This is a genomic window from Paenibacillus gyeongsangnamensis, from assembly GCF_027533625.1.
Taxonomy (GTDB): domain Bacteria; phylum Bacillota; class Bacilli; order Paenibacillales; family NBRC-103111; genus Paenibacillus_G; species Paenibacillus_G gyeongsangnamensis.
In genome coordinates, this window is sequence record NZ_JAQAGZ010000001.1 from 403,701 (window position 1) to 519,043 (window position 115,343).

Annotated in this window: 107 protein-coding genes, 1 other RNA gene, 3 pseudogenes and 2 other annotated features (1 of these 113 only partly in view); of the genes and pseudogenes, 92 read left to right on the forward strand and 19 right to left on the reverse strand. The window is 56.0% G+C overall.

The genetic code is table 11. The annotated features are described in order from the left end of the window. The first annotated feature begins 565 nt into the window (after window positions 1-565). From O9H85_RS01755 to rnpB, 8 genes are all read left to right on the forward strand, one after another. Window positions 566-1,369, forward strand: coding sequence for a pyruvate, water dikinase regulatory protein (locus tag O9H85_RS01755; protein WP_409348092.1), 804 nt, complete (start codon window positions 566-568; stop codon window positions 1,367-1,369). 92 nt (window positions 1,370-1,461) lie between these two features. Beyond that, a complete protein-coding gene (locus tag O9H85_RS01760) occupies window positions 1,462-1,923 on the forward strand; it encodes a YaiI/YqxD family protein (RefSeq protein WP_269879545.1) in 462 nt (153 codons plus the stop codon). Between the two features lie 40 nt (window positions 1,924-1,963). After that, window positions 1,964-3,799 (forward strand): DNA primase, encoded by a 1,836-nt coding sequence (dnaG, locus tag O9H85_RS01765; RefSeq protein ID WP_269879546.1) that lies wholly within the window; start codon window positions 1,964-1,966, stop codon window positions 3,797-3,799. Between the two features lie 55 nt (window positions 3,800-3,854). Beyond that, window positions 3,855-4,970 (forward strand): RNA polymerase sigma factor RpoD, encoded by a 1,116-nt coding sequence (rpoD, locus tag O9H85_RS01770; protein ID WP_269879547.1) that lies wholly within the window; start codon window positions 3,855-3,857, stop codon window positions 4,968-4,970. Between the two features lie 113 nt (window positions 4,971-5,083). Beyond that, window positions 5,084-5,917, forward strand: coding sequence for a hypothetical protein (locus tag O9H85_RS01775; RefSeq protein WP_269879548.1), 834 nt, complete (start codon window positions 5,084-5,086; stop codon window positions 5,915-5,917). Continuing rightward, on the forward strand, window positions 5,918-6,679 hold the full coding sequence (locus tag O9H85_RS01780; protein WP_269879550.1) for a tRNA (adenine(22)-N(1))-methyltransferase: 762 nt from the start codon (window positions 5,918-5,920) through the stop codon (window positions 6,677-6,679). Further along, on the forward strand, window positions 6,655-7,770 hold the full coding sequence (locus O9H85_RS01785) for a Nif3-like dinuclear metal center hexameric protein (RefSeq protein WP_269879551.1): 1,116 nt from the start codon (window positions 6,655-6,657) through the stop codon (window positions 7,768-7,770). The genes O9H85_RS01780 and O9H85_RS01785 overlap by 25 nt, the downstream gene beginning before the upstream one ends. Window positions 7,771-7,832: 62 nt before the next feature. Further along, an RNA gene (rnpB, locus tag O9H85_RS01790) (RNase P RNA component class A) lies at window positions 7,833-8,259 on the forward strand. A 190-nt stretch (window positions 8,260-8,449) separates the two neighbouring features. Here rnpB and O9H85_RS01795 read toward each other — a convergent pair. Then, window positions 8,450-10,339 carry a S8 family peptidase gene (locus O9H85_RS01795; protein ID WP_269879552.1) on the reverse strand — a complete coding sequence of 630 codons (1,890 nt, stop codon included), beginning with the start codon at window positions 10,337-10,339 and terminating at the stop codon, window positions 8,450-8,452. Between the two features lie 228 nt (window positions 10,340-10,567). Between O9H85_RS01795 and O9H85_RS01800 the strand changes: the two genes are divergently transcribed. The 13 genes from O9H85_RS01800 to O9H85_RS01860 all read left to right on the forward strand — a co-directional run bounded on the left by O9H85_RS01800 (window position 10,568) and on the right by O9H85_RS01860 (window position 21,080). Further along, on the forward strand, window positions 10,568-11,068 hold the full coding sequence (locus O9H85_RS01800; protein ID WP_269879553.1) for a YpuI family protein: 501 nt from the start codon (window positions 10,568-10,570) through the stop codon (window positions 11,066-11,068). A gap of 132 nt (window positions 11,069-11,200) precedes the next feature. Beyond that, window positions 11,201-12,340 carry a glycoside hydrolase family 15 protein gene (locus tag O9H85_RS01805; RefSeq protein ID WP_269879554.1) on the forward strand — a complete coding sequence of 380 codons (1,140 nt, stop codon included), beginning with the start codon at window positions 11,201-11,203 and terminating at the stop codon, window positions 12,338-12,340. Between the two features lie 54 nt (window positions 12,341-12,394). Beyond that, window positions 12,395-12,607 carry a DUF1540 domain-containing protein gene (locus O9H85_RS01810; protein ID WP_269879555.1) on the forward strand — a complete coding sequence of 71 codons (213 nt, stop codon included), beginning with the start codon at window positions 12,395-12,397 and terminating at the stop codon, window positions 12,605-12,607. A gap of 17 nt (window positions 12,608-12,624) precedes the next feature. Then, window positions 12,625-13,035: a hypothetical protein gene (locus O9H85_RS01815; RefSeq protein WP_269879556.1), complete on the forward strand. Its 411-nt coding sequence runs from the start codon at window positions 12,625-12,627 to the stop codon at window positions 13,033-13,035. A 261-nt stretch (window positions 13,036-13,296) separates the two neighbouring features. Then, on the forward strand, window positions 13,297-13,974 hold the full coding sequence (locus tag O9H85_RS01820) for a lytic transglycosylase domain-containing protein (RefSeq protein WP_269879557.1): 678 nt from the start codon (window positions 13,297-13,299) through the stop codon (window positions 13,972-13,974). A gap of 85 nt (window positions 13,975-14,059) precedes the next feature. Then, window positions 14,060-15,232, forward strand: a complete 1,173-nt coding sequence (locus tag O9H85_RS01825) for a cysteine desulfurase family protein (protein WP_269879558.1) — start codon at window positions 14,060-14,062, stop codon at window positions 15,230-15,232. 10 nt (window positions 15,233-15,242) lie between these two features. Next, window positions 15,243-16,451 (forward strand): tRNA uracil 4-sulfurtransferase ThiI, encoded by a 1,209-nt coding sequence (gene thiI, locus O9H85_RS01830; protein WP_269879559.1) that lies wholly within the window; start codon window positions 15,243-15,245, stop codon window positions 16,449-16,451. Window positions 16,452-16,527: 76 nt separating this feature from the next. Next, window positions 16,528-17,190, forward strand: a complete 663-nt coding sequence (locus O9H85_RS01835) for a TerC family protein (RefSeq protein WP_269879560.1) — start codon at window positions 16,528-16,530, stop codon at window positions 17,188-17,190. Between the two features lie 172 nt (window positions 17,191-17,362). Continuing rightward, complete coding sequence (typA, locus tag O9H85_RS01840) at window positions 17,363-19,210, forward strand: translational GTPase TypA (RefSeq protein WP_269879561.1); 1,848 nt, start codon at window positions 17,363-17,365, stop codon at window positions 19,208-19,210. Window positions 19,211-19,294: 84 nt separating this feature from the next. Then, complete coding sequence (locus O9H85_RS01845; RefSeq protein ID WP_269879562.1) at window positions 19,295-19,576, forward strand: YlaH-like family protein; 282 nt, start codon at window positions 19,295-19,297, stop codon at window positions 19,574-19,576. A 27-nt stretch (window positions 19,577-19,603) separates the two neighbouring features. Next, on the forward strand, window positions 19,604-20,068 hold the full coding sequence (locus tag O9H85_RS01850; RefSeq protein WP_269879563.1) for a hypothetical protein: 465 nt from the start codon (window positions 19,604-19,606) through the stop codon (window positions 20,066-20,068). Then, window positions 20,065-20,337, forward strand: coding sequence for a hypothetical protein (locus tag O9H85_RS01855; RefSeq protein ID WP_269879564.1), 273 nt, complete (start codon window positions 20,065-20,067; stop codon window positions 20,335-20,337). Before O9H85_RS01850 ends, O9H85_RS01855 begins: the two co-directional genes overlap by 4 nt. 290 nt (window positions 20,338-20,627) lie before the next feature. Beyond that, window positions 20,628-21,080: a pyridoxamine 5'-phosphate oxidase family protein gene (locus O9H85_RS01860; protein ID WP_269879565.1), complete on the forward strand. Its 453-nt coding sequence runs from the start codon at window positions 20,628-20,630 to the stop codon at window positions 21,078-21,080. A gap of 60 nt (window positions 21,081-21,140) precedes the next feature. Here O9H85_RS01860 and O9H85_RS01865 read toward each other — a convergent pair whose 3' ends face one another. Next, window positions 21,141-21,674, reverse strand: a complete 534-nt coding sequence (locus tag O9H85_RS01865) for a YhcN/YlaJ family sporulation lipoprotein (protein ID WP_269879566.1) — start codon at window positions 21,672-21,674, stop codon at window positions 21,141-21,143. A gap of 106 nt (window positions 21,675-21,780) precedes the next feature. Here O9H85_RS01865 and O9H85_RS01870 point away from each other — a divergent pair, with 106 nt between their 5' ends. Next, complete coding sequence (locus O9H85_RS01870; RefSeq protein WP_269879567.1) at window positions 21,781-23,115, forward strand: PhoH family protein; 1,335 nt, start codon at window positions 21,781-21,783, stop codon at window positions 23,113-23,115. A gap of 44 nt (window positions 23,116-23,159) precedes the next feature. Here the strand turns inward: O9H85_RS01870 and O9H85_RS01875 are convergent, their stop codons facing one another. From O9H85_RS01875 to O9H85_RS01885, 3 genes are all read right to left on the reverse strand, one after another. Continuing rightward, window positions 23,160-23,678 (reverse strand): hypothetical protein, encoded by a 519-nt coding sequence (locus O9H85_RS01875; RefSeq protein WP_269879568.1) that lies wholly within the window; start codon window positions 23,676-23,678, stop codon window positions 23,160-23,162. 66 nt (window positions 23,679-23,744) lie between these two features. After that, entirely contained in the window at window positions 23,745-24,863 is a 1,119-nt protein-coding gene (locus O9H85_RS01880) for a hypothetical protein (RefSeq protein WP_269879569.1), read from the reverse strand. A gap of 108 nt (window positions 24,864-24,971) precedes the next feature. Continuing rightward, window positions 24,972-25,916, reverse strand: a complete 945-nt coding sequence (locus tag O9H85_RS01885) for a hypothetical protein (protein ID WP_269879570.1) — start codon at window positions 25,914-25,916, stop codon at window positions 24,972-24,974. A 62-nt stretch (window positions 25,917-25,978) separates the two neighbouring features. On the opposite strand from O9H85_RS01885, the gene O9H85_RS01890 reads away from it, so the two are divergent. Continuing rightward, a complete protein-coding gene (locus tag O9H85_RS01890) occupies window positions 25,979-27,130 on the forward strand; it encodes a class I SAM-dependent methyltransferase (RefSeq protein ID WP_269879571.1) in 1,152 nt (383 codons plus the stop codon). Window positions 27,131-27,163: 33 nt separating this feature from the next. On the opposite strand, the gene O9H85_RS01895 is transcribed toward O9H85_RS01890, so the two are convergent. Next, window positions 27,164-27,394 carry a DUF2626 domain-containing protein gene (locus O9H85_RS01895; protein ID WP_269879572.1) on the reverse strand — a complete coding sequence of 77 codons (231 nt, stop codon included), beginning with the start codon at window positions 27,392-27,394 and terminating at the stop codon, window positions 27,164-27,166. A 292-nt stretch (window positions 27,395-27,686) separates the two neighbouring features. Between O9H85_RS01895 and O9H85_RS01900 the strand changes: the two genes are divergently transcribed. The 41 genes from O9H85_RS01900 (at window position 27,687) to O9H85_RS02100 (ending at window position 73,390) form a co-directional block, all read left to right on the forward strand. Next, entirely contained in the window at window positions 27,687-28,334 is a 648-nt protein-coding gene (locus O9H85_RS01900; RefSeq protein WP_269879573.1) for an RsfA family transcriptional regulator, read from the forward strand. Window positions 28,335-28,464: 130 nt separating this feature from the next. Further along, window positions 28,465-29,469, forward strand: coding sequence for a ketopantoate reductase family protein (locus O9H85_RS01905; RefSeq protein WP_269879574.1), 1,005 nt, complete (start codon window positions 28,465-28,467; stop codon window positions 29,467-29,469). A gap of 33 nt (window positions 29,470-29,502) precedes the next feature. Further along, on the forward strand, window positions 29,503-29,898 hold the full coding sequence (locus O9H85_RS01910) for a DUF3397 domain-containing protein (protein WP_269879575.1): 396 nt from the start codon (window positions 29,503-29,505) through the stop codon (window positions 29,896-29,898). 13 nt (window positions 29,899-29,911) lie between these two features. Further along, a complete protein-coding gene (locus O9H85_RS01915; protein ID WP_269879576.1) occupies window positions 29,912-30,184 on the forward strand; it encodes a late competence development ComFB family protein in 273 nt (90 codons plus the stop codon). A 302-nt stretch (window positions 30,185-30,486) separates the two neighbouring features. Beyond that, complete coding sequence (locus O9H85_RS01920; protein WP_269879577.1) at window positions 30,487-32,145, forward strand: peptide ABC transporter substrate-binding protein; 1,659 nt, start codon at window positions 30,487-30,489, stop codon at window positions 32,143-32,145. A 238-nt stretch (window positions 32,146-32,383) separates the two neighbouring features. Next, complete coding sequence (locus tag O9H85_RS01925) at window positions 32,384-33,319, forward strand: ABC transporter permease (RefSeq protein ID WP_269879578.1); 936 nt, start codon at window positions 32,384-32,386, stop codon at window positions 33,317-33,319. Next, window positions 33,319-34,233: an ABC transporter permease gene (locus O9H85_RS01930; protein WP_269879580.1), complete on the forward strand. Its 915-nt coding sequence runs from the start codon at window positions 33,319-33,321 to the stop codon at window positions 34,231-34,233. The genes O9H85_RS01925 and O9H85_RS01930 overlap by 1 nt, the downstream gene beginning before the upstream one ends. 59 nt (window positions 34,234-34,292) lie before the next feature. Next, window positions 34,293-35,318, forward strand: coding sequence for an ABC transporter ATP-binding protein (locus O9H85_RS01935; protein WP_269879581.1), 1,026 nt, complete (start codon window positions 34,293-34,295; stop codon window positions 35,316-35,318). After that, complete coding sequence (locus O9H85_RS01940) at window positions 35,315-36,271, forward strand: ABC transporter ATP-binding protein (protein ID WP_269879582.1); 957 nt, start codon at window positions 35,315-35,317, stop codon at window positions 36,269-36,271. Before O9H85_RS01935 ends, O9H85_RS01940 begins: the two co-directional genes overlap by 4 nt. 237 nt (window positions 36,272-36,508) lie before the next feature. After that, window positions 36,509-38,137 (forward strand): bacillithiol biosynthesis cysteine-adding enzyme BshC, encoded by a 1,629-nt coding sequence (gene bshC, locus O9H85_RS01945; protein WP_269879583.1) that lies wholly within the window; start codon window positions 36,509-36,511, stop codon window positions 38,135-38,137. Window positions 38,138-38,190: 53 nt separating this feature from the next. Continuing rightward, complete coding sequence (locus O9H85_RS01950; protein WP_269879584.1) at window positions 38,191-39,456, forward strand: adenosylhomocysteinase; 1,266 nt, start codon at window positions 38,191-38,193, stop codon at window positions 39,454-39,456. Window positions 39,457-39,665: 209 nt separating this feature from the next. Then, on the forward strand, window positions 39,666-40,070 hold the full coding sequence (locus O9H85_RS01955) for a hypothetical protein (RefSeq protein WP_269879586.1): 405 nt from the start codon (window positions 39,666-39,668) through the stop codon (window positions 40,068-40,070). Continuing rightward, the gene (locus tag O9H85_RS01960; protein ID WP_269879587.1) at window positions 40,019-40,699 is read left to right on the forward strand and encodes a DUF4349 domain-containing protein; all 681 of its coding nucleotides are present in this window, start codon (window positions 40,019-40,021) and stop codon (window positions 40,697-40,699) included. The genes O9H85_RS01955 and O9H85_RS01960 overlap by 52 nt, the downstream gene beginning before the upstream one ends. Before the next feature lie 123 nt (window positions 40,700-40,822). Further along, window positions 40,823-41,260, forward strand: a complete 438-nt coding sequence (mraZ, locus tag O9H85_RS01965; RefSeq protein ID WP_269879813.1) for a division/cell wall cluster transcriptional repressor MraZ — start codon at window positions 40,823-40,825, stop codon at window positions 41,258-41,260. 83 nt (window positions 41,261-41,343) lie between these two features. Continuing rightward, window positions 41,344-42,294, forward strand: a complete 951-nt coding sequence (gene rsmH / locus O9H85_RS01970) for a 16S rRNA (cytosine(1402)-N(4))-methyltransferase RsmH (RefSeq protein ID WP_269879589.1) — start codon at window positions 41,344-41,346, stop codon at window positions 42,292-42,294. Between the two features lie 20 nt (window positions 42,295-42,314). Next, window positions 42,315-42,776 (forward strand): septum formation initiator family protein, encoded by a 462-nt coding sequence (locus O9H85_RS01975; RefSeq protein ID WP_269879590.1) that lies wholly within the window; start codon window positions 42,315-42,317, stop codon window positions 42,774-42,776. 31 nt (window positions 42,777-42,807) lie between these two features. Continuing rightward, window positions 42,808-45,210 carry a penicillin-binding transpeptidase domain-containing protein gene (locus O9H85_RS01980; RefSeq protein ID WP_269879591.1) on the forward strand — a complete coding sequence of 801 codons (2,403 nt, stop codon included), beginning with the start codon at window positions 42,808-42,810 and terminating at the stop codon, window positions 45,208-45,210. Window positions 45,211-45,299: 89 nt separating this feature from the next. Beyond that, window positions 45,300-47,261 carry a stage V sporulation protein D gene (locus O9H85_RS01985; protein WP_269879592.1) on the forward strand — a complete coding sequence of 654 codons (1,962 nt, stop codon included), beginning with the start codon at window positions 45,300-45,302 and terminating at the stop codon, window positions 47,259-47,261. A gap of 136 nt (window positions 47,262-47,397) precedes the next feature. Then, window positions 47,398-48,885 carry a UDP-N-acetylmuramoyl-L-alanyl-D-glutamate--2,6-diaminopimelate ligase gene (locus O9H85_RS01990; protein WP_269879593.1) on the forward strand — a complete coding sequence of 496 codons (1,488 nt, stop codon included), beginning with the start codon at window positions 47,398-47,400 and terminating at the stop codon, window positions 48,883-48,885. Window positions 48,886-48,887: 2 nt separating this feature from the next. Then, entirely contained in the window at window positions 48,888-50,294 is a 1,407-nt protein-coding gene (locus tag O9H85_RS01995; protein ID WP_269879594.1) for a UDP-N-acetylmuramoyl-tripeptide--D-alanyl-D-alanine ligase, read from the forward strand. 6 nt (window positions 50,295-50,300) lie between these two features. Beyond that, the gene (gene mraY, locus O9H85_RS02000) at window positions 50,301-51,263 is read left to right on the forward strand and encodes a phospho-N-acetylmuramoyl-pentapeptide-transferase (RefSeq protein ID WP_269879595.1); all 963 of its coding nucleotides are present in this window, start codon (window positions 50,301-50,303) and stop codon (window positions 51,261-51,263) included. A 2-nt stretch (window positions 51,264-51,265) separates the two neighbouring features. Next, complete coding sequence (gene murD / locus O9H85_RS02005) at window positions 51,266-52,684, forward strand: UDP-N-acetylmuramoyl-L-alanine--D-glutamate ligase (protein ID WP_269879596.1); 1,419 nt, start codon at window positions 51,266-51,268, stop codon at window positions 52,682-52,684. Window positions 52,685-52,737: 53 nt separating this feature from the next. Next, window positions 52,738-53,835: a stage V sporulation protein E gene (gene spoVE, locus O9H85_RS02010; protein WP_269879597.1), complete on the forward strand. Its 1,098-nt coding sequence runs from the start codon at window positions 52,738-52,740 to the stop codon at window positions 53,833-53,835. Between the two features lie 6 nt (window positions 53,836-53,841). Continuing rightward, window positions 53,842-54,921, forward strand: a complete 1,080-nt coding sequence (locus tag O9H85_RS02015; protein WP_269879598.1) for an undecaprenyldiphospho-muramoylpentapeptide beta-N-acetylglucosaminyltransferase — start codon at window positions 53,842-53,844, stop codon at window positions 54,919-54,921. 193 nt (window positions 54,922-55,114) lie between these two features. After that, a complete protein-coding gene (gene murB / locus O9H85_RS02020) occupies window positions 55,115-56,020 on the forward strand; it encodes a UDP-N-acetylmuramate dehydrogenase (protein ID WP_269879599.1) in 906 nt (301 codons plus the stop codon). Between the two features lie 15 nt (window positions 56,021-56,035). Further along, entirely contained in the window at window positions 56,036-57,316 is a 1,281-nt protein-coding gene (gene murA, locus O9H85_RS02025) for a UDP-N-acetylglucosamine 1-carboxyvinyltransferase (protein WP_269879600.1), read from the forward strand. A 231-nt stretch (window positions 57,317-57,547) separates the two neighbouring features. Continuing rightward, entirely contained in the window at window positions 57,548-58,429 is an 882-nt protein-coding gene (locus O9H85_RS02030) for a cell division protein FtsQ/DivIB (RefSeq protein WP_269879601.1), read from the forward strand. Between the two features lie 177 nt (window positions 58,430-58,606). Continuing rightward, on the forward strand, window positions 58,607-59,851 hold the full coding sequence (ftsA, locus tag O9H85_RS02035) for a cell division protein FtsA (protein WP_269879602.1): 1,245 nt from the start codon (window positions 58,607-58,609) through the stop codon (window positions 59,849-59,851). A gap of 51 nt (window positions 59,852-59,902) precedes the next feature. Beyond that, entirely contained in the window at window positions 59,903-61,045 is a 1,143-nt protein-coding gene (ftsZ, locus tag O9H85_RS02040) for a cell division protein FtsZ (protein ID WP_269879603.1), read from the forward strand. 1,108 nt (window positions 61,046-62,153) lie between these two features. Then, the gene (gene spoIIGA / locus O9H85_RS02045; protein ID WP_269879604.1) at window positions 62,154-63,065 is read left to right on the forward strand and encodes a sigma-E processing peptidase SpoIIGA; all 912 of its coding nucleotides are present in this window, start codon (window positions 62,154-62,156) and stop codon (window positions 63,063-63,065) included. 68 nt (window positions 63,066-63,133) lie between these two features. After that, window positions 63,134-63,856, forward strand: a complete 723-nt coding sequence (gene sigE / locus O9H85_RS02050; protein ID WP_269879605.1) for an RNA polymerase sporulation sigma factor SigE — start codon at window positions 63,134-63,136, stop codon at window positions 63,854-63,856. 168 nt (window positions 63,857-64,024) lie between these two features. Next, window positions 64,025-64,807: an RNA polymerase sporulation sigma factor SigG gene (sigG, locus tag O9H85_RS02055; RefSeq protein ID WP_269879606.1), complete on the forward strand. Its 783-nt coding sequence runs from the start codon at window positions 64,025-64,027 to the stop codon at window positions 64,805-64,807. A 391-nt stretch (window positions 64,808-65,198) separates the two neighbouring features. After that, window positions 65,199-65,522 carry a YlmC/YmxH family sporulation protein gene (locus O9H85_RS02060; RefSeq protein ID WP_269879607.1) on the forward strand — a complete coding sequence of 108 codons (324 nt, stop codon included), beginning with the start codon at window positions 65,199-65,201 and terminating at the stop codon, window positions 65,520-65,522. Between the two features lie 227 nt (window positions 65,523-65,749). After that, complete coding sequence (gene pgeF / locus O9H85_RS02065) at window positions 65,750-66,595, forward strand: peptidoglycan editing factor PgeF (RefSeq protein WP_269879608.1); 846 nt, start codon at window positions 65,750-65,752, stop codon at window positions 66,593-66,595. A gap of 55 nt (window positions 66,596-66,650) precedes the next feature. Then, window positions 66,651-67,343, forward strand: coding sequence for a YggS family pyridoxal phosphate-dependent enzyme (locus O9H85_RS02070; protein WP_269879609.1), 693 nt, complete (start codon window positions 66,651-66,653; stop codon window positions 67,341-67,343). Window positions 67,344-67,360: 17 nt separating this feature from the next. Next, window positions 67,361-67,789: a cell division protein SepF gene (locus O9H85_RS02075; RefSeq protein WP_269879610.1), complete on the forward strand. Its 429-nt coding sequence runs from the start codon at window positions 67,361-67,363 to the stop codon at window positions 67,787-67,789. A gap of 22 nt (window positions 67,790-67,811) precedes the next feature. Further along, window positions 67,812-68,084: a YggT family protein gene (locus tag O9H85_RS02080; RefSeq protein ID WP_269879612.1), complete on the forward strand. Its 273-nt coding sequence runs from the start codon at window positions 67,812-67,814 to the stop codon at window positions 68,082-68,084. Window positions 68,085-68,100: 16 nt separating this feature from the next. Then, the gene (locus tag O9H85_RS02085) at window positions 68,101-68,883 is read left to right on the forward strand and encodes a YlmH family RNA-binding protein (protein WP_269879613.1); all 783 of its coding nucleotides are present in this window, start codon (window positions 68,101-68,103) and stop codon (window positions 68,881-68,883) included. Between the two features lie 115 nt (window positions 68,884-68,998). Then, the gene (locus tag O9H85_RS02090; RefSeq protein ID WP_269879615.1) at window positions 68,999-69,478 is read left to right on the forward strand and encodes a DivIVA domain-containing protein; all 480 of its coding nucleotides are present in this window, start codon (window positions 68,999-69,001) and stop codon (window positions 69,476-69,478) included. A gap of 109 nt (window positions 69,479-69,587) precedes the next feature. Next, window positions 69,588-69,836, forward strand: a binding site (T-box leader). Window positions 69,837-70,231: 395 nt separating this feature from the next. After that, window positions 70,232-73,000: an isoleucine--tRNA ligase gene (ileS, locus tag O9H85_RS02095; protein WP_269879616.1), complete on the forward strand. Its 2,769-nt coding sequence runs from the start codon at window positions 70,232-70,234 to the stop codon at window positions 72,998-73,000. Window positions 73,001-73,075: 75 nt separating this feature from the next. Next, the gene (locus O9H85_RS02100; protein WP_333474130.1) at window positions 73,076-73,390 is read left to right on the forward strand and encodes a DUF5665 domain-containing protein; all 315 of its coding nucleotides are present in this window, start codon (window positions 73,076-73,078) and stop codon (window positions 73,388-73,390) included. Between the two features lie 29 nt (window positions 73,391-73,419). Here the strand turns inward: O9H85_RS02100 and O9H85_RS02105 are convergent, their stop codons facing one another. Continuing rightward, a complete protein-coding gene (locus tag O9H85_RS02105; protein WP_269879618.1) occupies window positions 73,420-74,175 on the reverse strand; it encodes a TraR/DksA C4-type zinc finger protein in 756 nt (251 codons plus the stop codon). Between the two features lie 146 nt (window positions 74,176-74,321). Between O9H85_RS02105 and lspA the strand changes: the two genes are divergently transcribed. The 4 genes from lspA (at window position 74,322) to O9H85_RS02125 (ending at window position 77,956) form a co-directional block, all read left to right on the forward strand. After that, on the forward strand, window positions 74,322-74,825 hold the full coding sequence (lspA, locus tag O9H85_RS02110; RefSeq protein ID WP_269879814.1) for a signal peptidase II: 504 nt from the start codon (window positions 74,322-74,324) through the stop codon (window positions 74,823-74,825). Between the two features lie 22 nt (window positions 74,826-74,847). Beyond that, window positions 74,848-75,816: an RluA family pseudouridine synthase gene (locus O9H85_RS02115; RefSeq protein ID WP_269879619.1), complete on the forward strand. Its 969-nt coding sequence runs from the start codon at window positions 74,848-74,850 to the stop codon at window positions 75,814-75,816. 25 nt (window positions 75,817-75,841) lie between these two features. Further along, window positions 75,842-76,996: an aminotransferase A gene (locus O9H85_RS02120; protein ID WP_269879815.1), complete on the forward strand. Its 1,155-nt coding sequence runs from the start codon at window positions 75,842-75,844 to the stop codon at window positions 76,994-76,996. 825 nt (window positions 76,997-77,821) lie between these two features. Then, entirely contained in the window at window positions 77,822-77,956 is a 135-nt protein-coding gene (locus tag O9H85_RS02125; protein WP_269879620.1) for a DUF2188 domain-containing protein, read from the forward strand. On the opposite strand, the gene O9H85_RS02130 is transcribed toward O9H85_RS02125, so the two are convergent. Together O9H85_RS02130 and dapD are read right to left on the reverse strand one after the other, a co-directional pair. Then, a complete protein-coding gene (locus tag O9H85_RS02130) occupies window positions 77,953-79,101 on the reverse strand; it encodes an N-acetyldiaminopimelate deacetylase (protein WP_269879816.1) in 1,149 nt (382 codons plus the stop codon). The genes O9H85_RS02125 and O9H85_RS02130 overlap by 4 nt on opposite strands. Window positions 79,102-79,195: 94 nt before the next feature. Further along, the gene (gene dapD, locus O9H85_RS02135; RefSeq protein WP_269879621.1) at window positions 79,196-79,909 is read right to left on the reverse strand and encodes a 2,3,4,5-tetrahydropyridine-2,6-dicarboxylate N-acetyltransferase; all 714 of its coding nucleotides are present in this window, start codon (window positions 79,907-79,909) and stop codon (window positions 79,196-79,198) included. A 559-nt stretch (window positions 79,910-80,468) separates the two neighbouring features. On the opposite strand from dapD, the gene pyrR reads away from it, so the two are divergent. The 12 genes from pyrR (at window position 80,469) to O9H85_RS02195 (ending at window position 94,406) form a co-directional block, all read left to right on the forward strand. Next, the gene (pyrR, locus tag O9H85_RS02140; protein ID WP_409348093.1) at window positions 80,469-81,014 is read left to right on the forward strand and encodes a bifunctional pyr operon transcriptional regulator/uracil phosphoribosyltransferase PyrR; all 546 of its coding nucleotides are present in this window, start codon (window positions 80,469-80,471) and stop codon (window positions 81,012-81,014) included. Then, entirely contained in the window at window positions 81,011-81,919 is a 909-nt protein-coding gene (locus O9H85_RS02145; protein WP_269879622.1) for an aspartate carbamoyltransferase catalytic subunit, read from the forward strand. The genes pyrR and O9H85_RS02145 overlap by 4 nt, the downstream gene beginning before the upstream one ends. 94 nt (window positions 81,920-82,013) lie before the next feature. Next, the gene (locus tag O9H85_RS02150; protein WP_269879623.1) at window positions 82,014-83,300 is read left to right on the forward strand and encodes a dihydroorotase; all 1,287 of its coding nucleotides are present in this window, start codon (window positions 82,014-82,016) and stop codon (window positions 83,298-83,300) included. 87 nt (window positions 83,301-83,387) lie between these two features. Continuing rightward, a complete protein-coding gene (gene carA, locus O9H85_RS02155; protein ID WP_269879624.1) occupies window positions 83,388-84,563 on the forward strand; it encodes a glutamine-hydrolyzing carbamoyl-phosphate synthase small subunit in 1,176 nt (391 codons plus the stop codon). Continuing rightward, window positions 84,550-87,759 carry a carbamoyl-phosphate synthase large subunit gene (gene carB, locus O9H85_RS02160; protein WP_269879625.1) on the forward strand — a complete coding sequence of 1,070 codons (3,210 nt, stop codon included), beginning with the start codon at window positions 84,550-84,552 and terminating at the stop codon, window positions 87,757-87,759. Before carA ends, carB begins: the two co-directional genes overlap by 14 nt. A 192-nt stretch (window positions 87,760-87,951) precedes the next feature. After that, window positions 87,952-88,641 carry an orotidine-5'-phosphate decarboxylase gene (pyrF, locus tag O9H85_RS02165; RefSeq protein WP_269879818.1) on the forward strand — a complete coding sequence of 230 codons (690 nt, stop codon included), beginning with the start codon at window positions 87,952-87,954 and terminating at the stop codon, window positions 88,639-88,641. A 46-nt stretch (window positions 88,642-88,687) separates the two neighbouring features. Then, window positions 88,688-89,344, forward strand: coding sequence for an orotate phosphoribosyltransferase (gene pyrE / locus O9H85_RS02170; RefSeq protein ID WP_269879626.1), 657 nt, complete (start codon window positions 88,688-88,690; stop codon window positions 89,342-89,344). 192 nt (window positions 89,345-89,536) lie between these two features. Continuing rightward, window positions 89,537-90,754, forward strand: a complete 1,218-nt coding sequence (locus O9H85_RS02175; protein WP_269879627.1) for an MFS transporter — start codon at window positions 89,537-89,539, stop codon at window positions 90,752-90,754. A 126-nt stretch (window positions 90,755-90,880) separates the two neighbouring features. Further along, window positions 90,881-91,396: a sigma-70 family RNA polymerase sigma factor gene (locus O9H85_RS02180; protein WP_269879628.1), complete on the forward strand. Its 516-nt coding sequence runs from the start codon at window positions 90,881-90,883 to the stop codon at window positions 91,394-91,396. Between the two features lie 21 nt (window positions 91,397-91,417). Next, complete coding sequence (locus tag O9H85_RS02185; protein WP_269879629.1) at window positions 91,418-92,566, forward strand: hypothetical protein; 1,149 nt, start codon at window positions 91,418-91,420, stop codon at window positions 92,564-92,566. Beyond that, on the forward strand, window positions 92,563-93,525 hold the full coding sequence (locus tag O9H85_RS02190) for an ABC transporter ATP-binding protein (RefSeq protein ID WP_269879630.1): 963 nt from the start codon (window positions 92,563-92,565) through the stop codon (window positions 93,523-93,525). The genes O9H85_RS02185 and O9H85_RS02190 overlap by 4 nt, the downstream gene beginning before the upstream one ends. Further along, on the forward strand, window positions 93,522-94,406 hold the full coding sequence (locus O9H85_RS02195; protein WP_269879631.1) for an ABC transporter permease subunit: 885 nt from the start codon (window positions 93,522-93,524) through the stop codon (window positions 94,404-94,406). Before O9H85_RS02190 ends, O9H85_RS02195 begins: the two co-directional genes overlap by 4 nt. 134 nt (window positions 94,407-94,540) lie before the next feature. Here the strand turns inward: O9H85_RS02195 and mtnB are convergent, their stop codons facing one another. The 8 genes from mtnB to O9H85_RS02235 form a co-directional block, all read right to left on the reverse strand. Next, a complete protein-coding gene (mtnB, locus tag O9H85_RS02200; protein WP_269879632.1) occupies window positions 94,541-95,185 on the reverse strand; it encodes a methylthioribulose 1-phosphate dehydratase in 645 nt (214 codons plus the stop codon). Next, on the reverse strand, window positions 95,182-95,844 hold the full coding sequence (locus O9H85_RS02205; RefSeq protein ID WP_269879633.1) for a 2-hydroxy-3-keto-5-methylthiopentenyl-1-phosphate phosphatase: 663 nt from the start codon (window positions 95,842-95,844) through the stop codon (window positions 95,182-95,184). The genes mtnB and O9H85_RS02205 overlap by 4 nt, the downstream gene beginning before the upstream one ends. Further along, on the reverse strand, window positions 95,841-97,121 hold the full coding sequence (locus O9H85_RS02210; RefSeq protein ID WP_269879634.1) for a 2,3-diketo-5-methylthiopentyl-1-phosphate enolase: 1,281 nt from the start codon (window positions 97,119-97,121) through the stop codon (window positions 95,841-95,843). The genes O9H85_RS02205 and O9H85_RS02210 overlap by 4 nt, the downstream gene beginning before the upstream one ends. Window positions 97,122-97,136: 15 nt before the next feature. After that, the gene (gene proC / locus O9H85_RS02215; RefSeq protein WP_269879635.1) at window positions 97,137-98,006 is read right to left on the reverse strand and encodes a pyrroline-5-carboxylate reductase; all 870 of its coding nucleotides are present in this window, start codon (window positions 98,004-98,006) and stop codon (window positions 97,137-97,139) included. A gap of 44 nt (window positions 98,007-98,050) precedes the next feature. Further along, window positions 98,051-99,298, reverse strand: a complete 1,248-nt coding sequence (locus O9H85_RS02220; RefSeq protein WP_269879819.1) for a glutamate-5-semialdehyde dehydrogenase — start codon at window positions 99,296-99,298, stop codon at window positions 98,051-98,053. Between the two features lie 47 nt (window positions 99,299-99,345). Beyond that, a complete protein-coding gene (proB, locus tag O9H85_RS02225) occupies window positions 99,346-100,479 on the reverse strand; it encodes a glutamate 5-kinase (RefSeq protein WP_269879636.1) in 1,134 nt (377 codons plus the stop codon). 172 nt (window positions 100,480-100,651) lie between these two features. Next, window positions 100,652-100,870, reverse strand: a binding site (T-box leader). A 4-nt stretch (window positions 100,871-100,874) separates the two neighbouring features. Next, a complete protein-coding gene (locus O9H85_RS02230) occupies window positions 100,875-101,123 on the reverse strand; it encodes a hypothetical protein (RefSeq protein ID WP_269879637.1) in 249 nt (82 codons plus the stop codon). Window positions 101,124-101,146: 23 nt separating this feature from the next. Beyond that, window positions 101,147-102,349: a pyridoxal phosphate-dependent aminotransferase gene (locus tag O9H85_RS02235; protein WP_269879638.1), complete on the reverse strand. Its 1,203-nt coding sequence runs from the start codon at window positions 102,347-102,349 to the stop codon at window positions 101,147-101,149. Window positions 102,350-102,601: 252 nt separating this feature from the next. Between O9H85_RS02235 and O9H85_RS02240 the strand changes: the two genes are divergently transcribed. The 3 genes and pseudogenes from O9H85_RS02240 to O9H85_RS02250 all read left to right on the forward strand — a co-directional run bounded on the left by O9H85_RS02240 (window position 102,602) and on the right by O9H85_RS02250 (window position 104,270). Continuing rightward, window positions 102,602-102,814 (forward strand): class I SAM-dependent methyltransferase, encoded by a 213-nt coding sequence (locus tag O9H85_RS02240; RefSeq protein ID WP_269879639.1) that lies wholly within the window; start codon window positions 102,602-102,604, stop codon window positions 102,812-102,814. Between the two features lie 12 nt (window positions 102,815-102,826). Further along, a pseudogene (locus tag O9H85_RS02245) lies at window positions 102,827-103,387 on the forward strand (methyltransferase domain-containing protein); the annotation flags it as partial. An 85-nt stretch (window positions 103,388-103,472) separates the two neighbouring features. Next, on the forward strand, window positions 103,473-104,270 hold the full coding sequence (locus O9H85_RS02250) for a carbon-nitrogen family hydrolase (RefSeq protein WP_269879641.1): 798 nt from the start codon (window positions 103,473-103,475) through the stop codon (window positions 104,268-104,270). 20 nt (window positions 104,271-104,290) lie between these two features. Here O9H85_RS02250 and O9H85_RS02255 read toward each other — a convergent pair whose 3' ends face one another. Beyond that, the gene (locus tag O9H85_RS02255) at window positions 104,291-105,211 is read right to left on the reverse strand and encodes a LysR family transcriptional regulator (protein ID WP_269879642.1); all 921 of its coding nucleotides are present in this window, start codon (window positions 105,209-105,211) and stop codon (window positions 104,291-104,293) included. Window positions 105,212-105,372: 161 nt separating this feature from the next. Between O9H85_RS02255 and leuC the strand changes: the two genes are divergently transcribed. The 6 genes and pseudogenes from leuC (at window position 105,373) to O9H85_RS02285 (ending at window position 111,847) form a co-directional block, all read left to right on the forward strand. Beyond that, window positions 105,373-106,791 (forward strand): 3-isopropylmalate dehydratase large subunit, encoded by a 1,419-nt coding sequence (gene leuC, locus O9H85_RS02260; RefSeq protein ID WP_269879643.1) that lies wholly within the window; start codon window positions 105,373-105,375, stop codon window positions 106,789-106,791. Window positions 106,792-106,826: 35 nt separating this feature from the next. Continuing rightward, window positions 106,827-107,432, forward strand: a complete 606-nt coding sequence (leuD, locus tag O9H85_RS02265; protein WP_269879644.1) for a 3-isopropylmalate dehydratase small subunit — start codon at window positions 106,827-106,829, stop codon at window positions 107,430-107,432. Window positions 107,433-107,718: 286 nt separating this feature from the next. Further along, entirely contained in the window at window positions 107,719-108,591 is an 873-nt protein-coding gene (locus O9H85_RS02270) for a 3-hydroxyacyl-CoA dehydrogenase family protein (RefSeq protein ID WP_269879645.1), read from the forward strand. Beyond that, window positions 108,588-109,802, forward strand: a complete 1,215-nt coding sequence (locus O9H85_RS02275) for an acetate/propionate family kinase (protein ID WP_269879646.1) — start codon at window positions 108,588-108,590, stop codon at window positions 109,800-109,802. The genes O9H85_RS02270 and O9H85_RS02275 overlap by 4 nt, the downstream gene beginning before the upstream one ends. A 64-nt stretch (window positions 109,803-109,866) precedes the next feature. Further along, window positions 109,867-111,142 (forward strand): annotated as a pseudogene (gene asnS, locus O9H85_RS02280) (asparagine--tRNA ligase). Between the two features lie 24 nt (window positions 111,143-111,166). Beyond that, window positions 111,167-111,847 carry a DnaD domain-containing protein gene (locus O9H85_RS02285; protein ID WP_269879647.1) on the forward strand — a complete coding sequence of 227 codons (681 nt, stop codon included), beginning with the start codon at window positions 111,167-111,169 and terminating at the stop codon, window positions 111,845-111,847. Window positions 111,848-112,001: 154 nt separating this feature from the next. Here O9H85_RS02285 and O9H85_RS02290 read toward each other — a convergent pair whose 3' ends face one another. Beyond that, window positions 112,002-112,658 (reverse strand): ankyrin repeat domain-containing protein, encoded by a 657-nt coding sequence (locus O9H85_RS02290; protein WP_269879648.1) that lies wholly within the window; start codon window positions 112,656-112,658, stop codon window positions 112,002-112,004. A gap of 319 nt (window positions 112,659-112,977) precedes the next feature. On the opposite strand from O9H85_RS02290, the pseudogene O9H85_RS02295 reads away from it, so the two are divergent. From O9H85_RS02295 to O9H85_RS02305, 3 genes and pseudogenes are all read left to right on the forward strand, one after another. Further along, window positions 112,978-113,573, forward strand: a pseudogene (locus O9H85_RS02295) (histidine phosphatase family protein). Between the two features lie 329 nt (window positions 113,574-113,902). Further along, window positions 113,903-114,769 carry an ABC transporter ATP-binding protein gene (locus O9H85_RS02300; protein ID WP_269879650.1) on the forward strand — a complete coding sequence of 289 codons (867 nt, stop codon included), beginning with the start codon at window positions 113,903-113,905 and terminating at the stop codon, window positions 114,767-114,769. Between the two features lie 19 nt (window positions 114,770-114,788). Next, window positions 114,789-115,343, forward strand: the 5' portion of a protein-coding gene (locus tag O9H85_RS02305; protein ID WP_409348094.1) for an efflux RND transporter periplasmic adaptor subunit. The gene runs 489 nt beyond the window's last position; the window shows 555 of its 1,044 coding nt (coding positions 1-555); its start codon is at window positions 114,789-114,791; the stop codon falls past the right edge of the window.

Sequence of the window (115,343 nt, forward strand, 5' to 3'; positions counted from 1 at the left end):
TTATTGACATAAAATTGATGAGTTGATATTATAATATGATACATCAGTGAGAATCCTCTCGTTACAGGTCTGAAATACAGGCTTAGACGGCGGGATTTTTTGCTGTAAGTTGTGAGGATGAAATGCTCTCAGTTTTACTTTTGGAACGGCCAAGTGCCTGCAAACAAAAGAATGCCCTCCGGTCCCTCTTGAAATTGGATTGTTTGATCGAATAGTGTTATAGGGTACACTCCAATTTCAAATGTGACGCGTAAACTCTGCGGGCAATCCTTTGTTTTCCGGCTATGCCGTTATATGAAAACATGAAACAATTCATCCCGCAGGTTCGTAGTATTAATAATGCAGGCGGCTGTTATCCGCGTCGCCTGGAGAGAAACTATTGCCGCCTAGGCAAGGGGAAGATGCCTCGCAGGAGCGATAGCGCCCGCCTTTAAAATCAGCGAATATCCGAAACTTTTATATAATAGATTCGCGGATTTTAACAGCGGCCGAAGGGGCATCTTTCCCGGTGAAACAATGGCAGCGACAATATTAGTTTATCATAAAGGCAGGGGTCAGCTTGGAAATTACGAAGCCTATCGTTTACGTCGCTTCCGACTCGGCCGGAGATACGGGAGAATCGGTAGTGAAAGCGGCCGCGGTTCAATTCGAACCGAAGGAAGTGGAGATTCGCCGGGTTCCTTTCTTGCAGGATCCTTCCGATATTGATCTGCTGATCCGCTCCGTGCTGCAGCGGGGAGGGGTTATCGCGTTTACGCTGGTCATTCCGCAGCTGCGGGACTATTTGATCGAGCAGGCGGAGCAATACCGCATCCCTTACATCGATCTGCTCGGGCCGATTATCCGGACGATGGAGCACGCATTCAATCAGGAAGCGCGTCATCAGCCCGGCATGATTCACAAGCTGGACGAAGATTACTTCAAGAAGGTAGAAGCGGTGGAATTCGCGGTAAAATACGATGACGGACGGGATTTCAACGGCGTGCTTCAAGCGGATATCGTGCTCGTCGGCGTCTCGCGAACGTCGAAAACACCGCTCTCCATGTATTTGGCTCACAAGAAGTTCAAAGTGGCGAACGTGCCGCTGGTGCCGGAAATCCAACCTCCGGAGCAGCTGTTTACAGTGTCCAAAAACAAGATCATCGGCCTTCGGATCGATCCGCTCAAGCTCAATATGATCCGCACCGAGCGGCTCAAGACGCTGGGCCTCCCCGGAAATGCGTCCTACGCCAATGTAGAGCGTATTCATGCCGAGCTTGAGTATGCGGATAAAATCATGAAGCGTATCGGTTGCGCCGTGATCGACGTATCGAATAAGGCGGTGGAGGAAACCGCGAGCGTCATTCTCGACATGTATCGCACGAGGTAGTGCTTTTCCTTTGCCGATAAGCAGGATTTTTTACACTTTCATCGTATATAATATTACGGAAGTACAACTGACAGGAACCGGTGGAATGATGAATGGCCTATAAAATTGTCGTGGATGCCGATGCTTGTCCCGTGAAAACGGAGATTGCGCAAGCCGGTGCGCGCTTCGGGGTCGAGGTGCTGATGGTTGCCTCGTTCGATCACCGGCTTCAGCAGGCCGACGGCATCCGTGTCGTACAAGTCGACCGTTCGGACCAGTCCGTCGACCTGTACATTGCAAATCATATCCGTGCGGGAGACGTGCTCGTCACGCAGGACTTCGGCTTGGCGGCGCTGGCGCTGGGCAAGAAAGCTTTGGCGATCTCCAATCGGGGCCAGCTCTATACCGACCGTTCGATCGATTTCTTGCTGGAGCGAAGGCACGAGCAGTCGAGGCTCCGGCGAGGCGGCAAGCACAGCAAGGGTCCGAGGGCGATGACGGACGAGGATCGCAAGTTTTTTCTACATTCTTTGACAAAAGTTTTGCAAAGCTTGCAGGAGAATACGGTGGAATAGCGAATACGTATACGTGTTAATTTGAATGAAGGTGGACAGGATGAGTAACGGACGGATTCCCGAACACGTCATAGACGCCGTGTTGAAAGCACATGACATCGTAGAGGTCGTCGGCAGGTACGTGCACTTGACGAAGCAGGGACATTACCTCAAGGGGCTGTGCCCTTTTCATTCCGAGAAAACTCCTTCTTTCACCGTCACCCCGGAGAAGCAGATCTATCATTGCTTCGGCTGCGGCGCAGGCGGGAACGCGATACGGTTCGTCTCCGAGGTGGAAGGCTTGTCCTTCGGGCAGGCCGCGCGCAAGCTCGCTTCGGAAGCGCATCTGGAGCTCGGCATCGAACCGAAGCACGGCGCCCCCGAGCCGCGGGAGAATATCGAGCGGACGAAGCTCCTCGGCGGGTATGAGCTGGCAGGCAAGCTGTATCAGCATATTCTGCTGAATACGGCGGAAGGCAAGCCGGCGCTCGAATATTTACGTTCGCGCGGGATGAACGACAAGGTGATCGACACGTTCGGCATCGGTTACGCGCCGGCCCGCTGGGATACGCTGACGAAGCTTCTGGAGAAGCGCGGGTTCGAGCTTGCACTGATGGAGGAGGGCGGACTCATCTCCGCCAAGCAGGACGGCTCCGGATTTGTGGATAAATTCCGCGACCGGATCATGTTTCCGATCCATGATTGGAAAGGACAGCTGATCGCATTCGGAGGACGCGCGATGGGCGACGTACAGCCCAAGTATTTGAACAGCCCCGAGTCGATGCTGTTTCACAAGAGCCGCACGCTCTACAATTTGCATCTGGCGAGACCGCAAATCCGCAAGCGCCAGGAGCTGGTTTTATTCGAGGGCTATGTGGACGTGATCAAGGCCTGGGAAGCCGGTGTGACGACCGGCGTAGCCACCATGGGAACGGCGCTCACTCCGGAGCATGCCGAAGCGGTTCGCCGTTTGGCGGAGCGGGTCATCGTCGCATATGACGGCGACGCCGCAGGACGAAACGCCGCTTACAAGAGCATTCCGATCCTGGAGAATGCCGGCTGTGAGGTCAAGGTAGCCGTACTGCCCGGGACGCAGGACCCCGATGAATACATTACAGCTAACGGTTCTGAACGATTCGTACGGGAGGTTATCGAAGCCGCCGTACCGTCGATCAAATATAAACTTCTTTATTTTCGCAAAGATTACAAGCTGCAGGAGGATGTGGAAAAGCTTCGATATATCCAGCAGGCGCTCAAGCTGATTGCCGCCATTCCGACTCCGATCGAGAGAGATCATTACGTGAAAGAGCTCGTCGGAGAATTTAACTTATCCTACGATTCCGCTATGCAGACTCTGAACGAAATCCGGATGCAAACGGAAAAAAACGAGAGAGTCAGGGATAATAAAGATAATCCGTGGAATAATGTTATGAATGACGGGAGACCTCGGATAACGAAGCCTTCCATGGGTCCGGCCTATCAATTTGCGGAACGGCAGCTTCTGGCCGTGATGTTAACGGACCGGGAAGTTGCGGGATACGTGGAACGCAAGCTGAGAGACCAGTTCAACGTAGAGGCTCATGCGGCGCTGGCGGCTTACTTGTACGCATATTATGCCGGCGGCTCGGAGCCGAATCCGACGACGTTCATCGGAACGCTGCAGGATACGAAGTTGGAGAGTCTGGCAAGCTCGCTTACTTTAATAGACAACCGCAACGGAATTAACGATGCCGTGATTGACGATTACATCCGGGAGATTCGGAAATATCCGATGCTGCAGCTGCTTGAGCGAAAAAGAGAAGAAGTGAAGCAAGCAGAACGTATAGGGGATATTTCCAGAGCCCTGCAACTTGCAAGTGAGATTATATCCCTAGAAAAGCAGTTGAAATCATCTTAGCGCGGCTTAGCCAGACGCGGGTTGGATGGATTCTAGGGGGGAGGGAGCCCGATACATGGCGAACGATCAACGTACGGAAATAGAGACAGAGCTGACGTTGGAACAGGTCAAGGATCAGTTGATAGAACAAGGCAAGAAACGATCCTCCTTGACGTATAAAGAGATTATGGAAAAGCTTGCCCCATTCGACCAGGATCCGGAGCAAATCGACGAATTTTTCGAGCAGCTTCAAGAGAACGGCATCGATGTGGGCAATGAATCCGATGAGGATCATGACATGAATCCCGATCAAGAGCACGACGATTTTCATTTCGATGACGATTTGTCGCTGCCTCCGGGCATCAAGATCAATGATCCGGTTCGGATGTACCTGAAGGAAATCGGGCGCGTTCCTCTGCTGTCCGCCGAGGATGAAGTGGACCTTGCGAAGCGGATCGAGCTGGGTGACGAAGAAGCGAAACGCCGCCTGGCCGAAGCGAACCTTCGCCTCGTGGTCAGCATTGCGAAGCGTTATGTCGGACGCGGTATGCTCTTCCTTGATTTGATTCAAGAAGGGAATATGGGTCTGATTAAAGCGGTGGAGAAATTCGACCATACGAAGGGCTACAAATTCAGCACGTATGCGACCTGGTGGATTCGTCAGGCCATTACCCGCGCGATTGCGGATCAGGCCAGAACGATCCGGATCCCGGTACATATGGTCGAGACCATCAACAAGCTGATTCGAGTGTCCCGCCAGCTTCTGCAGGAACTCGGGAGAGAACCGACGCCGGAAGAAATTGCGAAGGAAATGGACCTCAGTACGGATAAAGTGCGTGAAATCATGAAAATCGCACAGGAGCCGGTTTCACTCGAGACGCCGATCGGCGAGGAAGATGACTCGCATCTTGGGGATTTCATCGAGGATCAAGAAGCGCTTGCACCTGCGGACGCAGCTGCTTACGAGCTGCTGAAGGAGCAGCTTGAGGATGTGCTGGATACGTTGACGGAACGGGAAGAGAACGTGCTCCGGCTTCGATTCGGACTGGATGACGGCCGGACCCGGACGCTTGAAGAAGTCGGCAAAGTGTTCGGTGTTACCCGCGAGCGGATTCGTCAGATTGAAGCGAAGGCTCTCCGGAAACTGCGCCACCCGAGCCGCAGCAAGCGGCTTAAAGATTTCTTGGAATAGAATGAAGCTCACGGCCTTCTTGCAGCGTTGCAGGAAGGTCTAATTTTTTGTTTTCCCTAAACCGATAATGGTGCTATGTATGAAAACAATTGGCGCAGGGAGATGAGACACGTTTGGAAGATAAGAAAAAAATGGTGATCCGTGAAATCGAACATTGGCGCCGCAGCAGACTGCTTCCGGAGCATTATTGCGATTTCTTGCTCAATCTTTATTTGGAAGAAGGCCAGGAGAAGCCGTCAAGCGGCGGATTCCTCGGCATTACCCCCGCTCAAATAAAAAACAGCAACTGGAAAATCTGGGTTCTGGTCTTCGGCATAACAGGCGTTCTGGCCTTTACTGCTCTTCATTTTAACGCTTTTGAATTCCCAATGCAAATCGGGGTTTCCCTCTTATTTTTAGCACTCATATATAGCTTGGGAGGCTATAAGCGGAACAAGGAGCCACTGGCTTCGCAAATACTATTGGGGATGGCATCCCTCTTTTTATTGTTCATCGGCGTATATTTGCTCAGGATTCACGGACTGGATTCGCCGGTCCGCATGGTTTTTTACGTCGTGCTTGACAGCCTGGTTTGGATTCTCACGGGACTGCTCGCCCGCTTCGCCTTATTCCAGGTTTGCGGATGGGTCAGCCTCGTTTTCTGCTACGGCTGGCTGCTTCATTACCAGCTCAATTCCTTAAGCTGGATGACGCTGGAGCTCAGCTGGGTACCGCTAAGCCTATTGTTTTGCTGGATCGCCTGGATGGTCCACGAACGGGCCCGCCAAATCGGGCTGGTCTTCTTTCTGGTGAGCCTTTTGGTTTGGTATATGCCCGAATTGTATGGTATGCTGTATGCCGAGAGCTACGGCGAAGGGACGGTGCAGTGGATGCTGCTTGCGAAGTTGACCGTGGAAGGGAGCTTGCTCTTCGCCCTGCGAAAAAAATGGACTGAGTGGGTTGCCTAAATGTTGCGATTGTCAAGAAGGTTGGAAATGATAGCGGAGGACGTTCCGGCCGGCAGCCGGCTCGCGGATATCGGTTCGGATCATGCGCTGCTGCCGTCGTATTTGGCCGGGCAGGGGAAGATCGTCCTTGCGATAGCCGGTGAGGTGAATCACGGTCCTTTTGAGGCCGCTTCCAAACAAGTAAATGAATCGGGACTCGGTTCTATCATAGAGGTGCGTCTCGGCGACGGACTCGATGTGGTCGCACCGGGAGAGGTCGATGTCGTTACGATAGCCGGTATGGGAGGTGCGCTCATCGCAGCCATCCTGGATCGGGGGCGCGAGAAGCTGGGCGCCGTAAAGCGATTGATTCTGCAGCCGAACGTCGGGGAAGCGATCGTACGAGGCTGGCTTCTCGAGCATGGCTGGATGCTGATCTCCGAACGCATTCTTGAAGAGGACGGCAAAATTTATGAAATATTGACCGCCGTGCCGCAGGCGGAAACGACGGTGACCGGCGAGGAGCTGTATAGTCCATTCACGCTGCCCGGAGGCGCTGTGGCGGACCGCGAGCTGCTGCTCAAGATGGGGCCGTATTTCGTGATAGAGGCATCGCCTGCGTGGGTGACCAAATGGGAGCGCGAGCTTGACAAGCTGAGCCGAGTCTGCGGCCAGCTGGAGCAGTCGTCTCTTGAAGCGTCGCAGGAGAAACTGGCGGCGCTGAGAGAAGAGATGAAGCGAATAGGGGAGGTGCTCGAATGTACGCAAAAGGCCAAGCCGTAATTCAATTGATGGAGGAGTTTGCCCCCAAGTCGTATGCGGTGGAGAACGACAGGATCGGACTTCAGATCGGCACGCTGTCAAAGGAAATCCGGAAAGTGCTGATTGCGCTCGATGTAACGGATGAAGTCGTCGAGGAAGCGATTCGCGAGCAGGCGGATCTCATCATTGCACACCATGCGGTCATTTTCCGCCCGCTGCCGCACATCCAAACGGATACGCCTGCGGGAAGACTATACGAGAAGCTGATCAAGCACGATATCGCGGTCTATATCGCGCATACGAATTTGGATGTGGCGGACGGCGGCATCAACGACATGATGGCGGAAGCTATCGGTATGACGAAGACGGAGCCGCTGGATGAAGTACATACGGACAAGCTGAAGAAGCTGGTCGTCTTTGCTCCGCAGGATCATGCGGAGAACGTGCGCAAGGCGCTGTTCGAGGCGGGTGCAGGCTGGATCGGCGATTACAGCCACTGCAGCTTTAATATCGAAGGAACCGGCACCTTCATGCCGAAGGAAGGGACGGACCCTTATATCGGACAGCAGGGCAAGCTGGAGGCGGTGAAGGAAATCCGCATCGAAACGATCGTACCGCAGAGCGTGGAGCGCAAGGCGGTTCAAGCGATGCTGAGGGCGCATCCTTATGAGGAAGTAGCGTACGATCTGTACCCGCTGGATCTCAAGACGCGCACCTTCGGCCTTGGACGAGCGGGCAAGCTTCCGCAGCCCGTAACGCTGAAAGAATTGTGCGAGCAAGTGAAGCAGGCATTCGATGTTCCGATGCTGCGGATCGTCGGCGATCCGGATCGAATGCTCCGCAAAGCTGCGGTGCTCGGAGGTTCGGGGGCCCGCTACGTGAGACATGCGATCTTCGCCGGCGCCGACGTGCTGATTACGGGCGATATCGATTATCATACGGCCCATGATGCGCTGGCTGCCGGGATTGCCCTGATCGATCCAGGACATAACGTCGAGAAAATCATGAAGCGCGGCGTAGCGGAGATTCTGGAGCGCAAGCTGGCCGAACGCAAATGGACGACTGCGGTCGTCGCTTCGCGAATCGATACCGAACCTTTCCGGTTCGCCTAGAATCCGGCAGTTGTTTTTTTGCCGCATACGCTGTATACTAGCAAATGCATCTGTTGCAAAAGAAAGTTTGACAGACAATCGCTGGCGGCTTCGGCCGCGAGAGGAAAGTCCGGGCTCCATAGGGCGGGATGCTGGATAACGTCCAGTCAACGCGAGTTGAAGGCTAGTGCCACAGAAATGGACCGCCGATGGCCGTCGACCGGCGCACGCGCTTGTCGCAGCGGCACAGGTAAGGGTGGAACCGTGGTGTAAGAGACCACGAGGAACTATGGTAACATCGTTCCTGGTAAACCCCATTTGGAGCAAGACCTAATGGAACGCAGTCTCCCGCGAGGAGAGACAGCCTTAGCCCGAGGCGCGTTCGGGTTGGTCGCTTGAGCCATGCAGCAATGTATGGCCTAGATAGATGATTGTCGCTTCAACGGTGGGAGGGTGGCGCCCGTTATGACCACTGGAAGCACAGAACCCGGCTTACGGCAAGCTTTCTTTCAGCCATTTCGCACGGATGCTTTGATAGCTTGGATATGCGGAAGAACCGCCTCATGAGGCGGTTCTTTGCTTTGGGTTGATAAGAATTTATAAATTTTCGCAACTTATTGCTTCGCATCAACCTTGATAAACGCGCCGGTCCTTGTATGACAAGGATGGCGCAGCCATTTATCTTGTTCACGGTTATTGATTATCTGAACATTTGATTGAACCAGCGCTGAAGGCCCGAGGCTCCTTGATCGGCCGGGAGCTGCGGCTGGTTCTGCAGAGTCGTGTCCGGAGTTGTGCGCTGGGCGGCCGGCTGTGCGGCTTTCAGCGCGGCGACGACATCAATGAGGCCGTGTCCGAAATATTGGTCTTTGCCTGCCGGACCGATGTCCATGGCCGTATCCCGCATGATCTGCATGACTTCGGTATTCTTCAGCGAAGGATTGACGGACCGGATCAACGCAGCTAGCGCCGTGACATGGGGGCTCGCCATCGAGGTGCCGGAGAGCGCCGCATACTGATTATGCGGGTAGGTGCTCGCAATGCTGACCCCTGGCGCCGCCACGGCGATATAATCCCCGTAGTTGGAGAAGGAAGCCTTGTTCTTCTGCGCGTCGGTCGCGGCGACGGCGAGCACCTCCGGATAAGCCGCAGGGTAGCCCGGGCGGTCCGTATTGTCGTTGCCGCTCGCCGCGATCAGCACCACGTCGCGGTCGTAGGCATATTTAATGGCGTCATGCAGGAACTGGGCGTCGGCATAGTTGCCGAGACTCATGTTGATGACTTTGGCTCCGTGGTCCGTTGCCCAAATAATGCCTTGAGCCACGGCATAGGTGCTGCCTGCGCCGGTCGAGTCGAGTACCTTAACCGGCATAATCCGGTTGTACCAGCTCATGCCGGCAATGCCCAGATTGTTGTTCACGATCGCGCCGACCGTTCCCGCGACATGCGTGCCGTGGCCGACATCGTCCTGGGGCTTCTGGTCCGGATTCACGACGTTAAAGCCGCTGACCAGCTGATCCTTCAGGTCCTGATGATTCAAATCGACGCCGGTATCGACTACGCCGACGATGACATCATTCGAGCCTTTCGTTACGTTCCACCCGGCTTCTGTGTCAATGATCGGCAGGTTCCACTGGTATTTGCGGTAGAGCGAGTCGTTCGGCGTGATAACGGAGCTAGTATCGCTTGTACCCGTCGCCTTCGGAGCGGCATCATTGGTTAAGTAAAGAAAATGCGGCTCGGCGTATTCGATGTTCCATTTTTTGAAATAGCTCATCAGCTGCTTGGCTTCCATGCTGCCCGATTCGAACACGTACGTGTAACCGATTTTTTGCACGTGGGCCCCGCCGATTTCCTGCCGGATCTGCTTCAGCGTCTCCGGCGTCGGATCCTGTTTGAATCTGACGACGACCTGATTTTTGTGATAGTGGCTTGTGCCCTCGTTATCTTCCGGATGATTCACCTGCACATTCTCCAGGGTGCGAGAGTCGACGGATTCGGTCTTGTACCGGCCTTCCCGCGGATAAGTAACGATGCGTAAATTTTTCAGCTGATGGTCGGTCACTTCCTGCAAAATATGCTGGCGTACGACGCCGACCAGCCCTGCTTGTCCTTGACCGGCCGGTACGCCCAGGACGAAATAAGTGCCGCTATCCGCTTGAAACGGCTCGGATTGATACTCGGCACCGGCATCGACACGGCGCTTCGCTTCCTCCAGACGTCCGGCCGCCGCAGTGCGGACCGATTCTTTCAGCGTGCCGACCGTGTTCCCTTCGGACAAGCTTCGGCCAGGCGCGGTCAAGGTCAGCTGTTCCATATGCGGATGCATCATTTGCAGATGCTTAAGCGTTTGAGTCTGCTGGTCCTTGGGCTGGGCCTTCAAATCCTGCACCGTACGGCGCAGTTCCATGCTGCACTGCGTACGGCATAGTTCATCGGTCAGGGCCACGTCCTGATTGAGCGTGTCCTGCTTCATACGAATCTCCGCGGCGGGAGAGACGGATTCCGGCGTCGGCGCGTTGCCGCCCCGGGGAAACAGCAGTGCCGCCCCGACCACGATTAACGATAAGGTCAATATCGGTTTCCACATGGTTTCTTTGCCTCCTGAATGATGCCAGTGTGCCTTTAGATTTCCCGGCGGCTTCGAAACTCTTCCGGTTGAATCATTGGGAAGGCTGGAAAAAGATGATCCTTTGGAAGGCTAAATCCGGTTAGGCGTTTTAGATATTACTTTTGCCCTCGTTTTGTGGTAGGATATGCTTAGAGGTCATTACACCCAATTACGTTCCGCTTTTATAGTTGAGGAGGTCTTTTTCATATGACAGTGTCTAATGTCAAAAATTTATGCGAAACGACGAGAGCGAAGCTGAGCGAAGCGATCGCCAAGATGGAACAGTTCTTGAATGAACATTCCCTGCAGCAATTGAACGCCGAGAATGATGCTGCCATGCTTGATTTTTATAAGGGTTATTTAACGGATACGCGCCATTTGCTCGTTTTCAGCGAAGTCACTTATGAGAAGCTGGGGGTTGCTTTGAGACGCCCTAATTTCAATGTGGAATATTCCGAGAAAGTGCTTTACGAAGCATACCACACAAGCGTGAACAACTTCTTCTATCCGAAGAACGAATGCTATTCCGAAGACGGCCGTTACGCTTATACCGGTCAGGACGCCATCCGCTTCCGTAAGAAGCCGATACGTGCCGTCCGCGATTTGACCATCGAGCTGTCCAAAATTTTCGAAGATCTCCGCGAAGACCTGGCTTATTATGAAACGGATTACATTACGCAGAAAAGAATGCAGGGCGAAAAAGTATAATTTCGGCTCGGTTAACCATAAACTGTCAAGAGGAGAGGTGCGCTGCCGCATCTCTTTTTTTATAAACGCGATAAAGTCAGACTCCGAAAGGAGCTCTTCTTAGGATAAAATGCGGAAGGAGGACTCCGACCTATGAGCATTACAAATATGACCTCACCCCGGCTAAAGGAGCTGGCAGATAACAGTATCAAGCTGATTCGCTGGAATCAGCATCCGTCCGGAGGCTATACGGCAAGTCCCTTGTTCATGCATTATGCGTTCAGCTGGTTGAGAGACGGCAGCTTCATTGCTTTTGCAATGGATACGGCAGGTCAAGTTGAAAGCGCAGGAAGCTTCTACGATTGGGTAAACCGGATTATTCAGGGCAAGGCCGACCAGGTTCGGATGCTGATCGACAAGCACCGCCGCGGGGAATGGATCGGGCAGGAGCAGTTTTTACATACGCGCTATCATCTGGACGGCCGCGACGACGACCACTCCGAATGGGGCCACTTCCAGCTTGACGGCTACGGGGCGTGGCTGTGGGGGTTAATGCAGCATTTAAAAGCCGCCGGTCAGGACAAGCTTCCGGAAGCTTACCGCCAGAGCGTGAATACGACAGTCGATTATTTGCTCACGTTCTGGAAACTGCCCAATTTCGATTGCTGGGAGGAGCATAACGATCAGGTTCATCCGTCGACGCTGGCTTGTATTTACGGCGGGTTAAAAAGCATAACCGAGCTGGACCGACGGGCCGATCTGGAGGAGGCTTGCCTTGACATTCGTGAATTTCTATTGTCCCATGCGGTTGCGACCGAGGAGCAGCGGTTCGTAAAATCGCTCGTTCCGGGCAACGGCAGCTTCCGGACCGGGAATCCGGGAGTAGACGCCAGCCTGATGTGGCTGTGCGAGCCGTTCGGCGTGTTCGGTCCGGAGCATCCGGTTATGAGGGCTACGCTGGAGAAGATAAAGAGCGATCTGGTAACCGAGCAAGGAGGCGTCCGCCGTTACTTGCAGGATTCGTATTACGGAGGAGGAGAGTGGCTTCTGCTTACCGCATGGTTCGGCTGGGTCCAGCTGGCTTCCGGCGACCGTCCGGCGGCGGAGCGTGCCATCGCTTGGATCGCGTCGAAAGCGGACGGCACCGGAAGGCTGCCGGAGCAGGTGCCGGATGCTCTCCCGGATCGGTCCGGGTACGAGGATTGGGTGAGACGATGGGGTCCGCCCGCCATCCCTTTGTTGTGGTCGCATGCCATGTATCTGGTGCTATATAACAGGCTTTATTTGAGCTGAGCATTCGCATATCTGTATTCCGGCCCGGGCAAACTGAGCTGGGGGTGATAATCGATGCCAGAAGTCAAATGCAGCGTGTCTAATTGCAACTATTGGGGCGAGGGCAACAATTGCCATGCGACCTCTATCATGATTGAGGTCGACAAGCATGCGCAGGTCGGATACGATACGGAGTTCGCCATGGACTTTGAAGACCACAAAGACAAGGCGAGCAGTGTGCGCAATACCTGTTGTCACACCTTCGAACAGCGTAAAGCGCAGCGGTAAGAAGGGAGCGGCGAAGGATGAGCGATATCGACCGGAAGATTTCGGAGGCTTCATCCGATACGAAGGATGCTTCGCATAAGCGGTTCAAGCAGGATCGGCTGCACCGGGAATCCGGCGGGGACAACTGGGAAGAGTATGCCGCGGAGGTAGCCCCATATATGCCTCTTCGCGAAACCGCCGCTCCGGAAACGCCGGTGCGGCAAGAGGACAATCCCGCTCCAGAGGAGCGAAGCAGATGGGCCGGTTATTCGGCCTTGATTCTTGGCTTGTTATCCCTGCTCATCTTACCCACTTTCCTCGGCTTTGCTTCGATTGCGCTCGGAGCGTTAGCGTATTTCCGGGGACAGCGTGCGCTGGGCATATGGTCGGTGGTTCTTGGCTTGATTGCGCTGGCGGGATATATTCTTCTTGTACCTCTCTATGCTTGATTCAGCATTAAAAAACAGGCTTTCGGGCCTGTTTTTTTGCGTTGAAAAGAATTTATAAGTTTTTCGCAACTTATAGCTTCGCATCAACCTTGATAAACGCGCTGGTCCTTGTAAGACAAGGACGGCGTAGCCGTTTATCCTGGAGTATGGAAGTTTTTTGGCGATTCGGGGTGGTTGTCCGGGACGAAAAAGTGTACAATGAAGGGGTAGCCTGCTGGGCGTCATGAAATATTTTACATAGTAAGGAGCCAAGTCTTTCCCATGAGTATCGATCCCCGGACGGTTAAAGAACTGCTTCAGCTGCAAGTATGGAACAAGACGGGAATTTTATCCTCGAATGGGCCGGAGTCCCGGGAGGACGACGGCGTGTTCAACGATTTGCTCGGTGAGCTCATGGCGCAAGGCGCACCTGCGGTCAAGCCGAATGAAGACGCACCTAAAGGAAAGATGGCCTTTTCACCTGTACCGCTTCATCCGGCATATGGGGCAGGGGCCGCTCCGGGAGCTGCCGCAGCGGGGGCGCGTGCCGCGGTTGAGCCTTTTATTCAAGCCGCCAGCCGCAAGTTCGGCGTTAACTCCAGCTTGGTCACGGCTGTCATCGACGCCGAATCGTCCTTTAATCCGAAGGCGGTCTCCGGCGCGGGGGCCAAGGGCTTAATGCAGCTGATGGATTCGACGGGCCAAGGGCTTGGCATGAACGATCCGTTCGATCCGGCTCAAAATATCGAGGGTGGAACCCGTTACTTATCCCGGCTTCTGGCGATCTACGGAGGCAACGAGGCAACGGCGCTCGCAGCCTACAACGGGGGCCCGGGCCGATTGGCGAAGCTCGGCATCGCGAGCGATGCGGATCTCCAGGCAAAGCTGCACTTATTGCCTCAAGAGACGCAGCAGTACGTGAGCAAAGTACTGCGGCTAAAGCAGCATTATGAAGCATAAGCATAGACAATAAGAGGCCAATGCAAGCTTTCTGTGAAGAGGCTTGACGTTGGTCTTGTTTTTGTAAGGAAGCGGAGGGACAACCATGATCTACATGGACAATGCGGCGACGACGCCAATGGACGAAGAAGTGATAGAGACGATGGCGGAGGTCATGCGCCGATATTACGGCAACCCGTCGTCGCTGCACCGGGTCGGGATCGACGCCGAGCTTCTGGTCCGCAGAGCCAGGGAAACAATCTCGGAGGCGCTGGGCTGCCGGCCGGAGGAAATCCGGTTTACATCCGGCGGCACGGAGAGCAACAATCTGGCGATTCGAGGAGCGGCACTGCGCTACCGAAGCCGGGGAAACCACTTGATTACGACGGAAATCGAGCATGCTTCGGTCTATGAGCCGTTTCGCAAGCTGGAGAGCGAAGGCTTCAAAGTGACCTATTTGCCGGTAGACGCCTCGGGCGCCGTGTCGGCCGATGCGGTGCGGCAAGCGCTCACCGACGAGACGATTGTGGTCAGCGTCATGCACGTCAATAATGAGACGGGCCGGATTCAACCGGTCGGCGAGATTGGGGCGTTGCTGAGGGAATATCCGAAGGTAGTGTTCCATGTCGATGCGGTTCAAGGAATCGGCAAGCTGCCGGTGAATCCGGTACGGGACGGCATCGATCTTATGACTTGCTCGCCGCACAAGCTTCACGGGCCGAAGGGGACCGGTTTTCTATATTGCCGCAGCGGGGTGGAGCTGGAGCCTTTGCTGCTCGGGGGCGGTCAGGAGCGAGGGCTTCGTTCGGGCACTGAAAATGTTCCGGCGCTGGTCGGCATGGCGAAGTCGGTCCGCAAAGCAGTGGAACGGCAGCCGCAATTCATGGAACATACGACGGCCATCAGGGAGCGTATCGTAAGCTGCATTGCGGGAATCGAGGAACTCGTGCTTATCGGTCCGAAGGATGCTGCTACAGGCAAGATGGCGCCTCACATCGTGCATTTCGCTTACCCGGGTATGAAGTCTGAGGTAATCGTGCATGCTTTAGAACAGCGCGGCATCTGTGTGTCGACAAGGTCCGCCTGCTCCTCCGGAGCAGACAAGCCGAGCCGGGTGCTGCAGGCGATGGGTCTGCCGAGGCCCGTGGCTTCGAGCGGCATCCGCATCAGCTATACGCTGCAGCAATCTCTGGAAGACGCGGATGCGCTCTGCGCCGCGCTTCAGGACGCGGTGGCGTCGCTGAAGCCGAGCGCCGCGGAACCGAACGGACGGAGGTAATCGTGAGACTATGAAACCGGAACAAGTCGTTCTCCGTTTCGGAGAATTGACATTGAAAGGACGCAACCGGCACCGCTTCGAGAAGAGTGTACTGAATACGGTTCGAGGGGCGCTGAGGCCTTGGAGAACTATTCAATATAACAGGGAATTCGGACGAATCGTGCTTCGGCTGGGCGGAGCCGATTATGAAGCGTTAATCGATCCGCTCCGCCGCATATTCGGACTCTCGTCGTTCAGTCCCGCGTATACCGCGGCTTTGGATACGGAGGAGCTGAAGGAAAGGGCTGTCCGGATCATGCGGCAGGCGAATCCTGCCCCAGCGACGTTCAAGGTTAACGTGCGCCGCGCCAATAAAAATTTCCCTATCGATTCCCAGGAAATGAACCGGATCATCGGCGGTGCGGTGCTCCGCGCATTCCCCGATTTGAAGGTGGACGTGCACCGCCCGGATGTCGAGCTGAAGATCGAGCTGCGGGAAACGGAAGCGCTGCTTTACTCTCAAGTGAAGCCCGGAGCCGGAGGGTTCCCATACGGCTCGAACGGCAAAGCGATGCTGATGCTGTCCGGCGGCATTGACAGTCCGGTCGCCGGATATTTGGCCATGCGGCAGGGCCTGGCGCTGGAAGCCGTTCATTTTCACAGCTATCCCTACACAAGCGAACGGTCCCAGCAGAAGGTCAAGGATTTGCTCGCCAAATTATGCGGCTATGCCGGACCGATCAAGCTGCATATGGTTCCTTTTACATCGCTTCAGACCCGCATTCACGGGGCTTATCGCGAGAATCTGCTGATCACGCTCTTGCGTCGCTCGATGATGCGGATCACGGAGAGGCTGGCTGAGGCCAGCGGAGCCGGCGCCATCGTCACGGGGGAAAGCTTGGGACAAGTGGCGAGCCAGACGCTGCCCAGCATGAATGCGATCGGCAGCGCGGTTCAGCTTCCGTTGATCCGGCCGCTCGTCTGCATGGAGAAGCAGGAAATTATTCGAATCGCGGAATCGATCGGCACCTATGAGCTGTCCATACTGCCTTATGAGGACTGCTGTACCTTGTTCCTGCCCCCCAGCCCGAGCACCAATCCGAATCCGAAGGTGGTGCGAAGCATCGAATCGCATATGAACTGGCTCGAGGAGGAGATCGAGGCGGCGGTGAAGAGCACGGAAACGGTCGTCATCGATCCCCTCGCGAAGCGGCAGGATGAAACAGCGGGCTTTTTTTGAAACTTTGTCCGACCGTGTCCCGTATTGCTTTGCATGCGGTTGTACCCCCTTTTAGCTCAGGATGGAGGTTCTGTCAATGTTGGATTGGTTGCTGCTATTTCTTGAAATTATGCTGATCAATGTGGTTCTCAGCGGGGACAATGCGGTCGTTATTGCTCTTGCAAGTAAAAATCTTCCTGTGGCGCAGCGGAAGCAGGCCATATGGTGGGGAGCTTTCGGAGCGATCGGTCTGCGTGTCGTCTTGACGATCATCGCGGTTTATATCTTGAAAATTCCTTTTATCCAGGCAGCCGGCTCCTTGCTTCTTCTGTGGATCGCTATCAAGCTGCTGATCGATGAAGAAGGCCATTCCGACGTAAGGGAAGCGACCACGCTCGGCAGAGCGGTCAGGACGATCATCGTAGCCGACTTTATCATGAGTCTTGACAATGTGCTCGCCATTGCCGCCAAAGCGGAAGGCGACATCGCCGTCATTATTCTGGGAATCGGACTTAGCGTGCCGATCATTATTTGGGGTAGCACGCTGGTGATGAAGCTGCTCAAAAAATTTCCGATTCTCGTTTATTTGGGCGCGGGCATTCTCGGCTACACGGCCGGGGAAATGTTCACTGCCGATACCATCGTTTATGAGAAGCTGCTCGGGCAGACCCCGCATAGCGTCGTTCCGGTCGTAACGACGGCAATCGTCATCGCGGCGGGTCTTGTGAAGAAGTTCGTCATCCGTCCAAAGATCACGTAAGGATTGTAAAACCCGTGTTAAATATACGGGTTTTCCTTGCGTTTTCACTTTTTTGTCTATATAATGAAGTTTGAATTGTAGCGTCGGCGCTTACGTCCGGCGCTACTTTTGTGAACAGGCTGGGAAAGCGCCACCAAACAGCCAATTTCTTTTGAGAGGATTAAGTGACTTTATGCATCCAAGAGACAAAATTCGCAATATAGCCATTATCGCGCACGTCGACCATGGCAAAACGACACTCGTAGACAAGCTGCTTCAGCAATCCGGTACATTCCGCGAGAACGAAGCGATTCAAGAGCGCGCCATGGACTCCAACGATCTGGAGCGTGAGCGCGGTATTACGATCCTGGCGAAAAATACGGCGATCAAATACAAGGACTTTTTAATTAATATTGTAGATACTCCAGGCCACGCCGACTTCGGCGGCGAAGTGGAGCGCATTATGAAAATGGTAGACGGCGTGCTGCTTGTCGTAGATGCTTTCGAAGGCACGATGCCGCAGACGAAATTCGTACTCCGCAAAGCGCTGGAGCAGAACTTGACGCCGATCGTCGTCGTCAACAAGATCGACCGTCCGAACGCCCGTCCGGCGGAAGTGGTCGACGAAGTGCTCGATCTGTTCATCGAGCTCGGCGCAAACGACGACCAACTGGAATTCCCGGTTGTGTACGCCTCCGCATTGATGGGAACGTCCAGCATGGAATCCGATCCTGAGAAGCAGGAAAGCAACATGCAGGCGCTGTACGAAACGATCGTCGGCCATATTCCTTCCCCAACGGAAAGCGTAGAAGAGCCGCTTCAGTTCCTTGTGACGCTGATGGACTTCAACGAATATTTGGGACGGATCGCCATCGGCCGCGTGAACCGCGGTAAAGTGCGCCAAGGCCAACCGATCGCAGTCATTAACCGCGAGGGCCAAACGAAGCAGGCGCGCGTAGAGAAGCTGTTCGGCTTCCAGGGCTTGAAACGCGTCGAGGTTGAAGAGGCAGGGGCAGGGGACATCATCGCCATCGCCGGCATCAAGGACATCAACATCGGCGAAACGATCGCCGATCCGGCGAATCCTGAGGCGTTGCCGGTTCTGAAGATCGACGAGCCTACGCTGCAAATGACGTTCCTTGTGAACAACAGCCCGTTTGCGGGCCGCGAAGGTAAGTGGGTTACATCCCGCAAGCTCCGCGAGCGCCTCTTCAAGGAGCTGGAGACGGACGTCAGCTTGCGCGTAGACGAAACCGACAGCCCGGACGCCTTCGTCGTATCCGGCCGCGGCGAGCTTCACCTCGGCATCCTGATCGAGAATATGCGCCGCGAAGGCTTCGAGCTTCAAGTATCCAAGCCGGAGGTCATCATTAAGGTGGTCGACGGACAAAAGATGGAGCCGATCGAACGTCTTCTGATTGACGTACCGGAGGACAGCATGGGCTCCGTCATGGAGAGCCTTGGAACGCGCAAGGCCGAGATGGTCAATATGATCAACAACGGCAACGGCAACGTTCGTCTGGAGTTCCTGATTCCGGCGCGCGGCCTGATCGGCTACCGTACGTACTTCCTGACGCTGACCCGTGGCTACGGCATCTTGAACCATGCCTTCGACAGCTACGGTCCTTATGCCGGCAGCGGCGTAGGCGGACGTCACGAAGGGGTTCTCGTTTCGAGCGAAACCGGTACGTCGACGCTCTACGGCATCTTGTCCGTAGAAGACCGCGGTACGCTGTTCGTTGAGCCGGGTACGGAAATTTACGAAGGGATGATCGTCGGCGAGCATACGCGCGACAACGATATCATCGTCAACATTTGCAAAGAAAAACAATTGACGAACGTTCGTTCCGCAACCAAGGAAGATACGGTGAAAATGAAGACGCCTCGTCTCTACTCCATGGAGCAGGCGCTGGAATATTTGAACGACGACGAATATTGCGAAATTACGCCGAAGTCGATCCGCCTCCGCAAGAAGATCTTGAACAAGAGCGAGCGTGAGCGCGCGGAGAAGCACCGTAAGATGGCGGAAAGCAACGTCTAATCTCTATAGCTGCAGGAGAAAGCTCTGAGCCCTTCAGAGCTTTCTTTGCACCCTTTTCACGATAAAGAACCGGGAGGCCATCCTATGTACGAATGGTTTGCTGCTAATCCTTTTTGGACATGGCTCATGATCTTCATCCTGATGTCCTATGTTTATAATAAAGTGTTTAGAACGAGAAAGCTGCCTGTCCTGAAGGCATTGATCATTTATGCGCTGCTTGCGGTCGGCGCCGTCATGCTGATGCTGTTCCAAATCGCGGGTTTGCCGATCGTGCCGAGCTTGACGGTCGCCGTGGCGCTCATGTTTATGGTGCGGATCCGTTACTTCGTTCAAGACCGTGCGAGCCGGAAGCAGCAGCAGGAGTAGAGAAGCTGTGAGCAAGGAGGAGACCGAATGGCCCGCTATTGGTTAACGCCGGTGACTTGGGAGGAGGAGCGGGTGACGCTCGGCTCCGAGCGCTTTAGCCTGGAACCGGAAGCGCTTCACTTGCCATTGGTTCGTAAGCTGAGGGAGCGGTACCCCCGTTTGCTGCTGCCGTTCAAGATCGGCCTGCTGCTCGGCGACGAGGCGGATGAGGAGGCGTGCGGAACGTCAGCGATTCCTTTTGCCATGGACGGGGGAAAGGCGCTGACGCTTGCGGCTGCTTATGAGGATTCGGCCCAGGAAGGTGTATGGCCGTTATCGCATTGCGCCGAAGCTTATCTCCACCGGCTGCCCCTGCCGCACGAGGCACTGGAATGGCTTAGCGCGGGAGAAGAGGCAGCGGAAGGGGAACTCCCCGCTTGGCTTGAACGAATGAAGGATTGGCTTAAGGCAGGGGCTCAGGTCATTATGCTGAAGGAGGAGAGCCATTCATGAATTTGCGGGATGCGTTGTTCAATTGGCTGCAAATCCGGATCGTAGCCGAGGCTAGACCGGACGACCTTGCGGCAGCGGAAACGAGAGATTTCTTCGAGGTTATTCTGCGGGAGGATCATCGCTTGAAGGAATTCCAGGCGACGAACGACGAGACGATGTACCGGATCCGTTACGTGCTCGAAGGGACGCCGAAGCTGCAGATGTTCGACCGCGAATCGGCCGAGCAGCTGCTGTCGGACATTAATTCCAACCCGAAATACAATGAATGACATATAACTAGCGGCGCGCCTATAATATAAATTATCATCGTTTGAAGGGAGTGGCCGGGATAACTGTTTGTAGCTGACGATTTGTTCCTATGGTATAATGGACATAGCAGTAACCGGTTTAGCCCAGATTAAACCGGTGTAAAAGGTTTACAAGCTTACGATGTGGTTTTGCATGGCTTTACTTCGTAAAGCCTGAGTTGATGCTTACAACGCAGTTTTGTCTATCGACAAAACTTAAGAAGTTGCTTACGACGTGGCTTTACCTTGTAAAGCCTGTAGGAGGGGACTCTATGGCAGAAACGATCACAGCTCTTTCGCAACAGCTTTTCGACTCTCTGCAGCAAGAAGCGTTCGCTCTGCTCGGCACCGTCGACCACGAGAGCGGCGGACCCGGCGTGAACGCCATTTCATGGCTCTTCGCCGTGGACGAGAAAACCGTACGGTTCGCTGTGGATGCGCGTTCCCGCATTGTGGCGAATATCAGGAACAACCCGCAAGTGAACCTGACGTATATCGGAGCGGGGTCCGTTCACGCGATTTACGGCGAAGCGGCACTCGTTACGGAAGCGCTCGAAGAGGTTCCATTCAAGCTGGCGTGCTTCGACATCGGAGTGACGTCGGTACGGGATGCCATGTTCTACGGAGCCCGCATCTCGTGCGCCCCCGAATATGAAAAAACATATGACAAGCGTGCGGCTGACAAGCTGGACACGCAGGTCTTTCATGCCATGAAAAAAGCCTAGAACCGGTTGCTGTTCTTAGGCTTTTTTCCTCTTTGTCATACCCATATATGGCGATACCCTTTAAGGCGTCGCAGCCTTGGGCCGGTTCTGTGGTTCTGGCGTAACCACGTCGCTCGGCATCTGCGGAACGATTCTCCCGATGATGGCCGCCATCTCTTCGGCGAAGCTGTTTATCGGCCTTCCGTTCTGGATGCCTGCACGAACCATGCGCAGTCGTTCCGCCAGATCCATATCCGCCGTCACGACGGCGTTGACGCCGTAAGGATCTTTTTTGAGCGCCTCCGCTACAGACAGCTTGATTGTCCCTACCTTGGCCCGATCCATAGCCGGCGGTACGTTGATCCCGACCACGGCCGTATTGCCGAACACAACGCAGTTGGCGCTCTCGACATTGGGAACGCTGGTGGCAATCTGCTCCAACCGCTGGGCAACGGCTTTGGGGTCTTGAATTTCCTTTTTCTGCGGTGCCGTCTGCTTCACTTGCACTTGCCGGTTTTGATCAACTGACTGAGAGGGGGCAGCTCCGCTTTTTGGTGATTGGTTACATCCTGCCAATAAGGACAGCAACAGGACAGCCACAACAAACATCCTCATACGATATCGTCCTTTCTGTGTTTCATCAGCTTTGGTTAGTTTGTCCTTACAAGCTACTTCTTATGTACCGAACAGAAGCCAAACACCAAACCTGGGAGGGACTCACATGAGAAAAATTTATGTGCTGGATACCAATGTACTGTTACAGGATCCTAACGCCATCCACGCGTTCGAGGATAACGAGGTGATTATACCGGCAGTGGTGCTGGAGGAGATCGATTCCAAAAAACGGAATGCGGATGAGCTGGGCCGCAATGCAAGACAAATTTCACGCATGCTGGATGGGTTGCGGACGGAGGGGCAGTTGTTCCAGGGCATAGAGCTTCCTAACGGCGGCAAGCTGAAGGTGGAGCTGAACCATAGAAGCTTTGCGAAGCTTCAGGAAGTGTTCGCGGAGGTTACGAACGACAACCGCATCCTGGCGGTAGCGCTGAACTACCATCTGGAGGAGGCGGAAAAGACGGAGCCGAGACCGGTCATCCTGGTCAGCAAGGATGTGCTCGTCCGGATTAAGGCCGATGTGCTCGGGATTACCGCTCAAGACTATTTGACCGACCGGGTCATTAACATGCCCGGGGATTTGTATATGGGCAACCTGACCTTGCATGTTCATCCTTCGATTATCGACGAATTTTACACGTACCGGCATTTGAATATCGCCTCGCTGAATTTGGGCTATCCGATACATCCCCATGAGTTCGTCATTCTGAAAGACGAGATGGGATCCAGCAAATCGGCGCTGCTGAAAGCAAATGCGGAAGGGAAGAAGCTGGAGCCGCTCTTCCTCAGCAATGAGCCGATCTGGGGCATAGCCGCCCGGAACGCACAGCAGCGGATGGCCCTCGAGCTGCTGCTGAACGACGAAATTCCGCTTGTGACGCTGGCGGGGAAGGCGGGTACGGGGAAGACGCTGCTGACGCTGGCGGCCGGCCTTATGAAGGTCGAAGACGAGCGCAAGTACAAGAAGCTGCTGATCGCGCGTCCCGTCGTCCCGATGGGCAAGGATATCGGCTATTTACCTGGGGAGAAAGAAGAGAAGCTGCGTCCGTGGATGCAGCCGATTTACGATAATTTGGAGTTTTTGTTCGATACGAAGAAGCCTGGGGATATCGATAAAATTCTCGCCGGACTCGGCAGCATCCAAGTGGAGGCGCTGACCTACATCCGTGGCCGGTCGATCCCGGGACAATTCATCATCATCGACGAAGCTCAGAACCTGTCCAAGCACGAAATCAAAACCATCGTCTCCCGCGTAGGAGAGGGCAGCAAAATCGTCCTGCTGGGCGATCCGGAGCAAATCGACCACCCTTACCTGGATGCGTCGAGCAACGGGCTGTCCTATGTCGTGGAGCGGTTCAAGGAGCAGGGCATCAGCGGTCACATCACGCTGGAGCGGGGCGAGCGGTCGCATCTCGCGCAGCTCGCGGCCGATCTGCTGTAAAACAAAGAGGTACGCGTTCTCCTCGGAGACGCGTACCTCTTTGCTTACTCGGGCTCCACCCAGCTCACTTCGCATCCGTATGCGACCGCGATCCGTTCCATTAGCTCGCGGTGGTGCGACTCAGCGACACCGTATCGGATTCCCTCCGATTCGCCGGCATACCAAGCGAGTAAATGCTCCTGCAGCTGCGCGAAGGCTTGATCAGGTTCGGACGGACGCCCGGATCCCGGTGCAGGCGCCAGCCGGAAGACGGCCGCGAGATCGGCGAACACATAAGGATGCTCCTGTCTGCTGACCAGGCCGAAATCGGTGAAGGTCGGAGCAAGCAGCGCCTCCGCGGGCAGGAGAAGCAGATCCGTTTCTTCATAAGGAATGGCATACTGCTGCATGATGGGCAGCGAATCGTCCCGTTCTCCGGGCTTCGAGAAGATGAGCAGTTCCTTGTCCCGGTCGAAGAGCGCCGCCCGTCCTGCGAGCGCCTTCACGATCTGAGCGTAATAGCCCGCCCGCTTATCCTCCGGCAAGTCCATCAGCAGGCCGTATTTACGCAGCGGTTTCGTCATGGGGAATCCTCCTTATTCAAGGTGAACATTACTTTCCATTATCGGCAAAAAAGCCGGCGGCTGCAACTACAGACCCAGCTTCAAATAGATACTCAGCAGGTGATCCTGCAGCTTGACCCCTGTAGCCTGCAGGAAGGGCGTAACAAGCTGCGGGTAAATCCCGAGATCGAATTGGTTCTCCATATCCTCAACCGTCGTTTGAGGCAAGCTGAAGCCGTTAAACGTAAGCTCCTCCATTTGGAACCGGATATACGGCTTGTTCTTCCCGTCGTCCTTCACGGCGAGCCGGTAGCTGCCTTTGATTTGAATATCGAGGTTGTCGTGCCGTCCCGAAGCGACGACCTGCTGCTCTGTGAATTGAAAGGTGAGGTTCCGGAACAGCTCGTTCTTTTGCCGGAGAAAATCATTGAGCTCGCTATCCGACAATTGGAACGTATAATTCAGGCCGTTCATGATCAAATTGCCGCTCTTCTCCGGTTTGGACCCTCCCTGGGCGGATGCGGGCATGGAGACGATCTCGGGGAGCTGCTTCATGGCCGACGCAAGCGCTTGGAAGTAAGTTTTAAACAGAGGAATTCCCCGATCGCGCCAGAGCCGGTTCAGATCCTGCATCTGCTTCTGCAGTGAATCCGCATTGGCGGAGGCCGACAGCTGCCGGTCCACCTCCTGCTGAAGCATGGTCAAGCGGGCTTTTTCATTCGTATACCTGTCTTTCGCATCCTTTAGCTCCTGCTGGGCCTGCTGGATCTGGGCCTGCAAGCCGGTCAGACGCTTCCACGCCTCGGTATGGCTCTTCAGCGCGTTCTGATCGCTCCGTACAATCATTTGCGTATATTCCCAAAGAGATAACGCATCGGACAGGGAACGGATCGAGAAGATCAATACCCACAGCGAGTCCCGGTCCCCCATATAGTAAGCGCGGATGACTCCCGCTGCATGCCGCCTGGCCTCCTTGGCATCCCTGTCGGCCGCAGCGATCTGCTGTTCCGTCGCTTGGAGCCGCTGCGCAAGCTGCGCCTGCTTGTCCGCGATGCGGCTCAATTCCTTATCGATTTCATACACGGTAAGTCCCTTTTGCAGCAGCTCCTTATCCGTATTCAAGGCTTCCGCAGCCGCTGCAGGGATAATGCTTGCGGTTATAAGGCCGAGCAGCAGGAGCCCGACGACGATTCGTTTCAGCCTCATGCCTGCCTGTCCCCCTAAGTATCCTCTTCCTTAAGATTATCATAGAAAACGGAAAAAGATGACAAAAAAAAGCTCCGCCCGGAGGGCGGAAGCATTGGATACCGATGATTATTTCTGCGGTTGCGGCTTAGGCAGCAAGCGGAGAATATCGTCGAGCGTTTTGACCTGCTTTGGCGTTTCCTTGGCGAAAGTCACCTTCTGATTGATTCCGTTCAGCTCCTGGGTCCATTCAATGGCATTGTCTTTCGCGGTTCCCAGTGTAAAATGAAGCTGGCCGCTCTGCCGGCGGATATACCCTTGCTCGTCCACGGCCAGCGTGATGCTGGAAGGGGCGGTCAGCCGGATGGACTCGGCTGTTTTCTTCCAGGCGTCCGTCTGCCCCTGCGAGCTGAGTCCGTTCGACACGAGCTCACCGAGAAGCGCGGGCAGGCTTCCCGCCAAATAGTCTGCGGCTGCCTTCTCGTTCTTGGACGTGACGTCTATGGTCAGATGCTTGACGGTGGAGCCGTCCGCCAGCTTCTCGGTTTTGTTGTCCGTCCCGATCCAGGCCGGGTCGACTCCCTCCAGAAGCTTACCGCTTAGCACGGAGTTCAGATGACCGGCATTTTTCAGCTTATCCGCGGAAGCGGCGCCCTTATCAAGCGGAATCGACGTATATTCGTCCGGCTTATTTACGGCTGGCAACTGCAGGTATAATTTGTTATCTTTAATGAGTACGGGCATCGGAATCGGTGCAGCGGCGCCCTTCGGCGTAATCTTTAAATCCGCTTCCGTCTGCAAGACGTCGGCGGAGGAAGCGGCTCCGGTATACTCGATCGTGCTTTCCTTGAGCAGGGAGAGCATGGCTGCGGTCATCGGGGGCAGCCCTTGGAACAAGGCGGCATCCAGCTTCAGGTTCACGGAACCGGTAAATTGGTAGCTTCGGATTTCCTCCTGCTTCTTGGCGGCTTGCACGACCTGCTGCTTCAGCTGCTGATGATCCGTACAGCCCGCTGTAAGCAGAACGGCACAGCCGAGCAGGAGCGGGATTGCAATATTTTTGGGTGTAAGCAAGATGTTTCTCCCTCCGTTTATCATCTCATCCTATTATAGCTATCCGGGGAGGGTTTGTCTGCATGGAAATGGAGCTCGGCTTAGCGGGGCGTCAATCGGAAGGGAATGGGCTGATCCGGTATCTTCGCAGCCGAATGGAGCTTCAGCCGGACGGCGCGATCTCATTTTATGAGTATATGAAGCATTGTCTTTATCATCCCGATTGGGGCTACTATACGAGCGAACGCGTCAAAATCGGCAAAGAAGGCGATTTCTACACCAGCGCGTCGATCGGAGGCCTCATGGGAGAAATGCTGGCCGAATGGATCATGAAGCAGTGGGCCGACGCCGGAATGAAGGAACCGCTCACCCTGATCGAATGGGGAGGCGGGAGCGGCAAGCTGGCGAAGGATGTCCTGGATGCGATCCGTTCCGGTTCACCGGAATGTTATGAGCGCGTCCGTTATATCGGTGTAGAGACGAGCGAATATCACCGGAGGCTGCAGCGGGAAACGCTGGCGGAGCATGCCGGACGGGTTCGGCTGCTGAGCGTTGAGGAATGGCGGCGGGAAGGTCCTTGGAGCCATGCCGTGCTTTGGTCGAACGAGCTTCTGGATGCGATGCCGGTTCACCGGCTTCGTTACCGGGAAGGTCTGGGCTGGGAAGAAATCGCGGTAGGCTGGGATGAAGAGTCGCACTGGTTCCGGGAACGATTAAGGCCTTTGAAGGATCCGGAGGTCTTGGGTTACGTTGCCCGGGAGGCCGTTCCGGAGCGCGACGGGCAGACGATCGAGGTAAATACGGATGCCGTATCATGGCTTGCCGGAGTGGCGGAACGGATGGAGAGCGGCTGGGTGCTTACGGTGGATTACGGCGATGTTTCCCGGGAAATATACGGCCCTCACCGGATAGCGGGGACGCTGATGTGCTACCGGAAGCACTTGGCTTCGGCCGCACCCTATGAATTCCCCGGCGAGCAGGATATGACCGCCCATGTCAACTTCAGCGCCCTTCTGCACGCGGGTGAAGCAGCCGGAGTGACGGAATCTCGGCTGCTGACGCAGAAGCAGTTTCTGGTCGAGCAAGGGCTGCTGAGCAAGCTTCAGGACCATGATGCGGCGGACCCGTTCTCCCCTGCAGCCAGGCGGAACCGGGCCATCCGCCAGCTCCTGCTGAGCGACCAAATGAGCGAGCTGTTCAAGGTATTGATCCAAAAAAAAGGTGATCCGCGCTAGTCAGCGCCGGCTCACCTTTTTGTGCTGCATGTCTTAAACGGACATTTTGAAGAAAGACCAATAAGTAAAGCCGGTAAATGAAATGATCATGTACCCCCAGAAAATCAATATGTAGGCACGTTCGGACAATTTCATGTATCCTAAGAGCACGAAAATCGCCGTTTGGGCGAAGAAGATCAACGCCATGGGTATAAAATCACCGGCGAGCGCCATCAAACCGATGGCAAGCGTCCAGAAGCCGAGAACTCGAAACATGCGATCCATCCTGCATCCCCCTTTCTTTGCGCACGTACAGTACTATTCCACATTATACCTTCTGAAGTTGACAGTGTAAACGTCCAATCCGTGACGAAAATGCGTCAATTTGTGCGATTTATAGCTAATGTGTCCGAATTCCCGAACAAACATGTATGACGTCCTGCAAAAATGGCAATACAAATTACTAGAAAAGTATTCTATGAACTCTAGTATGGGCATAGAGATGAAGTAACGCAATATTTCATGCACCACCTTTCATAGATGTGACGATTACCCCCGGGGTTAGGAGGACGGCTTGATGACAGCGATCAGACAAGATGCATGGAGTGAGGAAGACGATTTGATATTGGCGGAGGTCACGCTAAGACATATCCGCGAGGGCAGCACCCAGCTGTCCGCTTTCGAGGAAGTCGGGGAGAAGATTGGGAGAACGGCAGCTGCGTGCGGCTTCAGGTGGAACAGCTTTGTGAGGAAGAAATACGAGGCGGCCATACAAATCGCCAAGGCCCAACGGCAGAAGCGCAACCAGCAGCGCAAGCAGGTTCCTTCCTTCGCCTCCGTATCGAACGGCGTGGCGACCGTTGGCATCAGCGATCATGTCAGCCGGGGCGAGAGCTTGTCGGAAGAGCTGTCGGTCGACGCGGTGATCCGGTTTCTCCGTCAATGGAAGGGCAGCTATCAGGAGATGGTTCGGCATATCCGCCATTTGGAGAAGGAGCTGAACGAGAAGCAGGAAGAGCTGGAGAGGCTCCGCGGCGAGAATGAGGAACTGGGCCGCCAGGTCAGCGATGTGGCTACCGATTACCGAGTGGTCAACGATGATTATAAAGCGCTCATTCAAATTATGGATCGTGCCCGGAAGCTGGCCTTTCTGATGGAAGAAGAGGATGAAGGGAAGCCGAAATTCAAGATGGATCCGAACGGCAACCTGGAACGAATCGAATAAATATCCGGAAGCCTGGAGCTCCTTGGTCCGTTATAGACGGACGGAGGGGCTCTTTTGGCGTGGAAAGCGAGTTTTCCAAAGGACGAGGAATATGGTAGGATAGGAAAAAAACGGTGAGGAGCTGCTGGCTTTGGCAAACATTACGGTGGTTGGCGGGGGCGCGATGGGGCTGCTGCTCTGCGCTAAGCTGGCGCTCTCGGGGCAGCCTGCGGAGCTGATCGTTCGTACGGACCGGCAGCGGGACGAGCTTCGGCAATCCGGTCTCTTCCTCGTGGTAAACGGGATACGGAGACGGATTGAGACGGCAGGCGAGGACGCGCCTCTGGTCGTGAATGCGCTGAGCGACATGGCCTCCTCAACGCGACAAATTCGTGAGATGATGCGGGAGGAACCCCATTATATTATCCTCGCGGTGAAGCAGACGGCCGTCACGAGGGAACTGGCGGAGCTGACGGCAGCCCTAGCAAAGGGTAAAGCGCAGATTGTATGTATCCAGAATGGGATCGGTCACGTAGACAAGCTCTCGGCCGTCATCCCGCTCTCCGACATTTGGCTTTCGGTTACTACGGAAGGCGCGCTGAAGCGTTCTTTTACCGAAGTGGAGCATACGGGAACAGGGACGACCTGGATCGGCCCGGCGGAAGCGTGCATTTCGGAAGCACCGGATGGAGCGGGAATGCAAAAAAGTTGGCTGGACTGCCTGCTGCAAGCAGGATTCCACGCATTAATGTCGAACAACATCACTAGCCGAGTTTGGCATAAATTGTTGATAAATGCCGTAATCAATCCTCTGACCGCGATTTTGCGGATAAGGAACGGAGAGCTGCCTGAACGTCCCGAGGCCTGCCGGTTAATGCGCGAGCTGTTCGAGGAAGGTGCGGGCCTGGCGGACAAGCTCGGAATCGAGCTGGCGCCGAGACTCTGGGACGAAGTGCTGGAAGTGTGCAGGCTTACCGCTGCGAACCGCTCCTCTATGCTTCAGGACGTGCTTGCCGGACGACGAACGGAGATCGATTCGATAAGCGGGGGGTTGCTGGACAGGGCCCGGGTGACGGAACATCCGATGCCGGTCACGCAAACCGCGTATCGGCTGGTCAAGGCGCTGGAAGAGAACAACCAAACGCAGGCGGAATAAGATTACGCTCTGGAAAACGGGTGATAAACGGGTATGGGCTCCTTGCTCAATTGGCTTTACCAGCTCTATATATTACTCGCGTTGGTTCCGTTCGTCGCCTTTTTCATCACGTGGTTCATCGTCTTCGGAGTCAGCCGCGACAAACGCAGAGCCACCCACCTCAGCATGGATATGACAACGCTGTTTTTGATCGGCTCGGTAGCTTATATGGGACGCAGCATCTTCGGTTCGGGCATGCTGCTCTGGACGGTGCTGCTCCTGTTCCTTGTAGCGGCGGGGCTGCTCGGGAATATGCAGAACCGGCTGCGGGGGCGGATCGATTTGATCAAGATCGCCAGAACGTTAAGCCGGCTCGGATTCCTGGTGCTCACGGCTTGCTATGTTCTATTGATGCTGATCGGCATCGGCAAAAATTTGCTCATCCAATAAGGGGGAATCAAGGATGAACGTACATAATTTGATGGAAGATATGGTCAGGGCCTGCCTGAAGGAATTGATGCTTCACCAGGAGGGGCTAGGGGAGCTGAGCGAGAAAGAACAGAGCGATATTATGGCTATAGCGCTGAACCGGCTTCCGACCAAATACGTAGCTTCAGCCAAAGGGGAAGTGTTTGCCAAGACGCAGCTCGGCATGCAGGTGGAAACGGACGTGTACCGGGAACTGACCGGCGCGGTGGAGAAGGTGCTGCATTCCGGACGCAAGTCCGACTTATAAGAGATGGGCGAATAAATTGCTGCTTACTTTGGGAGCCTAATCCATAGGTTCCTTGTTTTTTTGCCTACATTTATTGGAAAATAAAGTGAAAAACTGTCATTAAACTTCCAGAGGCCAAAAAATATTTGTGGATTTTATTAACCTCTGGTTGTATAATTTCTATTTGGCAACGGTTTCACACTTTACATTTTAACTAAAAAATTATATTATCTACTAGTGGTTTATTGGTGTGATTTCCATGTCAGATAACATAACAAGGCGTGGAGTTCCCATATAATTACATAATTTAGAGGAGGGTTACAATGAAGTTGAATAAACTTCTGGTCCTGACTGCCGTAACGGCCATGCTTGGCACGGCGGCGGTCGGATGCTCTGACAACACCAAGAATCAGGCAGGGGGCACGACAGACAAGAAAGCGCCTGCTCAAGAGCTTCGGATCAATATGGCGGCAGAGCCGCCTGCGCTGGACAGCTCGATTGCGACAACGAATCCGACGTTCACAATTTTGAACGCGGTCAATGAAGGGCTGTACCGTCTGGATGCCGACGGCAAACCGCAGCCGGCGCTGGCAAGCAAGCTGCCGACAATTTCTCCGGACGGCTTGACTTATACGATTACCTTGCGCGATGGCCTTGCTTGGGCTGACGGCAGCCCGCTGACGGCGAAGGACTTCGTGTATGCCTACCAACGTACGCTGGATCCTGCTACCAAAGCGAAATACGCTACGATGCTGGCTTGGATCAAAGGCGGCGCGGAGCTGAACAAAGCGAAGCCGGAAGAGCTTGAAGCGAAGAAAGCGGCTCTCGGCGTGAAAGCGAAAGACGACAAGACGCTTGAGATTACGCTTGAAAGACCTGTAGCCTTCTTCACGGACCAATTGTCCTTGCCATTGTTCTTCCCGCAAAAAGAAGATTTTGTTAAAAAGCAAGGCGACAAAAACGGCGCGGATGCGGATAAAGTCATCGGTGCGGGTCCGTTCAAGCTCGAAAAATGGGACCATGAGCAGCAGCTCGTTATGGTGAAGAACGATAAGTACTGGGATGCGGCTAACGTAAAGCTGACTAAGGTCACCGTAAACGTTGTCAAAGACCCGAACACGGCTCTGAATATGTACGAAACAAACCAGGTGGATCTGACTGAGCTTAAAAATGAGCAGCCGAAGATGTACCAAGGCAAGCCGGACCTCGTGTTCAAGAAAGAATTTGTAACTGCCTACATCCTGTTCCAAAACAAGAAAGTTCCGGCCTTTTCTAATACCAAGATCAAGCAAGCTCTCGGTATGGCTGTAGACCGCAAAACTTTCACTGATGTCGTACTGGGAGGAACGTCCATTCCGTCTACCGGTCTTGTTCCAGGAACGGTATCCGACGGCAACAAACAGGAATTCCGTAAAGTGGCAGGCGATACGCAGCCTCCGTTCGACCCGGCGAAAGCAAAGCAACTGCTGGCTGAAGGCTTGAAAGAAATGAACCTGACGTCCTTGCCTAAATTCAAACTGACGAGCGATGATACCGATACTTCCAAGAAGTCCATCGAGTTCATCCAAGCGCAGTGGAAGCAAAACCTGGGCATCGACGTCGAAGGCGAGCCGCTTCCTTTCGCCCTTCGCGTGAAGAACATGCAGGAAAACAACTTTGACGCGCTGATCGGTCTGTGGGGCGCGGATTACAACGATCCAATGACGTTCCTTGACATGTGGCTGTCCGATAACAAATCTTTCAACTATATGGACTACAACAATAAGCAGTATGATGATCTTGTAAGAGGCGCCGACAAAGAAGTCGATTTGGCTAAACGTTCCAAAATGCTCGTAGACGCCGAGAAACTTCTGATGTCCGACGCTTCGATCTCGCCGATCTATTTCCGTACACGTCCTTACGCTAAGAAACCTAACGTAGACGGCCTAATTCTGCCGGCTATGTCCAAAGAATGGGAGCTTCGCTGGGTTTCCATTAAGTAAGGTTAGGCAAGCCCGTTTCAAGCTATTATAGTTCAGATGGGGCCGTTCTGAAAGCTGCGGAACGGCTCCGATTTTTCTGTTTAAGTGCATTCAGGATCTCGATTGTCTATGTGGAACGAAGCGGAGCTGCTTCGCAAACATAGTCTCAAGCGGCCATGCTTGCGAAGCAGTTTTGCTCCCCAAAGGCGGGTGGACTGTTTTGCGTTTTTTCTCTCTTATCAAGTTCAGGAGGTGTGCCATGCTTCGCTACATCACGCGGCGTTTGGTTTACATGATAATCACACTATGGCTGATCGTCACCTTCACGTTTGTGCTCATGAAAAATTTGCCGGGCGACCCGTTTGGGGAAGATTCGACGAAAATGACGGCCGAAGCAAGAAAAGTGCTGTATGCCCAGTACGGCTTGGACAAGCCGCTTTGGGAGCAATATCTGAAATACATGAATAATGTCATTCACGGGGATCTTGGAGTATCGTTCCAGTTCCCGACCCGGAAAGTCACGGATATTATTCATCAAGGTTTTCCTGCTTCGCTCGAGCTTGGCTTGTGGGCTTTGCTCATTTCCATTACAATTGGTCTCATTCTTGGGATTATCGCTTCTTTGAATCATAACAAGGGCGCCGATATCGGTGCGATGTTCACGGCCGTGATCGGGATTTCGATTCCTTCCTTCGTGCTGGGGCCGCTGCTTTCTTATTTTGTGGGGGTAAAATGGGGGATTCTTCCTCCGGGCATGTGGACTGGGCCGTCCAGCCGGATTCTGCCGGCCATCGCACTCTCCTTCGGTACGATAGCGATTCTAGCGAGGCTCATGCGAACGTCGATGCTTGATGTGCTGAATCAGGATTATATCAAGACGGCCAAGGCCAAAGGCTTGTCCCAAAGCTCCATCGTTGTTCGACATACGCTTCGTAATGCCATACTTCCTGTCGTTACGGTGCTCGGTCCGATCTTCGTCAATCTGATCACAGGTACTTTGGTCATCGAGCAGGTATTCGTCGTTCCGGGACTCGGCCGGCATTTCGTACAGTCGATCTATTCGAACGACTATACTATGATTACCGGTTTGACCATTTTTTATTCCGTGCTGCTGGTCAGCATTTTGTTCATCACCGATATCATTTACGGATTTATTGATCCTCGGATCAGGCTGTCCAAAGGAGGTTCGAAGTAATGGAAATGTCCAAAGATCTCTTCCAGCCGCTTCCGAAAGAAGGCCAATCGAAAGAAGTCATCGTCCGGCCTTCGTTGACCTATTGGCAGGACGCTTGGCGCCGGCTTAAGAAGAACAAGCTGGCCATGTTCGGACTGATTACGCTTATTACCTTGATCGTGCTCGCCATCTTCGGGCCGCTTCTTTCCAAATATGATTACGCCACACAGGTGTATGAGATTAAAAACCAGCCGCCTTCCGCCGCTCATTGGTTCGGAACGGACGACTTCGGACGGGACTTGTGGGTCAGGGTATGGTGGGGCATGCGGATCTCGCTTCTGATCGGGATTACCGCAGCGCTTCTTGACCTGGCGCTCGGCGTTATTTACGGCGGCGTATCCGCTTACTATGGCGGCCGCGTCGATGACATCATGCAGCGCATTATTGAAATTGTTTACTCCATTCCGTTCCTGCTGATCTCGATTCTCCTCATTATCGTGATCGGTCCGGGCTTCAAGACGATCATTATCGCTTACGCCATCACCGGCTGGGTGCCGATGGCCCGGCTTGTGCGGGGCCAGATTCTGACCTTGAAGGAGCAGGAATACGTGCTTGCGGCACGGACGCTCGGCGCCGGCGGCGCACGCATAATTTTAAAGCATCTGGTGCCTAAAGCGCTGGGGATTATTATCGTACAAATTACGTTTATAGTGCCGTCGGCCATATTCGTTGAGTCGTTCCTCAGCTTTATCGGTCTCGGGATTCGCGTGCCGCTCGCATCGCTCGGTTCCTTGCTGTCCGACGGGGCGAATAATATTCGTCTTTATCCGCACCGCGTCATTTTCCCAACGATCCTGTTCAGCTTGATACTGATGAGCTTCAACCTGCTCGGCGACGGGCTGCGCGATGCGCTGGATCCGAAGATGCGGAAGTAGTTTGTACGGCTTCTGACATGAGCCCATCATGCAAGAGCATCACCAGGAGGTGTTAATCCATGAGTCAAAATATATTGGAAGTCAAGGACCTCAAGGTATCCTTCTCAACCTATGTCGGAGAGGTCCAGGCCGTTCGCGGCGTTTCGTTTCATCTGAAGAAAGGGGAAGTGCTGGCTATCGTGGGTGAATCCGGGTGCGGTAAATCCGTAACGGCGCAAACGATCATGCGGCTAATCCCCTCGCCTCCAAGTGTCATTAAAGGAGGCTCCATCCTGTTCGACGGCAAAACCGAAATCACGAAGGTATCGAACCGTCAAATGGAGAAAATCCGCGGCTCCGAAATGGGCATGATTTTCCAGGATCCGATGACTTCCTTGAACCCGACCATGACGGTCGGCAAGCAAATTACGGAAGGTCTGATCAAGCATCAAGGCCTCAAGAAAGAAGAGGCGGACAAGCGCGCTCTTGAGATTTTGAAGCTTGTGGGAATCTCGAATCCGGAAGGCCGGATGGTTCAATATCCGCATGAATTTTCCGGCGGGATGCGGCAGCGCGTGATGATCGCCATCGCCTTGGCCTGCCGGCCGAAGCTTCTGATCGCCGACGAGCCGACAACCGCGCTCGACGTGACGATTCAAGCGCAAATCATCGACTTGATGAAGGAGCTCTCGGAGAAAACCGAGGCGTCCATTATTGTCATTACACACGACCTTGGGGTCGTGGCGGAAATGGCTCAACGCGTCATCGTCATGTATGCGGGCAAAGTGGTGGAGCAAGGAACGGTAGACGAGCTGTTCTACGATCCGAAGCATCCATACACTTGGGGCCTGCTTCGCTCGATTCCGCGTCTGGACCAGGAGAAGGAGAGCGACCTGGTGCCGATTCCGGGCACGCCGCCGGATCTGTTCGCGCCACCGAAGGGCTGTGCCTTCGCCGCGCGCTGTCCTTACGCGATGAAAGCCTGCGTGGAGGTTGATCCGGAGCATACGACGCTGTCGGAGACGCACTCGGCCGCCTGCTGGCTGCTGCATCCCGATGCGCCTAAAGTGGAACGTCCAGTGGAAGTGGGAGGTGGACATCGATGAGCAGCAAGCCGTTGCTTGAGGTACGCAACTTGAAAAAGCATTTTAATCTCGGCGGAGGCAAGATCCTCAAAGCCGTAGACAATATGAACTTTACGATCAACCGCGGCGAAACGTTCGGTCTCGTAGGGGAGTCCGGCTGCGGTAAATCGACGGCCGGACGTACGATCATTCGCTTGTACGAGGCTACGGACGGGGAAGTGATGTTTGGCGGAGAGAACGTCCACAAGCTGCGCGGCAGCAAGCAGCAGGAATTCCGCCGTCAAATGCAGATGGTATTCCAGGATCCGTATGCTTCACTCAATCCCAGGATGACGGTCGGCAACATTATTGCCGAAGGGATCGACATCCACAGCTTGTCCTCCGGCAAAGCCCGCAAGGAGCGGGTATTCGAGCTGCTGCGCGCCGTCGGCTTGAACGACGAGCATGCGAACCGCTTCCCGCACGAATTCTCGGGCGGTCAGCGTCAGCGGATCGGGATTGCGCGGGCGCTCGCGATCGAGCCGCAATTCATTATTGCGGACGAGCCGATCTCGGCCTTGGACGTATCCGTACAAGCGCAGGTTGTCAACTTGTTCAAGAACCTGCAGAAGGAACACGGCCTTACTTATTTATTCATCGCGCATGACCTGGCGATGGTGAAGCATATTTCGGATCGCATCGGGGTGATGTACCTCGGCAAGCTGGTCGAGGTAACGACAGCGAACGAGCTGTATGCGAAGCCGCTGCATCCGTATACGCAGTCGCTGCTGTCCGCGATTCCGATTCCGGATCCGGAGATCGAACGCACGCGTGAACGCATCATTCTGCAGGGCGAAATTCCAAGCCCGCTGAACCCGCCAAGCGGCTGTCCGTTCCGGACGCGCTGCCCGAAGGCGATGCCGGAATGCGCGGCCTCCATGCCGGAGTTCAAAGAAGTGGAGCCCGGCCATTTTACCGCTTGTCATTTGTATTAATCCAAGGAAGCCTCCCGGACCCGCTGTCCGGGAGGTTTTTGTATGCAGAAGCTGCTGCAGGAAGCAAAGTGCTTGTCAGTGTAGCAGGAGCAGGTGACCTCCCGTGCGCAAAAGTATGTCTTAGCACAGATCTCTTTTGACGATTTCCGGGATCATGTGTACAATAAAGGAGGCTTCCCTGCAACAAATGGGAAGTGGCTTGAAATACATAAGAAAGCGTGGCGCTGCAGGATGAGGATGGAAGTATTTCATTGGAATTCCGGCCAGCCTTTGACGGAAGACTATTTGCAAAGATATGGGAATACAGAGCCGCTGTATGAATACGAGCCCTTTCAGACGGACAGCTGGAAGCGGAGGGCGGAGTGGCTCGATACGAAGCGCGCCTTCGGAGCGGACAGAGGCGCGCTCGCGGATGCGCTGAAGCGGTTCAATGAGAAGGCCGGTGCGGCACCGGAGGCTTTGGCGGCGATTGAAGCTCTTCGAGATCCCGGGACGCTCGCCATTGTGGGCGGACAGCAAGCCGGCCTGTTCACAGGCCCGCTGCTCGTCATTTACAAAGCGGTTACGATCATCCGGGAAGCGAAGCGTGCTTCCGAACTGCTGAACCGCCGGGTGGTGCCCGTGTTCTGGATCGCGGGCGAGGATCATGATTTTGACGAGGTCAATCATGTAATCGCCTTAACGCCGGAGCTGGAACTTAACCGAATCAAGTTGGAGCATCCTACGGGCCTGCGCACGTCGGTAAGCCGAACGCCGATATCGGCGGAGCAGTGGGAAGACGCGATCGGGCAGTTGGATACGACCCTGATTCCGACCGAATTCAAGGCCGGGCTGCTGGAGTCTCTTCGGGCTTTGGCGGCAAAATCGGATACGCTGGTCGATTTGTTTGCCGGGCTGCTCGCTTCGCTGTTCAGCCGTTACGGTTTAATTCTCGTCGACTCGGACGATCCGGGACTGCGCCGGCTTGAAGGGCCGATGTTCCGGACTTTGCTGGAACGGAACGGCGAATTGGGGCAGGCGCTGAAGGAAGCTAAGGCCGAGCTCGTCCGCTTGGGCTATGAACCGCAGGCGGAAGTCTCGGAGCGGAGCGCCAATTTGTTCGTATTCGATCCTGAAGAGCGCATTCTGCTGTATCAGTCGGAATCCGGCGGGTTTACGGACCGGAAGGAAGAACGGCACTACAGTCTCGAGGGGCTTCTCGATTGGGCGGAAACCGCTCCGGAGCGGTTAAGCAACAACGTTATGACCCGGCCGCTGATGCAGGATTATCTGTTCCCCGTGCTAGGCGCGGTGCTCGGTTCCTCGGAAATCGCTTATTGGGGGTTGACCCGAAGAGCGTTCGAGCTCTTTGGCATGAATATGCCGATTCTGATTCCCCGTACCGGGTACACCTTGCTGGAAGGGACGGTACAGAAGAACATGGGCAAGTACGGATTGGCCGTGGAGGATGCGTTGTTCCGGCTTGAAGAGCGCCAGCAGGCGTGGCTGCAGGAACAAGACCGGCTGCAGCTGTCGGAGCGCTTCCAGTCCGTCAAGGAGGATTTCCGTGAGCGGTACGCTCCGCTCGTGGAGCTGCTGGGCGAGGTGAACCCGGGTCTGAAGAAGCTGGGGGATACGAATCTAAGCAAAATTTTGGAGCAGATCGATTTCCTTGAGCATAAGGCTGAGGATGCCGTCAAGTCGCAGCATGAGTCGGGCTTAAGACAATTCCAACGCGTCGGCATGTCGATTCTTCCGGACGGCAAGCCGCAGGAGCGTATCTACAATGTATTTGCTTATTTGAACAAATACGGCGAAGGCTGGCTGCAGGAGCTGCTGGATGCGTCCTATGACGTGGACGGACATCATTTTGTATGTTATATGTAAGAATAAGAAACCGCGGGCTGCCCTTGCCCATTCCTAAGGAGGATTATTGATCCATGACCAGTACCGCTGACCGAAGCATCATCCGAGATATCGCCCTGGCGCATGAAGGCCATTTGAAAATTGATTGGGTGAATGCCCATATGCCGGTGTTGAACCGGATTCGCGAGCAGTTCGAGAAGGAACAGCCGTTCAAGGGGCTCAAGGTGGCGATCTCGCTTCACTTGGAAGCGAAAACGGCTTATTTGGCGAAAGTGGTAGCTGCCGGCGGCGCCGAAGTGGCCATTTGCGGAAGCAATCCGCTGTCGACGCAGGACGATGTTTGCGCCGCGTTGGTAGAGGACGGCATTACCGTATTCGCGAAGTACAATCCGGATCCGAAGGAATATAAGGAACACATGATCAAAACGCTCGAGACGGAGCCGGATCTCATCATTGACGACGGCGGAGACCTGGTAACCATTCTGCACTCCGAGCGCCAGGATCTGCTGGCTAAAGTCCGCGGCGGCGCCGAGGAAACGACAACGGGCATTCTGCGTCTGAAATCGCTGGAGAAGGAAGGACAGCTGAAGTTCCCGATGGTGGCGGTCAATGACGCATTCTGCAAATATTTGTTCGATAACCGTTACGGAACCGGACAATCCGTATGGGACGGCATCAACCGCACGACGAACCTTGTGGTTGCAGGTAAAACCGTAGTCGTGGTCGGCTACGGCTGGTGCGGCAAAGGTGTGGCGATGCGTGCCAAGGGCCTGGGCGCCAATGTAATCGTGACGGAAATCGACGCGATCAAGGGCGTGGAGGCGTACATGGACGGATTTGCCGTCATGCCGATGAGCGAAGCGGCCAAGGTGGGCGACTTCTTCGTAACGGTCACGGGCAACCGCGACGTCATTCGCGGCGAGCATTACAAGGTCATGAAGGACGGCGCGATTCTGTCCAATGCAGGCCACTTCGACGTCGAAGTGAATAAGCCGGAGCTGGAAGCCTTGTCGGTATCGAAGCGTACCGTTCGCCGCAATATCGAAGAGTACACGCTGCAGGACGGCCGGAAGTTCTACATTTTAGCCGAAGGACGTCTCGTGAACCTGGCGGCAGGGGACGGGCATCCGGCGGAAATCATGGATATGACGTTCGCGCTTCAGGCGATGTCGCTGAAGTACGTGAACGACAACTACAAGCAAATCGGCAGCAAAGTGATCAACGTGCCTTACGAGCTGGATGAGCAGGTGGCCCGCTTCAAGCTGGCGGCGCTCGGAATCGGCATTGATTCCTTGACTTCGGAGCAGCAAGCTTACCTTGACAGTTGGGCTGAGCACTAAGATTTGACCGGCCTCTCTTCGCTAATAGCGAGGAGAGGTTTTTTTAATTGTAATAAAATTGCAACAACTCCATAATTCTCCTCGTCAGTAGGGTGCGGGCTGAATTTAATTTCGATTCGCGACTCGTATCAAGGGGGGAATCTAGATGAGGAATGCCAAAAAGAACGGAATTATGAAACGCGCGGTATCCGATCAGAGAGCGATGCGGGGTGGTGAAAGCGGCCGCGGCTGCCATGCTGCTATCGGTGTGGCTTGCGGGGTGCAGCTCCTCGCAAAGCAAGGATGCAGGCGCCGCGAAGGCCGGATCGGCGGCGATGAACTCGGCCAAGAATGACGCCGCCGCCGTCGGTACGAATAGCTCCTCCGCGACGCAGAGCGGCGCTGCGAAGGAGGCGTTACCCGCTGTCTCGCCGGGGGCGGGCTTTACCGGCAAGGACGGAGCGCCTGCCTCCGCCGATCCTTTTAGCCGCAAAATTATTTATTCGGGCCGTCTGACCATGCAGGTGGACAATTACGCCCAGAAGCAGGCGGAAGTGCAGGAAGCGGTAAAGCTGGCGGGTATGTGCTGCAGTTCAACGAGAGCGTGTCGGCTTCCGAAAAAAGCGGGAACTTGAGCATTAAAGTACCTGCTGGCGGCTTCCAATCCTTCATTGACCGGCTGGAGAAAATCAGCCCCGCGCTTCAGAAAAATCTGCAGGGACAGGACGTCACAGAGGAGTTTGTCGACCTCGATGCACGCCTTAAGGCGAAGCAGGTAGCGGAAAGCCGGCTGCTGTCCCTCATGGAGAAGGCATCCAAGACCGACGAGCTGGTCGCTTTCTCGAACGAGCTTGGCAAGGTACAGGAGGAGATAGAACGCATCAAAGGGCGCATGAGGTATTTGGAGCAAAATGTCGCTTACTCGACGATCGAGCTGCGCATCTTCCAGAAGCTCGGTTCTGCGGAGGTCATCAACGGTCAGGACCGGGGACCGTTGCTCCAGCGGGCGGGTTCTGCGCTGAACGGCACGTATGCCGTGCTGTCGCTCGTTTTCCAGTGGATCGTGATCATCCTGGCCGGCGCGCTTCCCGTCTTGATCCTTGCCCTCGTTATCGGACTTCCGGTGTGGTTCCTGCGTAGGGGGCGGAAGGAAAGGCTCTCCGATATCCGTAAAAGACTGGAAGCGGAAAACAAAAAAACGATGGAAACGCCGCTTCCGGAGGAAATGTCCAGAGAGCCGGAAGCACCGAATAAACAGGAATAGGGAGACCGAAAAAAATCCTGCTGCAGTCACATGACGCAGCAGGATTTTTTATTAATGTGGCGAAGTATTAGTGTACAAGTGGTGGAAAGTGGGGTAAAGTGGAGGAAAGGGGGTGGCGAGCGGATGTTCATGGGGGAGTATCAGCACACGATCGACGAGAAAGGCCGGATGATCGTGCCGGCCAAGTTTCGTGAAGCCCTAGGAGCGTCCTTCATCGTCACCCGCGGCTTGGATCAATGCTTGTTCGTTTATCCGAGAGAGGAATGGAGCGTGCTCGAGCAGAAGCTCAAGACGTTGTCCATGATGAAATCCGATGCCCGCGCCTTTACCCGCTTCTTCTTCTCGGGCGCCACGGAGTGCGAGCTGGACAAGCAGGGCAGGGTGAACCTGCCGAATAACTTGATTGAACATGCGAAGCTGGATAAAGATTGTGTCGTCATCGGCGTTTCCAATCGGGTGGAGATTTGGAGCAAGGCAATCTGGGAAAACTATTTCCAGCAATCGGAGGAATCGTTCAACGAGATTGCCGAGAAGCTTGTGGATTTCAACTTCGATCTGTAAGACGAAGAGCTCCAACCTTAATGCGGAGCGTATGCCCAATAACGGCATAGCGTTCTTTACAACACTCAGGAGGACCGACATCTATGTTTCATCACATCACCGTTTTGAAAGAAGAAGCAGTAGAAGGATTACATATACGACGGGACGGCGTCTACGTGGACTGTACCTTGGGAGGCGCCGGACATAGCTTTGAGATCGCTTCGCGGCTTGACGGCAGCGGCCTGCTCATCGCATTCGACCAAGACGACGTCGCGCTGGAGAATGCGGCGAAGCGGCTGGAGCCGGTAGCCGGCAAAGTGCGTCTTATCCGCAGCAATTTCCGCCATATCGAGCTTGAGCTGGCCGGCGTGCAGGAAGCGCTGCGGGACGGACGTCCGCAGGTAGACGGCATCTTGTTCGATCTCGGGGTATCCTCTCCCCAGCTCGACGAAGCGGATCGAGGCTTCAGCTATCATCACGATGCGGAGCTGGATATGCGCATGGACCGGACGGCGCCGCTCACGGCCAAGGAAATCGTGAATGAATGGACGGAGCAAGAGATCGCCAAGATCTTGTTCGAGTACGGGGAAGAGAAGTTCTCCCGGCGTATCGCGGCAAACATCGCAAGCGCCAGGGAGAAGGGGCCGATCGAGACGACCGGCCAGCTCACGGAGCTGATCAAGGAAGGGATCCCCGCGGCTGCCCGCAGAACGGGGCCTCATCCGGCCCGCCGCAGCTTTCAAGCCTTGCGGATCGCGGTAAACGACGAGCTCGGCGCCTTCGAGGACGCCCTGGAGCAATCGATCCGCTGTTTAGCGCCGGGCGGCCGCATTGCGGTCATTACGTTCCATTCCTTGGAGGATCGGATCTGCAAGCAAATCTTTAACAAGCATGTCGCGAGGTGCACCTGCCCGCCGGATTTCCCGATGTGCGTCTGCGGGAAGCCGGGTGTCCTTCAACTAGTCAATCGCAAGCCGATCGAGGCGGGCGCGGAAGAGCTGGAAGCGAACACGCGGGCCCGTTCGGCGAAGCTTAGAATAGCGGAAAAACTTTAATATTAAGGGGGAATTTCATAGTGCCAGCTTACATGCATGGAAGTTTAGCGGTGGAGCAGCGGACGGAGAGCCAACAGGTCAAACCGAAGCAGCAAGGCAAGCAGCAGCCGGTAGTACGGAGCAAGGGAATGCCTGTACAGGAAAAGCTTTTGTATCTGTTTACGGTTGCCGTCTGCGTCGTTGTTGCGGGCTTGATTATTTGGCGCTACGCTCAAATCTATGAAATGAACGCCCATATTAAGCAGATTGAAAAAGATATCAAGGTGCTGGAAGCCGAGAATATGGTGCTGAAGAAGAAGGTTAACGATCTGTCCAGCAGCGATCATCTGCTGAAGGAGGCGGACCGTCTCGGCTTCACCCGCGTGCCTGAAGCCGACCAAATGAAAGCGGCGGGAGCGGGCGGCGGCTCGGGGAAGGCCGCCAGCTCCTCCTCAAGCACGGCCAGCGCTTCTGGCGCCAAGAAAACGAAAGAACAACCATGAACCACTCCATGACTATAGGGGGAGCAAGGACATGAACAAAAAGGTAAAGCTGCGGTCGTTATTCATTGGAGGGGTATTTTCCCTCCTATTTTTTGTTGTCATAGGACGTTTATATTGGGTGCAGGTAGTAAACGGCGCCGGCCTGCTGAAGCTGGCAAGGGAAACCCAATGGGTGAGCGACAAAACCATCATGCCGGTCCGGGGATCGATTGTGGACCGCAACGATAACGTACTCGCCGAGGACGCACCTGCCTTTACGGTAGCGCTGCTGCCGAATACCATCCAGGAGCTGCATCTCGAGACGGATGTCAGCAAAGGGCTTGCCGCGATCCTCAGCGCCGCGAACAATTCGGTATCCGCTCCCGAGCTGGAAGCCAAGATCAGCGCGCTGCTCAATAAAAAGAAGGATGACGGCAAGCTGGCCGACCAGGTCGAAGTCCGCAACGAAGGCTGGAAGATCGACGTCGAGACGGCGGATAAAGTGAAAGAGCTGATCAAGCAGCTGGAACAGAAAGTCGATATGAAGAAATATAAAACGGTGGGCATTCGGCTCATTACGGAGCACAAACGCTATTATCCGGGCAAAAACTTGGCTTCTCATGTCATAGGCTACACCGATAAGCAGGGCAATCCGGCCATGGGCATGGAGAAGCAGATGGATAAGTACTTAAAGGGGGTTCCGGGCTTCCTGAACGGCTTTGAAACCGACCGTTACGGCGTGGAGCTGCCCGATTCCAAACCGCAATACCAGCCTGCGGTCAATGGCGATAATGTGCGGCTGACGATCGACAAGAACATCCAATTTTATATGGAAAGCGCGCTGGACAAGATCAATCAGCAGTTTCACCCCGTCAGCATGACGGCGATTGCTGTCGATCCGAAAACGATGGAAATTCTTGGCATGGCGAATACGCCTGATTTTAATCCGAACCAATACTGGGATACGAAGAAAACGAGCGATTTCATCAACCATGCGGTTGCGTCACAATATGAGCCGGGCTCGACCTTTAAGCTGGTCACGCTCGCGGGAACCGTGGAAGAAGGCTTGTTCAACCCGAACGATACTTATCAATCGGGTTCGATAAAAGTTCCGGGCCGCACGCTCCATGACTATAACATCACCGGTTGGGGACGTATTTCTTACCTTGAAGGATTAAAGCGCTCGAGTAACGTGGCGTTCGTCAAGCTGGGGTACGAAATGCTGGGAGAACAAAAATTAAGGCAGTATATCGACAAGTTCGGCTTCGGCGCCAAAACGGGGGTCGATATTCAGGGCGAGGTCCCCGGGATGATCAACATGAAGTATCCGGCCGAATTCGCCACCGCAACTTACGGACAAGGATTGACCGCAACCGCGATTCAGCAAACGGCGGCATATGCGGCGATAGCGAACGGCGGCAAGCTGATGTGGCCTCATATTATTAAAGATATTTATAATCCGGACACGAAGGAAGTTGTGCAGCATTTCGAGCCCCGCGTCATCCGCGAGGTGGTTTCCGAGAAGACGGCGAAGCAGGTCTCGGAATATTTGGAGCAGGTCGTTTCCGACCAGGCTATCGGCACCGGAAAGAAGGCCGCCATCGACGGCTACAGGGTTGCCGGGAAGACGGGTACGGCGAACCTGGTTATCCCCGGGGAGAAGGGCTATGCGGAAGGGCAGTGGGTCATTTCCTTCGTCGGGTATGCGCCTGCCGAGGATCCGCGCATTCTGGTAACCATCATCGCGGACCGGCCCGATCTCGGAGGGGACTTCCACCGGGGCGGCGACGTAGCTCCGCCCGCTTTTAAAGAAATCGTATCGCAGTCGCTCCGTTATATGGGCGTAGCCCCTTCCACCGCGCCGAAGCAGACGCAATCCCAAGCGCAGCAGGTGCAGGTGAACGAGAAGGATTTGACCCAGAAGGCTCCGGACTTGAACGGGCAAACGCTGGAGCAGGCGAAAGCGACGATGAACAAATACGGCGTGGTCGTCGAAGCGATCGGCAAAGGGGACAAGGTCCTCGCCCAATCTCCTGCGCCCGGAACCGAAATCGGGGGCGCCCAGCGAATGTATGTAGTGATGCAGGAGGGGAGCGACCTGCCGGTTCCGGATCTGACGGGCAAATCGCTGCGCGATGCGATGGAGGTGTGCTCTTTCCTGAAGGTGAAATGCCAAACGAACGGCGAAGGCTATGTGACCGGGCAGAGCCTGGACGGGTCCGGGGATACGCGCGTATTGACCCTGCAGCTGAAGCCTTACAGCGAGATTATTCAGGGCACGGACAGCGGCAGCGGCAGTGGCAGTGGCGGCGGAGACAAGGCGACCGGCGCAAAAGCCGACAAAGCTGTCAAGACGGAGAGCGTTCCGGCCAAGACCGGCTCGAATGCGAAATCGGCCGCCGATACATCCAAAGCCCCCGGAAAAACGGACGGCGCGTCCAAAAAAGCTCCTTAGCCCGGAGAGACAGCTTGTTCTAGTCCGGGGCCTGTCTGAATAGAGATGAGAAGAACGATTCTCTTATTCAGGAGGGGGAGCAGGCGGTCATGAGGGCATCGAACGTCACGGTTCGTCGACGACTATTCGCCGCACTGGTTATCGGAACGATTCTATTCTTCGCTCTGATCGTGCGGCTCGGCTTTTTGCAGCTATGGCTGGGGCAGGAGCTGACCGATAAAGCGGAGGATTCATGGCGCAAGAACATTCCCTTTACGGCCAAACGGGGAGAAATTCTCGACCGCAACGGCGTGCAGCTGGCCTATAATATCAGTTCGCCTACCGTGTGGGCTATTCCCGCACAAATCAAAGACCCGCAGAATACGTCTGCGCAGCTTGCGAGCCTGCTCGAAATGCCGCAGCAGACCATTTTCCAAATGATTACGAAACGGGAGCTGAACGTGAAGATCAAGCCCGGGGGGAGGAAGCTCGAACCGGAGAAGGCGCAGCAGATCCGGGATTTGAAGCTCCCGGGAATCGTTGTCGCGGAGGACAACAAACGGTATTACCCGTTCGGAGAACTGGCGGCGCATGTGCTTGGCTTCACCGGGATTGATAATCAAGGGCTTACGGGCATAGAATTGAAATATGATAAACAATTGACAGGCATTAACGGCAGCTTATCCTATTACGCGGACGCCGCGAACCGGCTCATTCCGAATTTATCCGAGGAATATAAGCAGCCGCTGGACGGATTGAACCTGCAGCTTACCATTGACAGCCATCTGCAGTCCGTGCTCGAGCGCGAGCTGGATCAGACGATGGTGAAATACCAGCCGAAGCATGCGATTGCCATCATGATGGACCCGAACAACGGCGAAATATTGGCGATGGGGTCAAGGCCCGGTTATGATCCCGGCAACTACGCCCAGTATCCGGTCGAGAATTATAATCGGAACCTGCCGATCTGGATGACCTACGAGCCGGGTTCCACATTTAAGATCATCACGCTGGCGGCAGCCCTTCAAGAGAAGAAAGTGAATTTGAACGAAGGCTTCTACGACCCTGGCTTCGTGGAGGTTGGTGGCGCAAGGCTTCGCTGCTGGAAACGGCAAGGGCACGGAAGCGAGACCTTCCTCCAGGTGGTGGAAAATTCATGCAACCCCGGCTTCGTCGCCATGGGGCAGCGGCTCGGCAAGGAAACGCTCTTCGATTACATCACCCGGTTCGGCTTCGGCAGGAAGACGGGCATCGATCTCGGCGGCGAGGAAAACGGAATCATGTTCAAGCTGTCCCGCGTCGGGCCTGTCGAGCTGGCGACGACCTCCTTCGGCCAAGGCGTATCCGTTACGCCGATTCAGCAAATTACGGCGGTATCCGCAGCGGTTAACGGCGGCAAGCTGTATAAGCCGCACGTGGCGAGGGCGTGGTACGACCCGGCTACGGGCAATCTCGTAAACACGGTACAGCCCGAGCTGGTCCGGCAGGTCATTTCGGAGGAGACGTCGAAGCAGGTTCGCTCGACGCTCGAGAGCGTCGTAGCCAACGGAACCGGACGCAACGCCTTTATTGACGGCTACCGCGTCGGCGGCAAGACCGGTACGGCGCAAAAGGTCGTTAACGGGCGCTACTCGCCGGATGAGCATATCGTGAGCTTCATCGGCTTCGCACCGGCGGACGATCCGAAGGTGGTCATCTATGCCGCGGTCGACGATCCGCAGGGCATTCAATTCGGGGGCATGATTGCCGCTCCGCTCGTCAAGAACATGATGGAGGACGCGCTCCGGTATTTGAAGGTGCCGCCCCGCAAGGACCAGATGGACAAAAAATACCAGTACGGCGACACGAAGGTCGTCGAGGTGCCGAATCTGGTAGGGATGAGCGTCACCGATATTTACGAAAATTTAAATATGAATTTCAATTTAGCCAAATCGGGAGCCGGGCAATTCGTCATCAATCAGTTGCCGAAGGCCGGCGCCAGGGTGGAGCAGGGCTCGACGATCCGGGTTTACTTGTCCGACAAGGATCCGGGGCCGCAGCCCGAAGACAGGAAGCCGCAGACAAGTCAATAGGCGGCGCCCGGTAAATGGTGGAAGGAAGGGCTGACGCATGCCCCTTCCTTCACTGATTTTTCGAATTTTGGGCTTTTCAGCGCGCATTTTTTTGTCCATAATAGATACCATGTGTAAAAATGGAGGGGGCCCTCATATGCAGCTTCAGGAGCTGGCATCGCTGCTGGCCGTGAGCCGATTGGTCGGCGACGGTACGACGGAATTTACGGGAGTGGAGACGGATTCCCGAAAGGCCGGACCCGGCAGCTTGTTCTTATGTATCCCCGGCTTCGTATCCGACGGTCACGACTATGCAGCGCAAGCCGTCAAGCAAGGAGCGGTCGCATTAGTTACGGAACGCGAGCTGCAGCTTGGCGTACCGGAGCTGATCGTGAAGAATGCAAGGCATGCCATGGCGGCCATTGCGAGCCATTATTACGGCTACCCGTCCCGGGAGCTGAAGCTGATCGGCGTCACGGGCACGAACGGCAAGACGACGACGACCTATTTATTGGAAAAAATACTTAGCGATGCGGGTTTCCAGACCGGTCTAATGGGTAACATTCATGTAAAAATCGGTTCGGACTATATCGAGAATCAAGCGACGAATACGCAGGAATCCTTGGCGCTGCAGCGCATTTTAAGAAAGATGGCCGATATCGGTACGGATTACTGCATCATGGAGGTTTCTTCTCACGGCTTGGATCTCGGGCGGGTGAAGGGCTGCAGCTTCCGTACCGGGGTGTTTACGAACCTGACTCAAGATCATTTGGATTATCACGGAACGATGGAGCGTTACCATGCGGCTAAAGGGATGCTGTTCTCAAGGCTGGGGAATGATTATACCCCCGACCCTGCGGGGCGCCGGTACGCCGTGTTGAATGCCGATGAACCGGCCTCCGAGGAGTTCGGGAAACTGACGGCAGCCGAAGTGATTACCTACGGAATCGACAACCCCGCCGCCGACGTGAGGGCGGAGAGCATCGTCATGTCTGCGCAAGGCACGACGTTTCGCTGCGTTACCTTTCGGGGTACGGCCGAATTGACGATGAAGCTGGTCGGGCGGTTTAACGTATATAATGCGCTTGGCGCCATTGCGGCGGCTTTGGCGGAAGACATTCCGCTGGAGGGCATCCTGGACAGCTTGTCGCAGGTGCATTCCGTCGAAGGCCGGATGGAGATCGTGGATGCGGGACAAGATTTTCTGGTGCTTGTCGACTACGCCCATACGCCGGACGGTCTTGAAAATGCACTGTCGACGATAAGGCAGTTCGCCGAAGGCGACGTGATCTGCGTGTTCGGCTGCGGCGGCGACCGCGACCGCGCGAAGCGGCCTTTGATGGGCGGCGTGACGGCCAAATACAGCGATTATTTGCTCGTGACGTCGGATAATCCGAGAACGGAAAATCCGGAGCAAATTTTGCGGGATATTGTGCCGGGTATCGAGGCGGCCGGATTTGACCCGGGCCGGTATACACTGAGTGTGGACCGGAAGCAGGCCATTACGGAGGCGATCCGGCGGGCCAAGCCGAAGGATATCGTATTGATTGCAGGCAAAGGGCATGAAACCTATCAGGACATCATGGGGGTCAAGCATCCGTTTGACGACCGGCGGGTAGCCGAAGAAGCCATAAGGGGACGATGACCGTGATGAATAGAACGCTTGGAGAAATTGCTTTGATGGCCGGAGGAACCTTATCGGAAGGCGTACCCTCCGACCTGCGGGTTAACGGCGTTTCCAAGGATACGAGAACGATAGAGCAGGGCGCACTCTACGTGCCGCTGATCGGAGAAGCCTTCGACGGCCATCGTTTTGTAGAGGAAGCGTTGAAGCGCGGGGCCGCCGCCTCGTTATGGCAAGCGGACCGGCCGGATGCGCCAGCAGGCGCCCCTCTGATTTATGTGAAAGATACGCTCGCTGCGCTTCAGCGGCTGGCCCGGGAATACCGCCGTCAGCTGCCGGTCCGCATCGTCGGCATTACCGGAAGCAACGGAAAGACAACCACTAAGGATTTGACGGCTGCGGTTCTGTCAGCCTCGTTTCAGGTTCATAAAACGGCGGGTAATTATAACAATCATATCGGTCTACCCTTGACGCTGCTAGGTCTGAACGAAGAAACGGAGATTGCGGTGCTGGAGATGGGCATGAGCGGAAGAGGCGAGATCGAGTTGCTCTCCCGATTGGCCGAACCTGAGGTGGCCGTCATTACGAATATCGGTGAAGCCCATCTGCTCCAGCTGGGCTCGCGCAAAGAAATCGCGAGAGCCAAAACCGAGATTCTGGTCGGGCTTCAGCCGGATGGGCTCTTGATCTATAACGGCGACGAGCCGCTGATTGAGGAAGTGCTGCCGGAGTTGGCCGAGCCGGGCCGTATGAATGCGGCCGCTTACCGGAAGCTTCGGTTCGGTGCGGAACCGGATAATGCCTACTTCCCGGCGGACGTCAGCATGGATTCGGCCGGGTCCCATTTTCATCTGGGCGGAGACGATACGGACTATTACGTCCCGCTGCCCGGCGCGCACAATGTGGTAAACGCGCTGGCTGCGATTGCGGTTGGGCGCCATTTCGGAATGCAGCCGGCGGACGTCGCGCGCGGGCTTTCTCAAGCGGAGCTGACGGGAATGCGTATCGAGGTTTTGTCCGCTCCAAGCGGGCTGACCATCCTGAACGACGCTTACAACGCGAGCCCCACCTCCATGCGCGCCGCGATCGCTTTATTGCATGAGCTGACCGGCTATGAGCGGAAATACGCCGTGCTCGGGGATATGCTGGAGCTTGGCGACCGGGAAGCGGAGTTTCACCGGGGAGTAGGCGCCATGCTGGATCCGGAGCGGGTCGAAGTGGTATATCTGTATGGGCCGTTGTCCGTTCATACGGCCGAAGGGCTCAAGGAGCGTTTTCCGGCCGACCGGGTCCGTTATTATGAAGATAAAGAGGCCTTGGCAGAGGCGCTGAAGCTGGCGGCCGGACCGAAGGACGTCGTGCTGATCAAGGGCTCGCGCGGCATGCGGATGGAGCAGACGGCAGTCTTTCTTATGCAATCGGGGGGGTAAATCATTGTGGATTTCGGTATTGTCTTAATTACATTAGGCGTGTCTTTTTTGCTTGCGATTATTATGGGGCCGCTCTTCATACCGCTGCTTCGGCGGCTCAAGTTCGGGCAGCAGATTCGTACGGACGGCCCGCAGGGCCATTTGAAGAAGGCTGGCACGCCGACGATGGGCGGCATCATTATTATGCTCGCGCTGGCGCTGGCGGTGCTCCGTTTCGGAGAAAAGAATATGCAAACGGTCATTTTACTCATTGCTTCGCTTGGCTACGGCTTTATCGGATTTTTGGACGATTATATCAAAATTTTGTTCAAACGGTCGCTCGGTTTAACCGCCAAGCAGAAGCTGGCGGGCCAGCTGCTCGTGTCGATTGTCGTATGCGTGCTGCTGGTTCAATCCGGACATGCGACCGAGCTTCGCTTGCCTTATTTCGACGTATCGTTCTCGCTCGGCTGGCTCTACTTTCCGTTCGTTGTTCTCTTGATGCTAGGAACCTCCAACGCGGTTAATTTCACGGATGGCCTTGACGGTCTCCTGGCGGGGACGAGCGCGATCGCCTTCGGAGCTTACGCCGTGATCGCTCTGAACAACACGCAGCCGAATGTGGCGATTTTCTCGGCGGCCATGGTCGGCGCGGTGCTGGGCTTCCTGGTGTTCAACGCCCATCCCGCCAAGGTATTCATGGGGGATACCGGCTCGCTCGGGATCGGCGGAGGATTGGCGGCGGTTGCGATTCTGACGAAAGCGGAGCTTGTGCTCGCCTTAATCGGAGGCGTCTTTCTAGTTGAGATATTGTCCGTCATCATTCAGGTGGTTTCCTTTAAAACGAGAGGCAAGCGCGTATTCAAAATGAGCCCGATTCACCACCATTTCGAGCTGACCGGATGGTCGGAGTGGCGCGTCGTCATTTCATTCTGGGCGGCCGGTCTCGTGCTGGCTGGGATCGGACTTTACATTAATGAGGTGTTGTAGTCATGGAGCATCCGTCTAATTACCGCGACCGTCAGGTCGTCATTCTGGGCCTGGCGCGCAGCGGCGTCGCCGTGGCGAAGCTGTTTCACGAAGCCGGTGCGATCGTCACCGTCAATGATAAGAAAGAACGTTCCTTATGCCCTGAGGCCGACGAACTGGAGGCTCTGGGTATTTCTGTTGTATGCGGAAGCCATCCGGCTAGTCTCGTACATAGCGGTGTGGCGCTGGTCGTCAAAAATCCGGGTATTCCTTACCACGTCGAGCCGGTAGAGCGTGCCGGTCAGCTTGGCATCGAGGTCGTGACGGAGGTGGAGGTCGCTTACTTCATCTGCAAGGCGCCGATCATCGGCATCACCGGCTCCAACGGCAAGACGACGACCACGACTTGGACCGGCCTGATGCTGGAAGCCGCCGGGCTGAAGCCCATCGTCGCCGGCAATATCGGCCGGGCACTCACCGAGGCATCGCTGGAAGCGGAGGCGGACAACCATATGGTCGTCGAGCTCAGCAGCTTCCAGCTTAAAGGCACGCGCGAGTTCGCTCCGCGGATCGGGTGTCTGCTCAACGTATACGAGACGCACCTGGATTACCACGGTACGATGAACGACTATGTGGCCTCCAAGGCCAAGCTGTTCGCAAACCAGCGGGAAGAGGATACCGCCGTATTAAACGCCGACGATCCGGCTTGCCGTCAAATTGCGGAAGGCGTTCGCGCCCGTGTGGTGCTTTTCTCGACCAGGAGCAAGCTGCAATCGGGCTTCTACGTGGAGCCTCCGCTTGCTTCGAGTCCGGATAAGGAGAAGCGGCGTCTGGTCTTCCGCGATGAACAAGGCCCGGTGCATCCGATCGTTGAGGCGAGCGAGCTCGGCATCCCGGGCAGCCACAATATCGAGAATGCGCTGGCCGCTTCGGCCATGGCTTATACGGCGGGAGCCCCCCTTCACGTCATTGCCAAGGTGCTGAAGGAATTCCGCGGGGTGGAGCATCGGCTGGAATTCGTAAGAGAGAGGGACGGTGTGCAATTCTACAACGATTCCAAAGCGACCAATCCGACAGCTACCGTCAAAACGATCGAGTCGTTCAAGCAGGACATTGTGCTTATCGCAGGGGGGCTCGACCGGGGCTCCGATTATATGGAGCTGCTGCCGGCGTTCCAGCGGCAGGTGAAAGCGATCGTCGCCCTGGGGGAAACGAGGGAAAAAATCGCCCGCGTCGCCAAGCTCGCAGGCATGAGCCGGGTGAAAACCGTCGATACTGCTAACAATGCGCAGGTCGCGCTGACGGAGGCGGTTCAAGAAGCGTCGGCCATGGCCGAGGCCGGAGACATAGTCCTCTTATCTCCGGCATGCGCCAGCTGGGACATGTTCCCTTCCTATGAGGAGCGGGGAAGAATGTTTAAGGAGTCCGTGCATAACCTTTAAACAGGGGGACCAAGCCTCCCCCTAATCCAAGATAAGGTTAGAGGTGTGGCGCTATGGTCAAAGCCCGGTCGAATCCGGATTTGCTGCTGCTCGGCTCCACGCTGGCATTGCTGGCCATCGGCGTAGTGATGGTTTACAGCGCCAGCGCCGTGCTGGCTTTCCGCGAACACGGAGATGCGTTGTTTTATTTGAAGCGGCAGGGACTGTTCGCCGCATTGGGCATTATTGCCATGGTATTCACGATGAACGCCGACTATTGGATCTGGAAGAAGTACGCGAAGATCATCCTGATCGTCTGTTCCGTGCTGCTCGTGGCGGTGCTCATTCCCGGAATCGGCGTTGTGCGGGGCGGCGCGAGAAGCTGGCTCGGCATCGGCTCCTTCGGCATCCAGCCGTCGGAATTTATGAAGATGGGCATGATCATTTTCTTATCCAAGTGGCTCTCGGAGCGCCAAAACACAATCACTCTGTTCACCAAAGGCCTCCTTCCGCCGCTCGCTCTCGTCGGAGCCGCGTTCGGATTCATCATGCTGCAGCCGGACCTCGGCACAGGGGCGGTGTTGGTAGGCGCATCGCTGCTGATCATCTATACGGCAGGTGCGAGGCTTCTGCACTTATCTTACCTTGGACTGGTCGGCATCGCCGGCTTCATCGGTTTAATTATCGCCGCGCCGTACCGGCTCAAGCGGATTACCGCCTTCCTTGATCCGTGGCAGGACCCGCTCGGCGCCGGGTACCAGGCGATTCAGTCGCTTTATGCGATCGGTCCGGGCGGGCTCGTAGGCTTGGGTCTGGGCATGAGCCGGCAAAAATACAGCTATCTTCCGGAACCGCAAACGGATTTTATTTTCTCTATCGTAGCCGAAGAGCTAGGTTTTATCGGAGGCTCTTTGGTATTGCTGCTTTTCACGCTGGTGCTGTGGAGGGGCATGCGCACCGCGATCACGGCTCCCGATACGTTCGGCAGCCTGCTGGCTACCGGAATTGTCGGCATGATCGCAGTCCAGGTCATCATCAATATTGGCGTGGTGATCGGCATGTTTCCGGTAACGGGCATTACGCTGCCTCTGATCAGCGCGGGCGGCTCTTCTTTAACGTTGATGCTGACCTCGATCGGCGTGCTTCTTAACATTTCCCGATATTCGAGGTGACCATTTATGAAAACAATCGTCTTTACCGGAGGCGGCTCGGCCGGCCATGTGACCCCTAATCTGGCGATCATGGCGAAGCTGAAGACCGCAGGCTGGAAGATGGAATATATCGGCTCGAGAGACGGGATCGAGAGGGAGATTATCGAGCATGAAGGTATCCCGTTTCACCATATCGCATCCGGCAAGCTGCGCCGTTATTTTGATTTGAAAAACTTCAAGGACCCGTTCCGCGTGCTCCAGGGAGTAGGTCAAGCCTACCGTCTGCTGAGGCGCATTAAGCCGGATATCGTCTTCTCCAAAGGCGGCTTCGTGTCCGTTCCGGTAATCCTTGCCAGCCGTTTGAACGGCATTCCCGTGCTGTGCCACGAGTCGGATTTAACGCCGGGTCTCGCCAACAAAATTACGACCCCGTTCGCTTCCCGCATCTGCGTCACCTTTCCGGAAACGCTCCAGTATGTCCATAAAGAAAAAGCGCAGTGCACCGGGCTGCCCATCCGCGATTTCATCCTGCAGGGCAAGGCGTCCAAGGGGATCGCGCTTTGCGATTTTCATACTCAGAAGCCGGTTCTGCTTATTATGGGCGGGAGCCTGGGGGCCCAGCGCATCAACGAGACGATCCGCGAATCGCTTCCCGCACTTCTCGAGCGCTTCCAGATCATTCATATTTGCGGCAAAGGCCATGTGGATTCCGCTCGCAGAGCCAGGGGGTACAAGCAGTTCGAGTATGTCAAGGACGAGCTTCCCGATTTGCTCGCTTGCGCGGATCTCGTCATTTCCCGGGCCGGATCCACTTCGATTTTCGAGTTCCTTGCCCTTCGCAAACCGATGCTGCTCATTCCGCTCACCCGTCAAGCCAGTCGGGGCGACCAAATTCTGAACGCCGAGTCGTTCGAGCGCATGAACTATGCCAGAGTGCTGTTCGAGGAGGAGCTTACGGGCGAGCGTCTGCTGGAACGGCTGACTGCGCTCCAGGCGGAGGCTCCGGGAATGAAAGAAAGCATGAGCCGAAGTCCCTTCGGCAACGGTACCGATCAAATCGTCGAATTGATCGAAAAGCACCGCCTTCGCGCCATAGAGCAAAAATGATATGGGCGATTGTCACATCCCTATCCGATTACACATAAACTACACTATAACCGTGACAGACACCTGTGCGATAGCGGCCGACGGCTACAGCTGGCGATGAAGATTTTATGGTCGCCGGCGCCGTCAGCCGATTAGGCTTGCAGACCTATCGGCAATAGCCGGACGCCCTGATGTTCTGTGAAGGAGGTTTCCCATGCAACAGGTCATTTCGGAATTGAAGAGCGGCGCATACGGCGAAATTCGCCTGAATGAACCGCTCGCCCCTTACACCACCTGGAAAATCGGAGGTCCGGCCGACCTGCTGATCATTCCCGACACCAAAGAGCAGCTTGCGGAAACCGTGAGACTTCTCAACCGTCATCAGACGCCTTGGTTTGCCTTGGGGCGGGGCTCCAACCTGCTCGTAACCGATAAAGGCATCCGCGGCGCGGTCATCAAGCTGGGAGAATCGCTGGAAACGCTGCGATTCGAGGGGGAAAAGGCGATTGCCGGCGGCGCTTACTCGCTTATCAAATTGTCGGTGATGGCCGGCAAAGAGGGGCTAACCGGATTTGAATTCGCCGGAGGCATTCCGGGTACCGTGGGAGGCGCCGTTTACATGAACGCGGGGGCGCACGGGTCAGATGTGTCGCGCATTTTACAGCAAGCTGAAGTGTTGCTCCCGACAGGGGAGTTGGTCTTGCTGCAGAAGGATGACCTCGAATATGGCTACCGGCATTCGAAGCTCCACCGCCAGCCGGCGATCGTAACGGAGGCTGTATTCCAGCTGAAGTACGGCGACCGCAAAGAAATTATCGGCACGACGGCCGCTTACAAGGAACGCCGTTTGCGGACGCAGCCTCTCCAGCTTGCATGCGCCGGCAGCGTCTTCCGGAATCCGGAGGGCACCTTTGCCGCCAAGCTGATCGAAGAGGCGGGGCTGAAGGGCCACAAGGTCGGAGGAGCCGAGGTTTCACCGCTGCATGCCAACTTTATTGTCAATACCGGGCAAGCTTCGGCACTAGATGTGCTAACCCTCATCGAGCAAGTGAAAGACGCCGTCGACAGCAGGTTCGGCGTCAAGCTTGTACCTGAAGTCATGGTGGTGGGGGAGCGGTAAATCGGAGGTGGGACTTTGGAAAAGTTGGTTATCGAAGGCGGGAAACCTCTATCGGGAGCCATCACGATTCATGGTGCTAAGAACGCCGCACTGCCCATATTGGCGGCCAGCATTATGGCCGAAGGCACGATTCGTATTCAGAATGTGCCGGATTTATCCGATATACACGTTATGCTCGGAATTCTGACCGCGCTGGGTTGCAATGCCGAATACGAGGGGGATACGGTTACTCTCCACACGGATTCGGTGCATCAATTCCACATCCCGGAAAGTCTGATGAGCCAGATGCGCTCCTCGATCTTTCTGATGGGTCCGCTGCTTGCGCGGCTCGGAAGGGTAGAGCTGTATCAGCCGGGCGGCTGCGCCATAGGGGAACGAAAGATTGATCTGCACTTAAGCGGACTCACCGCTCTGGGTGCGACGATTGATGAGACGGAAGGCCGCATCGTATGCACGGCTCAGGAACTGCGGGGAGCGGAAATCGTGCTCGATTATCCAAGTGTGGGCGCGACAGAGAACATTATGATGGCTGCCGTTATGGCGCGCGGAATGACGACCATATCCAACGCGGCGCGCGAGCCGGAAATTCAAGATTTGCAAAACTTCCTTAACGCCATGGGGGCGAAAATCATTGGCGCCGGCACGGATACGATCACCATTGAGGGCGTTTCCGAGCTGCTCCCTTGTACTTACCGTATCATCCCCGATCGCATTGTGGCGGGAACAATGATGATTGCCGCTGCCGTTACGAGAGGGAATGTTACGCTGGAGCGGATTTGCCCTGCCCATTTGACGTCGGCCATTCACGTCTTGAAGCGGGCGGGTGTTCAAATTATAATCGACGGTGATATAATGAACGTGTGTGCCCGCACTCGTCCGAGGTCCGTCGAACGGATTGTGACTTCTCCTTATCCGTCGTTTCCTACGGATTTGCAGTCCCAGATCATGGTGCTGCTGAGCTTGGCGGATGGGGTCAGCATTTTGAAGGAAACCGTTTTCGAGGGCCGCTTTAAACATGTTGACGAATTGTCCCGCATGGGCGCGGACATTCGGGTGGATTTGAATTCGGCATTTATCCGGGGCGTGCCCAGGCTGTACGGCGCTACCGTAGAGGCAACCGATCTGCGGGCCGGAGCCGCGCTGGTCATTGCCGGACTGGCAGCGCAAGGCACCACGATCATTGAGCAAATTCATCATATTGACCGCGGCTATGACCGCATCGAAGTGATGCTGGGCCGGCTCGGCGCAAGCATCCACCGCTCTTCGCCGGTTACGGCGCCCGTACCGACGGAATAATCCATACCTATTCCTATGCGCATTACCGCTGAAATATCCCTTTTCCGTCCGCGGAAACGGGACTTCGGCGGTTTACATAACGTTTGTATCTTCATTTGAACCAATGCCCGTCGACGAACGTTTATCCGTTTGGAGCGTGTCCCAAGCGGTTCACTCAGAGGCTCGGATTCGGCTGCATTCCAGCCGGACAAGCATAAAGTACACCGGAGCAATCCTCAGGAGGCCGTTTCCATGCCTGCAGAAGACCGACTTCCCGTCATTAAAAAGCCCGCCGTCCGACGCCGCAGCTCCAAGAAGCTGCTTCTGTTTTTATTTATCTTTTTTATCACCCTGCTGCTGGTGCTATTCTTTCAGTCATCGCTTAGCGTAATTACGAGAGTGGAAGTGGACGGACAACAGCTCGTCTCGGAAAGCAGCATTCGGCAAGCTTCCGGCGTGAAGCCGGGGGATCATTTTTTCTCCGTTTCGTCCGGTGCGATCGAGGCCCAGGTCAAAGGTTTGCACATGATCGAGACGGTGGACGTAACGAAGCATTTTCCCGGCGTTATCCATATTCAAGTGAAGGAATATCCCAAGGTCGCCTATCAGATCGGGGACAACGGACAGGTCGAGGTGCTGCTGGCGGATGCCAGCGCAGCGCCGGTTACGGTCCAGGGCGTTGCGCTGGACATGCCTATATTGAGCGGCTGGGCGCCTGACGATCCGATGAAGGTGAAGCTGTGCCAGATGATGGCATCGCTGGCTCCCGGTTATTTTAAGGATATATCGGAGATCAAGCCGGCGCCGACCGAATCGTACCCGGACAAAGTCCGGATGTATACACGCTCTCAGTACGAAGTGCAGACAACGATCGGCTATATGCCGGAGAAAATGAAAAATCTTGCAGCCTACATCGCCAACCTGCAGGATAATAAAATCAGCGGCGGCGTGATCAAAATGCTGGACGCCGATTGGCACAGCCCGTTCGATAACGATCCGTCGAAAGCGGCCAAGGATGGGAAGGGCGCGGCGCCAGCCGGCAAGGATGGCGGACAGGCGAAGGATACAGCCAAACCGCCCGCTTCAGCGTCTCCCGGGACGAAAAATGGGTCTAAAGACACATCCCGGAATTAGGCAAGTCTACTACTCAAGCTACCAAAATAGTGATAGAATAGAAATTATGGTATGTTTTTCATGACAATTGAAATTATTTTTATTTAAAAAGAGGGAATTCGGGTATCGTGTTGAATACTTAGAAAAGGTTTTTTCACCTGGCTCAAACGAATACTTAGTCACAGGAGGTGCCACGGGTTGAGCAGCAATGACATCATTGTTAGTTTGGACATCGGTACATCCAAAGTTCGTGCTATTATTGGAGAAGTCGTTAACGGCGCCATTAATATAATTGGAGTTGGATCGGCCGACTCGCAAGGAATTCGCAAGGGATCGATCGTGGATATCGATCAGACCGTTCAATCGATCCGAAGCGCCATCGATCATGCGGAACGCATGGTCGGGGTACAAATCTCGGAGGTTTTTGTCGGAATTTCGGGAAACCACATCGCTTTGCAATCCAGTCATGGTGTAGTCGCGGTATCCAATGAAGATCGCGAAATCGGCGATGAGGACATCGAACGTGTAATCCAAGCGGCTAAAGTCATTCCACTGGCTCCGGAACGGGAAATTATCGGTGTCGTACCGAACCAATATGTAGTCGACGGTACCGATCAAATTCATGATCCCCGCAGTATGATCGGGGTGCGTCTGGAAGTGGAGGCGACGATCGTCACGGGGACGAAGACCGCCATACATAATTTGCTCCGTGTGGTGGAGAAGTCCGGCCTGAAGGTGGCGGGGCTGATCCTAATGTCCCTGGCCGCAGGCCATTTGGCACTATCCAAGGACGAGAAGGCCATAGGAACCGTGCTGGTGGATATCGGAGCAGGCGCGACGACCATCGCCGTATTCAATGAGAATAACCTGGTAGCTACATCCACGCTGCCGATCGGCGGCGAATACATTACGAACGATATCGCTTACGGATTGAGAACGCAGGCGGATATTGCTGAGAAGATCAAGCTTAAATTCGGCTGTGCCGTCGTGGATCATGCTACAGCGGACCAAGTCTTCAAAGTAAATCGCATCGGCAGCAATGCGGATAGGGAGTTCTCTCAGGTGGATTTGGCAAATATTGTCGAACCGCGCGTTCAAGAGATCTTCCATCTCATTCTGGCTGAAGTACACCGGCTCGGCTTCTCGGATCTTCCCGGCGGATATGTGCTGACCGGCGGGACGGTATCCATGCCAGGCATACTGGCTATTGCGCAAGTAGAGCTGCAATCGTCCGTGCGCATTGCCGTTCCGGATTATATCGGCGTCCGCGACCCGTCCTTTACGAGCGGCGTGGGCATCATCCAATATGCATCCAGATATTTGCGCAACGGGAAGCAGGGCAGCTCCGTGAAGAAGCCGGCTAACAAAAAAGCGCCTGTCGCTCAAGAACCGAAATCATCGGTTATGGAACGTGTGAAAAATTGGTTAAGCGAATTTATTTGAAGATGGCAGGCTGCCACTTTTTGAAAGCCTAGTGAGGGGGAAGACGCTCTTATGTTTGAATTTGACATGGACATGGACCAGTTAGCCAAGATAAAGGTCATCGGCGTTGGCGGCGGCGGAAGCAATGCCGTGAACCGGATGATCGACAATGGAGTGCAAGGCGTAGAGTTCATTACCGTGAACACCGACGCTCAAGCGCTTCATCACGCCAAATCGGAAATGAAGCTTCAAATCGGGGACAAGCTGACGCGCGGACTTGGCGCCGGCGCGAACCCGGATGTAGGGAAGAAAGCTGCGGAAGAATCCCGCGAGCTGATTACGAATGCCCTGAAAGGCTCGGACATGGTGTTCGTTACGGCGGGCATGGGCGGCGGTACCGGTACGGGTGCCGCACCGGTCATCGCGGAGATTGCCAAGGAATGCGGTGCGCTGACGGTGGGCGTGGTGACTCGTCCATTCCTGTTTGAAGGGCGCAAACGCTCCATGCAGGCGGAGCAAGGAATCGCCGCTTTGAAGGAAAAGGTAGATACCTTGATCGTCATTCCAAACGACCGTTTGCTTGAAATCGTCGACAAGAAGACGCCGATGCTGGAAGCGTTCCGCGAAGCGGATAACGTACTCAAGCAAGGGGTCCAAGGGATCTCCGACCTTATCGCGGTACCGGGTCTCATCAACCTTGACTTTGCCGACGTGAAAACGATTATGACCGAGCGGGGCTCCGCATTAATGGGAATCGGCGTGGCGACGGGAGAAAATCGCGCTGCCGAAGCAGCCAAGAAGGCGATCAGCTCGCCGCTCCTGGAAACATCGATTGACGGTGCGCGAGGGGTTCTCTTGAACATCACGGGCGGCTCCAATCTGTCGCTGTATGAAGTTAACGAAGCGGCCGACATCGTTGCAACGGCTTCCGATCCGGAAGTCAATATGATTTTCGGTGCGGTAATTAACGAGAACTATAAGGATGAAATCATGGTTACGGTCATCGCAACCGGTTTCGAGTACAAGGCCATGTCATCGGGTACGCGCAAGCCGGCTGGTCTGGGAGCCTCGCAAGGGGCGCCACAGCAGCAGGAAACCGGGGATTCCCGTTTGAACAACCTGCGTCCTTTCGGCGGCGGCAACCAAGCCTCGAGCGATCAGCTCGATATTCCCGCGTTCCTCCGGAACCGCAACCGCAACTCATTCGACAAATAAGAAAATGAAACAGGCTGCAGCCCTTCAAGGGAACTGCAGCTTTCTTTGTATGTACTCCGCAGTCTGGCCTCTAAGAGAAACCGGATTCATCCACACTCGCCACCCAATCGGCAAACCGACGATATGTCGAACCAATAGACAAAGCCGAGTACTTAAGGAGCCGAGTACCTGAGGAGCCGACGAGCCGACCAAACGAATCAACCCAGTAAACGAACCAACCCAGTGAATCAGCCATCCCAACGAACAAGCCAACCCAACGAACGAGCTTAACTTAACGAATGAACCAACCCGGCGAACGAATCAACTCAGCAAACGAGCCAACTCAACGAATGAACCAACCCGGCGAACAAACCAACACAACGAACGAATCAACACGAGCGAATGAACCAACCCAACGAACGAGCCAACTCAACGAATGAACCAACCCGTCGAACGAACCAACTCAATGAACGAGCCAACTCAACGAATGATCCAACCCGACGAACCACCCACCTTACTGGCCCAGGCAAAGCAAAGGTTTGAATTCACCCTCCGTCTACCAGCTAAATAAATACATCGTTAGCAGAGTTACATGAGTAGTGAAGCAAGGTTTGTTAGTAGTGAGCCTAGGTTCAATAAAACCTGAGAGAAATGTTAAATTGCAATTTTAGTGAGCCTAGTGGCCCTACTAGTGAACCCAAGTTCGTAATTGTACACGGAAGTTCACTAAAGCTTGGAAACGCAGCTTTTGCTGCCAATAAGGAACTAATGTTCACTACGAACGAACCAAAGTTCATTACAATAAAATCATAGCTGAAGCCGCCTGGTCGGTACCTTTATTTGAGTTCCGGTTTCTTCCTTCGAATTCCCGTCAATGGATAGAAACCGGCTCCTCTAGTGATCACAGCCACAGCACAAGCCGCAACACATCAGCAGCACAGCCGCAATTGCTTTCGCAGCAATTCTGCCTCAGTGGACTCTTCCCACGATATCTCTACTGTAGATCTCTGCCCCGACCGCCCCCTTTTACGACAAAAAAACTTACGAGCATACGGCAAGTTTAGACAGACTTTGGAATAGGATTAAATTATACTTGTCTCATTCGCCGCTTCAGGGGAGGGACAGGAGAATGATTGTGTATATCGATATCATTTTCCTTGTTAATTTGCTGATTGACGGCATGCTGCTGTGGATGACCGCCCGAACCCGGAAGCTGGAGTTCAAATGGTGGAGGGTGGGGGCGTCCTCCGCGATCGGCGCGATGTATGTCGTGCTGTTGTTTTTTCCGCCGTTATCGTTTCTATACACGTTCGGCGTGAAATTCCTGCTATCGCTTCTTATGCTGTTAACCGCATTCGGGTTCGGCGGAATGCCGCATTTTATGCGGAATGTGGGAGCGTTTTACGTGGTCAACTTCGTCGCCGCCGGCCTGATTCTCGGAGCGAATTACTTCTGGGAATCGTCGGGGGATATGCTGGGCGAAGTGATGCACGGTCTGGAAGCCGGATTCGAGCTGAAGATCGGTTTGTTTCTTCTGGTGTTTTCATTCCCCTTCGCTTTCTGGCTCTACCGTCAGGTAACGGAAAGCGCCAGGCGCAAGGAGCAGTTGAAATCGTTTATGGCGAAAGTTGATGTGTATATTGACGAATTCGCTTCCACCTGTACGGGATTGATCGACACCGGCAATCAGCTTTACGATCCGCTGACGAAAACGCCGGTCATGGTCATGGAAGCCGCCCAATGGGGGGAGCGCATTCCCGATACCTGGATGCAAAAAATACGGGATTCCGAAGTGGACCAACTGGTATCGGCCATTGGCACGGAACCATTCGTATGGCAGGACCGGCTCCGTTTGGTGCCTTATCGGGGGGTGAACCGCGGTATGCAGTTTATGCTGGCGATCAAACCGGACCGGGTGATCATCACGACGGAGGATAAACAAATCGAATCGATCAAAGTCCTGATCGGTCTTGACGGCGGACGACTGAGCTCCGACAACGCTTATCAAGCCATCATTCATCCGTCGCTGCTTCAGATGTAGCCCTGCAAGCCTTTTCTTACCGGCCGGCTAGCATAAACGTACCTTACCGAAGAGGAGGAGAACATCCGATGTTAGTCAAATGGAAGCTCAATCTGCAAATTCAATATTACCGTCTCCTGATGAAGCTGGGGTTGAAAGGGGAGGAGATTTATTATATCGGAGGAAGCGAAGCACTGCCGCCTCCACTCTCCCGCGAAGAGGAAGAATATTTGCTGGGCAAGCTTCCGTCAGGCGACGCCGCCATCCGGGGAATGCTGATCGAGCGCAACCTCCGGCTGGTCGTGTATATAGCACGCAAGTTCGAGAACACCGGCATTAACATCGAGGACCTCGTATCTATCGGAGCGATCGGTCTGATCAAGGCGGTCAATACGTTCGACCCGGAAAAAAAGATCAAGCTGGCCACCTACGCCTCCCGCTGCATCGAGAACGAGATTCTGATGTATTTGCGCCGCAACAGCAAGATCCGGACGGAGGTTTCGTTCGACGAGCCGCTCAATATCGATTGGGATGGCAACGAGCTGCTGCTGTCGGATGTGCTGGGGACGGAGAACGATACGATCTACCGCAATATCGAGGAGCAGGTTGACCGCAAGCTGCTGCACAAGGCGCTCGACAAGCTGTCGGAGCGGGAGCGGATCATCATGGAGCTCCGCTTCGGCCTTCAAGACGGGGAAGAGAAGACACAGAAGGATGTGGCGGATATGCTGGGCATCTCCCAATCGTATATTTCCCGTCTGGAGAAGCGGATCATTAAGAGGCTTCGCAAGGAGTTCAACAAGATGGTGTAAATTGGAAATAGACTTTTTTTCGGGCGGCAATCCCCGCAACTCCTTTTGCCTACTGGATTTTGTCGAAATTCAGGGAACGGGCATACCTCCGGGGGGCCGGACAAGCGCATAAAAAACCGTTCCGAGGAGATAATTAACAGTAATGTTTCTCCTTGGGAGGTAATCACGGTGACCCGAAACAAAGTCGAAATATGCGGCGTCGATACGGCAAAGCTACCGGTTTTGACCAATGCGGAAATGCGTGAACTATTCGTGCAGCTCCAAACGAATAACGAACGATCTGCAAGAGAGAAATTAGTGAACGGCAACCTCCGGCTCGTGCTGAGCGTCATTCAGCGCTTTAACAACCGCGGAGAGTTTGTCGACGATTTGTTCCAGGTCGGTTGTATCGGACTGATGAAGGCGATAGATAATTTTGACTTAAGCCAGAACGTTAAATTTTCCACCTACGCCGTTCCGATGATCATCGGTGAAATTCGCCGCTACCTTCGGGACAACAACCCGATCCGGGTCTCCCGTTCGCTTCGGGACATCGCGTATAAGGCGCTGCAGGTGCGCGATCAGCTCACCAACCAGAACTCCCGCGAGCCCACGATTTATGAAATTTCCGAAGCGCTGAACGTGCCCAAGGAGGATGTCGTCTTCGCGCTGGACGCGATACAGGATCCGGTGTCGCTCTTCGAACCGATTTATCACGACGGCGGCGACCCGATCTATGTGATGGACCAGATCAGCGACGACCGCAACAAGGACATCTCCTGGATCGAAGGGATTGCCCTTCGCGAAGCGATGCACAAGCTGAACGACCGCGAGAAAATGATCCTTTCCATGCGCTTTTTTGACGGCAAGACCCAGATGGAGGTCGCCGACGAGATCGGCATTTCGCAGGCGCAGGTGTCCCGGCTGGAGAAGTCCGCCATCTCGCAAATGCAAAAGCACGTGAAAAACTGATCCTCGTACCGCCTGGTGTAATCCTTTCCTTGACCCGTTCCGCCTGCCGCGGCTCCGCGGTCTTTTTTATTTATAAAGGGGCTTTGCGCTTTTTATTTCCACCCGGAAGGACATTTTGCCCAGCGTCCTCATATAGTAGTAAAAAGAGGCTTTTGCGGAATTTGCAGTTCCTTAGCCCGCTTGCGTAAGGTTTTGGGTATGTGCCGCAGGAAGCGCGTTAGCGTTGCCCGCCTTTGAAATCCGCAAAGTTACCTCAGCCACTATGATCGAAGTTTGCGGATTTCAACAGCGGCCGGAGGCATATGCCCTAAACCTGAAGCCCGTAATGGGCAAATTTTTAGCAGATGTCCGCAAAACGCCGCCCAATCCATGAGAACGTGGTGGTTGCAGCGTGAAGATATCGGATTTTCAAACCAAAGACGTGATTAATATCGTGGACGGAAAAAGGCTGGGCCAAGTCAGCGATCTGGAGCTCGACCTTCGCAACGGCAGAATCGACGCGATCGTCGTGCCGAGTTCCGGCCGCTTCTTCGGGTGGTTCGGTAACGGGACGGATGTCGTCATTCCTTGGAAAAACATCGTCAAAATCGGCATGGATGTCGTTCTCGTCAAGCTGGAGGATCTCCGCAGCTACCGGCAGGATGAAGTGCGCGGCGGCTACCGCCCTTCCGACGACCAGGAGCTGTACGAAGCGAACCGCTCTCACCGGAGCTGAAGGCAAGCCCGGGTGCGAAGGGGGAGACGAACGAAAGAGGAGCATGCTTTCCATGGAAGGTATGCTCTTTTTTTGTTAATAAGAATTTATAAGTTTTCGTAGCTTATAGCATCGCATCAACCTTGGTAAACGCGCTGGTCCTTGTAAGACAAGGACGGCGTAGCCGTTTATCCTGGATTTCGTGTATACTGAATTACAAATACTTGAACCGGAGGGGGAGCCTGAGCATGGCGGAGCCATTTGTTTACCGAGCGACAGAGGAGAACGGCGGTTTATTTACTATGGATCAATGGATGGACAAGGAGCCGCGGTTGACCGCAGGCTTTACGTCCCGGCTTGGGGGAGTCAGCTCCGGCGCATTTGACAGCCTGAATCTGGGCCTGCATGTCGATGACGAGACCGCCGATGTGATTGAGAACCGGACCCGCCTGGCTGCCGCACTGCGCGTGCCGTTCGACGCCTGTACCTATGCCGAACAGGTGCACGGCAAAGAAATTCAAGTGGTGACGCGGGAGTACCGCGGAGCCGGGAGAACCTCCCGGGAGGAGGCTCTTCAGAACAAGGACGGCTTCGTAACGAACGAGCCGGGTATCATCCTCCATGCCTTGTTCGCGGACTGCGTGCCGCTCCTTTTCTTCGATCCCGTGCGCAAGGCGGCCGGTCTGGCGCATGCCGGCTGGAAGGGCACCGTGCTGCAAATCGCCAAGGCGACGGTTGAGACGATGAGCGCGGCGTACGGCAGCAAACCGAGGGATATCCTCGCGGCCATCGGCCCCTCGATCGGGGCTTGCTGCTACGAGGTGGACGACGGTGTCATCAGCCGGGTCGATAAGATAGCGGCAGAGCTGCCGGTATATGTGGAAGAACCGTTTTACGTTAGCAAAGGAAACGGAAAATATATGTTAAACTTGCAACAATTGAATCGACAAATTATGATAAAAGCAGGAATTTTGCCGTCAAATATCGAATGTACTGGTTTATGCACGAGCTGCCGCACCGAATTGTTCTACTCCCACCGCAAGGAGAACGGGAAAACCGGCCGGATGGCAGCATGGATCGGACTGCGCGAGTAACGGCGAACCGCCGGATCGCGCCGTCCCGTTGTCAATAAATGAGGTGACGTGAACGTTGGAAGAGCAGCTTAGAGAACGGATACAAGCGGTTGAAGCCCGAATCGCAGCCGCCTGCGAACGCGCGGGAAGGGACCGCAGCGAGGTCCAGGTCATCGCCGTAACCAAATATGTATCGCTAGAAACAACAGGGAAGGCGATCCGGCTCGGACTGAACCATATCGGCGAGAACCGCTGGCAGGATGTCCAGCCGAAGTGGGAAGCTTACGCGGATGAAGCGACATGGCATTTCATCGGGCATCTTCAGACCAATAAAGTGAAGGATGTCGTAGGCAAATTTGCCTATATTCATTCGCTGGACAGGCTATCGCTGGCTGCCGAGCTGGAGAAGAAAGCAGCAAGCCGGGGGCTGACGATACCCTGTTTCATTCAATTGAACATTTCGGGAGAAGATACCAAGTATGGACTTCCGCCGGAGCAGCTGTTCGATTTCGTGAAGCGGATCGCGGCCATGCCGAGCCTTCGGATTGAAGGACTCATGACGATGGCCCCGTATGAGACGGATGCCGAAGCTACCCGTCCGATCTTCCGCGGACTCCGGGAATGGAGAGACCGGCTGAACGAAGAAGGTCATCTCGGCTACGAGGTCAAAGGGCTGTCGATGGGCATGTCGGGCGATTTTGAAGTGGCCATTGAAGAAGGAGCGACCTGGGTGAGACTTGGAACGGTTCTGGTGGGTAAAGAATCATGAAGAAGGAGGAGATGAATGTGGGAGTAATGAACAAATTTATGAATTTCTTGGGTCTTCAAGAGGATGAGGTTCATGAAGAGCACGAACCCCAACGAACGGCCGAGCACCATGAAGAAACTGAAACCTCCGTACCGGAAGCACGTAGAAATAAAGGAAACATCGTAAGCATTCATTCGCAAAAGAATGTCCGGGTCGTGCTGAACGAACCTCGTTCCTACGAGGAGACCCAGGAGATTGCCGACCACCTGCGGAACCGGCGCCCGGTCGTCGTGAATTTGCAGCGCGTGCGTCCGGATCAAGCGACGAGAATCGTCGACTTCCTGAGCGGCACGGTGTACGCGCTGAACGGATCGATCTCCAAGATCGGACCGAATATTTTCCTCTGCACGCCGGATTCGGTTGAAATTCACGGCTCCATCTCGGAAACAATGAATCCTGAGAATTGACTTCCATTTTGAATTAGACGAGGTGAACAGCTTGATTGAAGGCTACATTAGGACACTGATCGATATTTACCAATACGTCATCATCGCCTACGTGCTGCTCTCCTGGCTGCCTAGCGCGAGAGACAGCTTTATCGGAGAAATGCTCGGCAAGCTGTGCGAACCTTATCTTGGTGTTTTCCGCCGCTTTATACCGCCGATCGGAGGCATGATCGATATTTCCCCGATCGTTGCGTTGATAGCGCTGCGGTTTGTAGGAGAAGGCATCATAGCCGTAGTCCGATTCATTATTCCATAACAACGGGTGATGCTTGGTGAGTCATGAGCAGTTATACGGTCATTTCCATCCGGACGAGCATCGGTTCGTGGACAAGGCGGCCGAATGGGTGCAGCGGGCCGAAGAGCATTCCGCGAAGCTGACGGACTTCCTGGATCCGCGGCAGGCCTTTATTCTGATGTCGCTGGTGCAGCGTGGGCGGGATGTGCAGGTACGGTTCGAGGGCGGACATCCCCGGGCGGAACGGAAGCGGGCTCTAATCGCACCGGATTACCGGGTGCTGGACGATGAGGAGATGGGCATCTCGCTCATTGAGGTCACCTCTCCGGATGAGAAGCTAAGCGAGCTGGACCATGGCGATTATATGGGGGCTATTCTGGGACTTGGAATCAAGCGCGACAAAATCGGCGATATCCATGTACGCGATGAGGGCTGCCATTTTCTCGTAGCGACCGAGGTAGCCGACTATATGCGCCTCAACTTGACCCAGGTGCATCGGGTTCATGTGACGACGGAGCTGCTGCCCCTGGACCGGCTTCAAGCGTCCGAGCAGAAGCTGGACGAGATGAGTCTATCCGTCGCGTCATTGCGTCTGGACGGCATCGTCAGCGACGTTTACCATCTGAGCCGGGCCAAGGTGCTTATTCCGATCAAGGCCGGCCGCTGCAAGGTGAACTGGAAGCAGGAAGAGGATCCGAGCAAGCCGCTGCGCGAAGGTGATGTCGTATCGCTACAAGGCTTCGGCCGGTTTAAGGTCCTTGAGCTCGAAGGTCAGACGAAAAAAGGCAGGTACCGCTTAAAAGTCGGCAAATTCATTTGAATGGCCGATTTTTTTGTTTTCGTATGCAGGAATATGCAGGGTCATGTCGAATATAGGATTACGCATAAGAAACGATCCGAATCTGCCGTTTGCAAAATTCGCCGGAGGTGCAGCTATGGCATTAACACCGCTCGATATACATAATAAAGAATTCAGCCGTTCGTTTCGAGGTTATGATGAGGATCAGGTCAACGAATTCCTCGATCAGGTGATCAAAGATTACGAGGCGCTGATCCGCGAAAATAAAGAGCTGCAAAATCAGCTGAATGCGATTCAGGAGCGGCTGGATCATTTTGCGAATATCGAAGAGACGTTAAGCAAGACGATCATCGTAGCCCAGGAAGCGGCCGATGAAGTGAAAACCAATGCGAAGAAGGAAGCGCAGCTGATTATCAAGGAAGCGGAGAAGAACGCGGATCGGATTATCAACGAATCGCTTGTGAAATCCCGCAAGGTAGCCGTCGAGATCGAAGAGCTCAAGAAGCAGGCTTCCATTTACCGCACGCGCTTCCGCACTTTGATCGAAGCGCAGCTGGAGCTGTTAAGCAAAGAGGATTGGACATCACTCGAGCGATCGGGAGTCGAGCAGCCATAATAAGGGCTGGGAGCTTCGGCCGGACCTAAGTGGAGTGAAAGAAAGGGGCTCGTCCGTTCCTTGACTCGGGCTTGCTTTTTCGCTATACTCCTCTATGAGTTCATAAAGCATCAAAGCGTTGACAGGGACAAGTACAATGCACAGTTGGGGCCAGCGAGCCGGGGAGATGGTGAAAGCCCGGACTTCAACCGCATCGGAACATCACCCTCGAGCATCTCTTGAACCCCGCGAGGAGAAGTAAAGAGCATCGGATGACCCCGTTATCGGTCGATAGAGCGAAGATCCCCACGGAACGCTGGCCCAGGCACGCACGGAGGATCTTAACTAGGGTGGTACCGCGAGACTTCTCGTCCCTTTTGGGGATGAGAGGTCTTTTTTGATTGATAAGAATTTATAAGTTTTCGAAGGCTTATAGCTTCGCATTAATCTTGATAAACGCGCTGGTCCTTGTAAGACAAGGACGGCATAGCCGTCCAGATTGACGAGAAACCCGGATAAGTAGAAAAATGCAAAGGTGGTAGGTGGGGTATCCCCTGTAGGAGCGATAGCGTCCGCCTTTGTTATCGGAAAATGACCGCTGCATAGCGAATAAATTGAAAATTTTCCGATAACAACAGCGGCCGGAAGGGGATACCCCACCGGAGTACCAAGGCAGATTTCTCCATTCATGGATTTCTAGGGCAGCCTGGACGGCGTAGCAGTTTATCCTGGATTAGTGAAACAGGCGCACGAATTAAAGGAGTGGATGGATCGATGGATTACGGTAAAACGTTAAACCTGCTTCAGACGGACTTCCCGATGCGCGGCAACCTGCCGCAGGCCGAGCCGAAGATGCAGGAGCAGTGGGAGCAAAGCGACATTTACGCGCAAGTGCAGAAGAGCCGTCAAGGGAAGCCGAAATTTATTTTGCACGACGGCCCGCCTTATGCTAACGGCGATATTCATATCGGCCACGCGCTGAACAAAATTCTTAAGGACATGATCGTTCGCTTCAAAACGATGCAGGGCTACGACGCCCCTTACGTTCCCGGATGGGATACGCACGGGCTGCCGATCGAGCAGGCGATCGCCAACAGCGGCAAGGTCGATCGCAAGAAAATGAGTGTGCCGGAATTCCGGGACTACTGCAAAGCGTATGCGCTCGAATGGGTGGAGAAGCAGAAGAAGCAGTTCAAGCGGCTCGGCATTCGCGGCGATTGGAACAATCCGTATATCACCCTCCTGCCGAAATACGAGGCGCAGCAAATTCGCGTGTTCGGAAGCATGGTGAATAAAGGTTATATTTATAAAGGGTTGAAGCCGGTGTATTGGTCTCCTTCCTCGGAGAGCGCCTTGGCGGAAGCGGAAATCGAATATAAGGACAAAACGTCGACGTCAATCTACGTAGCTTTCCAGGTACAGGACGGCAAGGGCAAGCTGCCGGAGGACGCTTCGATCGTCATCTGGACGACGACGCCATGGACGCTTCCCGCCAACCTCGGGATCTCGATTCATCCGGATTTCGACTATGCGGTAGTGGAGGCGTCCGGCAAAAAATATGTGCTGGCGCAAGGGCTGCTGGAAGCCGCTTCGAAGGAAATCGGCTGGACGGACGTAAAAGTGCTGTCGACGGTCAAAGGCAGCGAGCTGGAGTACGTGGTCTGCAAGCACCCGTTCTATGACCGGACCTCGCTGGTGATGGTCGGCGAGCATGTGACGCTGGAGGCCGGTACGGGCTGCGTGCATACTGCGCCTGGCCACGGGGAAGACGACTTCGTGATTGGCCAGAAATATAACCTCGGCGTATTGTGCCCTGTGGACGATCAAGGCCATTTCACGGCGGAGGCTCCGGGCTTCGAAGGCTTGTTCTATGAGAAGGGCAACAAAATCATTACCGATAAGCTTCAGGAGTCGGGCCATCTGCTGCACATGAACACGATCCAGCATCAATACCCGCACGATTGGCGGACGAAGAAGCCGGTTATTTTCCGGGCGACGGAACAGTGGTTTGCTTCGGTGGATAAATTCCGCCAGGCGATGCTGGATGAAATTAAGCGCATCGACTGGACGCCGGAGTGGGGCGAGACGCGCCTGCACAACATGATCGCCGACCGGGGAGACTGGTGTATTTCCCGGCAGCGTGCTTGGGGCGTTCCGATCCCGATCTTTTACTGCCGCAGCTGCAATGAGCCGGTAGTCAATCAGGATACGGTCGAGCATGTAGCCCGCATTTTTGAGGAGGAAGGCTCCAACGCCTGGTTCCTCCGCAGCGAATCGGAGCTGGTGCCTGCAGGAACGGTATGCCCGAAATGCGGACACGATCATTTCCGCAAGGAAACGGATATTATGGATGTATGGTTCGACTCCGGCTCCAGCCATGTGGCCGTGCTAGATTCCAGGGACGATCTGCAGTGGCCGGCCGACCTGTATCTTGAAGGCTCGGACCAATATCGCGGATGGTTCAACTCTTCTCTCATCACCGGCGTGGCCGTCAAGGGCGAGGCGCCCTACAAAGGCATTCTGAGCCATGGCTTCACGCTTGACGGAGAAGGCCGCAAAATGTCCAAATCGCTCGGCAACACGATCGATCCGAACAAGGTGTGCGACAAACTGGGAGCCGATATTCTTCGCTTGTGGGTATCTTCGGTGGATTATCAGTCCGACGTGCGGATCTCGGATAACATCCTGAACCAGATTACCGAGGTGTACCGCAAAATCCGCAATACGCTGCGTTTCCTCCTCGGGAATTTGTCCGACTTCGATCCGGCCAAGGACCGCGTTGCGGTACAAAGCATGAGCGAGCTCGACCGCTTCGCGCTGCTGCGTCTGCACCGGATGACCGATCGGGTCATCAAAGCATACGACGCTTACGAGTTCCATGTCGTATATCAAGCGGTGCATCATTTCTGCGCGGTGGAGCTGAGCGCATTCTATCTGGATATCCTGAAGGATCGCCTCTACGCCAATGCGGCGGAAGACGGAGCCCGCAAAGCGGCGCAAACCGTATTATATGACGCGCTGACGGCAATAACTAAACTAATTGCCCCGATTCTGCCGCATACGGCCGACGAGGTATGGAATTATATCCCGGGAACGGCGCTGCCGAGCGTGCAAATCGCAGAGCTGCCGGAAGTCGACAGCCGTCTGTTCGACGAGGCGCTGGAAACGAAGTGGGATGCCTTCATCACGCTTCGGGACGATGTGCTGAAAGCATTGGAGGAAGCACGCAAGAGCAAGCTGATCGGCAATTCGCTGAGCGCGGCGGTGCACTTGTATCCATCCGAGGCGACGGCGGAGCTGCTTAAAGGGTTCGACCAGTTGGATCAGCTGTTCATCGTTTCGGCCCTGGAGGTTCATCCTGCAGGCACGAAGGCACCGGAGGATGCTCACGCATTCCATGGCGTTGCCGTGAAGGTGGCGGTTGCCGAGGGAGACAAATGCGAACGCTGCTGGATCGTCACGCTGGAAGTCGGTCATGACGCCGAGCATCCGACACTGTGCAAACGGTGCGCTAGTGTAATTAAAGCTACGGCTGCGGTATAAAAAGAGTAACGAGCTCTTCCATAGAGATAATGCTATGGAACAGCTCGTTATGTTATGATTTGGAGGGAACCGAAAGTGGAGCAGCATCCGAATCACGAAAAGCAGCTTGGCCATATTCAGAAGAAAGTAAATGAAATTGCGGCGAATATCGAGCGGGCGCAGATCGCGGATTATATCGCCCTCATGAACCAGCCGATCCGGCTGATTTGGATTAACCTCATTACAGGAATTTCCAGGGGCGTGGGCATTGCTATCGGCTTTACGTTCTTCGCCTCGACCATTGTGTATATCCTGAAGGCTATCGGGGCGCTGAATCTGCCGATCATCGGAAGCTATATCGCGGATATCGTGCAGCATGTTCAGCGCCAGCTCGAATACCGCGGATATTAGCCCGGACGGCCACAGCTGCCCGCAGACGGTCAGTCGTACCGATCCTCAAGCAGTTCGTCGGGCTCCAATAATCCGTCCCCTTCACCGCCGCGCAAGTAGTCGCGGTAGGCTTGATTGCGGACAACGGAAACGCGCTGTCCGTACATGTCGGTGGCGACGAAGCTCTCGAACGCTTCGACATACCCGTCGTTCTCGTCGGCTTCGATTTCCATCTCGTTGTAATGGTTGGAGACGTTCGGGTTCTCAGCCATGGCAGGCGAATTGGACGAGCCCCAGCTCTCGACAATCTGCCAGGCGTCTTCGCCGTCGAACTGGTTTTGGTCGTCGAGTTCATCGAGACTCGTACGTCCGAACGGCGGCGCAAGCACCTCCTCCTCGACCGGGCGGCGGTCGGAGGAATGCGGATCCGGTACGTGCTCGACGCAGTAGGCGGTCGTCGGGACCGCTTGTAGACGTTCATAGGGGATGGCCTTGCCGCAGGTTCTGCAGGTGCCGTACGAATGGTCCTCGATTCGGGCCAGCGCTTCGTCGATGTCGGTCAGATGGCGTTCGGCATTCTCGAGTAGGGCGATATCTTTGCCGCGTTCGTAGGTTTCGGTTCCAAGATCTGCGGGATGATTATCGTAAGCCGACAATTCGCCGGTTTGGACCCGCTGGGAATCGCCGAGCCCCATATGCTCGTTATCGTTCAAATGCTCTTCGAGCCATTTTTTTTCTTCGCGAAGAATGCCGGTGAGCCGCTGCAGCTGATCGGCGCTGAGGCTCGATTGCGGATGGTTCGTCATGAACGGACGCCTCCTTGTCATGATGCGTAAGTGCTTCTATTTTTTGCGGAAGCCGCGGATTTTAACTAGGAAAATGCTTGTATTGCTGGAAACGAACGACGTTAGGTTGGCCTTGCCAACAATCTACTCGGAGGAGCCAAAAGATGTTGAGATATTATATCTATTCACTGATTATTCTGCTGCTCGATCAAGTGACCAAATGGGTAATCGTTAACCGGCTGCTGCTTGGAGAGTCCCGATCCGTTATCGGCGAGTTTTTCCAAATCACATCCCACCGCAACCGCGGCGCCGCCTTCGGCATTTTGCAAAATCAGCGGTGGTTTTTCGTCGTCATCACCCTGGCTGTAGCGGCCGGCATCGTCTGGTATTTAAGCAAGACGGTAAAAGAAGGCAAGCGTCTCCTGCCTTTCGCTCTCAGCTTGGTATTAGGTGGTGCACTCGGCAATTTCATTGATCGTGCGCTGTTCGGGGAAGTCGTCGATTTCCTGCAGTTGCGTTTTCAGTTCCAATGGTTCGGTACGGCTGTCGATTACACTTACCCGATCTTTAACGTGGCGGATTCGTCCATCGTGGTCGGCGTCATTCTGATCTTCGTAGACTCGCTCATCAGCTGGCGCAAGGAAGCGAAGCAAGCAAGCGAGGCCAAATAAGAAAGCGGGGTTTTGTTGAAGCATGAATGAACAGGACACCGAACGAAATTCCGTTTCGGAGCCCGAGCTGGAGGACCGCCTGGAATGGGTGGCCGTGGCGGAGGATGCCGGAGAGCGGATCGATAAATTCATTACCGAGGCGATGGAGGAAGAAATCTCGCGTACTCAGGTTCAGCAGTGGATCAAGGATGGCTGCGTCACGGTCAACGGTCAGTCGGTAAAGCCGAATTACAAGCTGAACGATTCGGACCGGCTGGAGCTGGTGATTCCGGAGCCGGAAACGTTGGATATAACGCCAGAGCCTATACCGCTGAATATCGTCTATGAGGATTCCGACGTGATCGTCGTGAACAAGCCTCGCGGGCTCGTTGTCCATCCGGCCCCAGGGCACTACAGCGGCACGCTGGTGAACGGTTTAATGTACCACTGCAACGATTTATCCGGGATCAACGGCGTGATGCGCCCGGGGATCGTTCACCGGATCGATAAGGATACTTCCGGCCTTCTGATGGCGGCGAAGAACGATCTGGCCCATGCCTCGTTGACGGAGCAGCTGAAGGCCCACTCGGTCAACCGGAAATATATCGCGCTGGTGCACGGCAACGTGCCGCACGATAACGGGACGGTTGATGCCCCAATCGGGCGGGATCCAAAGGACCGCAAGCTCTATACGGTAACCGAACGCAATAGCAAGCATGCGGTGACGCATTTTGTCGTGCTGGAGCGGCTGGGGGATTATACGCTGATGGAGCTGAAGCTGGAGACCGGCCGGACGCACCAAATTCGGGTGCACATGAAGTTTATCGGACATCCGCTGGTCGGAGACCCGGCTTACGGCCTGACTCGAGAGAGAGGGATTACGATGAAGGGGCAGGCGCTTCATGCCGCGGTGCTGGGCTTTGAGCATCCCCGGACCGGCGAAATCCTGCAGTTCGAGGCGGCGCTTCCGGAGGACATGACGAAGCTTCTGGAAGCATTGAAAACACGCTAGGGAAGAGGAATGCCTAATGGGAGAGCTGGAGCATTTGATCAATCCGCGGGTGACGGATATACAGATTTCGGGGATACGCAAAATTTCAAACCTGGTAAGCCAGTACAATGATGCGGTTACGCTGACGATCGGACAGCCGGATTTTCCGACGCCGGAGCACATTCTCCGGGCGGGCGAACGGGCGATCGCCGAGCATCGCACGACGTATACGCCCAATCCGGGGCTGCCGGAGCTGCGGCAGGCCGCTTCGCAGTTCGTGGAGAAGAAATACGGCCTCCGTTATGGCGGCACGGATGAAATCATCGTCACGGCCGGCGCAAGCCAGGCGCTCGATATTACGCTCCGGACGATCTTGACGGAGGGCAGCGAAGTCATCCTTCCGGGTCCGATTTACCCGGGATACGAGCCGCTGGTGAAGCTGTGTGGCGGTGTGCCGGTGTACGCCGATACGCGCCGGACCGGATTCAAGCTGACGGCGGAGCTGCTGGAGCCGCTGCTGACGGTGCGGACGCGGGCCGTCCTTCTCTGCTATCCGTCCAATCCGACGGGGCGCGTCTTGGCGGAGGACGAGCTGAAGGGAATCGCCGATTTGCTCGTTTCACGTAATGTATTCGTGATCTCCGATGAGATCTACAGCGAGCTGATCTACGATGGAGAGCACCGTTCCATTGCGGCCCTCCCGGGCATGCGGGACAAAACGATCGTTATCAATGGCTTGTCCAAGTCGCATTCCATGACGGGCTGGCGCATCGGTTTCACGCTTGCTCCCGCTTATTTAACGCAGCATATGGTGAAGGTGCATCAATACAATGTCACCTGTGCCAGCTCGATCAGCCAATACGCAGCGATTGAAGCGCTCACCGCGGGGATCGACGACGCGCTGCCGATGAAAGCGGAATATATCAAGCGCCGCGATTTCGTCTATGAGCGGCTGACATCGATGGGCTTCGAGCTGGACAAGCCGGAGGGCGCGTTCTACTTGTTCCCGTCGATCGAGCGGTTCGGCCTCTCATCAATGGAATTCACGCTGAAGCTGCTGGAGACCGAGAAGGTGGCGGTCGTGCCGGGTGATGCGTTTTCCGAATACGGGGAAGGCTTTATCCGGATTTCCTACGCTTATTCCGTGGACAACCTGGAGAAAGCGATGGAGCGGTTGGAGCGTTTTGTCGGACGATTGTAAAAAGAAGAGCTCTGTTCCTTGTTAAAAGGGGCAGAGCTTTTCTTTGTGTACAACGGAAGGGATAAGAGACTTATAGGCCAATGGGCTATCAAGCCCGAGATGGACAAGAGACCCGGATATGCAGAACAATGCAAAAGGTGGTGGGCAGGCTATCCCCTGCAGGAGCGATAGCAGCAGAGGCCGGAGGGGGGCCTCCCCGGGATACCGAGTACCTCCAAATGGCCCGGAAGTCCACTATGTACGACACACCGTCCGTAGTGTGGAGTTTAGCGACCCGAGGTTCACTACAAGTGATCTTGGGTTCACTAAACACGGTAGATACGCAGCATAAGAGGGTCATAGTGAACCACCGGTCTCTACAAGTTAACCCAGGTTCCTCCAAATGGCCCGGAAGTTCACTACAGCGCAGTATACCGTCCGCAGCCTGGAGTTTAGCGACCCGAGGTTCACTACAAATGATCTTGGGTTCACTAACCAACAGCCTGGGGCTATCAAGCCCGATTCTTCAGAGGATTCTTTAGAAATGGAGGAAGCGAACGATGCCATGGACAAAGAATGATTACCCGCCATCCATGAAAAACCTGGAGGCATGGGTGCGGAACAAGGCGGTCGAGATTGCCAACGCTCTGCTGGATGACGGGTAAGAGGAAGGCCGGGCGATTGCGATCGCAACCGCCAAGGCCGAGGAGTGAGACGAGAACCATCCGGAGCACGGCCACAGCGAGCATGAGCTCGAAACGCACGCCGGTCAGAGGAGCCGCGCCAGGTTCCCTCTCCATGTCGTGCCTGACGAAGAGGGCTGGGCGGTTAAGGAAGAAGGGAAGGATGAGCCGCGATAGCTGTCGGGTGCAAAAAGAAAAGGCAACCCGCAAGACCAAGGAATGGGCTTCCGAGGCCGGTACGAGCGCCATTATTCACCGCAAGGACGGTAAGGTGCAGACATCGCACCGGTACAGTTAAACCGGCTGTTCCGACTTCCAGGTCAGGAAGCGGGACAGCAGGCCGATGGCGACGTCAATCGCCGCTTCGTCCGGCTCCAGCTTCGCATGATGCAAGCCGTACGGCGTATTGACGCCAAGCCAGAACATGAAGCCGGGGATATCCTCCAGAAAATAGCCGAAGTCCTCTCCGGTCATCGCTTCCGTGCATTCGATCAACTGCACCCGGTCCTGCTGCGTGCCCCGGATCCAATCCATGAATTCGCCGGTCAGCTTTGCTTCGTTAAACACCTGGCGGTAGTTGGAGCCGTAGTCGATCGAGGCCCGGCAGCCGAACCCGGCTTCAATGCCTTGAACAAGCGCTTCGATCCGTGACTTCACGAGGCTCATCGTCTCGGCGGACAGCGTACGGATGGTGCCTTCGAGGCGAGCGTTCTCGGCGATAATGTTCTGTTTCGTGCCGCCCTCGATCTTGCCGATCGTAATGACAGCGGAGTCGAGCGGGTTCACGTTGCGCGAAATAACCGTCTGCAGCTGGCCGACCAACTGGCAAGCGGCGATCACCATATCATTGGCGTTATGAGGGAAAGCGGCATGTCCGCCTTTGCCTTTCAGGTCGATGAACAGCTCGGACGTGTTGGCGAACAGGATGCCGGGCTTCGTTGCGATCGTCCCTACCGGATATTCCGGAGCGATATGCAGAGCGAAGATTTCGTCCGGCATCCAGTCCCGCAGCTCTTCCGCCTCCAGCATCGGCTTGGCCCCCCCTGGACCCTCTTCCGCAGGCTGGAAGATGAAGGTCAGGTCGTCCCGGATCGGATTCGCGGCGAAATGCGTCAGTACGCCTAGACCGATGGACATATGCAGATCGTGGCCGCATGCGTGCATGAAGCCGGGATGCGTCGAGCGGAAATCATAGCCGGTGTCCTCGGCGATAGGCAGACCGTCCATATCGGCCCGGTAGCCGTAACGGCGCTGCGGGTTCGTGCCCCGCACATTCACGAGAATGCCGGTCCGCCACGTGCGGACCTCGATGCGCTCTTGGGGCAGGGAAGCGAAGTAATCCAGCAGGAAGCGCTGGGTTTTGAATTCCTGGAAGCCCGGCTCCGGAATTTGGTGAAGCTGCCGGCGGATAGCGGCGAACGAGCTTATGGCTTGTACGGACATCAAGAGTAAAGCCTCCTTTTTGTTTGCGGCGGAAAAGGTATACACGAAAGGCCCGGCGGGCTGCCGAGCCTTTGTTTTGCTAACGTAACGGAAATTACAGTGTGCGAAGGTCTTTCAAAATTTCGGTTTTGGATTTCGTTTTGTCGTCGACTTTCTTGATGACGCGGGCCGGCGTACCAGCTACGACCGTGTATTCCGGCACATCCTCAACCACAACCGCGCCTGCGGCTACCACGGAGCCTTTGCCGATGCGTACGCCTTCCAGTACGACGGCGTTCGCGCCGATCAGCACGTCATCCTCTACGACAACCGGCTGGGCGGAAGGCGGCTCGATGACGCCTGCGAGGACGGAGCCTGCGCCGATGTGGCACATATTGCCGACTTGCACGCGGCCGCCGATGACGACACCCATGTCGATCATGGTGCCGGAGCCGATGGATGCGCCGATGTTGATCACCGCGCCCATCATGATGATCGCGTTGTCGCCGATGCCGACCATCTCGCGGATGACGGCGCCCGGTTCGATGCGGGCATTGATGTTTTTGAGGTCGAGCAAAGGAATCGCCGAATTGCGGCGGTCGTTCTCGACGACGAAGTCTTCGATGGCGCCTTTATTCGCTTCGAGCACGGCTTGAATGTCGGACCATTCGCCGAACACGACGCCGCTGTTGCCGGAAATAAACGATTGAACGCCGGCTCCGAAATCGACGGAGGCGAGATCGCCCTTAACGTATACTTTAACGGGAGTTTTCTTCTTGCTGGTCTTGATCAGGTTGATGACTTCTTCGGTATTCATTTGAATCGACATGAGGGTTTTCCTCTCCTTCGGGTTATACTATGGCATGCCGTGGACCGTTTCGCCTCTTGCTTCAAGCAACCGGACAACTCACGAACTACATCTTTTATAGCATAAAATTGCAGGTTCCACAATCCTTGGGAGGGGCAAGCCGATACCTGATCGACACCTATTGACATCGGCCGCCGGACATGGGATAATGCTCGTAACTGAATAGCACCTTTAAAATCAGTCCCGTGAGGCTGGCAAGGTGAACGTAAGAATGGAACGGGTATACCCGGACGCCGCACAGCTTGGCTCGAGAAGCTTAAGTCGGCTGCGTCCAAGCAGGTAGCCTGTTCTGCTCTGGTGTACGCGAGACCTTGCCGAATACGGCAAGGTCATTTTTCGGTTGATAAGAATTTATAAGTTTTTCGCAACTTATAGCTTCGCATCAACCTTGATAAACGTGCTGGTCCTTGTAAGACAAGGACGGCATAGCCGTTTATCCTGGTTAGCCTCACACTAGTTCCAGCCCCGAAGCTCAGAAGGAGGACGTTGCGTCTTGGTGCAGCAAGCGGAGCATGTCATTATGGATGAAACCGCCATGAGGCGGGCGCTGACAAGGATCGCTCATGAGATCCTGGAGCGCAATAAAGGGTTCGAGAACTGCATGCTGATCGGCATCCGCACCCGCGGGGTGTATATCGCGGACCGGGTGGCGGAGCGGATCCAAGAAATTGAAGGCGTTCCGGCCCCGGTCGGCGAGATCGACGTGACGAAGTACCGGGACGACCGCATCGGCTCCCTGGAACCGAAGGGAAGCGGAGAAGAAGCCGCGGGTGCGGAAGCAGGCAGGCTGCAGGTGCAGGGCAAGAAGCTGATCCTGTGCGACGACGTGCTGTTTACCGGCCGCACGGTCCGGGCGGCGATGGATGCCCTGATGGATCAAGGGCGGCCGCAGATGATCCAGCTCGCCGTACTGGTCGACCGGGGACACCGGGAGCTTCCGATCCGGCCGGATTATGTAGGCAAGAACGTGCCGACCTCGCGGCTGGAGAGCATCGAAGTGCTGCTGCGCGAGGTGGACGGAGCGGATCAAGTCGTGATTACGCAACAGAGGAGGACGGGCGAATGACACAAGCTCAGATACAGCACGATAAGCATTTGCTTGGAACGAAGGGACTCAGCGCAGGCGAGCTGGAGTCCATTCTGGATCGGGCACGATATTGGGAGCAGCATCCGGTGAAGAAAACGAATCAGCTGCAGGGCAAATTCGTAGCCAATATGTTCTTCGAGAACAGCACGAGAACACGGTTTTCCTTTGAGGTGGCGGAGAAGCGTCTGGGCGCGGAAGTGCTGAACTTCGCGGCGGCGGTCTCCAGCGTACAGAAGGGCGAATCAATTTACGATACGGTGCGCACGCTGGAATCGATGGGCATCGACGCGGGGGTCATCCGGCTGAAGCCGAACGGCCTGCTCGCCGAGCTGGCTTCCAAAATCAAGGTCCCGCTGATCAATGCGGGCGACGGCAACAACGAGCATCCGACGCAGGCGCTGCTCGATCTTTATACGATACGGGAGCAATTCGGCGAGTTTCGCGGCCTGCACGTCGCCATCGTCGGCGATGTCCAGCACAGCCGCGTGGCGCGCTCGAATCTGTGGGCGCTGAAAACGCTGGGCGCACGGGTGAGCTTCTGCGCGCCGCCGGGAATGCAGGCGCCGGAGCTCGCCGAGCACGCGCCGTATGTCACGATCGACGAGGCGCTGACGGCCGACGTCGTCATGATGCTCCGCGTGCAGCTCGAGCGGCACGAGGGGACGCTGCTTAGCTCCGCCGCGGAATACAGAGCTTCCTACGGGATGACCGTGGAACGCGCCGGAATGCTGAAGCCGCATGCGATCATCATGCATCCGGCGCCGGTGAACCGCGGCGTGGAAATCGACGATGAATTGGTGGAAAGCCCCAAATCGAAGATTTTCAGACAGATGAGCAACGGGGTTCCGATCCGGATGGCTATAATCGAGCGGGCGCTGAGCTAGGACGGCAAGGAAGGCGTGGCAGATTAGCGCTGGTCCGAAGCGTCGGGAGCGGCAAACGAAAATTAGCAACAAATGAAGAGAAGCGGAGGTTCCCATGGGAATTTGGATAAGAAATGCTAGCGTCATTAAGGATGGCAACGAGCTGGAGAAGAAGCACGTGTTAGTGGAAGACGGAAAAATCTCCCGAATCATCGAAACGGACGGCGGCAGTGCGGATTTGACAGGCCACGAGGTCGTCGAAGCGGACGGCAAGCTGTTGACCGCCGGTCTGATCGACATGCACGTGCATCTGCGCGAGCCGGGCTTCGAGCATAAAGAAACGATCGCGACCGGCACCCGGTCGGCGGCGCGCGGCGGCTTCACGACGATCGCTTGCATGCCGAACACCCGCCCGGTGATCGATACGGTAGAGACGGTCAAGTACGTCCTGGATAAAGCGCAAACCGAAGGCGTCGTGCGCGTGCTGCCCTACGGCTGCATCACAAAGAACGAGCTCGGCCGCGAGCTGACGGATTTCGAGGCGCTGAAGGAAGCGGGCGTCATCGGCTTCACGGACGACGGAGTCGGCGTGCAGAGCGCGCAAATGATGAAGGACGCGATGGCGAAGGCCGCTTCCATCGGGCTGCCGGTCATCGCGCACTGCGAAGATAACACGCTGGTCGAAGGCGCGGCCGTCACGGAAGGCGCGTTCGCGAAGAAGCACGGGCTGAAAGGCATCCCGAACGAATCCGAAGCGATTCATGTCGGCCGGGATATTCTGCTGGCCGAAGCGACCGGGGTACATTATCATGTGTGCCATGTGAGCACGGAGCAGTCGGTGCGGCTGATCCGCCAAGCGAAGCAGATCGGCATTAAAGTAACGGCGGAGGTTTGTCCGCACCATCTGCTGCTCTCGGACGAAGATATCCCGGGCGTGGACGACGCGAATTGGAAAATGAACCCGCCGCTGCGTACCCCGCGTGACGTACAGGCCTGCATCGAAGGGCTTGTCGACGGCACTCTGGACATGGTCGTAACGGACCATGCACCGCACAGCGCCGAAGAGAAAGCGCGCGGCCTTATGCTGGCTCCGTTCGGCATCGTCGGCTTCGAGACGGCGTTCCCGCTGCTCTATACGAAGTTCGTCGCGACCGGACAATGGACGCTGCAGTTCCTCGTAGACCGGATGACGAAGACGCCGGCCGAAGTGTTCGGATTGCCATGGGGACGCTTGGCGGAAGGCGCCGCCGCGGATCTGACGCTGATCGACCTGGAGACGGAGAAGGCCGTCGATCCGGAGGAGTTCGCTTCGAAGGGCCGCAACACCCCGTTCACGGGCTGGAAGCTGAAGGGCTGGCCGACGCTGACGATGGTGGAAGGCAAGACGGTGTGGTCCGAGTAATCGAAGCGAATCGCCGCCCTGACATAGCATAAAAAACATTAGTTCTATCACATAAGGTTTTACTTCAGAAAAGGGAGTGACTCAAACATGCAGGCAAGATTGTTGTTGGAAGACGGTACGTTGTTTACCGGCAAATCGTTCGGAAGCGAAGGCGACTCGGTCGGCGAGGTCGTTTTTAATACAGGGATCACGGGTTATCAAGAGGTGCTCTCCGATCCGTCCTACTGCGGACAAATCGTAACCATGACGTACCCGCTGATCGGCAACTACGGCATCATCCGCGACGACTTCGAATCGATCCGGCCGTTCATCCATGGATTTGTGGTACGGGAGCACGAGGACGTCCCCAGCAACTGGAGAGCGGAATATTCGCTGGGCAGCCTGCTGAAGGAGTACGGCATCATCGGGATCAGCGGCATCGATACCCGGATGCTGACGCGCCGCATTCGCCACCAAGGCGTCATGAAGGGCATTCTGACGACATCGAACAAGCGCGTGGAAGAGCTTCTGGAGCAGTTGAAGGCTGCGCCGCTGATGACCGATCAAGTGTCCCGCGTATCGACGAAGAGCGTCTTCGCCTGCCCGGGAACAAGAGAGCGGATCGTCCTCGTGGACTTTGGTTCGAAAAGCGGAATTCTCCGCGACCTGACGAAGCGGAATTGCGATGTAGTGATTGTCCCTCAAGACGCGACCGCAGATCAAATCCGTCGCCTGGCGCCGGACGGCATCCTGCTGTCCAACGGCCCTGGGGACCCGAAGGATGTACCGCATGCAGCCAAAATGATCGCCGAGCTGCTCGGTGAGTTCCCGATCTTCGGCATCTGCCTCGGTCATCAGCTGTTCGCGCTTGCAGGCGGAGCGGATACCGAGAAGCTGAAGTTCGGCCACCGCGGCGGCAACCACCCGGTGAAGGAACTGAAATCCGGCCGCTGCTACATCACCTCCCAAAACCACGGCTACACGGTGAATGAGGAGTCCATTGCAGGCACGGACCTGGAAGTGACGCACATCAACAACAACGACCGCACCATCGAAGGACTGCGGCACAAGAAATATCCGGCGTTCTCCGTGCAGTATCATCCGGAGGCGGCTCCTGGCCCATTCGATTCGAGCTACCTGTTCGACGAATTCCTTGACATGATCCGGGAGCATAAAGCGAATCATCACGCCGCACCGAAGCAGGCTCAAATCGCCGCCGCTTACCAAAGCCGGAACGCGGCTGCAAACGTATCGAAAGGAGAACTTCACTATGCCGAAAAATAATACACTCAAGAAGATTCTCGTGATCGGCTCCGGCCCGATTGTTATCGGACAAGCCGCCGAGTTCGACTATGCCGGTACGCAGGCTTGCCAGGCTTTGAAAGAAGAAGGCTTCGAAGTCGTCCTCATCAACAGCAACCCGGCCACGATCATGACGGACACGAACATGGCCGACAAAGTCTACATCGAGCCGATTACGCTCGACTTCGTTACGCAAATCATTCGTCAGGAGCGTCCGGACGGACTGTTGCCTACGCTTGGCGGCCAGACAGGCCTGAATATGGCGGTTGAGCTTGCCCGTGCCGGCGTGCTTGAGCGCGAGAACGTGAAGCTGCTCGGCACCCAGCTGACGGCGATCGAGAAAGCCGAGGACCGCGACCTGTTCCGCGAGCTGATGCGCGAGCTGGAGCAGCCGGTGCCGGATAGCACAATCGTGACGACAGTGCAGGAAGCGGTCGATTTTGCAAATGAGATCGGCTATCCGATCATCGTTCGTCCGGCCTACACGCTGGGCGGCACGGGCGGCGGCATCTGCGCGAACGAGGCGGAGCTGCTCGAGACGGTATCCTCCGGGATCCGCTACAGCCCGATCGGCCAATGCTTGATCGAGAAGAGCATCGCGGGCATGAAGGAAGTCGAATATGAAGTGATGCGCGACGCGAACGATAACTGTATCGTCGTATGCAACATGGAGAACTTCGATCCGGTAGGCGTTCATACGGGCGATAGCATCGTCGTTGCGCCGAGCCAGACGCTCTCCGACCGCGAATACCAAATGCTGCGCTCGGCTTCGCTGAAGATCATTCGCGCGCTGAACATCGAAGGCGGCTGCAACGTGCAGTTCGCGCTCGATCCGCACAGCTTCCAATACTATGTTATCGAAGTGAACCCGCGGGTGAGCCGCTCTTCGGCGCTCGCCTCGAAAGCGACGGGCTACCCGATCGCCAAGATGGCGGCGAAGATCGCGATCGGCTACACGCTCGACGAGATCGTCAACCCGGTTACGGGCCAAACGTATGCCTGCTTCGAGCCGACGCTCGACTATATCGTATCGAAAATTCCACGCTGGCCATTCGACAAGTTCACGGCGGCGAACCGCAAGCTCGGCACGCAAATGAAGGCGACCGGCGAAGTGATGGCGATCGGCCGTACGTTCGAGGAGTCGATCCACAAAGCGATCCGCTCGCTCGAAATCGGCGTGCACCGCTTGTACCTGAAGGATGCCGAAGGTCTCGACCAGGCGACGCTGGAGCAGCGCCTCGCCAAGCCGGATGACGAACGGATCTTCCTGATCGCCGAAGCGCTACGCCGCGGCTATACCGTGCAGCAGATCAACGATCTGACCAATGTCGACTGGTGGTTCCTGCATAAGTTGGAAGGGCTCATCTTGTTCGAGAAGGAGCTGCAAGCGGCCGAGCTGACGCAGGAGCTGCTCTACGAAGCGAAACGCAAAGGATTCACCGACCGTGCGATTGCGGAAATCCGCCGCCTGGTGGCAGGTCTGAGCCACACGGACGAAGCGGAAGTACGCTCGTACCGGCTCGGCTTCAACCTGAAGCCGGTATACAAAATGGTAGACACGTGCGCGGCCGAGTTCGAGGCTTCGACTCCTTACTACTACTCGACTTACGAGACGGAAGACGAAGTCAAAGAAACGTCGAAGCAGAAAGTCGTCGTTCTTGGCTCCGGTCCGATCCGGATCGGCCAAGGGATCGAATTCGACTACTCCACGGTGCACGCCGTGTGGGCGATTCAAGCCGCAGGCTACGAGGCAGTCATTATCAACAATAACCCGGAGACGGTGTCGACGGACTTCAATACATCCGACCGCTTGTACTTCGAGCCGCTGTTCTTCGAGGATGTCATGAACGTGATCGAGCGCGAGCAGCCGATCGGCGTCATCGTACAGTTCGGCGGTCAAACGGCGATCAACCTGGCCGCTCCGCTGGCCAAAGCCGGCGTTCGCATCCTGGGTACCGATCTCGAAAACATCGACGCGGCGGAGGACCGCAAGAAGTTCGAAGCGCTGCTGCGCGAGCTGAACGTGCCTCAGCCTCCGGGCGGCACGGTCACATCCGTCGATCAAGCGGCAGGCATGGCCTCCCGATTCGGGTATCCGGTGCTGGTGCGTCCGTCTTATGTCCTCGGCGGCCGGGCGATGGAGATCGTCTACTCCGACGAAGAGCTCCTGAGCTACATGGAGTACGCCGTGAAGATCAATCCGGAGCATCCGGTGCTGATCGACCGCTACATGCTCGGCAAGGAAGTGGAGGTCGACGCGATCTGCGATAAGGAAACGGTGCTGATTCCGGGCATTATGGAGCATATCGAGCGGGCCGGCGTTCACTCCGGCGACTCGATCGCGGTTTACCCGACGCAGACGGTATCCGAAGAACTGAAGCAGAAGATCATCGATATTACGACCAAAATCGCGCGCGGCCTCCAAGTGGTCGGTCTCGTCAACATCCAGTTCGTCATCTATAAGGACGAAGTGTACGTGATCGAGGTCAATCCGCGCTCCTCGCGGACCGTACCTTTCCTGAGCAAGGTGACGAAGATTCCGATGGCGAATGTCGCCACCCGCGTCATCATGGGCGAGAAGCTGAGCGACATGGGCTACCAGACGGGCCTTTGGCCGGAAGAACAGTACGTCTCCGTGAAGGTGCCGGTCTTCTCCTTCGCCAAGCTGCGCCGAGTAGACACGACGCTCGGACCGGAGATGAAATCGACCGGCGAAGTCATGGGCCGCGACCTCACCTTCGCGAAGGCGCTCTACAAAGGCTTGATCGGCTCCGGCATGAAGGTGCCGCCAACAGGCGCGATCATCGCAACGGTAGCCGACAAGGACAAAGCGGAGGCAACGGAGATTCTTCGCGGCTTCGGCAAGCTGGGCTACAAGATCGTCGCTACCGGCGGTACGGCCAAAGCGCTCGAGGAAGCGGGGCTTAACGTAACCCGCGTGAACAAGCTGAGCGAAGGCTCGCCGAACATTCTCGACCTGATCCGTAACGGCGAAGCGCACTTCGTAGTGAACACGCTGACCAAAGGCAAGACGCCGGAGCGCGACGGCTTCCGGATCCGCCGCGAAGCGGTGGAGAACGGCGTGGTCTGCATGACCTCCCTGGATACCGTAAAAGCGCTGCTGCTCGTGCTGGAGACGATTTACTTCCAATCCACGCCGATGCCTGCACATCACTAATACCATTCATCCTTAGCACAGCATCCGCAGCTCCGGTCCGTCAAGGACCGGAGCTTTGCCGGGCAGAGGGTTCCTCGAAAGGGGAAGCCTTGCGCGGCAGGCGGAGCCTGTGCTAATCCTATGCTTAGGCGACTTAACCGAATACAGGAGGCGATTGTTGTGGCATTGAAGCCCGAAGCGGCAGCACGGATCATGGTGGCGCTGGATTATCCCGCTGCAGAGCAAGCTGACAAGCTGGTTCGAGCCTTGGAGGGCATCCCATGCTGGATGAAGGTAGGAATGCAGCTGTTTTACAGCGCAGGGCCGGCCTTTGTAGCGGAGCTCAAAGCAAGAGGCTACAAGATCTTCCTCGATCTCAAGATGCACGATATCCCCAATACCGTCAAAGGCGGTGCGGAGAGCATTACCCGGCTGGGCGTCGACATGTTTAACGTTCACGCGGCCGGGGGCAAGCACATGATGGAAGCGGCCCTCGAAGGCGTGGACAAGGCGCTGAACGGCGGATCGCGTCAGCGGCCCCTCGTGATCGGCGTGACGCAGCTGACCAGCACGAGCCAAGCCGTCATGAACGGCGAGATCGGCATAGGCGGGAGCGTGGAGCAGGCGGTCGAACGATATGCCCGGCTGACACAAAGCGCCGGTCTGGACGGTGTTGTCGCTTCCCCGCTGGAAGTGCTGCGCATCAAAGAGGCCTGCGGGAAAGCTTTTCTGACCGTAACGCCGGGGATCCGGCCTGCGGGCGCGGAAATCGGCGACCAGTCGCGCGTCATGACGCCGGCGGAGGCTTTCGCCCAGGGTACGGACTATGTGGTCATCGGACGGCCGATTACGGCGGCTGACAACCCGAGGGCCGCTCTGGAGGCCATCCTCGCATCCATCTAAGTGATCCATTAAATGGAAAAAATATTGATTAATAAGGAGCGTTCCTATGAATACACCATCCATTCGCACGAATCCGCAGCTGTCCGAGAACATTGCAGCCGCCCTGCTGAAGATCGGAGCGGTCGCCCTGCGCCCGCAGCAGCCGTTCACCTGGACCTCGGGCCTCAAATCCCCGATCTATTGCGATAACCGCCTAACGATCTCGTATCCCGAAATCCGGGACATGATCGCGGAAGGCTTCGCATCGCTGATCCGCGATAATTATCCGGATGCCGAGGTCATTGCAGGGGCGGCAACCGGAGGCATTCCGCACGCGGCATGGGTGGCGCAAAAGCTGAACCTGCCGATGGTGTACGTGCGGGACAAGGCAAAAGGGCACGGCAAGGAGAACCTGATCGAGGGCGCGATTCACGCCGGCCAAAAAACGGTCGTCATCGAAGACCTGATCTCGACGGGCGGCAGCTCGCTGAAGGTGGCGCTCGCCGTGAACGACGCGGGGGCGAAGGCGCTGGGCGTGCTCGGCATCTTCTCTTATCAGTTCGACAAAGCCGCCGAGGCGTTCGCCTCGACAGGGATTCCGTTCGAGACGCTGACCAATTATTCCGTCCTGGTCGATGTGGCTCTAAGGCAAGGCGCGATTCAAGCGTCCGATGTGGAAGCGCTGAAGGCGTGGCGCGCGAATCCGAGCGAATACGGCAAGTAAGCTTTTATGTGCATAAAGCCTGAGCAGACCGGCGATGACCGGCTGCGCGGGCTTTTTTTCTTTTTAAATTGGTGATGGGGTCAAGATCTTCATCTAACTTTTACAAATTGACATAAGGTTTTCCTTGTCATATACTTGAAAAGTTTTTAAAAAACCGTATCTTTGTTCGTTTATTTAAAAGGAGCGCATCATATGACTGCAACGCGAAGGCGGACGTCTCCGCTTATCTTCTTAATGATCAATATGTTTATCGCCATGCTGGGGATCGGTCTGATCATTCCGGTGCTGCCGGATTTCCTTAAGGAATTCCAAGCGGGGGGCAAGGTGGCGGGGTATCTCGTATCGGCCTTCGGGCTTACCCAGTTCCTGTTCTCTCCGATTGCGGGAGAATGGTCCGACAAATACGGACGCCGCATCATGATTATTGCCGGACTGGCCCTGTTTGCCGTTTCCAACCTGATGCTGGCCACAGCGACGGAGATTTGGCACCTGTACGCTTCCCGTCTGCTCGGAGGCATCGGTGCGGCGGCGATGATTCCGTCTATTATGGCTTATATTGCCGATATTACGACCGAAGACAACCGCGGGAAAGGGATGGGGCTTCTGGGCGCGGCAATGTCGCTCGGCTTCGTCATCGGGCCGGGCATAGGCGGTTTCCTGGCGGAGTTCGGCATCCGCATGCCGTTCTATGTCTCTGCGGCGGTCGGCGCGCTTTCATTGATCAGCTCGCTGATCTTCCTGTCGGAATCGCTGCTACTGGAGAAGCGTCTCGAGAACCGCGCTTCCCGGGTGAAGAAGGAAAATATTTTCCGCCAGCTGGTTCTGTCGTTTAAAGCGCCTTACTTCATTCTGCTGCTGCTGGTGTTTACTTTAACCTTCGGTCTGGTGAACTTCGAGGCGATTTTCCCGCTGTTCGTCGATAAGAAATTCGGTTACACGGCACGGGACATCTCCATCTTGATTACGGTCGGCGCTTTGATCGGCGCGGTTATTCAAGCGGCGCTGATCAACAAGCTGATCCACCGCTTCGGCGAGAAGGCGCTTGTGAATTTCACATTTTTCTTCTCCGCCGTATGTCTTGTGCTGATGCTTTTTTCAGGGAACTTCTGGTACGTGTTGCTTGTTACGCTCGTGTTTTTCACCCTGACCTCGATCATGCGGCCGGCCATCAATACGCTGCTGTCCAAAATGGCGGGTGAAGAACAGGGCTTCGTAGCAGGGATGAACAATGCCTACATGAGCCTTGGAAATATATTCGGTCCTGCGCTTGCCGGCATTTTGTTAGATGTTCATGTCAACTTGCCTTATTTGGCCGGAGCGCTCGTCCTGCTGTTCAGTCTCGTGCTTTCCGTCGCTTGGAGCCGCAAGAATGCACAGACTGAGGAGAAACGGGAACGGATAGCCTCTTGAATAGTACTTAGACGAACTTTCCGACATCCGCTTCCGGCGGATTCGGAAAGTTTTTTTGTTCGCGCTGATACAAAACAGGCCTGAGGGGCGTCTTCTATATAGCTGCAGCTGAAAGGAGGAATTACGTTGGACTTTCCGGAATCCTATGGTTTTAAAGACCTATTCTATATGCATTACCCGAGCGTCCGCCGTAAATTGAATCATTTGGTTCGCGATGAAGCGGCTGCGGACGATTTGGCGCAGGAGGTATTCCTGAGGCTATACCGCAATCCCCCGGATGACCCTTCGGTCATTGGAGCATGGCTCCACCGGGTGCTCACCCGGATCGGCTACGATTATTTGGCCAAGAGGGTCAGAGAGCGCAATCTGCAGAACAAGCAGGAGCAGCTGGCTCAGGCGCAGCTGGCGTCGGAATCGAACGAAGACATTTACTTGCGGCAGCTGGAGCAAGAGGAAGTCCGGGAGTGGCTGGACGAGCTGCCCGAGCGCGACCGGCAGGTGCTGCTGCTCCGGTTCTCCGGATACAGCTACGCGGAGATCGCCGAGCAGCTTCAAGTGAGGCCGCCGCTCGTCGGGACGCTCATTCACCGGGCCCAGGCGAGACTCAGGCGGCATGCCGAAGCGCAGGCGCAGACAGATTAAGAGAAACGGGAGGAATGAACCATGCCATCTGCAAAGTCGGATGACTTCGATAAACAAAAGCTGGACGAAGCGTGGGCGAAGCTGCAGGCGAAGCTGGCGGAGGAACCGGCGCAGCCCAAATGGGCGGAGTGGAACAAGGCCGGTGCGGAATGGAAGCCGGCGGCTCTGTCGGAGGAGGCTGCGGGACGGCCTGCCGATGAGGCGGAGCTTGACCGGAGCACCGTCCCTGTGAAGCGGGGCGAGCTTGCAGCCGAGACCGGAACGGGAAGCCCCGGAGAGAAGAGAGCCCGGACCTGGCTGACCCGCAAACGCAAGCAATGGATCGGCTTCGCAGCCGCCTGCTGCGTGTTCGGAGCTTTCATCGCTACGCCGGCAGGGAATGAGGCGCTGGCGTCGATTCTGAATAAGTTCCGTATGCAGGACGTTACTGTCGTACAGAAGGACGATCTTCAGCAGTTCTTCAATCAATTCGCCCCGGACGGAACAACGCGGGAGCAAATCAACAAGTTCGGCACGTTCACCCAGAGTTCGGGAACGCAGAGGGGGCAGCTAACGCTGGCAGAGGCCGAGAAGGCGCTCGGCCGAAAGTTGATGGTCCCGGCCGAATACAAGGAAGATCCAGCACGTACGCTTTATGTCGCGCCGTCGAATAAATTGACGCTTCAGCTGCATGTGGATGAGGTCAACCAAGCCTTGAAGCGTCTCGGCGCGAAGAAGCTGCTGCCGGCTTCCGTCGACGGCAAGCCGATTACGCTGGAGCTCGGGGAGACGGTCAACTATCATCTGGGCAACGATCAGAAGAAGGAGTGGTATTCCTTCGCGCAGACGGCCGTCCCGGTCATTACGGTGGATCCGTCGATCCCGGTGGCCCAGGCGCTCAATGCCGTTCTCGACTTCCCGCTGCTGCCGGGCTATCTGAAACAGAGCCTGCAGCAAAGCAGCATTCTGTCCGGCGGCAACATACCGCTTCCGGTTATTGCCGACGGCACGTCCGAGAAGGTGAATGTCGGGGGGACCCAGGTCATCGTAACGACGAACAAGTCCCGGGAGTCGACCTACTACTTCGCAACTTGGGTCAAGAACGGGCAGCTGTATAATTTCGGCGGAGGGAACCGCTATACGAATCAAGAGGCCGTTCTGGCCAAGGTCAAGGAGCTGATCGGATCTTGACTTCGGCTGCGGCGATTCATACGCAAGGCTTGACAAAGGATTACGGCAACGGCCGCGGCTGCCGCAGCGTTACGATCACGGTTAAGGAAGGGGAAGCCTTCGGCTTCCTCGGGCCTAACGGCGCCGGCAAAAGCACGTTCGTCAAAATGCTCGTAGGCCTCATCCGTCCTACCGGGGGCGAGGGCTCCATCTTCAGTGAGGGGATCGGCACGCTGGAAGCGAAGCGGCTCATCGGCTATTTGCCTGAGCTGTACCGTTATCAGGAATGGCTGACCGGTCAAGAGGTGGTGGAGCTGCATGCCAAGCTGTGCGGCATCGGAAAGCTGGAAGCGAAGCGGCGAATTCCGCAGCTGCTGGAGGAAGTCGGGATCGGACTGCGGGGACGCGACCGGGTGAAGCATTATTCCAAAGGCATGCAGCAAAGGCTTGGACTCGCGTGCGCGCTCGTAAGCGATCCGAAGATCGTGTTTCTCGACGAGCCTTCTTCGGCTCTCGACCCGCTTGGGAGAAACGACGTGAGACAGCTTCTCCGAGGCTTGAAGGCGCAAGGCAAGACGCTGTTTCTGAATTCTCATCTGCTGGAGGACGTGGAGGTGTTATGCGACCGGGTTGCGCTGCTGAACAACGGACAGGTGCTGCACTCCGGTTCCGTTGCCGACGTGCTGCAGGAGAAGAGCCGCTGGCACCTGCGTATCGGCGGGATGACGCCGTCATCGCTAACGTGGCTGCAGGAGATGACGGGCTTGCCGCTCCGGACAGCGTCGCTGCCGCTGCCGGCGGGCAGCGATCAGGTCTGGCTCGAGGCCGAGCTGGAGGATGAGGAACAGGTCGGTTGGATCAATATGCTGATTATCGAGCAGGGCATGACGCTGTACGAAGTGACGAAAGCCAAGACGCGGCTGGAGGAATGGTTTGTCAGCGCGGTATCGGGCCTCAGCCACAGGGGGGAGCGTTTATGATAACGATTGTTGGCATGACCTGGAAGGAAATGCTGCGCAAGAAGGTAATGCTGCTGACGCTCATCATGTCGGTCGTTTTCCTGACCGCGTTCTGGTTCGTCGCGTCTGCGCTGGGCAGCAATATGATGGCGGGCCGGGGGAACGTCCCGGGCAGTACGGAATATTTAATTCAACAAGTTACGGCAGGCTCCGTGATCTTGACGCTCGGCTTTTTTTTCGGGGCGTTCGTCATGGCCTTTTTGTCTATTTTCAGCTCGTTCTCGGTTATCGCTGGTGAGGCCGAGCAGGGGGTGCTTCAAGCGCTGCTGCCGCGGCCGATTCCGCGCACACACTGGTATCTTGGCCGATGGCTCGGGTACGTCAGTCTTGGTATTGTATATGCCGCTTTGTTGTTTGGGTCTATTCTGGCGATTACAGCCATCCGCGCGACGATTCCTTCCGATGCGACGGCACTGATCAAGTCCTTTCTTCTGTTCGTCTCCGTGGTGCCGCTGCTCATCTCGCTGTCCATGCTCGGTTCGTGCTATTTCTCCGGGCTGGGGAACGGGGTATTCATGACGATGCTATACGGCGCCGGTTGGCTTGGAGGCATGATCGAGAAGCTGGCGGGCAGCCTGCGCCTGGAAGAGGCCATCATGAAGCCGCTGATGCTCACCGCGGGCATCCTGTCGATTCTGATGCCTGCCGACGCGCTGCAGCGGCGGATGCTGTCCGAGATGTTCAGCTTAACCGAGCTGCAGGATATACTGAATCTGAACAGCCTTTTGGGACCGTTAGGCTTTACCCAGGTGCCCTCCAATGCGTTTCTTTGGTTCTCGGCCGGGTATACGCTGCTTGCCTTGGCGCTCGGGCTGTTGTTGTTCCGCAAGAAGGATTTGTAAGCCAAAAGCATTTGATGCCGCTTCGGAAGCAACCATCAAATGCTTTTTTTGCCGCCTGCTCATTTCCAGCCGAAGGAACAACCAAAAAAGGATAGAGACGCGCAGCATCTTGCCGCACGCTCTATCCTTTTCATTTACTTCTTCAGCAGCTCCCAACGGTACACGTACTCGAACAGGAACTCGAACGCCTCCAGATGCCGCTTCGCCTCGAACGCATTGGCGCCCCAGGCGTAGATGCCGTGCTTACGGAGCAGGATGCCGGGGATTCTAGGCTGAATCGCATCCGGTACGAGCTCCGCAATCCTTGGGATTTCCGCATAGTTGGGGAGAATCGGAATCTCGATTTGCGCATCCTCGTCCCAAATATTGAACGCTTTGATCAGCTCCACGCCGTCCACCGGCACCGAGCCCCGCTCCCAGAATAGCTCGGACGCGAGGTTATTGAACACCGTATGCACGTGAAAAATGGAGCCGGCGCCCGTTTTGCGGTAAATTTCGCAATGAATGAGCGTTTCCGCGGACGGCTTGAGCCCGGTAGTCTCGATCGCCTTGCCGTTCTGGTCCACCAGCAGGTAATCGGACGGCGTATGGACCGACTTGTCCTTCCCGCTGGCTGTGACGGCGAACGCGAACTGCTCGGGGCGGTATTCGCCCACGCGGACGGACAGGTTGCCGCTCGTTCCCGTGAACCAGCCGCGGCCCGCGAACAGCTCCTTCACCTCGCGCAGCTCGGCGTAAGCCTGCTGTTTTTCTTCCAATCGAATGGCGTCAAAGCTCACCGTACCTTCATCTCCTCTAACCGCGAAATCACGTCAAAAAAGTTGTCAAACTTATAATAATTCAGTCCTAGGTCCTCGCACAGCTCAATCAAGTGGGAACGGGCAAACACCGTGTCCACCAGCTTCGCTCCCGCGAAATCGGTAATGCTGTCGCCGATCAGAATCCGTTCGTGCATCTCCTTCGGATAGGAGCGGATGATGGCGGTCTTGCACATGCCGCAGTCGTTATCACACTCGCTGTCGCAGGCGTGCGGCCACAGGATCTTGATGTGAGTCCCCTCAAAGTCGCTCGCATTGCAGTAGATGTGATCCTCCGGTATGGGAAAAGCCGACAGCACCGGGTAAATGAAGAAATCTATCCCGCCGCTGGTGACGAAGAACTCGATGCCTTCCATGCGGCTGTATTCGAGCAACTCGCGGAAGCCGTCCCGGATCGTTACGTTCCCGATCGCGTAATCGACGATCTCTTTCTTGCGCGACGTCGGCAGCAGGGCGAACATGCGGCCGACGCCTTCCCGGACCGAGAGTTCCTTCGATATGACCTGCTGCACCAGCTTGTCCCAGCCCTCCGGCTGAAAATGCTTCATAATGGCCACAATGTTGTCGTTTACCGTGATCGTTCCGTCAAAATCGCAAAAGATGATTTTCCGCTTGCTCATCCCTTCAGCCCCCATGCGGCGATCGCCGCCTTCAGCTCGGGATGTCCTTCGGCGTACTCATCCAGCGGGACGTCTGCGAGGCAGCCGTCAATGGCCTGCCGGAATGCGCGCCCCCCGGCGATGGCGCCCATCGGATGTCCGTGCACGCCGCCTCCGGCATTGACGACGACCTGGGTGCCGAAATCCTTCAAGATCAGCGGCACCAGCCCCGGATGAATGCCCGCCGACGGAACGGGGAAGCTTTGCTTCAAGGAAAGAGCGGAGCCTGCACCAGCGGCATAACGGTAGTCTGCCGCATCGCCTGTCAGCAGCGCGTCCTTGATCGCCATGTTCTCCTCCCGCGGCATCACGACCGAGCCGTAAGGTGAAGGGAACAGCACCAGATCCGCGCCGGCGAGCCGCATCAGCTTGCCGAGCAGCACGGCTGCGGAGATGCCGTGATGAGGCGAAGGGTAGAAAGCGCCGGCCATCGCAGGATGCGCCATGATCGGCACGCGAATGTCCGGGTGCCGGCTGAGCTCGGCCAGCGTGTCGAAGCCGTAGGCGAGCACGTTGAACAGCAGTGCGTTCGCGCCTGCGCCGATCGCTTTCTTCGCCTGCTCCAGCAGGCCGAAGGTCGGACCCGTCAGGTTCGCGGCGTAAAGCAGCTTCTGCCCGGTCTCGCGGCGGGCCTGTTCGGCCGCTTCCATGCAGGCTTCCACGCGGCGTTCGATCGGCGTGAGCGGATTCTCGAACAGGATCTCGTCATCCTTGATCAGATCGACGCCGCCGGCCGCTTGGCTGTAGAACTGCTCCTTCAAAGCGGGGAGGTCATGGCCGATGACGGCTTTGAAGATGCTCATAAGCAGCGGACGGTCCTGTACGCCGAGCAGCCCGCGTACGCCTTCGAGACCGAACTTCGGGCCTGGGAACGCGCTCAAGAAGCTCTCGGAGAACGACAAATCGATCAGCTTGATGCGCCCGTCCATGGACAGCTTGCCGAACACGGTGACGAGCAGCGCTGGAATGTCCCGGCTGAAGTTGACGTCCGGATAAGCGATCCGGATATCCGCATACCGCGCCGAGGCCGATTCCCCGGCCGCCGGCTCGTGGACATCGACACTGACGACGCGTCCGAGGTGCTTTTCCATTTCGGCCTTACGGGCTTCGGGAATGTCGGTCCAGCTGCCGACCGTAAGACCGACGGCGATGCTCTGCGCTTTTTTATGAAAATCCGCCTTCTCTTCAAAGCAGCGGTACGTTGCTACGCAATAAGCTTGTTCATTGGTAAAGCTCACAGCAAGACACCTTCTTTATTTGGTATGGGAAGCGGCGGTGGCGCTGACGGCTTCGCCCATTTCCTGAGCGCGCTCCGTGCAGCGCAGCACGGCGCGGATGACCGCTTCCTGGAAGCCTAAATGATCGAGCGTTTCCAGTGCAGCCTGCGTTGTCCCGTTCGGCGACGTCACTTTGCGCCTCAAGTCTTCGGGAGCCTCGCCGGTCGTTTCGACCATCTTGGCCGCTCCGAGCACGGTCTGAACAGTCAGTCTGCGGGCTTCCTCCGGGTCGAGTCCGCCGCGGACGCCGCCTTCGATCATGGCCTCCATCATATAGTAAATATAAGCCGGGCCGCTGCCCGATACGCCGTTTACAATGTTGATTTGCGGCTCGTCGACGACGGAAACGATGCCTGTCGATTCGAACATGCCGACGGCCAGACGCTTCTGCTCGGCGGAGACGCCGGAAGAGAAGCTGATTCCGGTCGCGCCGAGTCCGATCGTGCTCGACGTATTCGGCATCGTGCGGACGATCGGCTGCCCCGCGGTGCCGAGGATGCCCTCCATCGTACCGATGGACATGCCGGCGATCACCGAGACGATCAGCTGGCCGGGACGGAGCAGCGGCTTCAGCGCCAGCAGTCCTTGGGCCGCGTCCTTCGGCTTGAAGGCGAGCACGAGCAGATCCGCAGAGCGGATCGCTTCGTCGCGCCGGTCCGTTTCCGTCTCGAACGAAACGCCGTACCTGCGGTGAAGAGATTCAAGTCGTTCGCGGTCGGAACGGTTCAGCATCACGATGCGCGAAGTGTCGCCGCTTCCTCCGGATACAAGGCCGCGGACGATGGCTTCCGCCATCGAACCGGCGCCGACGAAGGTGATTTTGGCTTCAGATAAAGTTTGAGTCATGGTTTACGTGCTCCTTTCGTGGGACGGTGTGGAAGGGAAGATCCTTAGCCGCGGATTTGGCCGCTGCCGGTCACGCAGTATTTGCTGGATGTAAGCGCGGGAAGTCCCATAGGGCCCCGTGCGTGAAGCTTCTGGGTGCTGATGCCGATCTCCGCGCCGAAGCCGAACTCGAAGCCGTCGGTGAACCGGGTGGATGCGTTATGATACACCGCCGCCGCATCGACCTCCTGCAGGAAGCGGGCCGCATTCTCCGCGTTTTCCGTCACGATGCATTCGGAATGCATCGTACCGTGGGCCCGGATATGGTCGAGCGCTTCGTCCAGTCCGTCCACAACGCGGATGTTCAAGATGTAATCGCTATATTCGGTATCCCAATCCTCCTGCGACGCTAGGCTAAGGCCCGGCGCCAGCAGCAGCGCGGATTCGTCCCCGCGGAGCTCGACCTGCTGCTGAATGAACTGCTCGGCGAACGTCGGAAGATGCGCTTCCGCGAAACGGCGGTGCAACAGCAGCGTCTCCATCGAATTGCAAACCGAGGGGCGCTGCACCTTGGCGTTAATCGCAATTTGCAGGGCCATATCAGGATTAGCTGATTCGTCGATGTACGTGTGGCAAATGCCGGCTCCGGTCTCAATGACGGGAACGGTGGCGTTCTTGACCACATTCTGAATGAGCGAGGCGCCTCCGCGCGGGATGAGCACATCCAGGAGGCCGTTCAGCTTCAGCATTTCGTCCACGGAGGAACGGTTCGGATCCAGCACGAGCTGAAGGGCATCCGGCGGAATATCGGTCCCCGCAAGAGCGTTATGCAGTACCTCCACGATCCTTTTGTTCGAGGACAGCGCGGAGGAGCCTCCCCGGAGCACGACCGCATTGCCCGTCTTGAGGCAGAGGCCGGCGGCGTCCACGGTTACGTTCGGGCGCGCCTCGTAGATGATGCCGATGACGCCGAGCGGTACGCGGATCTTGCGGATCTGCAGACCGTTCGGACGCTCGAAGGCTTCGAGCGTATCCCCGATCGGATCGGGAAGCTCCGCCACCTCGCGCAGTCCCTGGGCGATGGCTTCGATCCGAGGAAGGTTCAGCGCCAGCCGGTCCAGCAGCGAAGGGCTCGTGCCGTTCTCGCGGCCGCGGTGCAAATCCTCCGCGTTGGCTTCGATAATGGATTCGGCTTCCGCCACCAAAGCGTCGGCCATGCGGAGCAGCGCCGCATTCTTCTGGGCCGTCGTAAGGAGGCCGAGACGCGGAGCGGTCTGTCTCGCGAGCGAAGCCTTGCGCACGACTTCGCTGATCTGCTCGGTTTCCTTCGTAATCATAGGGTATTCCTCCTTTTATTCCTTCAGGATTGGGCGATATCTTGGGCTTTGACCGGCGAAGCCAGCGTAATCCACTCGTCCCGGTGGATCACCTCAATCCGGTACACCTCGATGCGTTTCTGTACTTCCTCGGTGCTGAGACCCGCTACGGCTTGCAGCTGCCAAGCGGCGTAGTTCGTTACGCCCCGGCCGATTGTTTGCTGCGACGGATTGACGACCTCGATCACGTCGCCGGGATGAAATTCGCCGACGACTTCCTTCACCCCGGCCGGCAGGAGGCTCTTTCCTCCGCTGACCAGCGCATGCTCGGCGCCTTCATCCACCGTTACGCGGCCCTGGGGCAGCGAGTGGAAGCCGAGCCATTGCTTCTTCATCGTCAGATTGTGGGCGCGGGTATCGAAGTACGTGCCTTTGCCGATGCCTTCCAGCGCGGCCAGCGCATCCCCGGGCTCGTTCACCCGGCCGACGAACACCGGCACGCCTCCCCGCATGGCGATCCGCGCCGCTTCGATCTTGGAGCGCATGCCGCCGGTTCCGACCATGGAGCCGGAGCCTCCCGCAATGCGGTAAATTTCCTCGTCGATCTCATAGACCCGGTCGATGCGCCGGGCGTCCGCATTTTTGCGCGGGTCCTCCGTATAGAGCCCGTCCGTATCGGTGATAATGATGAGCTTCTCAGCACGCAGCAGGTTCGCAACGAGCGCCGACAGCGTATCGTTATCGCCGAACTTGAGCTCGTCGACGGCGACCGTGTCATTCTCGTTGATAATCGGGACCATTCCCCGGCGCAGCAGTTCTTCGATGGTCATCTGCGCATTCGTGATGCGCTTCCGGTTGGAGAAATCCGAGCGCGTGAGCAGAATTTGTCCTACGCCGATGCCGTGCGATGCAAACGCTTCATGGTAAGCTTGCATGAGCAGCGCCTGCCCGACGGAAGCGGAAGCCTGCTTCTCGTGCAGATGCTTGGGGCGGACGGCGAAGCCCATGGCGCGGAACCCGGCAGCAACCGCCCCCGAGGTGACGAGCAGGACCGGATGGCCCTGCTCCCGCAGCTTCGCCAGCTCCGCGGCGAAGAAGCCGATTTTGTCGCGATTCAGTCCGCCTTCATCGGAGGTTAGCGAGCTGCTGCCGATTTTGACGACTACGGTTTGCTGCATGTCCTTTCACTTCTTTCTGCCCGAGAATTCGTACAACAGGAGGCCAGGATAAACGTCTACGCCGTCCTTGTCTTACAAGGACCAGCGCGTTTATCAAGGTTGATGCGAAGCTATAAGCCCGCGAAAAACTTATAAATTCTTATCAACATAAAAAACGAAAAAGGCCCCGTCCTCTAAGGACGAAAGCCTTCTAACTTCCGCGGTACCACCTTAATTGATGAGATTTATCCTCATCCTTCTTGCTCCCCAATAACGGCAGGGGGCCGTCCAGCTCCTCGCTGGCCGTTCCGGGGTGGGTTCGGGAAGGCGTCACGGTAAATTCTTGCAGCCTGCGGAATTTACTCTCTGAGCGTGCTTGCGTCTTTCCTACTGTTCCCATCAATACGTTTGCTTTCCTACAAGCATAGCATGCAGGTCTTCGTTTGTAAAGGTGCGGCGGCCTTCCGTTCCAAACCGCCTGCACCGTGCAAATGCGGTTTTTCCCGCTGCGTTTGGCCTGATTCAGCAGAGACCTCAGCCGAGTGGAGCAGCCTCTCTAAGTCATCTCCGGGACGGTGTTCGCAGAGCCCGATGCTGACGGTGGGCGCAAGGCCCTCCGGCTCCTCATGATGCATAAACGAGCTGCGCAGGCAGAGCTGCTCCATCAGCCGGACGGCGCATCCTATGTTTAGAACAGCCCCAGCTTGGCGACCCGGTCTACCGCCTCCTGAAGCCGCGATTCCGAGGTCAATAAGCCGAGCCTGACGTAGCCTTCGCCGTTCTCCCCGAATCCGACACCCGGAGCAACGACGATCTTGGCCTGTTCCAGCAGCAGATCGGACAGCGATTCCGAAGTATAGCCCTTCGGCACCGGCAGCCAGGTGAAGAACGAGCCACGGGAGCGGCCCGCATGCCAGCCGATCCGGTCAAGCGCCCCGTACAGCGCCTCGCGCCGGCTTGCGTATACGCCGACAAGCTCGTTCACGCAGTCCTGGGGACCCGTCAGAGCCGTCGCCGCAGCGACCTGGATGCCGCCGAACAGGCTGCAGTAGTAGTGGTCCTGGATCAGGTTGATCAACCTGATGATTTCCGCGTTCCCGATTGCGAAGCCGACGCGCCATCCGGCCATGTTGTACGTCTTGGAGAGCGTATAGAACTCTACGCCGACCTCCTTGGCTCCCGGCAGCTGAAGAAAGCTGATCGGGCGCTGTCCCTCGAAGCCGATGGCCCCGTAAGCGAAATCGCTGGCCACGACGATATTGTGCTTCGCGGCGAAGGCGATGGTTTCTTCGTAGAAGGAGGCCGGAGCGGTGGCTCCTGTAGGGTTGTTCGGATAGTTGATAAACATCAGCTTGGCGCGGTTCACGTCGTCCTGCGAGAGACTGCCGTAGTCCGGCAGGAAGGCGTTGGACTCGCGAAGCGGCATGAAAGCCATCCGGGCCCCCGAGAGCGCGACGCCGGACCAGTAGTCCGGGTAACCGGGGTCGGGAACGAGGCAGACGTCGCCCGGATTCAGGAGGCATTGGGCGATTTCGACGAGCCCGGTTTTGCCGCCGAACAAGATGGCCACTTCCTTCTCCGGATCGAGGTCGACGCCGTAATCTTCCTTATAGCGGTGAGCGACCGCTTCCTTCAGAAACAGATAGCCGTTAAACGGCGGATATCGGTGGTACTGCGGATTTTCCGCGGCCTCCTGCAGCGCTTTGACGATATGCGGCGGGGTAGGACGGTCGGGGTTGCCTTGACCGAGGTTAATGACATCGTGGCCCGCCGCGATTTGCTGGTTCGCCTTGGCGACGAGCTTGGCGAAAAATTGGGTCGGCAATCCCGTCATCCGGGCGGCCGGCTCGATGGAAAACGAAGAGACGGCGTGTTGCAATGGATTGGACATGTATGATTCACTCCGTTACGCGTGTGATAGGATAACAGCCGGACGAAGCCGAGAGTTAGCATAAATTTATCACGAATGGAAGCCGTGTACAACGAGGTTTGAGGAGAGGTTTCTAATATGGAGATAAAAAGACTAGCGCACTTGTAAAATGGTGGTATATTAAAGTTATAAGTTTTACTATGTAAAAATATATTTCATTCAATGAAACAAAAACGAAAATTAATTCATCATTTTAGAAAGAAGGGATCCGTCATGCCCATTTCCTTTCATGATGATAAAAATAAATACTCTTATACCGGTCGCCATGCGGACGCGGATTGGCTTAAGCTTGTCGGCCCGAGGCTTCCCGGGCTGAAGCATGCGGCAGACGTCGGCTGCGGAGGCGGCGTCTACAGCGCGGCGTTTGCGGAGCTCAGAGCAGAAGCGGTTCGGGGCGTCGATTTCTCCAAGGCGATGCTGGACTGAGCCAGGGAACACTGCGCCGTCTATCCGCAAATCGCGTTTCAGCAGGGCACAGCCCAAGCGACCGGACTTCCCGGAGATTGGGCGGACGCCGTGCTCGAGCGGGCGCTGATCCATCATTTGCCGGAGTCGGAGCTGGAAGTCGTATTCCGGGAATCCCGCCGCATATTGAAGCCGGGGGGCGTTCTGATCGTGCAGGACCGGACGCCCGAGGACTGCGTGCTACCTGGAAGCCGGGAGCATCTGCGGGGCTGCTGTTTCGAAGTATTCCCGCGCCTGATTCCGCTGGAGACGGGCCGCAGACATTCCGCATCGGCCGTCCTCCAGGCGCTCGAGAAGGCGGGCTTCGGCCAGGTCGAAGAGGTGAAACTGTGGGAGACCAGAAAGCGTTACGCCGGTTGGAGCGAATTCCGGACGGAGCTGCTGGGGAGGGCGGGGCGGTCGATTTTGCATGAATTGAGCGATGAGGAGCTGGTGCGGCTGGCGAAAGAGATCGAGCTGCGCTATGCCTTCCAGGAGAAGGAAGAGATTGCCGAGAAGGACCGCTGGACCGTCTGGTTTGCCAAGGTCCGTTGAACTTGCGGGCCGGTTGCACTATGATAAGAAGATATGAACACGGGTGACTTATTACCGTGAGATAGGCATGGGAAGGGGAAGGGCTATGACCCAGAAACAATGGAAGCTCGCGCTGCTGCAAATGGACGTGTCCATCGGCGAGCCGGAGCGCAATTTTGCCCGGCTGGAGGAGCTGCTGGAGGAAGCGGTGAGCCATGAAGAGAAGCCGGATGTGATCGTGTTTCCCGAGATGTGGAACACCGGCTATGCGCTGGATCGGATTCATGAGCTGGCGGACCGGGAAGGCGAGCGCACGGAGCGGCTGCTCTCGGGCTTCAGCCGGAAGCATGGCGTGAATGTGATCGGCGGGTCGGTGGCCGATAAGCGCGGAGACGACGTTTATAATACGATTTATGCGTTCGACCGCAGCGGAAGCCGAACGGCGGACTATTCCAAGATTCATCTATTCCGGCTGATGGATGAGGAGAAATATTTGCAGAGCGGAGACCGGGTCGGGGCGCTGGAGCTGGACGGGATACAGGCCGGCATGATGATCTGCTACGATATCCGGTTCCCGGAGCTGTCCCGAAAGCTGGCGCTCGGCGGCTCGCAGGTGCTGTTCGTTCCGGCGGAATGGCCGAATCCGCGGCTCCACCACTGGCGTACGCTGCTGATGGCGCGCGCGATCGAGAATCAGATGTACGTCGTCGCCTGCAACCGCGTCGGCGTCAGCGGGACGACCGAATTTTTCGGCCATTCGATGGTGATCGATCCGTGGGGTGAAGTGCTCGCGGAGGGCGACGGGACCGAACGGATCGTCCGCGCGTCCATCGACCTGGAGTTAGTGGAACAGGTTCGCAGCAAAATTCCGGTATTCGAGGACCGGAGACCGGCATTGTATTGAATAAGGGAAGGGCCGGCCTCTTAATGGGAGGACCGGTCCTTTTTCATAACTTCGCGGAACGTGGCCATGAAGGCATCTACGGCTTTGGACAAATATCGGCCCTTGCGGTAGGCAACCACCAGCGTGCGGGTCGGCGTGCCCGCCAGAGGCAGGTATGCCGGGGCAAGCTCGCTCCAACGGCCCCTCGACACCATGTCCGGAACGAAGGCAATGCCCATGCCGGCGGCGACCAGCGATTGGACGGTCTCGATGTTGCTGCTCTCGAATACGATATTCGGCTCGAAGCCGGCATGCTCGCACAGCTCGAGCGTAATTTGCCGAAAGCCCTGGCCTTTCTTCAAGGCGATAAACGGCTCGTCCTGCAGCAGGGCGATTTCGACGGGCTTCAGCTTGGCCCGTTCCTGATTCCCGGCATTCAGCGGATGCTGAGGCGGGACGGCGAGCACGATTTCTTCCTCGATCACCGGCTCGTATGTCAGCGCATCGTCCATGAGCGGCAGAGAAAGCAGGGAAATATCGGCTTGTCCGCTTGCCGTGAGCTGCTCGAGATTTGCCGTCGTATCCTCGACGAGGTGGACGTCGATCTCGGGGTATCTTTCCTGGAAAGCCGGCAGCACCAAGGGCAGCACGTGGGCGCCTGTAATCGGCAAGCTGCCGACGACAAGCTTGCCCCTCCTCATCTGGGAAATATCCTCCATCTCCTGCTTCAGCTGCTCGACCATGTCGAGAATCTTCTGAGCCTTCTCAACGAACAGCGAGCCGGCATAGGTCACTTCGACAGAGTTGGTGGTCCGCTGGAAGAGCAGGACGCCGAGCTCCTTTTCCAGCTTGGACAGCTGCTGGCTGAGGGACGGCTGGGCGATATGCAGCTTTTCGGCGGCGCGGGAGAAATTTTTGTGGGTGGCGATTTGCAGGGCGTATTGCAGCTGGCGAAGCTCCATGGCGGCGATCTCCTTTGTACAGGGAATTGGGCAGTTCTTATAATGATTGCCTATCAATCTTATAGATATTATATCTTGGAACAATGAAGTTGAACATGGTACTATGAATTCATCATTAATGAATACCGATTACCGTACTTATAACGATTGAGGTGGAACTCATGGCAAAAACAATGTTCGAGAAAATTTGGAACAATCACGTCATTCATTCCGAAGAGGGCAAGCCGAGCATCATTTACATCGACCTGCAGCTCGTGCACGAGGTAACCTCTCCGCAGGCATTCGAAGGCCTCCGCATGACAGGCCGCAAGGTGCGCCGTCCGGACCTTACGTTCGCAACGATGGACCACAACGTGCCGACGAAAGACCGTTTCAATATTACGGATCCGATTTCCAAGCAGCAGATCGACACCCTCTCCAAAAACTGCGCCGACTTCGGCGTAACCCTGTTCGACCTGGACAGCATCGACCAAGGCGTCGTGCACGTTATGGGTCCTGAGCTCGGCCTGACGCATCCGGGCAAAACGATCGTGTGCGGCGACAGCCACACGTCCACGCACGGCGCGTTCGGTGCACTTGCCTTCGGGATCGGAACGAGCGAAGTCGAGCACGTGCTCGCCACCCAGTGCCTGCAGCAATCGAAGCCGAAGACGCTGGAAGTGCGCATCAACGGCAAGCTGAATCCGGGCGTAACGGCGAAGGACTTGATCCTCGGCGTCATCGCGAAATACGGTACGGACTTCGCTACGGGCTACGTTATCGAATATACGGGCGAAGCGATCCGCGGCCTGTCCATGGAAGAGCGTATGACCGTCTGCAACATGTCCATCGAAGCGGGCGCAAGAGCGGGCCTGATCGCACCGGACGAAACGACCTTCAATTACCTGCGCGGCCGTGAATATGTACCGCAAGGCGCAGACTTCGACGCTGCGGTTGCTCAGTGGAAGCAGCTGACCACCGATGAAGGCGCCGTATATGACCGCGTCGTCGATTTCGACGCCGATAGCCTCATTCCGCAAGTGACCTGGGGAACGAGCCCGGGCATGGGAACGAACGTCACGGCAACCGTGCCTAACCCGGCCGATTTCGCAACCGAGAACGAGCGCAAAGCGGCGGAGAAGGCTCTCGAGTATATGGATCTGAAGCCGGGCACGCCAATGACGGAAGTGGCCGTGGACTATGTCTTCATCGGCTCCTGTACGAACGGCCGGATCGAAGACCTGCGCGCCGCAGCGGCGGTGGCTCAAGGCTATCAAGTATCCCCGAACGTTACGGCAATCGTCGTACCGGGCTCCGGCCGCGTGAAAATTCAAGCGGAAAAAGAAGGCCTCGACAAAATCTTCACCGAAGCCGGCTTCGAATGGCGCGACGCGGGCTGCAGCATGTGCCTCGCGATGAACCCTGACGTGCTTCAGCCGGGCCAGCGCTGCGCATCGACGTCCAACCGGAACTTCGAAGGCCGTCAAGGCCGCGGCGGACGTACACACCTGGTGTCTCCTGCCATGGCGGCAGCGGCAGCGATCGAAGGCCGTTTCACTGATGTACGCGGCTGGAACTTCAAAGTAAAACAAGAAGCTTAATAACATAACCAAATCTTAAAGCGAGGGTTAACGATATGGAAGCATTCAAACAGCATACCGGTTTGGTGGGACCGGTCGACCGCGTCAACGTAGACACGGACGCCATCATCCCTAAACAATTCTTGAAGCGCATCGAGCGCTCCGGCTTCGGCCAATTCCTGTTCTACGAATGGCGCTTCGACCAGCAGGGCAACGTCATTCCGGAATTCAGCTTGAACCTGCCGCGCTACCAAGGCGCATCAGTTCTGATCTCCCGCGCCAACTTCGGCTGCGGCTCCTCCCGCGAGCACGCGCCTTGGGCGATTCAGGACTTCGGCTTCAAGGTCGTGATCGCGCCGTCGTTCGCCGACATTTTCTACAATAACTGCTTCAAGAACGGCATCCTGCCGATCAAGCTGAGCGAAGAGCAAGTGGAAGAGCTGTTCCAGCGCACCGCTGCGAACGAAGGCTACCAGCTCAACGTCGATCTTGAAAACAAGACGATTAACGACGGCCAAGGCCTCAGCATCGCCTTCGATCTAGATGAGCACCGCCGCCAGTTCCTGCTGCAAGGTCTTGACGATATCGGCCTGACGCTGCAGCATGAAGACAAGATCACTGCGTACGAAGCGGCTCATCAGTCCCGTGTGGCTTACAAATAAGCGTATCCGAAGTCCGTTCGCTTCCTTTACCCGGGAGCGGCGGGCTTTTTCATTTGTTGATAAGAATTTATAAGTTTTTCGCAAATTATAGCTTCGCATCAACCTTGGTAAACGCGCTGGTCCTTGTAAGACAAGGACGGCGCAGCCGTTTCTCCTGGTTCCGGGGTCCGTCCAAAATTCCTCAAATCGTCAGGAGTTTGTTGCATGGCTGTGATTTCCGTCCCATCATTTGCTTCGCCGATTGTGTATAATAAGCACTGGAAGGTATAGGAAAGGGTGAGGCAGGATGCTGTTCAACAAAGTGGGAGTCGTCGGCGGCGGTACGATGGGTCAGGGCATCGCGGAAATGCTGGCAGGTAAAGGTCTCGATGTCCTACTCATCGAACGGACGCCGGATAAGCTGGAGGCCGCCTGGCATCAAATCGAGGTCAGTCTGGACAAGCAGCTGGAAAAGTGGGCGATTACGCCCGTAGAGAAAAAAATCATTTTATCCAAAATCAGCAAGGTGACGGAGCTGAGCTCTTTAGCCGATTGCGATATGGTTATCGAATCGATCAGCGAAGAACTGGATGCGAAGAAGGAGCTGTTCCGCAGACTGGATGTCATCTGCCCGGAGCATGTCGTGCTCGCAAGCAATACGTCCACGCTGAGCTTGACCGAGATTGCGGCGGAGACGACACAGCCGGAGCGGGTCATCGGACTTCATTTTCTATATCCGGTATCGAAAATCCATTTAGTAGAAATTATAAGAGGGCTGAAAACGAGCGAATCCACCTTCACGCTGACCAAGAAGTTCGTGGAGGAAACAATTCAAAAGCGGGGCATTCAAGTCTATGAATCGCCTGGCTTCGTGACCACGCGGCTGATCTGCGTGCTGATCAACGAGGCGCTTCACGTGCTCTCCGAGCGGGTGGCAAGCGAAGAGGATATCGATAACGCGATGCGGATCGGGTACGATTTTCATTACGGGCCGCTGGAGATGGCCGACCGGTTCGGGCTTGACTCGGTGCTTGTGGCCATGGAGCGCATGTTCCGCGAGTTCGGGGATCTGAAATACAGGCCCGCCGTGCTGCTGAAGCAAATGGTGCGTGCAGGACACCTCGGAACGAAGACGGGACATGGCTTTTTCCGCTATGATAAGGATGGTGACCGGCTGTGAACATACTCGTAATTAACGCAGGGAGCTCCTCGCTGAAATTTCAATTGTACGATATGACGGACGAATCGGTGCTGGCAAAGGGCAAGGTGGAGCGGATCGGAATGGAGTCCGCCATTCTTTCCTACGAGCCGGCGGGGAAGCCGGAGGTGAGGGAGGTCCGTGAAATTCTGGAGCATACGACGGCAATCCGCAAGGTGCTCGATATTCTGGTGCACAAGGAATTCGGGGTTTTGAAATCGGCCTCCGAAATCCAAGCGGTCGGGCACCGCGTCGTACACGGGGGCGAATCGTTCTCCAGCTCCGTGCTGATTGGCGACGAGGTGAAGCGGGAGATCCGGCGGCTCTTCGATCTGGCTCCTCTGCATAATCCGGCGCATATGCTCGGGATTCAGGCGGTGGAGGCGAACATGCCGGACATTCCCCAGGCGGTCGTATTCGATACGGCGTTTCATCAGACGATGCCGCCTTTTGCCTACCTTTATCCGATCCCGATGGTGCTGTATAAGAAGCATAAAATTCGCCGTTACGGCTTCCACGGCACATCCCATGCCTACGTGAGCGAGCGGGCGGCTGCTTTTCTGGGGAAGCCGCTGAAGGAGCTTAAGCTGGTGACCTGCCATATCGGCAACGGGGCGAGCTGCGCTGCAGTGATGGAAGGCCGCTCGGTGGATACGAGCATGGGGCTTACGCCGCTCGAAGGGCTCATGATGGGTACGCGCAGCGGAGACATCGATCCGGCGATCGTGCCGTTTGCGATGAGCAAAGAGGATCTGACGCTGGCCGAGGTCAATTCGATGCTCAACAAGCATAGCGGACTCCTTGCGATTTCGGGCCTCAGCAGCGACATGCGCGAGATAACCGAGGCGCGCGAGGCGGGGGACCGGAATGCGGCGCTCGCTTTTGACATGTACGAATACCGGCTGCGCAAATTCATCGGTTCGTATGCGGCTGCGATGAACGGCATCGACGCCATCGTTTTTACGGCGGGCGTGGGCGAGAACTCGGCGGCGCTGCGTGCGGCGGTTTGCCGCAACCTGAGCTTCCTCGGCGTGAAGCTGGACGATGCCGCGAATGAAGCGAGATCCTCGGAGGAACGGGCCATTACGACGCCGGATTCGCCGGTGGCCTCGTTGGTCATCCCGACGAATGAGGAGCTTGTGATCGCGCGGGATACGCACCAGTTGATTTTAAACAGGGATCATGTAGTATAATGATAGAGCGCGGTTAATAGCGAACGTATGTTCACCACATCCATTTGAAGGAGGTTTTCGGTTAATGACCCGTAATCTTTGCATGATCCGCGAGGCGGATCGACATATAGAGCAAACCGTCACGATCGGCTGCTGGCTTCATCACATCCGTTCCAGCGGGAAGATCCGTTTCCTGCAGCTGCGGGACGGATCCGGTTTTATTCAAGGCGTCGTGGTGAAGAGCGAAGTCAGCGAGCAGGTGTGGGAGGATACCGGGAAGCTGACGCACGAAAGCTCGCTGTATGTCACAGGCATCGTCCGCGAGGATACGCGCAGCAAAGGCGGCTTCGAGCTGACGGTGACCGGCGTCGAGATTATTCAAATATCGAGCGAATACCCGATTACTCCGAAAGAGCACGGCGTCGACTTCCTGATGGACCACCGTCATTTGTGGATCCGGTCGCCGCGGCAGCGGGCGATTCTCGTCATCCGGGCGCAAATTATTCGGGCGATCCAGCAGTTTTTCGACGAGCGGGGCTTCCAGCTGGTGGATCCGCCGATCTTGACGCCATCCTCCTGCGAAGGAACGACGAATTTGTTCCATACGAAATATTTTGACGAGGACGCCTTCCTGACACAAAGCGGTCAGCTGTATATGGAAGCGGCGGCGATGGCGCTCGGCCGGGTGTATTCGTTCGGACCGACGTTCCGCGCGGAGAAGTCGAAGACGCGGCGCCACCTGATCGAATTCTGGATGATCGAGCCGGAGATGGCGTTCGTGACGCACGAGCAGAACTTGGAGATCCAGGAGCAGTTCGTTTCTTTCGTGGTGCAGTCCGTGCTGCAGCACTGCCGGAAGGAGCTGGAGACGCTGGAGCGCGATATCAGCAAGCTGGAAAAAATTCAGGCGCCTTTCCCGCGGATTACGTATGACGATGCGGTGAAATTCCTGAAAGCGGAGGGCCACGAGTTCGAGTGGGGCGAGGATTTCGGCGCGCCGCATGAGACAGCAATCGCTCAAAATTACGAGACGCCGGTATTCATTACCCATTATCCGACGGAAATCAAGGCGTTCTACATGAAGCCGGACCCGAACCGGCCGGAGGTCGTGCTGTGCGCGGATATGATCGCGCCGGAGGGCTACGGGGAAATCATCGGCGGCAGCCAGCGGATCGACGATCCGGAGCTGATGGAGGAACGCTTCAACCAGCATGAACTGTCTTGACCTGCGCCGATACGGCTCCGTGCCGCATTCGGGCTTCGGACTTGGTCTCGAGCGGACGGTCGCTTGGATTTGCGGTCTGGATCATGTGCGCGAGACGATTCCGTTCCCGCGGCTCTTGTACCGCTTGTATCCGTAATGAGGGAAGAAACGAGGGGCTTGCATGCGACGTAACGTTTCGACTGACGAACTGTCGTCCGTGCTGCTCACGGGCTGGCAGGACGGGCACGTGGATGTGCCGTACTGGCTGCTGCGCTATTATACCCGGGTCGGCATGAATGAATTGGATGTGATGCTGGCGCTGCATGTGATGGCATACCAGCAGAAGGAGTGCAAGGATTTCCCTACGCTGGAGGAGCTCCAGCAGCGTATGTCGGTGAATCAGGAGCGAATCATCGCCGTGCTCCAGAAGCTGCTGAAGGCGGGGCTGGTCGCGATCGACGAGCACGACGATCCGGCGACGGGCGTTCACGGCGAGAAGTACAACTGGAAACCGCTGATGGACCGGCTCGCGGCGTGCCGCCTGGAGGAGCTGCGGCTGGAACGCGAGAGCGAGGAGCTGAACCGGAAGTCCGGGGAAGCGCAGCGCCGTGACATCTTTACGATCTTCGAAAAAGAGTTCGGCCGTCCCCTCACGCCCATGGAGCTCGAATCGATCTCCGGCTGGCTCGACAAGGACGGCTACGCGGAGGAGCTGATTCTTGCCGGCTTGAAGGAAGCGGTCTTCGCCGGCAAGGTGCACTTCCGTTATATCGACCGGATTCTGCTCGAGTGGCAGCGGAACCGGGTTCAGACGGTGGAACAGGCGAAGGAGCATTCGCAGCGGTTCCGCTCGATGCGCTGACAATAATAGAAGCCCGGCTGTCCCCTGGAAGGGGATGGTCGGGCTTTTTGCGTTGAGAAGATTTTATAAGTTTTCGTAACTTATAGCTTCGCATCAACCTTGGTAAATGCGCTGGTCCTTGTAAGATAAGGACGGCGTAGCTGTTTATCCTGGGCTAGCCGAGCAGCGCTTCGAGCTCCGTGTGGCTGCGCTCACGGGCAAGATCCAGCGGCGTCTGGCCTTGATCGTTCGCGGCGCGTAGATCGGCGCCGCGCTCCAGCAGCAGGCGGACGAGCTCCGCCTGCCCGTTATGGGCCGCCGAGTGAAGCGGCGTCCAGCCTGCCTGCTGGCGCGCGTTCACGTCCGCGCCGTGCTCGATCAGCATGCGGGCCAGCGCCGCATGCCGTCCCGCCGCCGCGGAGTGCAGCGGCGCCACCCGCATCGCGTTCTGTGATGCGGCGTTCGCGACCGCTCCGCGGGCGAGCAGCTCGGCTGCGACGTCCTCGCGGCCGAAGAACGCGGCCAGGCCGAGCGACGAGAAGCCGTCGTGCGACCACGCGTGCACGAGCTCCGGGGCTTCGGCCAGCCGGTCCCGTACGGCGTCCAGCCTGCCCACGGCCGCCGCCTCGAACACATTCAGCTCGGCTCCGAGCTCGAGCAGCAGCTGCACTACATCGCCGGCGCCGTAATACTGCGCCAGCAGCACGGGACGGCTGCCGTCCGCGAGCACCGCGTTCAGCAGCCCGGGATGCTCGTCCAGCTGTGCCCGGACCGCTTCCGCATCGCGTTTCTTGATGGCGTCTTCCAAGGCATTTAAGATGTCAACGTTCATGCGATCTCCGCCTTTTTTTGTTAATTGGCTTTCAGGGCTTTCATGTGATGACCAAAATATACCAAAGACAAGGGGCGGCAGTCCATATTTTTTGCTGCCTGAAAGTTATCTCTCCAATGATCTAACTTCCCAAGAACATGAGAATAAAATGACGCTGCACGTAATTACAGAAAAAGGAAATTCCTATCCATATATCGAATACCTTAGCGTTATTCATTCCTCAAGGCTTGGAGGTCGCAAAATATGCACCGATCCACTGTATATATCAAAGGTAAATTGAACTCTAACGGAACAGTTATCTTACAGGAGGCTCTGATCTATGCGTACAACTTTCTTTCTTGTCAGGCATGCTATAAAAGAAAAGGCGATCGGAGATGTCCCGATAACCCCCAAAGGGATATTGCAAGCATCATCGACAGCCAGACATTTTTGTAATTTGCCAATAACTGCCATAGTTACAAGTCCGCTTCGAAGAGCGAAAGAAACCGCCGAATATATTTCATTCAAGACGAAATCAAAGAAGATTGTCGTTTGCGGGAACGCGCTAACTGGGGCGATTTACCGGAACAAACGTTTGATGATTTTGTGGCGATGTGGGAGCGATGTACACGTGAACCCGAATATATACCACCCTTAGGTGATTCTGCGAAACGAGCAGGTGAACGTTTATCCTCTTTATTATCGGAATTGGCAAAAAAACACCCGGCTGAAAGCAACATTGTCATTGTTACTCATGGAGGATTAATAACCGATTTTCTGGTTCATACATTTCCCGAGAACCAACTAAATATTTGGCATCCTAATTTTGTAGCCGTACAAAGCGAGTTGGTTCCTGAGTGTTCAATAACAACACTAATTTATGAAAATGGAAATTATAAAATAGAAGCCTTTGCATCCGTCGAACATTTAAATTAATACCATAAGAATTTTGCTGGCAATGGCGCTCCTACGCCATCAAGATATGGAGTCCAACCATAAACAAATTCTGCAGGAGTGCTGTCCCGACTTACGTGTAACAGCTTTCGTCCTTACCCCAACCTTTCTCTCCCGATGGACAAGTTGCCTGTCTGTTTCCATTCAAATGCCGTTTCAAACTGAGTCTTAATCCTTATTTTTTCATTTATTTCAATTTTTTTCCTCGGCGCTTGTAACTTTTCTTGGAAACCCTCCGTCTATATGGATAGATTTAGAAACTATGGAAGCCGGTTTATATAGGGGTGAACCAGGAGAGAAGGAGGAACCGCATGATCCGCTGGCTGAAAAACAAGAAGTCCGGCACGAAGAACGAGCCGGATTCAGCCAACACCGGGGCAGCCTCACAGGAGGAAGCCCCTGCCTCCCATCCGCCGGCGTTCGCTCGAACGGATGTTTCGTCCGATCCGGAAGCTTATTCGGCCGCAACCGCTGAACCGAAACCGTCTGCCGTCGACTTCAGCCGTCCGCTGCTGACGGTGACGGGGGTGGAAAGGTCGTTCTCCGTAGGCGGACAACCGCTTCATGTGCTGAAGGGAATCAATATGGAGCTGTATCCGACTCAGCTGGTGATGCTGAAGGGCCGTTCGGGCTCGGGCAAGACGACGCTGCTTAACCTGATCGGAGGGCTGGATCAGCCGAACCGGGGCGAAATCCGGTTTAAGGAGCATTCGTTTCACCGGAGCGGCGATGATGAAAGAACGTACATAAGAAGGAAGGAAATCGGATTTATTTTCCAATCGTTCGCGCTGATGCCCTTGCTGTCCGCTTGGGAGAACGTCGAGCTGTCGCTTCGCATGGCCGGGATTCCCCGCAGTGAATGGAAATCGCGCGTGACGCACTGCCTGGAGCTTGTAGGGCTCGCCAAACGGATGCATCACCGGCCCTTCGAGCTCTCCGGCGGGGAGCAGCAGCGGGTCGCCATCGCCAAAGCGATCGCGCACCGGCCCAGCCTGCTGCTGGCCGACGAGCCGACGGCGGAGCTGGATTCCCAGATGGGGGCTCAGGTGATGGCTGTATTCCGGGATATTATCCGGACGGAGCGCATGACGATCTGTATGACCACCCATGATCCGACCATAATGGAGGTTGCCGACCGTGTTTTTGAAATGGTGGATGGTAAATTTATCAACAATTAAGCAAACGGTCAGACCGGTAATGCTGGGTGCGGCCGCAGCTGCCATGCTTCTTAGCTCGGGCTGCTCTTTGCTTCCGAAGGAGGATCAGGAGGAGACGCTGCCCGCCATCACGCCGCCGAAGCTGTCGCAGAAGCCGACGTACACGGTCAAGACGGATACGCTGGAGACGAAGGTTCGAGGAGCCGGCAAGCTGATGGCGACGGTCGAAGAGGATTTGTATTTCACGGATGAGGCTAACCGGCGCATTAAGAGTATCAACGTCAAGAGCGGCGATAAGGTCGAGAAAGGCCAAATCATCGCGGAGCTGGACGTCACGGAACAGGAAAGCCAGCTGAAGCAGAAACGGCTGCAGACCCGTAAGGACGAGCTGACGATGATCGATACTCTGCGCAAGGCTGACGAAATGACCCCGGAGCAGCTCGAGCAGGCGAAGATTGATTTCGAGCTGAAGCGGGAGGAACTGAACAAGCTGGAAAACACGATTAACGGCGCCAAACTAACCGCTCCGTACTCGGGCACCATTGTATCCGTCGCGCTGCAGAAGGGCGATACCGCGAAGGCGTATGATACGGTC

Excerpts from the sequence above, each read along its gene's own strand:
- O9H85_RS01760 (WP_269879545.1), top strand. The coding sequence starts at position 1,462 with ATGGCCTATAAAATTGTCGTGGATGCCGATGCTTGTCCCGTGAAAACG.
- dnaG (WP_269879546.1), top strand. The coding sequence starts at position 1,964 with ATGAGTAACGGACGGATTCCCGAACACGTCATAGACGCCGTGTTGAAA.
- rpoD (WP_269879547.1), top strand. The coding sequence starts at position 3,855 with ATGGCGAACGATCAACGTACGGAAATAGAGACAGAGCTGACGTTGGAA.
- O9H85_RS01780 (WP_269879550.1), top strand. The coding sequence starts at position 5,918 with ATGTTGCGATTGTCAAGAAGGTTGGAAATGATAGCGGAGGACGTTCCG.
- O9H85_RS01785 (WP_269879551.1), top strand. The coding sequence starts at position 6,655 with ATGTACGCAAAAGGCCAAGCCGTAATTCAATTGATGGAGGAGTTTGCC.
- O9H85_RS01795 (WP_269879552.1), bottom strand. The coding sequence starts at position 10,339 with ATGTGGAAACCGATATTGACCTTATCGTTAATCGTGGTCGGGGCGGCA.
- O9H85_RS01800 (WP_269879553.1), top strand. The coding sequence starts at position 10,568 with ATGACAGTGTCTAATGTCAAAAATTTATGCGAAACGACGAGAGCGAAG.
- O9H85_RS01805 (WP_269879554.1), top strand. The coding sequence starts at position 11,201 with ATGAGCATTACAAATATGACCTCACCCCGGCTAAAGGAGCTGGCAGAT.
- O9H85_RS01810 (WP_269879555.1), top strand. The coding sequence starts at position 12,395 with ATGCCAGAAGTCAAATGCAGCGTGTCTAATTGCAACTATTGGGGCGAG.
- O9H85_RS01815 (WP_269879556.1), top strand. The coding sequence starts at position 12,625 with ATGAGCGATATCGACCGGAAGATTTCGGAGGCTTCATCCGATACGAAG.
- O9H85_RS01820 (WP_269879557.1), top strand. The coding sequence starts at position 13,297 with ATGAGTATCGATCCCCGGACGGTTAAAGAACTGCTTCAGCTGCAAGTA.
- O9H85_RS01825 (WP_269879558.1), top strand. The coding sequence starts at position 14,060 with ATGATCTACATGGACAATGCGGCGACGACGCCAATGGACGAAGAAGTG.
- thiI (WP_269879559.1), top strand. The coding sequence starts at position 15,243 with ATGAAACCGGAACAAGTCGTTCTCCGTTTCGGAGAATTGACATTGAAA.
- O9H85_RS01835 (WP_269879560.1), top strand. The coding sequence starts at position 16,528 with ATGTTGGATTGGTTGCTGCTATTTCTTGAAATTATGCTGATCAATGTG.
- typA (WP_269879561.1), top strand. The coding sequence starts at position 17,363 with ATGCATCCAAGAGACAAAATTCGCAATATAGCCATTATCGCGCACGTC.
- O9H85_RS01845 (WP_269879562.1), top strand. The coding sequence starts at position 19,295 with ATGTACGAATGGTTTGCTGCTAATCCTTTTTGGACATGGCTCATGATC.
- O9H85_RS01850 (WP_269879563.1), top strand. The coding sequence starts at position 19,604 with ATGGCCCGCTATTGGTTAACGCCGGTGACTTGGGAGGAGGAGCGGGTG.
- O9H85_RS01855 (WP_269879564.1), top strand. The coding sequence starts at position 20,065 with ATGAATTTGCGGGATGCGTTGTTCAATTGGCTGCAAATCCGGATCGTA.
- O9H85_RS01860 (WP_269879565.1), top strand. The coding sequence starts at position 20,628 with ATGGCAGAAACGATCACAGCTCTTTCGCAACAGCTTTTCGACTCTCTG.
- O9H85_RS01865 (WP_269879566.1), bottom strand. The coding sequence starts at position 21,674 with ATGAGGATGTTTGTTGTGGCTGTCCTGTTGCTGTCCTTATTGGCAGGA.
- O9H85_RS01870 (WP_269879567.1), top strand. The coding sequence starts at position 21,781 with ATGAGAAAAATTTATGTGCTGGATACCAATGTACTGTTACAGGATCCT.
- O9H85_RS01875 (WP_269879568.1), bottom strand. The coding sequence starts at position 23,678 with ATGACGAAACCGCTGCGTAAATACGGCCTGCTGATGGACTTGCCGGAG.
- O9H85_RS01880 (WP_269879569.1), bottom strand. The coding sequence starts at position 24,863 with ATGAGGCTGAAACGAATCGTCGTCGGGCTCCTGCTGCTCGGCCTTATA.
- O9H85_RS01890 (WP_269879571.1), top strand. The coding sequence starts at position 25,979 with ATGGAAATGGAGCTCGGCTTAGCGGGGCGTCAATCGGAAGGGAATGGG.
- O9H85_RS01895 (WP_269879572.1), bottom strand. The coding sequence starts at position 27,394 with ATGGATCGCATGTTTCGAGTTCTCGGCTTCTGGACGCTTGCCATCGGT.
- O9H85_RS01900 (WP_269879573.1), top strand. The coding sequence starts at position 27,687 with ATGACAGCGATCAGACAAGATGCATGGAGTGAGGAAGACGATTTGATA.
- O9H85_RS01910 (WP_269879575.1), top strand. The coding sequence starts at position 29,503 with ATGGGCTCCTTGCTCAATTGGCTTTACCAGCTCTATATATTACTCGCG.
- O9H85_RS01915 (WP_269879576.1), top strand. The coding sequence starts at position 29,912 with ATGAACGTACATAATTTGATGGAAGATATGGTCAGGGCCTGCCTGAAG.
- O9H85_RS01920 (WP_269879577.1), top strand. The coding sequence starts at position 30,487 with ATGAAGTTGAATAAACTTCTGGTCCTGACTGCCGTAACGGCCATGCTT.
- O9H85_RS01925 (WP_269879578.1), top strand. The coding sequence starts at position 32,384 with ATGCTTCGCTACATCACGCGGCGTTTGGTTTACATGATAATCACACTA.
- O9H85_RS01930 (WP_269879580.1), top strand. The coding sequence starts at position 33,319 with ATGGAAATGTCCAAAGATCTCTTCCAGCCGCTTCCGAAAGAAGGCCAA.
- O9H85_RS01935 (WP_269879581.1), top strand. The coding sequence starts at position 34,293 with ATGAGTCAAAATATATTGGAAGTCAAGGACCTCAAGGTATCCTTCTCA.
- O9H85_RS01940 (WP_269879582.1), top strand. The coding sequence starts at position 35,315 with ATGAGCAGCAAGCCGTTGCTTGAGGTACGCAACTTGAAAAAGCATTTT.
- bshC (WP_269879583.1), top strand. The coding sequence starts at position 36,509 with ATGGAAGTATTTCATTGGAATTCCGGCCAGCCTTTGACGGAAGACTAT.
- O9H85_RS01950 (WP_269879584.1), top strand. The coding sequence starts at position 38,191 with ATGACCAGTACCGCTGACCGAAGCATCATCCGAGATATCGCCCTGGCG.
- mraZ (WP_269879813.1), top strand. The coding sequence starts at position 40,823 with ATGTTCATGGGGGAGTATCAGCACACGATCGACGAGAAAGGCCGGATG.
- rsmH (WP_269879589.1), top strand. The coding sequence starts at position 41,344 with ATGTTTCATCACATCACCGTTTTGAAAGAAGAAGCAGTAGAAGGATTA.
- O9H85_RS01980 (WP_269879591.1), top strand. The coding sequence starts at position 42,808 with ATGAACAAAAAGGTAAAGCTGCGGTCGTTATTCATTGGAGGGGTATTT.
- O9H85_RS01985 (WP_269879592.1), top strand. The coding sequence starts at position 45,300 with ATGAGGGCATCGAACGTCACGGTTCGTCGACGACTATTCGCCGCACTG.
- O9H85_RS01990 (WP_269879593.1), top strand. The coding sequence starts at position 47,398 with ATGCAGCTTCAGGAGCTGGCATCGCTGCTGGCCGTGAGCCGATTGGTC.
- murD (WP_269879596.1), top strand. The coding sequence starts at position 51,266 with ATGGAGCATCCGTCTAATTACCGCGACCGTCAGGTCGTCATTCTGGGC.
- spoVE (WP_269879597.1), top strand. The coding sequence starts at position 52,738 with ATGGTCAAAGCCCGGTCGAATCCGGATTTGCTGCTGCTCGGCTCCACG.
- O9H85_RS02015 (WP_269879598.1), top strand. The coding sequence starts at position 53,842 with ATGAAAACAATCGTCTTTACCGGAGGCGGCTCGGCCGGCCATGTGACC.
- murB (WP_269879599.1), top strand. The coding sequence starts at position 55,115 with ATGCAACAGGTCATTTCGGAATTGAAGAGCGGCGCATACGGCGAAATT.
- O9H85_RS02030 (WP_269879601.1), top strand. The coding sequence starts at position 57,548 with ATGCCTGCAGAAGACCGACTTCCCGTCATTAAAAAGCCCGCCGTCCGA.
- ftsZ (WP_269879603.1), top strand. The coding sequence starts at position 59,903 with ATGTTTGAATTTGACATGGACATGGACCAGTTAGCCAAGATAAAGGTC.
- spoIIGA (WP_269879604.1), top strand. The coding sequence starts at position 62,154 with ATGATTGTGTATATCGATATCATTTTCCTTGTTAATTTGCTGATTGAC.
- sigE (WP_269879605.1), top strand. The coding sequence starts at position 63,134 with ATGTTAGTCAAATGGAAGCTCAATCTGCAAATTCAATATTACCGTCTC.
- pgeF (WP_269879608.1), top strand. The coding sequence starts at position 65,750 with ATGGCGGAGCCATTTGTTTACCGAGCGACAGAGGAGAACGGCGGTTTA.
- O9H85_RS02090 (WP_269879615.1), top strand. The coding sequence starts at position 68,999 with ATGGCATTAACACCGCTCGATATACATAATAAAGAATTCAGCCGTTCG.
- ileS (WP_269879616.1), top strand. The coding sequence starts at position 70,232 with ATGGATTACGGTAAAACGTTAAACCTGCTTCAGACGGACTTCCCGATG.
- O9H85_RS02105 (WP_269879618.1), bottom strand. The coding sequence starts at position 74,175 with ATGACGAACCATCCGCAATCGAGCCTCAGCGCCGATCAGCTGCAGCGG.
- O9H85_RS02115 (WP_269879619.1), top strand. The coding sequence starts at position 74,848 with ATGAATGAACAGGACACCGAACGAAATTCCGTTTCGGAGCCCGAGCTG.
- O9H85_RS02125 (WP_269879620.1), top strand. The coding sequence starts at position 77,822 with ATGAGCCGCGATAGCTGTCGGGTGCAAAAAGAAAAGGCAACCCGCAAG.
- O9H85_RS02130 (WP_269879816.1), bottom strand. The coding sequence starts at position 79,101 with ATGTCCGTACAAGCCATAAGCTCGTTCGCCGCTATCCGCCGGCAGCTT.
- dapD (WP_269879621.1), bottom strand. The coding sequence starts at position 79,909 with ATGTCGATTCAAATGAATACCGAAGAAGTCATCAACCTGATCAAGACC.
- pyrR (WP_409348093.1), top strand. The coding sequence starts at position 80,469 with ATGGATGAAACCGCCATGAGGCGGGCGCTGACAAGGATCGCTCATGAG.
- O9H85_RS02145 (WP_269879622.1), top strand. The coding sequence starts at position 81,011 with ATGACACAAGCTCAGATACAGCACGATAAGCATTTGCTTGGAACGAAG.
- O9H85_RS02150 (WP_269879623.1), top strand. The coding sequence starts at position 82,014 with ATGGGAATTTGGATAAGAAATGCTAGCGTCATTAAGGATGGCAACGAG.
- carA (WP_269879624.1), top strand. The coding sequence starts at position 83,388 with ATGCAGGCAAGATTGTTGTTGGAAGACGGTACGTTGTTTACCGGCAAA.
- carB (WP_269879625.1), top strand. The coding sequence starts at position 84,550 with ATGCCGAAAAATAATACACTCAAGAAGATTCTCGTGATCGGCTCCGGC.
- pyrF (WP_269879818.1), top strand. The coding sequence starts at position 87,952 with ATGGTGGCGCTGGATTATCCCGCTGCAGAGCAAGCTGACAAGCTGGTT.
- pyrE (WP_269879626.1), top strand. The coding sequence starts at position 88,688 with ATGAATACACCATCCATTCGCACGAATCCGCAGCTGTCCGAGAACATT.
- O9H85_RS02175 (WP_269879627.1), top strand. The coding sequence starts at position 89,537 with ATGACTGCAACGCGAAGGCGGACGTCTCCGCTTATCTTCTTAATGATC.
- O9H85_RS02185 (WP_269879629.1), top strand. The coding sequence starts at position 91,418 with ATGCCATCTGCAAAGTCGGATGACTTCGATAAACAAAAGCTGGACGAA.
- O9H85_RS02195 (WP_269879631.1), top strand. The coding sequence starts at position 93,522 with ATGATAACGATTGTTGGCATGACCTGGAAGGAAATGCTGCGCAAGAAG.
- O9H85_RS02205 (WP_269879633.1), bottom strand. The coding sequence starts at position 95,844 with ATGAGCAAGCGGAAAATCATCTTTTGCGATTTTGACGGAACGATCACG.
- proC (WP_269879635.1), bottom strand. The coding sequence starts at position 98,006 with ATGACTCAAACTTTATCTGAAGCCAAAATCACCTTCGTCGGCGCCGGT.
- proB (WP_269879636.1), bottom strand. The coding sequence starts at position 100,479 with ATGCAGCAAACCGTAGTCGTCAAAATCGGCAGCAGCTCGCTAACCTCC.
- O9H85_RS02230 (WP_269879637.1), bottom strand. The coding sequence starts at position 101,123 with ATGGAGCAGCTCTGCCTGCGCAGCTCGTTTATGCATCATGAGGAGCCG.
- O9H85_RS02235 (WP_269879638.1), bottom strand. The coding sequence starts at position 102,349 with ATGTCCAATCCATTGCAACACGCCGTCTCTTCGTTTTCCATCGAGCCG.
- O9H85_RS02240 (WP_269879639.1), top strand. The coding sequence starts at position 102,602 with ATGCCCATTTCCTTTCATGATGATAAAAATAAATACTCTTATACCGGT.
- O9H85_RS02250 (WP_269879641.1), top strand. The coding sequence starts at position 103,473 with ATGACCCAGAAACAATGGAAGCTCGCGCTGCTGCAAATGGACGTGTCC.
- O9H85_RS02255 (WP_269879642.1), bottom strand. The coding sequence starts at position 105,211 with ATGGAGCTTCGCCAGCTGCAATACGCCCTGCAAATCGCCACCCACAAA.
- leuC (WP_269879643.1), top strand. The coding sequence starts at position 105,373 with ATGGCAAAAACAATGTTCGAGAAAATTTGGAACAATCACGTCATTCAT.
- leuD (WP_269879644.1), top strand. The coding sequence starts at position 106,827 with ATGGAAGCATTCAAACAGCATACCGGTTTGGTGGGACCGGTCGACCGC.
- O9H85_RS02270 (WP_269879645.1), top strand. The coding sequence starts at position 107,719 with ATGCTGTTCAACAAAGTGGGAGTCGTCGGCGGCGGTACGATGGGTCAG.
- O9H85_RS02285 (WP_269879647.1), top strand. The coding sequence starts at position 111,167 with ATGCGACGTAACGTTTCGACTGACGAACTGTCGTCCGTGCTGCTCACG.
- O9H85_RS02290 (WP_269879648.1), bottom strand. The coding sequence starts at position 112,658 with ATGAACGTTGACATCTTAAATGCCTTGGAAGACGCCATCAAGAAACGC.
- O9H85_RS02300 (WP_269879650.1), top strand. The coding sequence starts at position 113,903 with ATGATCCGCTGGCTGAAAAACAAGAAGTCCGGCACGAAGAACGAGCCG.